92 protein-coding genes (2 of these 92 running past the window's edge) are annotated in these 115,343 nt (G+C 52.2%); 29 read left to right on the forward strand and 63 right to left on the reverse strand.

Going from position 1 to position 115,343, the window contains the following annotated elements:
* From yfcE to NYE29_RS08200, 7 genes are all read right to left on the reverse strand, one after another.
* Positions 1-73: the beginning of a phosphodiesterase gene (gene yfcE / locus NYE29_RS08170; protein WP_340895304.1), read on the reverse strand. It extends 470 nt beyond the left edge of the window; the window shows 73 of its 543 coding nt (coding positions 1-73); it begins with the start codon at positions 71-73; the stop codon falls past the left edge of the window.
* A gap of 127 nt (positions 74-200) precedes the next feature.
* Positions 201-1,685 (reverse strand): glutamate synthase subunit beta, encoded by a 1,485-nt coding sequence (locus NYE29_RS08175; protein WP_340895306.1) that lies wholly within the window; start codon positions 1,683-1,685, stop codon positions 201-203.
* A 494-nt stretch (positions 1,686-2,179) separates the two neighbouring features.
* Positions 2,180-2,950 (reverse strand): permease prefix domain 1-containing protein, encoded by a 771-nt coding sequence (locus tag NYE29_RS08180; RefSeq protein WP_340895309.1) that lies wholly within the window; start codon positions 2,948-2,950, stop codon positions 2,180-2,182.
* Positions 2,951-2,955: 5 nt separating this feature from the next.
* Positions 2,956-3,282, reverse strand: a complete 327-nt coding sequence (locus NYE29_RS08185) for a PadR family transcriptional regulator (RefSeq protein ID WP_038585016.1) — start codon at positions 3,280-3,282, stop codon at positions 2,956-2,958.
* A 331-nt stretch (positions 3,283-3,613) separates the two neighbouring features.
* Positions 3,614-5,572 carry a type I pullulanase gene (pulA, locus tag NYE29_RS08190; RefSeq protein ID WP_340895310.1) on the reverse strand — a complete coding sequence of 653 codons (1,959 nt, stop codon included), beginning with the start codon at positions 5,570-5,572 and terminating at the stop codon, positions 3,614-3,616.
* A 113-nt stretch (positions 5,573-5,685) separates the two neighbouring features.
* Positions 5,686-6,321, reverse strand: coding sequence for a C39 family peptidase (locus NYE29_RS08195; protein ID WP_340895312.1), 636 nt, complete (start codon positions 6,319-6,321; stop codon positions 5,686-5,688).
* A complete protein-coding gene (locus tag NYE29_RS08200) occupies positions 6,318-9,863 on the reverse strand; it encodes a PAS domain S-box protein (protein WP_340895314.1) in 3,546 nt (1,181 codons plus the stop codon). The genes NYE29_RS08195 and NYE29_RS08200 overlap by 4 nt, the downstream gene beginning before the upstream one ends.
* 285 nt (positions 9,864-10,148) lie before the next feature.
* Between NYE29_RS08200 and NYE29_RS08205 the strand changes: the two genes are divergently transcribed.
* The 3 genes from NYE29_RS08205 (at position 10,149) to NYE29_RS08215 (ending at position 12,691) form a co-directional block, all read left to right on the forward strand.
* The gene (locus NYE29_RS08205) at positions 10,149-10,967 is read left to right on the forward strand and encodes a hypothetical protein (RefSeq protein WP_340895317.1); all 819 of its coding nucleotides are present in this window, start codon (positions 10,149-10,151) and stop codon (positions 10,965-10,967) included.
* Positions 10,968-11,055: 88 nt separating this feature from the next.
* Positions 11,056-12,156 (forward strand): glycosyltransferase family 4 protein, encoded by a 1,101-nt coding sequence (locus NYE29_RS08210; RefSeq protein WP_076111566.1) that lies wholly within the window; start codon positions 11,056-11,058, stop codon positions 12,154-12,156.
* Positions 12,157-12,364: 208 nt separating this feature from the next.
* A complete protein-coding gene (locus NYE29_RS08215; protein WP_038585008.1) occupies positions 12,365-12,691 on the forward strand; it encodes a P-II family nitrogen regulator in 327 nt (108 codons plus the stop codon).
* A 117-nt stretch (positions 12,692-12,808) separates the two neighbouring features.
* Here NYE29_RS08215 and NYE29_RS08220 read toward each other — a convergent pair whose 3' ends face one another.
* The gene (locus tag NYE29_RS08220) at positions 12,809-14,050 is read right to left on the reverse strand and encodes a DUF445 domain-containing protein (protein ID WP_076111564.1); all 1,242 of its coding nucleotides are present in this window, start codon (positions 14,048-14,050) and stop codon (positions 12,809-12,811) included.
* Between the two features lie 299 nt (positions 14,051-14,349).
* Here NYE29_RS08220 and NYE29_RS08225 point away from each other — a divergent pair, with 299 nt between their 5' ends.
* Positions 14,350-15,213: a Cof-type HAD-IIB family hydrolase gene (locus NYE29_RS08225; RefSeq protein ID WP_076111562.1), complete on the forward strand. Its 864-nt coding sequence runs from the start codon at positions 14,350-14,352 to the stop codon at positions 15,211-15,213.
* Between the two features lie 11 nt (positions 15,214-15,224).
* Entirely contained in the window at positions 15,225-15,689 is a 465-nt protein-coding gene (locus NYE29_RS08230; RefSeq protein WP_076111560.1) for an Imm30 family immunity protein, read from the forward strand.
* A 268-nt stretch (positions 15,690-15,957) separates the two neighbouring features.
* On the opposite strand, the gene NYE29_RS08235 is transcribed toward NYE29_RS08230, so the two are convergent.
* The gene (locus tag NYE29_RS08235; RefSeq protein WP_076111559.1) at positions 15,958-16,839 is read right to left on the reverse strand and encodes a helix-turn-helix transcriptional regulator; all 882 of its coding nucleotides are present in this window, start codon (positions 16,837-16,839) and stop codon (positions 15,958-15,960) included.
* Between the two features lie 166 nt (positions 16,840-17,005).
* Between NYE29_RS08235 and NYE29_RS08240 the strand changes: the two genes are divergently transcribed.
* On the forward strand, positions 17,006-19,330 hold the full coding sequence (locus NYE29_RS08240) for a UvrD-helicase domain-containing protein (RefSeq protein ID WP_076111557.1): 2,325 nt from the start codon (positions 17,006-17,008) through the stop codon (positions 19,328-19,330).
* A gap of 99 nt (positions 19,331-19,429) precedes the next feature.
* Here the strand turns inward: NYE29_RS08240 and NYE29_RS08245 are convergent, their stop codons facing one another.
* The 3 genes from NYE29_RS08245 to NYE29_RS08255 form a co-directional block, all read right to left on the reverse strand.
* Entirely contained in the window at positions 19,430-20,017 is a 588-nt protein-coding gene (locus NYE29_RS08245) for a 50S ribosomal protein L25 (protein ID WP_340895329.1), read from the reverse strand.
* Positions 20,018-20,101: 84 nt separating this feature from the next.
* On the reverse strand, positions 20,102-21,046 hold the full coding sequence (locus NYE29_RS08250; protein WP_076111554.1) for a DUF1861 family protein: 945 nt from the start codon (positions 21,044-21,046) through the stop codon (positions 20,102-20,104).
* Positions 21,012-21,308 carry a helix-turn-helix domain-containing protein gene (locus tag NYE29_RS08255; RefSeq protein ID WP_052091753.1) on the reverse strand — a complete coding sequence of 99 codons (297 nt, stop codon included), beginning with the start codon at positions 21,306-21,308 and terminating at the stop codon, positions 21,012-21,014. The genes NYE29_RS08250 and NYE29_RS08255 overlap by 35 nt, the downstream gene beginning before the upstream one ends.
* 190 nt (positions 21,309-21,498) lie before the next feature.
* Between NYE29_RS08255 and NYE29_RS08260 the strand changes: the two genes are divergently transcribed.
* From NYE29_RS08260 to NYE29_RS08270, 3 genes are read left to right on the forward strand one after another with little or no spacing between them, the layout of a single operon-like run.
* Complete coding sequence (locus tag NYE29_RS08260; protein ID WP_076111552.1) at positions 21,499-22,683, forward strand: glycosyltransferase family 4 protein; 1,185 nt, start codon at positions 21,499-21,501, stop codon at positions 22,681-22,683.
* Entirely contained in the window at positions 22,683-23,789 is a 1,107-nt protein-coding gene (locus tag NYE29_RS08265) for a glycosyltransferase (protein ID WP_076111550.1), read from the forward strand. Before NYE29_RS08260 ends, NYE29_RS08265 begins: the two co-directional genes overlap by 1 nt.
* Positions 23,782-24,864 carry a mannose-1-phosphate guanylyltransferase gene (locus tag NYE29_RS08270; protein WP_076111548.1) on the forward strand — a complete coding sequence of 361 codons (1,083 nt, stop codon included), beginning with the start codon at positions 23,782-23,784 and terminating at the stop codon, positions 24,862-24,864. Before NYE29_RS08265 ends, NYE29_RS08270 begins: the two co-directional genes overlap by 8 nt.
* A 125-nt stretch (positions 24,865-24,989) precedes the next feature.
* On the opposite strand, the gene NYE29_RS08275 is transcribed toward NYE29_RS08270, so the two are convergent.
* Entirely contained in the window at positions 24,990-25,226 is a 237-nt protein-coding gene (locus NYE29_RS08275) for a DUF6953 family protein (RefSeq protein WP_038584980.1), read from the reverse strand.
* A 173-nt stretch (positions 25,227-25,399) separates the two neighbouring features.
* On the opposite strand from NYE29_RS08275, the gene NYE29_RS08280 reads away from it, so the two are divergent.
* On the forward strand, positions 25,400-25,771 hold the full coding sequence (locus tag NYE29_RS08280) for a hypothetical protein (RefSeq protein WP_076111546.1): 372 nt from the start codon (positions 25,400-25,402) through the stop codon (positions 25,769-25,771).
* Between the two features lie 93 nt (positions 25,772-25,864).
* On the opposite strand, the gene NYE29_RS08285 is transcribed toward NYE29_RS08280, so the two are convergent.
* The 8 genes from NYE29_RS08285 to NYE29_RS08320 form a co-directional block, all read right to left on the reverse strand.
* Entirely contained in the window at positions 25,865-26,641 is a 777-nt protein-coding gene (locus NYE29_RS08285; RefSeq protein ID WP_038598357.1) for an ABC transporter permease, read from the reverse strand.
* An 18-nt stretch (positions 26,642-26,659) separates the two neighbouring features.
* Positions 26,660-27,436, reverse strand: coding sequence for an ABC transporter ATP-binding protein (locus NYE29_RS08290; RefSeq protein ID WP_076111545.1), 777 nt, complete (start codon positions 27,434-27,436; stop codon positions 26,660-26,662).
* Between the two features lie 90 nt (positions 27,437-27,526).
* Positions 27,527-28,555 (reverse strand): ABC transporter substrate-binding protein, encoded by a 1,029-nt coding sequence (locus tag NYE29_RS08295; RefSeq protein ID WP_144024353.1) that lies wholly within the window; start codon positions 28,553-28,555, stop codon positions 27,527-27,529.
* Positions 28,556-28,585: 30 nt separating this feature from the next.
* Positions 28,586-30,040 carry an aryl-sulfate sulfotransferase gene (locus NYE29_RS08300; protein WP_076111542.1) on the reverse strand — a complete coding sequence of 485 codons (1,455 nt, stop codon included), beginning with the start codon at positions 30,038-30,040 and terminating at the stop codon, positions 28,586-28,588.
* A gap of 150 nt (positions 30,041-30,190) precedes the next feature.
* Positions 30,191-30,736, reverse strand: coding sequence for a MarR family winged helix-turn-helix transcriptional regulator (locus NYE29_RS08305; protein ID WP_038584966.1), 546 nt, complete (start codon positions 30,734-30,736; stop codon positions 30,191-30,193).
* Between the two features lie 232 nt (positions 30,737-30,968).
* Positions 30,969-32,090 carry a TolB family protein gene (locus NYE29_RS08310; RefSeq protein WP_076111540.1) on the reverse strand — a complete coding sequence of 374 codons (1,122 nt, stop codon included), beginning with the start codon at positions 32,088-32,090 and terminating at the stop codon, positions 30,969-30,971.
* Between the two features lie 85 nt (positions 32,091-32,175).
* Entirely contained in the window at positions 32,176-33,645 is a 1,470-nt protein-coding gene (locus tag NYE29_RS08315; RefSeq protein WP_076111538.1) for a sensor histidine kinase, read from the reverse strand.
* Positions 33,642-34,337, reverse strand: coding sequence for a response regulator transcription factor (locus tag NYE29_RS08320; protein ID WP_076111536.1), 696 nt, complete (start codon positions 34,335-34,337; stop codon positions 33,642-33,644). Before NYE29_RS08320 ends, NYE29_RS08315 begins: the two co-directional genes overlap by 4 nt.
* 293 nt (positions 34,338-34,630) lie before the next feature.
* Here NYE29_RS08320 and NYE29_RS08325 point away from each other — a divergent pair, with 293 nt between their 5' ends.
* Complete coding sequence (locus tag NYE29_RS08325) at positions 34,631-35,065, forward strand: hypothetical protein (RefSeq protein WP_256718147.1); 435 nt, start codon at positions 34,631-34,633, stop codon at positions 35,063-35,065.
* 196 nt (positions 35,066-35,261) lie between these two features.
* On the opposite strand, the gene NYE29_RS08330 is transcribed toward NYE29_RS08325, so the two are convergent.
* Positions 35,262-36,302, reverse strand: a complete 1,041-nt coding sequence (locus NYE29_RS08330; RefSeq protein WP_076111534.1) for an AI-2E family transporter — start codon at positions 36,300-36,302, stop codon at positions 35,262-35,264.
* Between the two features lie 205 nt (positions 36,303-36,507).
* On the opposite strand from NYE29_RS08330, the gene NYE29_RS08335 reads away from it, so the two are divergent.
* Positions 36,508-37,347 (forward strand): SDR family oxidoreductase, encoded by an 840-nt coding sequence (locus NYE29_RS08335; RefSeq protein ID WP_038584953.1) that lies wholly within the window; start codon positions 36,508-36,510, stop codon positions 37,345-37,347.
* A 43-nt stretch (positions 37,348-37,390) separates the two neighbouring features.
* On the opposite strand, the gene NYE29_RS08340 is transcribed toward NYE29_RS08335, so the two are convergent.
* The 9 genes from NYE29_RS08340 to NYE29_RS08380 all read right to left on the reverse strand — a co-directional run bounded on the left by NYE29_RS08340 (position 37,391) and on the right by NYE29_RS08380 (position 45,133).
* Positions 37,391-38,227, reverse strand: coding sequence for an MBL fold metallo-hydrolase (locus NYE29_RS08340; protein ID WP_340895341.1), 837 nt, complete (start codon positions 38,225-38,227; stop codon positions 37,391-37,393).
* Positions 38,228-38,402: 175 nt separating this feature from the next.
* Entirely contained in the window at positions 38,403-38,840 is a 438-nt protein-coding gene (locus tag NYE29_RS08345) for a hypothetical protein (RefSeq protein ID WP_038584947.1), read from the reverse strand.
* 73 nt (positions 38,841-38,913) lie between these two features.
* On the reverse strand, positions 38,914-39,831 hold the full coding sequence (locus tag NYE29_RS08350) for an ABC transporter ATP-binding protein (RefSeq protein WP_076114554.1): 918 nt from the start codon (positions 39,829-39,831) through the stop codon (positions 38,914-38,916).
* Positions 39,828-40,841 carry an ABC transporter ATP-binding protein gene (locus NYE29_RS08355; protein WP_076114553.1) on the reverse strand — a complete coding sequence of 338 codons (1,014 nt, stop codon included), beginning with the start codon at positions 40,839-40,841 and terminating at the stop codon, positions 39,828-39,830. The genes NYE29_RS08350 and NYE29_RS08355 overlap by 4 nt, the downstream gene beginning before the upstream one ends.
* 15 nt (positions 40,842-40,856) lie before the next feature.
* Positions 40,857-41,702 carry an ABC transporter permease gene (locus NYE29_RS08360; protein ID WP_076114552.1) on the reverse strand — a complete coding sequence of 282 codons (846 nt, stop codon included), beginning with the start codon at positions 41,700-41,702 and terminating at the stop codon, positions 40,857-40,859.
* A gap of 4 nt (positions 41,703-41,706) precedes the next feature.
* Positions 41,707-42,657, reverse strand: a complete 951-nt coding sequence (locus NYE29_RS08365; RefSeq protein WP_076114551.1) for an ABC transporter permease — start codon at positions 42,655-42,657, stop codon at positions 41,707-41,709.
* A gap of 84 nt (positions 42,658-42,741) precedes the next feature.
* Entirely contained in the window at positions 42,742-44,355 is a 1,614-nt protein-coding gene (locus NYE29_RS08370) for an ABC transporter substrate-binding protein (protein WP_076114550.1), read from the reverse strand.
* Between the two features lie 137 nt (positions 44,356-44,492).
* Positions 44,493-44,924 (reverse strand): peptidylprolyl isomerase, encoded by a 432-nt coding sequence (locus NYE29_RS08375; RefSeq protein WP_076114549.1) that lies wholly within the window; start codon positions 44,922-44,924, stop codon positions 44,493-44,495.
* Positions 44,921-45,133 carry a hypothetical protein gene (locus NYE29_RS08380; protein ID WP_038584928.1) on the reverse strand — a complete coding sequence of 71 codons (213 nt, stop codon included), beginning with the start codon at positions 45,131-45,133 and terminating at the stop codon, positions 44,921-44,923. The genes NYE29_RS08375 and NYE29_RS08380 overlap by 4 nt, the downstream gene beginning before the upstream one ends.
* Positions 45,134-45,365: 232 nt before the next feature.
* Here NYE29_RS08380 and NYE29_RS08385 point away from each other — a divergent pair, with 232 nt between their 5' ends.
* On the forward strand, positions 45,366-47,303 hold the full coding sequence (locus NYE29_RS08385; RefSeq protein ID WP_076114548.1) for a glycosyltransferase family 2 protein: 1,938 nt from the start codon (positions 45,366-45,368) through the stop codon (positions 47,301-47,303).
* Positions 47,300-47,560, forward strand: a complete 261-nt coding sequence (locus NYE29_RS08390; RefSeq protein WP_144024514.1) for a hypothetical protein — start codon at positions 47,300-47,302, stop codon at positions 47,558-47,560. The genes NYE29_RS08385 and NYE29_RS08390 overlap by 4 nt, the downstream gene beginning before the upstream one ends.
* A gap of 472 nt (positions 47,561-48,032) precedes the next feature.
* On the opposite strand, the gene NYE29_RS08395 is transcribed toward NYE29_RS08390, so the two are convergent.
* The 5 genes from NYE29_RS08395 to NYE29_RS08415 all read right to left on the reverse strand — a co-directional run bounded on the left by NYE29_RS08395 (position 48,033) and on the right by NYE29_RS08415 (position 53,693).
* Positions 48,033-48,350, reverse strand: coding sequence for a hypothetical protein (locus tag NYE29_RS08395; RefSeq protein ID WP_340895347.1), 318 nt, complete (start codon positions 48,348-48,350; stop codon positions 48,033-48,035).
* 41 nt (positions 48,351-48,391) lie between these two features.
* Positions 48,392-51,034, reverse strand: coding sequence for an ATP-dependent chaperone ClpB (clpB, locus tag NYE29_RS08400; protein WP_340895349.1), 2,643 nt, complete (start codon positions 51,032-51,034; stop codon positions 48,392-48,394).
* A 43-nt stretch (positions 51,035-51,077) separates the two neighbouring features.
* Positions 51,078-52,070: a DnaJ C-terminal domain-containing protein gene (locus tag NYE29_RS08405; RefSeq protein ID WP_340895350.1), complete on the reverse strand. Its 993-nt coding sequence runs from the start codon at positions 52,068-52,070 to the stop codon at positions 51,078-51,080.
* A 402-nt stretch (positions 52,071-52,472) separates the two neighbouring features.
* Positions 52,473-52,940: an Hsp20/alpha crystallin family protein gene (locus NYE29_RS08410; protein WP_038584915.1), complete on the reverse strand. Its 468-nt coding sequence runs from the start codon at positions 52,938-52,940 to the stop codon at positions 52,473-52,475.
* 198 nt (positions 52,941-53,138) lie between these two features.
* The gene (locus NYE29_RS08415; RefSeq protein WP_340895352.1) at positions 53,139-53,693 is read right to left on the reverse strand and encodes a GNAT family N-acetyltransferase; all 555 of its coding nucleotides are present in this window, start codon (positions 53,691-53,693) and stop codon (positions 53,139-53,141) included.
* A gap of 105 nt (positions 53,694-53,798) precedes the next feature.
* Here NYE29_RS08415 and pdxR point away from each other — a divergent pair, with 105 nt between their 5' ends.
* Positions 53,799-55,217, forward strand: coding sequence for a MocR-like pyridoxine biosynthesis transcription factor PdxR (gene pdxR / locus NYE29_RS08420; protein ID WP_340895354.1), 1,419 nt, complete (start codon positions 53,799-53,801; stop codon positions 55,215-55,217).
* Positions 55,218-55,256: 39 nt separating this feature from the next.
* Complete coding sequence (locus NYE29_RS08425) at positions 55,257-55,787, forward strand: hypothetical protein (protein WP_340895357.1); 531 nt, start codon at positions 55,257-55,259, stop codon at positions 55,785-55,787.
* Between the two features lie 63 nt (positions 55,788-55,850).
* Here NYE29_RS08425 and NYE29_RS08430 read toward each other — a convergent pair whose 3' ends face one another.
* Positions 55,851-56,810 (reverse strand): helix-turn-helix transcriptional regulator, encoded by a 960-nt coding sequence (locus tag NYE29_RS08430; RefSeq protein ID WP_340895359.1) that lies wholly within the window; start codon positions 56,808-56,810, stop codon positions 55,851-55,853.
* A gap of 140 nt (positions 56,811-56,950) precedes the next feature.
* Between NYE29_RS08430 and NYE29_RS08435 the strand changes: the two genes are divergently transcribed.
* On the forward strand, positions 56,951-57,376 hold the full coding sequence (locus NYE29_RS08435; protein WP_340895360.1) for a VOC family protein: 426 nt from the start codon (positions 56,951-56,953) through the stop codon (positions 57,374-57,376).
* A gap of 111 nt (positions 57,377-57,487) precedes the next feature.
* On the opposite strand, the gene NYE29_RS08440 is transcribed toward NYE29_RS08435, so the two are convergent.
* Entirely contained in the window at positions 57,488-57,955 is a 468-nt protein-coding gene (locus tag NYE29_RS08440) for a L,D-transpeptidase (RefSeq protein WP_076113906.1), read from the reverse strand.
* 541 nt (positions 57,956-58,496) lie between these two features.
* On the opposite strand from NYE29_RS08440, the gene NYE29_RS08445 reads away from it, so the two are divergent.
* The 4 genes from NYE29_RS08445 (at position 58,497) to NYE29_RS34545 (ending at position 60,357) form a co-directional block, all read left to right on the forward strand.
* Positions 58,497-59,303: a hypothetical protein gene (locus NYE29_RS08445; RefSeq protein ID WP_076113905.1), complete on the forward strand. Its 807-nt coding sequence runs from the start codon at positions 58,497-58,499 to the stop codon at positions 59,301-59,303.
* A 13-nt stretch (positions 59,304-59,316) separates the two neighbouring features.
* Positions 59,317-59,466, forward strand: coding sequence for a hypothetical protein (locus tag NYE29_RS08450; RefSeq protein ID WP_179091859.1), 150 nt, complete (start codon positions 59,317-59,319; stop codon positions 59,464-59,466).
* A gap of 177 nt (positions 59,467-59,643) precedes the next feature.
* The gene (locus NYE29_RS08455) at positions 59,644-60,138 is read left to right on the forward strand and encodes a hypothetical protein (protein WP_340895365.1); all 495 of its coding nucleotides are present in this window, start codon (positions 59,644-59,646) and stop codon (positions 60,136-60,138) included.
* Between the two features lie 129 nt (positions 60,139-60,267).
* Complete coding sequence (locus tag NYE29_RS34545; RefSeq protein WP_379142086.1) at positions 60,268-60,357, forward strand: putative holin-like toxin; 90 nt, start codon at positions 60,268-60,270, stop codon at positions 60,355-60,357.
* Positions 60,358-60,571: 214 nt separating this feature from the next.
* Here the strand turns inward: NYE29_RS34545 and NYE29_RS08460 are convergent, their stop codons facing one another.
* The 7 genes from NYE29_RS08460 to NYE29_RS08490 all read right to left on the reverse strand — a co-directional run bounded on the left by NYE29_RS08460 (position 60,572) and on the right by NYE29_RS08490 (position 69,874).
* Positions 60,572-61,474, reverse strand: coding sequence for a DNA-3-methyladenine glycosylase family protein (locus NYE29_RS08460; RefSeq protein ID WP_052091750.1), 903 nt, complete (start codon positions 61,472-61,474; stop codon positions 60,572-60,574).
* Positions 61,455-62,021 (reverse strand): methylated-DNA--[protein]-cysteine S-methyltransferase, encoded by a 567-nt coding sequence (locus NYE29_RS08465; protein WP_340895368.1) that lies wholly within the window; start codon positions 62,019-62,021, stop codon positions 61,455-61,457. The genes NYE29_RS08460 and NYE29_RS08465 overlap by 20 nt, the downstream gene beginning before the upstream one ends.
* On the reverse strand, positions 61,996-62,589 hold the full coding sequence (locus NYE29_RS08470) for a bifunctional transcriptional activator/DNA repair enzyme AdaA (RefSeq protein ID WP_038584893.1): 594 nt from the start codon (positions 62,587-62,589) through the stop codon (positions 61,996-61,998). Before NYE29_RS08470 ends, NYE29_RS08465 begins: the two co-directional genes overlap by 26 nt.
* A gap of 664 nt (positions 62,590-63,253) precedes the next feature.
* On the reverse strand, positions 63,254-64,546 hold the full coding sequence (ltrA, locus tag NYE29_RS08475) for a group II intron reverse transcriptase/maturase (RefSeq protein ID WP_076108940.1): 1,293 nt from the start codon (positions 64,544-64,546) through the stop codon (positions 63,254-63,256).
* Positions 64,547-65,199: 653 nt separating this feature from the next.
* Entirely contained in the window at positions 65,200-66,204 is a 1,005-nt protein-coding gene (gene kdgT / locus NYE29_RS08480; RefSeq protein WP_076113900.1) for a 2-keto-3-deoxygluconate transporter, read from the reverse strand.
* Between the two features lie 163 nt (positions 66,205-66,367).
* Positions 66,368-67,300 carry a tripartite tricarboxylate transporter substrate binding protein gene (locus tag NYE29_RS08485; RefSeq protein ID WP_231578447.1) on the reverse strand — a complete coding sequence of 311 codons (933 nt, stop codon included), beginning with the start codon at positions 67,298-67,300 and terminating at the stop codon, positions 66,368-66,370.
* A gap of 255 nt (positions 67,301-67,555) precedes the next feature.
* Positions 67,556-69,874, reverse strand: coding sequence for a helix-turn-helix domain-containing protein (locus tag NYE29_RS08490; RefSeq protein WP_340895373.1), 2,319 nt, complete (start codon positions 69,872-69,874; stop codon positions 67,556-67,558).
* 181 nt (positions 69,875-70,055) lie between these two features.
* Between NYE29_RS08490 and NYE29_RS08495 the strand changes: the two genes are divergently transcribed.
* Positions 70,056-71,690, forward strand: coding sequence for an SWIM zinc finger family protein (locus NYE29_RS08495; protein WP_076113898.1), 1,635 nt, complete (start codon positions 70,056-70,058; stop codon positions 71,688-71,690).
* Complete coding sequence (locus NYE29_RS08500) at positions 71,687-74,725, forward strand: DEAD/DEAH box helicase (protein WP_340895374.1); 3,039 nt, start codon at positions 71,687-71,689, stop codon at positions 74,723-74,725. Before NYE29_RS08495 ends, NYE29_RS08500 begins: the two co-directional genes overlap by 4 nt.
* Before the next feature lie 144 nt (positions 74,726-74,869).
* Here the strand turns inward: NYE29_RS08500 and NYE29_RS08505 are convergent, their stop codons facing one another.
* Positions 74,870-75,664, reverse strand: coding sequence for a hypothetical protein (locus NYE29_RS08505; RefSeq protein ID WP_340895376.1), 795 nt, complete (start codon positions 75,662-75,664; stop codon positions 74,870-74,872).
* A gap of 706 nt (positions 75,665-76,370) precedes the next feature.
* Between NYE29_RS08505 and hflX the strand changes: the two genes are divergently transcribed.
* The 3 genes from hflX to NYE29_RS08520 all read left to right on the forward strand — a co-directional run bounded on the left by hflX (position 76,371) and on the right by NYE29_RS08520 (position 79,179).
* A complete protein-coding gene (hflX, locus tag NYE29_RS08510; RefSeq protein ID WP_076113895.1) occupies positions 76,371-77,639 on the forward strand; it encodes a GTPase HflX in 1,269 nt (422 codons plus the stop codon).
* A gap of 374 nt (positions 77,640-78,013) precedes the next feature.
* Positions 78,014-78,310 (forward strand): transposase, encoded by a 297-nt coding sequence (locus NYE29_RS08515; RefSeq protein WP_340893796.1) that lies wholly within the window; start codon positions 78,014-78,016, stop codon positions 78,308-78,310.
* A gap of 11 nt (positions 78,311-78,321) precedes the next feature.
* Positions 78,322-79,179, forward strand: coding sequence for an IS3 family transposase (locus NYE29_RS08520; protein ID WP_340899570.1), 858 nt, complete (start codon positions 78,322-78,324; stop codon positions 79,177-79,179).
* A 168-nt stretch (positions 79,180-79,347) separates the two neighbouring features.
* On the opposite strand, the gene NYE29_RS08525 is transcribed toward NYE29_RS08520, so the two are convergent.
* From NYE29_RS08525 to NYE29_RS08580, 12 genes are all read right to left on the reverse strand, one after another.
* Entirely contained in the window at positions 79,348-79,569 is a 222-nt protein-coding gene (locus NYE29_RS08525) for a hypothetical protein (RefSeq protein ID WP_340895377.1), read from the reverse strand.
* Between the two features lie 14 nt (positions 79,570-79,583).
* On the reverse strand, positions 79,584-80,600 hold the full coding sequence (locus tag NYE29_RS08530) for an HAD family hydrolase (protein ID WP_340895379.1): 1,017 nt from the start codon (positions 80,598-80,600) through the stop codon (positions 79,584-79,586).
* Positions 80,597-83,389, reverse strand: coding sequence for a glycoside hydrolase family 38 N-terminal domain-containing protein (locus tag NYE29_RS08535; RefSeq protein ID WP_340895382.1), 2,793 nt, complete (start codon positions 83,387-83,389; stop codon positions 80,597-80,599). Before NYE29_RS08535 ends, NYE29_RS08530 begins: the two co-directional genes overlap by 4 nt.
* A 40-nt stretch (positions 83,390-83,429) precedes the next feature.
* Positions 83,430-85,145 (reverse strand): hypothetical protein, encoded by a 1,716-nt coding sequence (locus tag NYE29_RS08540; RefSeq protein WP_340895385.1) that lies wholly within the window; start codon positions 85,143-85,145, stop codon positions 83,430-83,432.
* 60 nt (positions 85,146-85,205) lie between these two features.
* Positions 85,206-86,276 (reverse strand): glycoside hydrolase family 88/105 protein, encoded by a 1,071-nt coding sequence (locus NYE29_RS08545; protein ID WP_340895387.1) that lies wholly within the window; start codon positions 86,274-86,276, stop codon positions 85,206-85,208.
* Positions 86,263-87,990: a glycoside hydrolase family 3 protein gene (locus NYE29_RS08550; RefSeq protein ID WP_340895389.1), complete on the reverse strand. Its 1,728-nt coding sequence runs from the start codon at positions 87,988-87,990 to the stop codon at positions 86,263-86,265. Before NYE29_RS08550 ends, NYE29_RS08545 begins: the two co-directional genes overlap by 14 nt.
* A gap of 185 nt (positions 87,991-88,175) precedes the next feature.
* On the reverse strand, positions 88,176-91,703 hold the full coding sequence (locus NYE29_RS08555) for a carbohydrate-binding domain-containing protein (RefSeq protein ID WP_340895390.1): 3,528 nt from the start codon (positions 91,701-91,703) through the stop codon (positions 88,176-88,178).
* A gap of 140 nt (positions 91,704-91,843) precedes the next feature.
* On the reverse strand, positions 91,844-93,394 hold the full coding sequence (locus NYE29_RS08560; protein WP_340895392.1) for an ABC transporter substrate-binding protein: 1,551 nt from the start codon (positions 93,392-93,394) through the stop codon (positions 91,844-91,846).
* Positions 93,395-93,449: 55 nt separating this feature from the next.
* Positions 93,450-94,343 (reverse strand): carbohydrate ABC transporter permease, encoded by an 894-nt coding sequence (locus NYE29_RS08565; RefSeq protein ID WP_038584856.1) that lies wholly within the window; start codon positions 94,341-94,343, stop codon positions 93,450-93,452.
* Positions 94,344-94,366: 23 nt separating this feature from the next.
* Positions 94,367-95,353: an ABC transporter permease gene (locus NYE29_RS08570; RefSeq protein ID WP_038584853.1), complete on the reverse strand. Its 987-nt coding sequence runs from the start codon at positions 95,351-95,353 to the stop codon at positions 94,367-94,369.
* Positions 95,354-95,574: 221 nt separating this feature from the next.
* Positions 95,575-98,136, reverse strand: coding sequence for a beta strand repeat-containing protein (locus NYE29_RS08575; protein ID WP_340895394.1), 2,562 nt, complete (start codon positions 98,134-98,136; stop codon positions 95,575-95,577).
* A gap of 377 nt (positions 98,137-98,513) precedes the next feature.
* Entirely contained in the window at positions 98,514-99,980 is a 1,467-nt protein-coding gene (locus NYE29_RS08580) for an ABC transporter substrate-binding protein (protein WP_340895395.1), read from the reverse strand.
* 147 nt (positions 99,981-100,127) lie between these two features.
* Between NYE29_RS08580 and NYE29_RS08585 the strand changes: the two genes are divergently transcribed.
* Both NYE29_RS08585 and NYE29_RS08590 read left to right on the forward strand, forming a co-directional pair.
* A complete protein-coding gene (locus tag NYE29_RS08585; protein WP_340895396.1) occupies positions 100,128-101,981 on the forward strand; it encodes a cache domain-containing sensor histidine kinase in 1,854 nt (617 codons plus the stop codon).
* Positions 101,956-103,581 (forward strand): response regulator, encoded by a 1,626-nt coding sequence (locus NYE29_RS08590; protein ID WP_340895399.1) that lies wholly within the window; start codon positions 101,956-101,958, stop codon positions 103,579-103,581. Before NYE29_RS08585 ends, NYE29_RS08590 begins: the two co-directional genes overlap by 26 nt.
* 5 nt (positions 103,582-103,586) lie before the next feature.
* Here NYE29_RS08590 and NYE29_RS08595 read toward each other — a convergent pair whose 3' ends face one another.
* The 4 genes from NYE29_RS08595 to NYE29_RS08610 all read right to left on the reverse strand — a co-directional run bounded on the left by NYE29_RS08595 (position 103,587) and on the right by NYE29_RS08610 (position 108,610).
* Positions 103,587-104,309, reverse strand: a complete 723-nt coding sequence (locus NYE29_RS08595) for a protein-glutamine gamma-glutamyltransferase (RefSeq protein ID WP_340895401.1) — start codon at positions 104,307-104,309, stop codon at positions 103,587-103,589.
* Positions 104,310-104,418: 109 nt separating this feature from the next.
* Positions 104,419-105,687, reverse strand: coding sequence for a PucR family transcriptional regulator (locus tag NYE29_RS08600; RefSeq protein ID WP_340895403.1), 1,269 nt, complete (start codon positions 105,685-105,687; stop codon positions 104,419-104,421).
* A 247-nt stretch (positions 105,688-105,934) separates the two neighbouring features.
* Entirely contained in the window at positions 105,935-107,068 is a 1,134-nt protein-coding gene (ald, locus tag NYE29_RS08605; protein ID WP_340895405.1) for an alanine dehydrogenase, read from the reverse strand.
* 315 nt (positions 107,069-107,383) lie between these two features.
* The gene (locus NYE29_RS08610) at positions 107,384-108,610 is read right to left on the reverse strand and encodes a Zn-dependent hydrolase (RefSeq protein WP_340895406.1); all 1,227 of its coding nucleotides are present in this window, start codon (positions 108,608-108,610) and stop codon (positions 107,384-107,386) included.
* Positions 108,611-108,824: 214 nt separating this feature from the next.
* Here NYE29_RS08610 and NYE29_RS08615 point away from each other — a divergent pair, with 214 nt between their 5' ends.
* The gene (locus NYE29_RS08615) at positions 108,825-109,700 is read left to right on the forward strand and encodes an aldose 1-epimerase family protein (protein WP_076114261.1); all 876 of its coding nucleotides are present in this window, start codon (positions 108,825-108,827) and stop codon (positions 109,698-109,700) included.
* A gap of 96 nt (positions 109,701-109,796) precedes the next feature.
* On the opposite strand, the gene NYE29_RS08620 is transcribed toward NYE29_RS08615, so the two are convergent.
* Positions 109,797-115,343 carry the 3' portion of a cadherin-like beta sandwich domain-containing protein gene (locus NYE29_RS08620; protein ID WP_340899650.1) on the reverse strand. It continues 699 nt past the right edge of the window, so only the last 5,547 of its 6,246 coding nucleotides appear in the window; the start codon falls outside the window, past its right edge — the gene reads right to left on this strand; its stop codon occupies positions 109,797-109,799.

Raw genomic sequence — 115,343 nt, forward strand, 5'->3', positions numbered from 1 at the left:
CCTCTACTTTTGCCAAAGCCTGCTCCAGCCAAAATAACGACCCATGAATATCGGAAATAAACATCAGCTTCATCGTATAATCTCCCTTTCTGTTTAACCCGTTTAAATAGCTTATCTTTTATCTTAACTTTCCTTGGCCCCGGAACGCAAAGCGGACGCCCCGCCGGGACGTCCACATGAAGCACCTATCCAAGATATACTTAAGGCAAATTGGAGGCTCCCATCAGGAAGCGGTCGACTTCGCGTGCAGCCTGGCGTCCCTCATTAATTGCCCAGACCACAAGACTCTGGCCGCGGCGGATGTCTCCTGCGGCAAATACACCCTCGACGTTAGTCGCCTGCGCACCGAATTCCGCTTTGGCGTTGGAGCGTTCATCACGTTCTATCCCAAGCTCATTCAGCACCGTTTCTTCCGGACCGGTGAAACCCAGCGCCAGCAGCACCAGCTGTGCCTTAATTACCTCTTCGCTGCCCGGAACTTCTACCGGAACCATCCGGCCCTGCTCATTGCGCGTCCATTCGATGCGCACCGTGTGCAGCTCCTGCACATGTCCGCCGTCATCACCAACAAAACGTTTCGTGGAAACGAGGTAACGGCGCGGATCTTCCTTATACAAAGCAGCGGCTTCCTGCTGGCCGTAGTCCACTTTGAGTACTTTTGGCCATTCCGGCCAAGGATTGTTGGATTGGCGGGTCAATGGAGACTGTGGCATAATTTCCAGTTGGATGACACTGCGGCAGCCGTGCCGGATCGAGGTAGCTACACAGTCGGTGCCGGTGTCTCCGCCCCCAATCACAACTACATCCTTGCCGGCCGCAGACAAATATTCACCGTCAGCCAAATCAGAGTCAAGCAGACTTTTCGTATTCAGCGTCAGAAATTCCATCGCCTGATGGATTCCCCGAAGCTCGCGGCCTTCCAGCGGAAGATCGCGGGCTTGTGTCGAGCCGCTGCAGAGCACGACAGCATCATTATCTTCCTTGAGCTGCGAAGCAGTAATGTCTCTGCCGATTTCGGTCCGGGTTACAAAGGTAATGCCTTCCGCCGCCAGCAAATCCACCCGCCGCTGCACGGTTTTTTTATCCAGCTTCATGTTCGGAATGCCGTAGGTTAGCAGACCTCCGATCCGGTCAGCCCGTTCATATACGGTTACACTATGGCCTGCTTTGTTAAGCTGTGCGGCACAGGCAAGGCCGGCCGGTCCGGAGCCGACTACGGCTACTTTTTTGCCCGTACGGGTCAAAGGCGGCTCGGGAACAATCCAGCCCTCGGTGAATCCTCTATCTACAATCGACTTTTCAATGGATTTAATCGTTACGGGATTACCATGAAGGCCCACGGTACAGGCACCTTCACAAGGAGCCGGACACACGCGTCCTGTAAATTCAGGAAAGTTATTGGTCTTGTGCAGCCGTTTCAGCGCAACTTCCCAATTGCCGCGGTAGACCATGTCATTCCATTCCGGAATGAGATTATGAAGCGGACAGCCGGAGGCCATCCCGGACAGCAGCCGTCCTACATGGCAGAACGGTGTTCCGCAATCCATGCAGCGCGCTCCCTGCTCCCGCAGCTTCTCCTCTTCCAGGGGCACCGAAAATTCATTCCAGTTCTTAATCCGTTCTAAAGGCTCACACTCCACAGGAGTCTGCCGCTGATATTCCAAAAATCCGGTTGCTTTACCCATTCCTGTCATCCTCCGAGTCTCTCTGATTGACCGCCGAAAACTTCAAGGGCGGCATGTTGCCCATTCGGCTCCAAAAAGGCAGTTACTCTCTGTCACCGACTGATCATTTGTCACTGTAAAGCAGCAAAGCAAAAAACTGCGAGGAGGCCAAGTTCCCCCTCCTTCACAGGTCCTGCCAGGTACTGTCGTGGATTGAAATGCCTTAATATTATCATTGTTCCACTATACCCTAAATGAGCAATGTCACTTTTTTAGATAAAATTCCGGAGAATGGGCAGAGCTGGCTGAAAGCGATATTTCACCTTAATCATTTTATACACAGCATTTAATTCTTCCAGCAAAATCGCTGTAACCGGGAAGATCACCCAGTTGATATCCCAGCGCTCAAAAATAAATCCGCTGATCAGAAAACAGCCGGTAACCAGCGGCCAAAAGATGGATGCGATAGAGCTCTTGAAGTGTTTTTCCTCTTTCTCTTCAGGAGCCTCAGTGTACTACTTCTCCTTGAGCAGAAAGCCAAAGCTTTCCTTGATACTCCCATAGTAGATGAACAGGAAGACAGGCAGCGCAATGAGCGCAAGTAGAATAGTGACCCCGTATCCGCTGGCATCCTCATTGATTGCAGACCAGGCAAGGACAGGAACCGGAGAGAGTACACACAGGGATACACCCAGAGTCAGAGACAGGGTATAGGTAGGGGCAAATGCACGGCTGCGCTGCTCGATCTCGGTCCGCAAAAAATAGGGCAGATTAAAACCCTTTTGCAGATATTTGTATCGCTCCAGCTTTGTGTCGCTGAATATGAATAGCCCAACCGCCAGCGCCACCAGCAGCAGCAGCACGATCACGCCAATAATTCCGGCAGTATCTTCCGAAATCACCCCGCGGAGAAAACCAAATTCTGCCAAGGTAACAAGCAGAATCAGCAGTGCCGGGCCGATGATGCATAGCATTACACCAATCCCCACCATAAAACCGCTAGTCTTCTTGGCAGCCAGATACCCCCATGTATCCTCCGGAGCAAGTACAGGAAGCAGCGTATCCTCTCCCCCCACTGTAATCCCAAGCTCGTCAATCAGCTCATCGATGTTGCCGAACTCGGAGATGACAATGCCGACCGCCTCATTCTCTGATTTGCCTTCCTTCTTCAGTTCGTAATATTTCTCCTCCATACTAGCCAGCAGATCCTGCTTCAGCTTATATGTTTGCTCTGTCCTGGGCAGGGAAGTAAACATGTTGTTCAAATAGCCCCTAATGGTATCCATCCTGATCACAGCTCCTTTATGAATTTGTTGACGACCTCTTGCGTAACTTTCCATTCCTCGCATTTTTCCAGATAATAAGCCAGACCTTGCGGAGTTATACGGTAATAGGTGCGTCGTTTCCCAAAGGTCTCATCCATAAAAAAGGAATCGATGTACCCATTCTTCTCAAGCCGGGTGAATGCGGAGTACAGCGTAGTCTCCTTCATGATGTACTTCTCCTCCGACAGCTTCCGGATGTTCTTGGAAATCTCATAGCCATAGGACTCTCCGTCCAGAAGCATATAGAGGATGAGCGTATCGTTATATCCCCGTATGACATCACTGCTGATCACAATTCATCCTCCTAACTTATCCCTCATTACTTCATCTGTCGTAGTAATAGCATTGTAGCATAATTACTACGACAGATAAAGTAGTTTTGGGAAAAAATAGGCCGTCGGACTCCAGTGTCCTTATTGGGTGACTGCGGTCCGTTTATTACGGTTTGCGGACGCTAACGGCGTTATCTCTCCAGATTGCCACCTGCGTTCTTCCCTAACGGGCAGATAACGCCCACGGAGTCGCCGAATTGGGACGATATGGATCGACGCAAAAAAATGGATGCCACTCTCAACCGAGTGGCATCCATTTTTATCAAACTATTATATACAGTGCAGCTGGCACTTATTGCTGGACGGCCAATACAACCATTCCAATACCCTTGGCGGTCAGCTTGCCCCCGGCAAGCTTCGAGACCAGATCCTCGCCGAACAGGATGCTCCACTCGCCAAGCTGCGGCACATCCAATGACACTTCGGCTGTATTTGAATTATAAAGCACGTATAAGTGCAGCGCCGGATCGCCTCCGGCGTGATCCCGGAGTGTATAGGCTATTGCCCCGGCAGGCGCCTTCTCAAACATCAGCTGTGCGCGAATTTCCTCCGCGCTGCGCAGGCGAAATGCCGGGTGGGCTTGCCTTAGCGCAATCAACTGCTTCATATAAGTAATATCCTCCACATGCGCCGCTGCGCGTTCCCAGTCCATGCGGTTGATCTCAACGGGAGACTTAAAGCTGTTCTCCACCCCGTCCTTCGTACGCATAAATTCCTGTCCTGCATGAAGAAACGGAATCCCCTGGCTCGTCATTACCATTGCCGAAGCCAGACGATGCATCCCTCTGCGCCGCTCATCGCTTTCCCCTTTGGTGGAAATTACAATTTTATCCCAGAGGGTATGGTTGTCGTGGCATTCAACGAAGTTCACACACTGCTGCGGCTCATCAGCGAACGCCCCCATGGATTGACCGTACACGACGCCTCCGGTAATCCCCGTCTTCACCGCCTGTTCGAGGCCAGTCTTGCCGCCGATAAATCCAGGCTCTTCATAGCGGAAAATATTCCCCTTTACCGCATCGCGGAACCCGTCGTTGAACTGTCCGATGCCCGGAAGCGCATCCGCATTGTTCTGGCTGGCAAGGCGCTCCGCCGGAAGCTCCGTATCCAGGATCCAGCCTTCCCCGATAGTCATCAGTGAAGGATCAATTTCGTCCAGACGGCGGCGGACCTCCTGCATGGTTTCTATATCGAGCAATCCCATCAGATCAAAGCGGAAACCGTCGATATGATATTCCTGAGCCCAGTACAGCACCGACTCCACAATAAAGCGGGTCATCATGATCCGCTCAGAGGCAACATCATTGCCGCAGCCCGAGCCGTTCGACAGACTGCCGTTCTGCTTATAACGCAGATAGTAGCCGGGAACAAGCTTGGTGAAATTTACAAGATAGCCGTCATACACATGATTGTAGACCACATCCATGATTACGCGCAGTCCGCGGTCATGCAGGGTCTGGATCATTGTCTTCAGCTCGCGGATTCGCAGAGCCGGATCATACGGATCCGTAGCGTAGGAGCCTTCCGGAGCATTGAAATTTTTGGGGTCATAACCCCAGTTGTAATGAGGCTGGTCCAGCTTAGTCTCATCAACACTTTCTGTGGAATAATCATAAATAGGGAGCAGCTGCACATGGGTCACTCCGAGATCGGATATATGATCCAGTCCGGTAAAAATCCCGTCCGGTCCGCGCGTCCCTTCTTCGGCCAGACCCAGATATTGTCCCTTATGGGCAATGCCGCTAGCCGGATGAACAGACAGATCACGCAGATGAAGCTCGTAAATCACCGCGTCCACAGGGTTAGCCAGGGGCGGCTTATCTTCTGTCCATCGCTGGGGATCCGTCTTGCGCAAATCGAGAATCGCCGCTCGATCTCCATTCACACCGACGGCCCGGGCGTAAGGATCGGCCGCTTCATTCCACTGCTCTCCGATACGCACACGATAGGTGTAGAACTTGCCCTCCAAGTTCCCGGCCACGCTCAAACGCCATGTCCCCCTGACATCACGGATCATCGGCAAGATATCTCCGGCGGCTTCGTGCCATGAGCCATAAAGCACAACCGCTGCTTCCTGCGCGGTAGGTGCCCACAGGCAAAAGGCCGAGGAAGCAGGCGTATACGTCACGCCAAGGTCATCCCCGTCATAACTGAAAAGCTCATCAAATTCCTGGGCGAACACGGATATTCCTCCGGTAGCCGCCGGATCACCATAATAAATCGGTTCTTTCAATTCCTTTTGTACGGACAAGGCCATCTGTCTCCTTTACCCTTTAATAATTGGAATTATATCCTAATTACCGATTTTGTGCAAACGTTTGTACTCGACGATTTCATCAAGCTGCCCTTCCTGCCGCCTGAAGGTTACAGCTGATGCCCTATGGAAGCTTCCTTGATATCCAAAGCCACCATGGTTATAACATCTTTATTGACGGTATAAGGGATAAGGCGTGCCTGGCCTGGAGTGAACCCGCCGTGCTTATGCCGCATCCCGTTATCATGAACAATAAGTACAGGGCCTGCTCCGCCCTCAGGCTCCTGATAACCGATTCCCAGCACCCAATGATAATCATAGGCGTATTTTCCCCGCCAGCGAAACGTGAGCCATTTATCGAATTTGAGCGCCACCGGCCGCTCCGCATCAATCTCTGCTTTGTACCGGTCTATATCATTAAACACACTTACGGAGAATAGTCCGCGTTCCTTCGCCTCCAGAGGAGCAGAAGACCGGATATAAGCTTTGACGCCTTTGGTAAATCTGCCCACACTCATTCCCCAAGGTGTTCCGCCATGATGGCTGTATATGTGATTAATATGCGCCGCTTTGGAAGCAAAATGACTTGCTCCGGGAATAAAAGTCCGGCCTTTCCGCGTGCGCCAATATTCCATTAATGCGGCGATGGTCGCCGGACCGCAGGCTGAGCCGGGTGAAGCAACACCCGGGTCCCACTGCGTATAAGATTCAGCGAGCAACTTGTGCTCCCGCAGTGCTTTTCTCATAAGGATATCTTCTCCTGACGCTGCTGCAGTATCCGTTCAATGTCGGAGGTGAGAAACGGCTTGCTGATGAAATCTTCCATACCTACAGCCAGACATCTTTCACGATCCTCCCGTGTGGCATAAGCAGTCACAGCCACCATAAAGGGCCGCTTGGCCTGGGGGAGCTGGTCCCTGATTCTGGCCGCTGCGGTAAGCCCGCTCATCTCCGGCATCTGCACATCCATAAATACCAGATCATAGGGCTGCTGCAGAACGGCTTGCAGCGCCTGCTGGCCGTTCTCCACCAGGTCCGCAGTATATCCGCGTTTCTCCAGCATGATCAATAGAAGCTTTTGATTAACGGGATGATCTTCTGCGACCAGAATCCGCAGCGGACCGTATTTCGGCTCCAACTGAGGAAGACCTCCAGTAGGCAGAAGGCCACTTCCTTCCTCCTCAATCCGGGCATTATCATCGGGCTCGGCATCATCAAGGCTAATCACCGGTACTGATGGAGTCTGCACCCGTACCGGCTCCTCCTCCAAATCACTAGGATCATGTTCAATATCCAAGGGCAAGGTAAAGTAGAAGTTTGAGCCTTCGCCTTCCACACTGTCCACTGCAATCGCTCCGCCCATAAGCTCAACCAGCCGCTTGCAGATGGAAAGTCCCAGTCCGGTTCCGCCATACTTGCGGTTAATGGACGGGTGCAGCTGGGAGAACGATTGGAACAGCAGAGACTGTTTCTCCGGCGGAATTCCGATTCCCGTATCCCTAACATTAAACTTCAGAGTCAGCTTATTCTGGTTAGGACAGAATTCCGTCCCCACCTCAATAGAGATATGACCTTCTTCAGTGAATTTCACTGCGTTGCTGACCAGATTCACCAATATCTGGCGCAGCCGGGCCGCATCGCCCATGATTAACTCCGGAACATTGGAAGCAGCTTGGCAGCTCAATTCCAGGTTCTTCTCTTTCGCTTTCGGCGAGAACAGCTCGGTTACGCTTTCCAAGACCCATTCAAGACTTACCGGCTCATGCACGAGGATCATTTTTCCGGCTTCTATTTTGCTGAGATCCAGAATTTCATTGAGGATATACAGCAGAGAAGTACTGCTCTGGCTAATAATCTCCGCATATCCGCGCTGCTCTTCATCCAGCTCGGTTTCTGACAGGAGATCCGTCATCCCCATAATTCCGTTCATCGGCGTCCGCAGCTCATGGCTCATAATCGCCAGAAACTCCGATTTCGCCTGATCCGCTTTCTCTGCCGATTCCTTGGCGCGGATAATCTCTTTCTCATCCGTAATATCACGGAACACAACAACCGCACCCTTACGGTCTCCTTTATCAAACAGCGGAGTAACCTGATACTCGGCCAGAAAGCTTGAACCGTCTTTGCGCCACAATACCGCATCTTTGCTCTGATGGGATTCCCCGGCACGGACGGCCTGCATCAGCGGAGAATCCTCCGGCCGGTAGTGGAGGCCATCCAGCGCTGTGTGCTGTATGTGATCCAGATAAGGATGGCCCATAATTTCACCGTAGGCGAAGCCCAGCATCTGTGCCCCCGCCGGATTGATGAAGGTTACCCTCCCCTCCGTATCAAGACCAAATATGCCTTCGGAGACTGCATTTAAGATCAGTGTGTAATCATTGCTCAGCTTCTCAATCTGCTCGGTATACCGGATACGGTCCGTAATGTCACGGGAAATTCCATATACGCCTACGACCTTGTCCCCGACAATAATCGGAATGTTGGTCGTACTGATTTCTACCAGATGGCCATCTTTATGAATAAGGGTCAGATCATAGCTTTGAGGCATTCCCTGGCAAGCCAGATTAAAATGATATTGCGTCTTTGCCCTATCCTTCTCATGCACCAGGGGGCCGAAATAGCTGCCCACCAGCTCCTCCATTGAATATCCGCTCAGAATCTCCAGATTGGAGTTGCAGGTTAAGTAATCCCCCTGCAGATTCATGGAGTATACAGCTGACGGATTATATTCAAACAGTGACTTATAGCGCTGTTCGTTCTCTTGAAGCTTGGACTCAAACTGCTTGCGCTCCGTTATGTCACGGCCAACGGCAATAATCTCCACAATCCCGCCCTGCTCATCTAAAATATACCTGCTTTTCGTCTCCAACCAGACATAGCCGCCGTCCTTGCGCCGGTAACGGTAGACCGCCGCCGGGATGAAGCGGGTCTGCTCACTTTGTGCCATCATTTCTTTCATTACTATCAAATCATCGGGATGCAAGTAATCAAAAGCACTGGTACCGACCATCTCCTCCGGTTCATAGCCGAGCAGAGAGCGGCTGGCCGGGGAGCAGTATAAGAATATGCTGTCTTCTATCGCGTGGCGAGAGATCAGATCCAGTGAATTTTCCGACATTAGCCGGTAATTTCGCTCATTTTCTCTAAGCTTCTGCTCCATCTGCTGGCGTTCAGTGATATCCTGCATCATTCCGATAAGCTGAACAGGCTGGCCGGCCGGTCCCAGTACGGTATCCCACTGAATATGTACCGCAAGCAGAGTTCCATCCGCAAGGACCAGCCGGTAGGTACTCTCACCGGAATTCCCGTTTTCCAGCGTCTCCCGCACCCTTGTAAACATGTCGTTGATGTCATCCGGATGAACCAGCTCCAGGAATGTCCGGTAATCGACTTCGGCTGCTCCAACACCAAGCTTCAGCATACGCTGCAGCTCTTCCGAGAGGGACAGCTTGCCTTTCGTCAAATCCCATACCCAGGAACCGATTCTGGCGACTCTTTGCGCCGTGGCCAAAGCCTCCTCATTATGTTTGCGGCCCGTCACGTTGCGGCCAATACCCATGATCCGGATGATTTCATTATTTTCCCCCCGGATCACATGAAAAGAGCTTTCGAACCACAGATAATGCCCATCTTTATGGCGTAAACGGCGGACATAGATGTCATTCTTCAGAAGAGCGTCAGACTTGTCCATGCCCTCGATATCATCAGGATGATAAAATTCCAGCCGGTTTTTACCGATCATTTCCTCAGGGGTAAATCCGATTAACGAAAGAGATGAGGGGGAGATGAAGCTTAGTGTACCGTCAGGCAATGTGAATGAAATCATGCTCTGATCGTCTTTTAGAAATAAATCGTACAAATCACGGCTGTCTACTGTCAGCTGATCAGCGATTTTCCGGTCAGTAATATCCTGCGCGTATACAATAATATGTGAAGAGTCTTGTCCTGCATCAGCCCGCACGAATGTAAGGGAAACCCAAACAGAATGTCCTGCACGATTAAGAAACCTCTGTTCACTCTTTAAGGTATCACCGGGGGTGTATGAAAGCCCCTCCAATACACTCAATAGTGTGAGCCCTTCCCGATCTTCCTGTTCTGGCTGTGACGCACTCTTGCTTCTCAATAAAGCTCCAGCTAGAAATTCCGGTTCACTGCAGCCGAGGATATTGCAAAAAGCGGAATTAACCTTTATCCATTTGTCCTTTTCTGAGGCCAGGACGGCCATTCCTACCGGAGACATCATGAAGGCTTGATTCAAAATATCGCTATTATATGCCAATTCCATCAAACAAGGCCCCCTTCGTCACGAGCCGGCTCGTATGCAGCTCTCTGTTGTCTTATTACCCAGTATACGTTAAGAAAAGTCCGGAATAAACGCGCAGCCTGGTTTCCATCAAAAAAAAGTTTAAATTACAAATATTGACGGGGTTTTGTCCTTCCCTTATAGTTTAGATAATATTTCATTCGTGACCTATTACGACGGAAGCACCCGTAATAAAGGCTTAATAGCCTTTACTGCGGGTGCTTTTTTTGTTGTTGCGGAATAAGGGATGAGATTAAGGAGGAAAAGATGAACAAGCTTAAGAAGATTCCCCTGGCAATGCTGGCGCTTCTGCTTGCAGTATTATCTTCAGCAGGCGCGGTAAACGCATCCGGAACAGCGCTGACCCCTTCGATTCAAGCCTCGTTTGAACTGACTGCCGCCACTGCGGACGATACGACAAGGACTAGGCTTAAAGGGTATTACAGTGATTTCTCCGTCCTGGTCGCCCAGTATGACAGCCGTGAGGCGCAAATCCGCCGGCTGCATGACAGCAATACGCAAGCGCTGATCATTGTCCGAAACCAAATCAAGGAAATAGATCAGTCCACCGTGGCCCGGCTGTCCACGGCCGTAAGCAGCACCAAAGAACGTTACCAGCCTCTCTTTGACCAATACAGCGCGCTCAACCGCCGGATTAACCTACTCAGAGGGTTGAAGGACAAGGTCTTGAAGGATGTGCTCCGCACACAGGCTGATGCTATGAAAATTCTCGTTCAATTCGCCCGTGAGGATATCCGCAATAAAGAAGCCCTGCTGAAAGCGGCCAAAGAAACCCGCGCCAAAAAGATGGCCGCCGCACGTAAAACCTTGGCGGGGATCGAAAGCCCGCAGGCCTCGATCAAGTCCCAGAAAAGCGTGGCAGCCTCCTTGAACAAACGGATATCGGCAGATTTCAGCGACTTCAAATCAGCTATCCGCAAGCAGAATCAGGCTTTGACTGCTCAATCCCTGTCATCCCTTGTCTCAGGTTACCGTCAAATGGCAGCCAGCAAGCTGAAGATCCTTGAGCTTGAGCAAAAGATTGCCGGTGTGATTGCGGACGCGGCCAAGCAAATCGCAGCATGATTGCTTAAGGAATGTGTCTTCCGACTCTTGGTCCGCATATGGTAGGTAGAGACAATATCCATCAGCGGGCCTTGAGGAGGCTTATATTATGCATATCTGTATTATTGCACCGGAGCAGTTCCCGGTACCGGGGAACGGTTCAGTGGAGATCTGCATCTGGGCGATTGCCAGAAGGCTGGCCCGGCGGCATATGGTAACGGTACTAAGCCGCAAGTCACCGGGACTGCCCGACTCCGCAGAGCTCGAGCAGGTCCGGATCATTCGTCTGACTTCAGGCAGTCCTTCCCGTTATCTTGCCTCGGTACTCAAATTTCTTGAGAAGACGTCCTTCGATGTGATTCAGATCGATAACCGGCCGCTGCTGATGGCCGCCGTGAAACACCAGCATCCCCTGACTCCGGTACTGCTGTATCTGCACTCTCTGACGTTCGTACCGGCAGAACGCCGAATTGCCCGCAGCCTGGCCAAGGCTGACGGCATCGCTGCCAACAGCCGCTCCCTACAGCTAAGAATTTCCCGGCGTTTTCCCGGCCTGGACAAGAAACTCAGTGTTATTCCGCTGGGAGCGGACCTGTCCCGGTTCATACCGGCCGAAGAACCGGAACGGCAGCGCCTCCGGCGATTATACAGGCTCCCGCAAGTGTTCACGGTGCTGTTCGTCGGGCGGGTGATCCCCCGTAAGGGAGTACCCGTACTGCTTCAGGCTATGCACATTCTCAATAAACGCCTGCCCTCCCATCTGATCATAGCCGGCCGGGGCAAACCTCCATATATCCAGCGGCTCAAAACCCTGGCGCGGAGACTGGGTGTATCTGTATCTTTCGTTGGAAACATCGCCCATGAGGATATTCACAGCCTGTATCAGATGGCCGATTGCTTCGTCTGCCCTTCCCAAGGGCATGAATCCTTTGGACTGGTCAATGTGGAGGCCATGGCCTCCGGGCTGCCGGTTATTGCTTCGAATAACGGCGGCATCCGTGAGATCATCACGTCAGGCCACAACGGCTACCTGGTGGACCGTTACCGTCAGGCCGCCCCGTTTGCCAAACGTCTGCTGATGATCGGACGCAATCCGGCAAAGGCGGCAAAGATCGGGATGCAAGGGCGGAGTGATGCCCTGCGGGCTTTTGAGTGGAGGCATACCACAGCACAATTGGAGGAGCTGTACCGCTCGCTTTTGCCGCAATAGCAGAGGAGTCTGCCGCAGGGGCGCTCCTCTGTTATGCGACAATGTGTAACAATAAATTAGTGATCTTATTCGCAGGATATAGCCTGCAGTAAATATTATACTCATATTGTAAGCGTTGCCATTAACGAAATGTATTGCTTATACCGCTATCATGAAATTGGCAACCCCCTACAACACACACTATTGGCTGTAGAAAGGGTGCATCGTTATGTTAATGATCAAAGCTATAGTTAGGCCCGAGAAAGCGGATGAAGTCATGGCTGAATTAATGCTTGCCGGCTTCCCCTCCATCAGCAAGATGGATTTGCTCGGCCGCGGGAAACAAAAGGGAATTCAGGTTGGAACCAACTATTACAATCAAATTTCCAAGAAGCTGCTGATGATTGTCATCCAGGATGATGAGAAGGACGATGTAATCAGCATTATTATGAGAACGGCAAGAACCGGTGAACACGGCTCCTTCGGTGATGGTAAAATCTTCGTGCTTCCTGTACTGGAAACCTTCACCATCAGCAACGGTAAAAACCAACTGTAACCTTTGTCCCTTTGGTCAATAGGTCAATAGAAAAGAGGCAGCAAAACATCCCCCGGTTCCGGCTGTTCCGGTTCAAGGGTACGCTTTGCTGCCTCTTGATGTTGTAGTCTTCTGACTTTAGATCATCTGGATGACTGTAAGCACAAGTCCCACGACAAAGCCGCATACCGCGCCGTTGACACGAATCCACTGCAGATCCTTGCCCACCTTGTCCTCCAGCATGTTCACCAGGCTGGCATCATCCATTTGATCAAGATTCTCCTTGACCAATACGCCAAGCCGGTAATGGTTAGCCTCTACGAAGGCGATTAATGAAGCGCGAATCCGCTCCTCCCAGCTCTCCGTCCACTCTTTTTCCGTACTGATGCGCCGGGCCAATAGAGCATACAGCGCAAACAGCTTTCGTCCTCCGGAGCTGCGGTCCTCTTCCAGCATGGCAACCGCCTTGCCGCGCAGAGCTTCCAATTGCTTATGCAGAAACGCTGAAGCCGCTTCGCCTTGCAGCTCCTCCAGTGCCCATTCCTTCAGTGAAAGGATCCGCGCTTCGTCGTTCACAAGCTGAAACAGGGCGACGCGGATTTCCTGGATGATCTGCTCACGGTAAGGATTATCCGCTTCACGGAAATCCCTGATACCGGACTGCAGCATGCCCTGGAGCATTTCTCCCAGCATATCTGCATCCACAAATCCGACAAATGCCTGAAAGGCCATACCTTTCAGCCCTCCCAGCTTCACCTCAGCCAGTTTCTCACTGGCGATCTTGCCCAGCATCGCCCGCGTCTCAGGGCGGCTGCTCCAGCCGGAGATGCCTTCAAGCGCATAATCGAGCGCGGCAATATCCTTGCCGTCGTTCATTAGTTTGGTGACGATGCTGTCGGCGGCGGTACCAAGCTCCGCTTCACGGATGTAATCTGCAACCGCCGTCTGAAGATAAGGAACCGCCTTATCTACCGGAAGCCGCTGAACAAAGGTGCTGAGCTGCTCCAGCATGTCGGCTCTTGCTTTTTTCCTTGCTACAAACTTAGTCAGCAGTCCGCTGCCGAGCGACACGAAGCGGATCTTGCGCAGCTTGTTCTCAATACTCTCTTTGTTCAGTAGCTCATTCTCCATAGCGGAGATAAGAGACTGGATGATCTTATCCCGGTTCTTCAGCAGAAGCGAGGTATGCGGAATCGGCAAGCCCAGCGGATGGCGGAACAGTGCGGTAACCGCAAACCAGTCGGCAATCCCCCCTACCAGCCCGGCTTCGAAGCCGCCTCTCAGCAGAACAACAGCCAGATTATCCGGCAAAAACAGTGTAAGCAGAAAACCGCAGGCCATGACAGCCAGCGATATCGTAGCTAAATTTCTGGATTTCATCTTTATCCCCCTTACCTAAAGCGTCGGACAGCTGTTTCCCTGGACAGGGAAATACCACCAATCACATTGTGACCCTATGAGCTGACGATTACGGCGGCCGTTCACTTGTTAGTCTGCCTTTCATTGTACCACGAGTAAACTCCTTTCTGAAAATGCAGTACACTGCACAATTTTCTACGGTTAGTTTCTTTTCATGAAAATGGATTTTTTATTTTCAGAACATTAATGATAAGATACTAGGAACGATCTCATTGCCCTTGAAGGGGACAACCTGCGGTACAGGAAGGAATGCAAACGATATGCTGATAGCACTCGATATGGATGGAACACTGCTTAACGAAGAAGGAATCATTAGCCCAGAGAACCGGGAAGCGATAGTACACGCCCAAAACCAGGGACATATTGTAATCATCGCCACAGGACGCTCTTACATGGATGCCGAGCGGCAGCTGCGGCTGGCTGAGCTGGAATGTCCGGTAGTCAGTCTGAATGGAGCCGTAGTGACGCTGGCTGACGGGACGCTTGTGGCAAGCAAGCCGCTGAACAAAGAGAATATTATTCCCGCGCTGCGCTGGATGAACGAAATTCCTGAATTGTATTATGAGGTATACACAGAGGATAACGTGTATGTAGAGCTCGATAAACGGGTGCATCTGGAGAAAATATCGGAGCTTAAAGATGACGAGGTGCCGGAAGAACTCCGCTGGCTGCTTAAGGCCATGATCGACCAGCAGTTTCAGCAGGCTGCCGTGACCTATGTGGAGGACATGGAGGAGATCTGGGGCAAAGAGGACAAAGTCATCTACAAGACGCTGGCGTTCTCGCTGAACCTTGAGCTTCTGAAAGAAGCCTCTACACGTTTCGCCGCCATTCCCGGGCTCATTATCACCGCTTCTCATCCCAACAATATTGAGATTAACCATCAGGACGCTAATAAAGGGGCCGGTGTAAGCATGCTGGCTAAGCATTTCGGCATGGCTCTGGAGCAGGTAGCTGTAATGGGCGACAGTTACAACGATCTGCCGATGTTTGAGGTGGCCGGCTACCGGATCGCCATGGAGAATGCTGCTTCAATCCTCAAGGAAACGGCCGATTTCATCACGCTCAGCAATGCAGAACATGGTGTGGCAGCGGGAATCCGCCATCTTTTGGACAAGGCGTAGGGGGAATCTAAATGAACATGTATCCAGGCATTGCCCTGCTGTATGACAATCGGCTGCTGCGCACGGAGCTGGAATGCGAGCAGTTTGAGCAGGCCCTGGAAGGCCTGGCTGGGGATACGGAGGACGCTGTGATCCAGCAGATTTTCAAGGTGTTTGATGATGATACCGAACAGGAGGAGGTTATGTTCGGTCTTGTTCATTTTCTGGAGAGCTACCAAATGGAGATGTACCTGACCCAACTGCTGGAATCGCTGCCGGAGCTGCTGGAGACAGGCCGTAATTGGGCGATTATTCTGATCCAGAGAATACTGGCCGATGATATCTACCGCAAGGAATTTGCCGACATCGCCGCCGGCATGCCCCTGCGGATCAAGAGATGCCTGGCGTTCCTGCTGGAAGAAATCAAGGAAGACAAGCCGCGGCTGTTCGAGCGCAGAGCCAATTATATTCTATATAGATTGAACTTGGAAAATTAAAAAGGGGTGAAGTGACGGAGGGGAAGTTTGGAACTGGAGGAGCGACAGCGTCCGCCTTTGTCTGTGGATTTCAACCGCGAAGAGCGAAATAAAATCAAGAAATCTGCAGACAACAGCGGCCGGAAGTCCAAACATTCACCGCAGTTACGATAATAACCCAAAATAGAAAGATCTTAAGTTCAAACTATATAGGGAAATTATAATAAGCGCAGCAAAACCCCTTTCCCAGGATACTTCACTTCGCATGGGCAGGGGCTGCAGAAACCTATTATTGTTCAAAATCGAGATTGACCGGCGCAAGCGGCAGGGTATCTTCCCCGCCTTCATCTGTCGTGGGCGTCTTGGCATCTACGACTTCGAAGCGGAACTGATCGACCCAGGCCTTGCCGGAGCCGTTCAGCAGGACCCCGAAAGCTATCGCATGGCTGTCCTGCGGAATATCCAGAATGACGTTGTATTGATTCCATTCTCTGGAACCTTTAATTGGCCTATGGGCCATATTATCAAATTTCAGCATTTCCCCGTTCGCGGCATCAACTCTCATCCATAAGCCGGCCCATCCGAAGATATCCCCTGCTTTGACAAAAGCAGACAGCTTCAACCTCTGCCCGCGGTAGGCTTCCGAGCTGAATATTTGCATGAGTGTAACAAATCCGTTTTCGCTTGCATTACCGGATTGCAGCAACGCCGATGCCTTGCCCATATGCACTTCCGACTTGTCCACCTTAACATCATAGCCGCCGCCGTTCATGCCGGTTATGGTCCAGCCCTGCAATGCCTTTTCTGTACTCATCCTGATCTCTCCTTTATTAAGTTCTCTCGAATAGGTCCGGTATTGTCCGGGGGTGAGCCGGTATGCTTTTTTGAAAGCGCGTGAGAAGGCCTCCTGAGACTGAAAATGGTACTCCAAGGCGATATCGAGAATACGCTTATTGCTGTAGATCAGTTCACCTGCCGCTTTCGCAAGTCTTCTCCGCCTTACGTAATCTGCTAAGGTTTGCCCTACTACTGCATAGAAAATCCGGTAGAAATGGTGGGTAGAAAATTTGCTGTGCACCGATACTTCCCTTAGGGTAATCCGCTCTGTGAGGTTCCTCTCTATATAGTCCAGTGAGCTTCTCACCGTTTTGAAGTGCATTTTATCGCTCATTGGTGTTCCCTCCTCTGTTCCAAAAATAACATAGCGGCCAAACGGATATTTGATCTTTTATCTCATAAATCGGCTGTTCTATACAGAAAGGGAAATACAGTGGTATAGTGTAAACTGGCTAAAAATTAAACCAAACCCGCATTGTAAACAAACGAAGGTGAATCTAATGAACAAGCTTTTATTTCATAATATACCGCTGGGCGCTACCGGCGAACGGATTCCCCAGGCGGCAATCGCCTCAGCCCGGACCAGCCGCGAGATGGTGAAGCCGGAGGACGGCGATGCGGCTTATTTCCGTTTGCTGGAGGAAGGCGGAATTCTGCTGAATCAGCCGCAGATCGCCGCAGTGCGGCATTACCAGGGTCCGCTGCTGACACTGGCGGGGGCAGGCTCCGGCAAAACCTCGGTTCTGATCTGCAGAACCGGTTATTTGCTGTCGGTGCGCGGCATATCCCCCAGCCGCCTGCTGCTGTTGACCTTCTCCAGCAAGGCGGCAGCGGAAATGCGCGAACGCATTGCAGTGCTGCCGGGCGTGAGCGAAAACGACGCAGCGCGCCTGCAGGCCCGCACGTTCCACTCCTTTTTCCTCTATTTCCTGAGGCGTCAGGGCCTGCGGCAGGACATCTTCCATGAGACACGCCGCCAGCACATTTTGCTGAAGCAGATCATGCGCGAGCTGGGGCTGCCAAAGGATGCTTATCCGCCGGAAACCCTGCTTGCCCTGCTCTCTTCCTGCAAGATGAATATGGGTGAGCCGGAGAATCTGCCGGAAACTACAACCGCCGAGCAGGAAATGAAGGCCGTCCTGGCCCTGTATGAACAGTGGAAACGGGATAATCACAAAATTGATTTCGACGATGTGCTGCTGATTGCCTACAGGATGCTGAGGGAGCAGCCGGCGCTACTGCAGGAATTGCAGAATAAATTTCAATATGTAATGGTTGATGAGTTTCAGGATACGAATGCGCTGCAATATGAACTCGTCAAAATGATCGCCCATCCGCAGCATAATCTGATGGTCGTCGGGGATGATGACCAGACGATATACTCCTTTAACGGAGCGCGCAGCGAGTTCATTCTTGAATTCGAGAAGCTTTATCCGGGCGCAAAGGTTATTACGCTGGATATCAATTACCGTTCCGGTCCGGCGATTGTCGGGCTGGGCAACGGAATCATCCGGCATAATACGCGGCGGCGCTCCAAAACGCTGCAAGCGGCCAAAAATGGCGGCAGCCCGCCACGGTACCTGCGCCCGCAGACGGCGGACGAGGAAGCCGAGCAAATTGTAGAGCATATTGTAAGCCAGGTTGACGGCCATTCCCGGGAATACCGCGATTTTGCACTGCTGTACCGGGCGTCGAGCAGCAACCGGGCGATTCTGGAGCTGCTGCTGCTGCGCGATATTCCCTACATTGATTACGGCGAAGGCCGGCTGCTCTACGAGCATTGGCTGATTTCCCCCGTGCTGGACCACCTGCGGCTGTCCGTGAACCGCCGGAACTTTGCTGCGATGGAGAATATTCTGCCGACCCTCTACATGAACCGCGAAAAGGGCATGGACCATATCCGCCGGATGGAGGCCATCCAGCCCAAGCAGGGGCCGCTGATCCATCTGCTGTCGATGCCCGGTATGGAGGATTTCAAAGGGACTAAGCTGCGGGAACGGCTGGAGCTGATCCGGGGGCTGGGCAGCGTAACTCCAGTACAGGCTATCCGCCAGATCCGCATCAACTTCTATGATTACTTCATTGAAGCCAATGAGCGTCATCAGGCTACACTGCACCGGGAAACGCTAAAGGAAATGCTGGACGAGCTGGAAACCTCGGCGGAACGGTTCGATAACATCACCGTCTTCCTTGATTTTATCGATAATATTACCGAACGGAATGAGCTGAGCCGCCAGACCGGCCTGAAAGAGCAAGGTAACCGGATTGCACTCATGACCATCCACAAATCCAAAGGGCTGGAATTCCCGGTAGTCTTCCTGATCGGAGCCTCTGAGGGGATTCTTCCCCACAGTTCCGCGCTGGAAGGTGACCGGCTGAAGGACCGGAAGACAGCAAAATCGACAGTAGGCAGTCCCCTGAAGACCGGCCCGGAGTCCGGCATTGCGGCGCTGGAAGAAGAACGCAGACTGGCCTATGTTGCTGTCACGAGAGCCCGGGAAGAGTTGTTCATCAGCTCGCCGGCAAGACATCGGGGCAAAAAAGCCGAGGTCTCCCGCTTCATGCTGTCCGCCTTCCGCTCTGCCGTAGCTTCTCCTGCGCCTGCTGTATCGGGACTAAGAAGCGGGTATACCAGAACAGAGCACAACTCCACCAGAACGTCAGCGGCAAGAACCCATACCGTTGCCGTCTGGAAATGCACCGGTGCAAATTGCCCGGGCTGGACCCGGATGAAAGCCGGCGGAGCCGAGGATCACTTATCCTCCAAGCCTTGCCCGCTCTGCAGCTCCCCTATGGAACAAAGCACACGGGTAGTTCCCGTATAACAGATATTTCGCAAAAAAAGCCCCTTCAGACAGCTTTGGCTGGAATCATGAAATCATGAGTTCCCTGCACTGCTGCCGGAAGGGGCTATTAATGTCTTCTTATACTTGAGCCGGAGTCTCCGCCGGTTCTTCAACTTCTTCATGTACTGTTTTGATCTGAATCATTACTGTGCTCGGATCCGTCAGCACCTCAATGCCCTTCTGGAAGATCAGATCGGAGACAGCCAACTGGTCGCCAATTTCCAGACCGCTGATATCTACTTCCATGGTAGAAGGCAGATCGCCCGGCATGCAGCGAACTTCTACTTCATAGATTTCTACCTGAAGTACACCGCCAGCTTTGACACCAGCAGCTTCACCTGCAAAATGGATCGTTACCTTGCTGTCCATGCTGATCGACATATTCACATGCTGAAAATCGATGTGCTGCACTTTTCCTGAGATGGAATCCTTCTGGATATGTTGAACAACTACCGGAACCACCGTATCGTCGGACAATTTCCCTTGCAGGATTGCCCGCGGATTGGTTCTAATCACGTTCAACAGCTCTTTCTCTCCCACTTCAAGGCTTAGAGTATCTTTACCAATACCATACAGCACAGCCGGGATCCGTCCTTGCTTTCTTGCGACGTTCAAGTTGGACTGTGTTTCTTCCGTACGATTGTTCAATAGAATAAATTTACTCATTTTTGTTTTCCCGCTCTCTTCGACCATAAATTCTTGTCATTAGAAGCATAACACGACCATAGAATCTAGTCAATTCTCACCCGTTTATTGCTCATACTCCAAAAAAGGGTCGGGAAGTTCAATTCTGTATGCTTCGGCATCGCTGACGCCCACTGACAATACCGCCCGGCCCTGCTCACCCCGTACCAGTCCGCCGCTAAAGATGACGTCCTGAAGATCCGGGCGTTTGCCGGGACCGATTGGAAAATCACTCCTGGCAGCAATAATTTTGACTGGTGTAGTTTCAAACGTGCCGGGATTAAGCGAGAAAACCATGGAGTAGTAATGCTTTTTTCCTAAGCGGTCAAAACAGGCCATATGTCCCAGAACGCCTACATGACCGTTCTTCAATAAATGCGCTTCATTCGCCCCGCCCCACTCCTCGCGAACAAACTGATCTTGGAATATTTCAGCTTCCAGAAAGGTCTGCTCATTCAATTCCTCCAGCGAATCGATAATCGTGAAGCCGATCATCCCTCTTCCGCCCTTCTCTCCTTGCGGCCGAGTGAATACACCGATCCGGCCATCCTGAAGCTCTATCAGCCGGATATCCTTCATCATTGCCGGCCCGGACGAGAAGTGGCGCATGGAATCAATACGGTACCCTCGGTAGAACTGCGTAACCCACGAGACGATTTTCTGCGGGTCATCCCCTGCAGTAATCACTTCAACCCCGCCCACAATCAGCTCTCCCTTGATGCGGGTTACACAGGGGTCCTGCAGATTATAGGTATGTGTATGCGCACGGGGTATCCAGACGCTATCGCGGAGTGTAAAAAAGAAGACTTGAGAGAACTCACTGTCCCGTTCCTCAACTCTTCCCAGAATCACTTCCTCCCCGTCATGTACAAACGGGGCTGTTATATTGTATACATCTCGTTTCCCAACACCGGAAAAAACCAGTTTCTCCACGCTCACATGACGGAGCCTTGCATAAAAGGTGTCCAGCAGTTCGTTACAGGTTGCCGTCTTGAACGGTCTCCTTGTCATTGCCTTCCTCCTCATATTCATTTGCTTTATCTATCGCCCAATCGTTCTCATCCGCTTCCATCCGGATCAATTCACCGGGCTGGATATTGAAATAGGTACAGAGCTTCAGCAGCAGATCCCGGGGATACTGCACCATCTCGTCTTTGTACATCCGCCGGACGGAATCGAAATGGTAGTTAATCTCTTTAGCAAGCTTGCGGATGGATAATTTGGGGTCATGTTTCTCCATAACCTCACTTAGTTTACTGCGTATAACCGGCATTCCTTCACCTCCTACATCACTATATCTGCAGAACAGAGGAGAGTCAATAAATTGACAAGAAAAAATGGTCATGTTATAGTGTGGGCAGGAAATAAATTGAAGAAGACAAATTTTATACCAATTCCCATTTTAGAAAATAAAGAACTCTTTATTTTCTTTTTTTTATTCATAAAATTTTAGGAGGCTCTTTATGTTGAATCATGACAGCAACAACCGAAACATTGTTTTCCTATCTACAAGCCTGCCTAGAGAATGCGGAATTGCTACGTTTACCCAGGATTTATTAGATCAATTTACCGGGCTACAGGGCTTCAATACGCCTCGGGTCATCGCCATGAACAACAATGAAACATACCAGTACAGCGACCAGGTTATGAGGGAAATTAACCAAGATAAGTTGTCTGACTATATAGAGGCCGCCGATGAGCTTAACAAATCAGACGCCCATTTGCTCGTTATCCAGCATGAATTCGGCATCTACGGCGGGGAAAGCGGAGAATATCTGCTGTCATTGATCGAAAGGCTCGAATTGCCGTATGTAGCTATTTTTCATACCGTATTAAGAGAACCTACAGCCAAGCAGCACCTTATTATCAGCCGGATTGCAAAGGGAAGTGTCAAGGTAGTAACGATGGCCCAATCCACCCTACACGATCTGACCTCCATCTATAATATCGAGGATTCGAAGATCGCCTGTATCCATCACGGTGTGCCTTATGTAAAAACAGCTCCTAGAGCGGAGCTAAAAGTGCAGTATGGTTTCGGAGAACGTAAAATCCTCTCCACCTTCGGCTTTTTAAGTCCCGGTAAGGGGATTGAATATGCTATTCAGGCCATGCGCGGAGTGGTGAAGCGGCATCCGGATGCGCTATATATCATCTGGGGGAAAACCCATCCGGTGGTCAAGCTGGAAACAGGTGAAGTGTACCGGCAAAAACTGACGGACCTCGTAAGCGAATTCGGTCTGTCCGATAATGTACTCTTTGTCGATAAGCTGTTGACCCAGGAAGAAGTTATTGAGTCGCTGGTGATGTCCGATATCTACTTGACCCCCTATCTCGGCAAGGATCAAGCCGTAAGCGGCACACTTGCCTATGGCGTCGGCTATGGAAGAGTAATTGTTTCCACCCCTTACCGCTATGCCGAAGAGATGCTTGCTGAAGGCAGAGGCCTGCTGGCAAAATTCCGTGATTCAGCTTCGCTGGAAGACTGCATCCTGGAACTGCTGGATGATCCGGCCAAAGTGGAGGCCATGGAAAAACGGACCCGTGAGCTGGGCCAAACGATGATGTGGAATGAAGTTGCTAAATCCTACGCTGCGATTTTCCAGGAAAAAATCTCACAATCGAAACTGGCAGACCGGAGTGTGATTTGATGCAAACCTCCGTTGCTGTAACGTTCAAGGCGGACTACATGCACAGAATAACCGATGATACGGGGATTTTCCAGCATACCAAGTTTGGCGTCCCCGACCGTTCGAAGGGCTACACGACCGATGACAACGCCCGGGCTTTAATTGCAGCGGTTCTGTTGTATAAGAAGGACCAGGATTCCGTCTCGCTCGACCTGATCCACACGTATCTCTCCTTCATACATCACGCACAAAATGAGCAGGGCAACTTCCGGAACTTCATGGATTATAGCCGTTCATTTCTCGAGGACAACGGCTCCGAGGATTGCCAGGGGCGTACGCTTTGGGCACTTGGCTTCGCACTCTCCTACTCGTCGATCCTGCCAGACAACCTGCTGAATACCTGCCGTTATCTGATCAATCAGGCGCTGCCGCATATAGAAAAGCTTGGTTCGCCCCGTGCCGTAGCTTATGCCGTCGTAGGCCTCAGTTATCTGATCAAAACGCCCGGCGCGTTAACCTACTCCTTTCCCTATCCCCATACGCCAAGTACGGCAGAGGAAAAGGCATTTCTGTCCAAAGACTTCATCACCGGCCTGATTGAGCGCATCGCTGTCCGGCTGCATAATCAGTATAACCACACCAAGGGAGACGGCTGGAACTGGTACGAAGACAGCCTAACGTACGGAAATTCCATGCTTCCCTGGGCGCTGCTGAGGGCTTTCAAGCTTTCCGGAAATGCTGCGCTTAAGCATACAGCCAAAGAAAGCCTTGATTTCCTTGCTTCGCGGACTTTTGCCCGGGAGGGCTATTACAAGCCCATCGGCAGCCACGGCTGGCTGCTGCGCGGCGGGGAGCCGGCTCTCTACGACGAGCAGCCAATTGAAGCCTGCGAAATGCTGCTGACCTGCCGGGAAGCTGCCTCCGTGCTTCAGGACCCGTCTTATCTGCAGCAGGCCGACTTATGCTATTCATGGTACACAGGGCATAATTCCTTAAATCTGCCGCTGATTGATCCTCAATCCGGGGCTTGCTATGACGGTATTCATAGCAGCGGGCTGAATCTGAATCAAGGCTCGGAAAGCATCATTTCCTTCTCGATCGCCCACCTGGTGACCCATCATGGATAAATACGCAACCATCCTTGCCGGCGGAGGGGGCACCCGTTTCTGGCCGCTGTCCAGACAGGAAATTCCCAAGCAGCTGCTCAATATCAGCGGCAATGACATCATGCTCAACGATACGATTGAACGCTTCAAGGGCATTATTCCCCAGGAGAACACCGTCATCGTGACAAACCGCACCCAGGCCGTGCTGCTGGAGAGCATTATGCACAGCAGCGTGCAGAAGAGCAATATTCTGATTGAACCCGTGGCCCGCAATACCTCCGCCAGTATCCTGTTCGCTGCGTTCTCTATACAGCATATGGCCCAAGAGGATTCCTTGATGGTCGTCCTGCCCTCCGATCACTATATCACTGATGAACCGCAGTTCCGGCTTACGCTGGATGAAGCCTGTACGGTAGCCATGGAAAGTGAACGGATTGTCACGATCGGTATCAAGCCCACCTTTCCTTCTACTGGCTATGGTTACATCGCCTATGACAAAGAACCTATCTCAGCAAGTCCGGTAGCGGTCTATGATGTGGCTGAATTTGTGGAGAAGCCTAACTTCCAGAAAGCCCAGGGTTATCTCGCGTCAGGCAATTATTTATGGAACAGCGGGATTTTCATCTGGAAGACATCCGTAATCCTTGATAATTTCAAACGTTACCTGCCCCGGCTGTACAACACTATGCTGCCGATCAGCGAGGCGCTTGGCACAGATCAGGAAGCGGAGACGATTAACCGCATTTATCCTCTGCTTCAAAATATTTCGATTGATTACGGAATCCTGGAGCGTTCTGACGAGGTCGTTGTCCTATCCGGCCAATTCGGATGGAATGATATCGGCAGTTGGGATGCGCTCGGCGCCATCTTCCCTCCGGATGAGTCCGGCAACATTATTAAAGCCAACCATATAGGCATTGATACCCGCAATTCGATCATTTACGGAAACGGGCGGCTGATTACCACGATAGGTGTAGACGGATTTATCATTGCCGATACCGGGGATGCAGTCCTCATCTGCCCCAAGGACAAAGCACAATCCGTTAAGGACATCGTCGATCTGCTCAAGGAAAAGGGCATGACTGCATATATCTAAATTCCGCAAAAATGTAAGATTGGCTGTGGTTTCCGGCTTGTTTATTTCAAAAAAAGTGACCGTTGCTATTAGAGCAACGGTCACTTTTTCACGAATTCATTTATATATGTTCGGGGTTCCCGCAATTAGGTCCACGCCCACAGGAAGCCGTCACGGTCCCAGGCAATCCTTCCGGCATGCAGCTTGCGGAAAGCCTTCTTCACATCCTTGGACAGCGAAGCATTTCCGTTCTCGTTCACAAATACAAATTGCTCGCCAAAATTCGCCTTCACATATTCTATCGCAGCAGTCTGGTACAAGGTTCCGGTAAATTGGATCTCCTTGACCATCCACTCCGCAACCTCTTGCGCAGTAACTTCCATCAGGTGTTGCCCCTTTCGATCATCCTCAATTTCAATGTTCCCCCATTATAGCATAAACAGCGCCGAATCCTGGAAATGTCCGGATCGGGTGTAAGTGTTCAGATGAAACTTATATCACTTCACTGCGTCAGTATTTACAGAAAGTAAGATTCCGATCATCCGGAGGAACAAAGATGAACAGAGCATACAAAGAGCTATTTCTGAACACGGTATATTTTTCACTTGGGATTAGTGCGGTTTTTGCAGGTATAGTATCGACAGTTAACGATGAGTCCCCGCTGGGGTTCTCCTGGGGGTTTAATTTTCTCGGTATTTTTCTGTTTATATATTTTTATAATCTGATCGTGAGTGTAATAAACTTCGCATTGTCCCTTTTCTGCAAATCCTTAGTCATGCGGCTTGTTCTGTTTAATATTGTGGGGCTGCTGTTGACTGCATTGCCTGCCTATCATTTTCATGAGTGGTTCCTGCTCAGCCTGTATGCTTCATTTATTGTCCTGTCGGCCCATTCCATATGGAGCCAAAGAACGGCTGACCGCCCGTAACCCCGCCTATTCGTCATTACTATAGAAGATCAAACAACCGCCCGGAGAACCGGGCGGTTGTTTGACGATTCAATATGAAGGAAATAGCTACCGCTACCGCTTCCGCACTGCCACGCTGACCACACCGTAGCGATACAGCACCTTACGCCCGAACCAGTTGAACAACCGGTCGGTGAAAAATCCCATAAACCCAAGGCAGAACAGCCCAACAAAAATCCAGTCCGTGCGGAAAAACAGCCGCGAATTCCAGATCAGATAGCCTACGCCTTCGTTCGAAGCGATCATTTCAGCACCGATAATCGCCATGTAGGAGGTTCCCATCGCCAGACGCACGCCGGTAAAAATATACGGGGTCGTAGCCGGAACGATAACATGTAGCAGGATTTGCCATTCACTTGCGCCCATGCTGCGTGCCGAACGGATTTTATCCTCTTCCACAGACACCACCCCGGTCAGCGTATTCAACACCACAATAAAAAATGTCGCGTACATGATCAGCGCAATCTTCGATTGCTCTCCGATGCCGAACCAGACCAGAAACAGCGTAATGAAGGCGATCGGCGGAATAAAACGGATAAAATTCAGAAACGGCTCCGCAAAAATACGGATTACATGGACTTTGCCGATTACAAGTCCTACAGGGATGGCAATCAGACTGCCCAGCACCCAGCCGACCAGCACCCGGTAGAAGCTGATGCCGATATATTTCATCAAGGTACCGTCACTAATCAGCTCCCGCCCGCCTTTAAGTGTAGCCCACGGTCCGGGGATCACATCAGGTCCATAGAGCACTGCACCCAATTGCCAGATCGCCAGTGCGGCCAACCACAGCAAAGTGACGGAGACCCATTTTTTCTCTATCCATTTCATCATGCTTCACACCCTATCCTATTCTTCGAAATGGCCTTGAATTTGGTTGTACAGCGAGTAGAACTCCGGTGATGCCACATCTCGCGGATAGGAGAGCGTGTTGTCGTAAATATCCGTAATATTGGAGGATGGACCTACGGACATAATGCCGATCCGTTCACCGAGCAGCAGCGCCTCCTGAATATCATGGGTGACGAAAATAATGGTCTTGTGCGTCTCACGCCAAATATTGACCAGTTCCTTCTGCATCGTCCGCCGGGTCATCGCATCCAGCGCACCGAACGGCTCATCCATCAGCAGGATGGCAGGATCGTTCGCAAGCACACGTGCCAGTTGCACCCGCTGCTTCATGCCGCCCGAGAGCTCTTTGGGATACTTCTCCTCATGACCCATCAATCCGACAAGCCCGATATAGCGGTCCGAAATTGTGCGCCGCTCCGGCTTCGGTGTCTTTTTCATCCGCAGCCCAAATTCCACATTCTCACGCACCGTCAGCCACGGGAACAAGGAGGAGTCTGCCTGCTGGAATACAACTGCGCGGTCCCGGCCGGGTCTATCCACTTCAACATTATCCACTCTGAGGTTCCCTCCGGATTTGGAGACAAACCCGGCAATTATATTCAGCAGCGTCGATTTCCCGCAGCCGCTCGGTCCGAGCAGAACAAAAAACTCCCCGCCTTTAATGACCAGATTCACATCTTTGATAATGTAATGGACGTCTCCGGCTGCAGGCTCGCTGTAGCTTTTGCGAAGCTGCTCGATATGAATGGTATTCTGCTTGGCAGTTAAGGCCATATGGACACCTCCTAAAAGTTTTGTATAGCATAGGGCTCCTCGGTCAGCCTTGGTCAGAACTGGCTTCGGAACCCGCTTCATAAGAGCATGTTATTTGCCGTAGGTTACTGTATCTGGCAAAGCCTTCTTCAGCGGCTCCAGATTCAGCTTGCTGTCCAGGTCAAAGTCCTGTGCGATGATACCCGTCTCGACCATGTATTTCTTCTGGCCTGCCAAGCTGTCATAGGCAGCCTGTGTAAAGCCAACCTCCCATGGGTTAACAGGCAGATCCTTCAGCGTATTTTCTCTCGGCTGCTTCACTTCCTCGTACATGAGATCCGCCACTTCATCTGGATGCTCCTGGGCATAGGCTGACGCTTCAGCAACAGCCGCCAGGAATCCTCCGATCACATCCGGCTTTGCCTTCAGAAGCTCATTGCCGGCCACAATTCCTGTACCCAGCCGCACTGGAGTTTTGGACATGTCAGTTAACTGATGCACACCTTCTAAGGCATTCAGCTTATCTTCCAATGCTGAACCGATGACCCAGGTGGCATCAATATCTCCTTGCTTCAGGGCAATAAAGGCTTCGTCAAAAGCCCCCTGCCCGGTAAGCTTCACATCACTTAACGCGATGCCCTGCTCCTTCAGGTATTCATCCCACAGATACGGTAGGAAGGTTCCGCGCAGGAAGCTAAGATTCTTGCCTTTCAGATCGGCGGCACTCTGGATCTCATCCCTCACGTACAGCTTCCACGCCGCCGCAGCCTGATCGGTAGCCAGACCGGCAGAAGCAATGATCGAATATTCGCCTTTGGAAACAGCGTTCAGCAGCGGGAAATCAGCGCCGTAGGATACATCCACCTGCTTGATGAAAAGAGCATTCACACCCTCTGCGGGGGTGCCAAAGTTGACAATTTCCGCGTCGATTCCATGATTCTTGAAGAAACCTTTATTTAGAGCTACACGGAAGGTCGGATTGGAATTCGTGTCGGCAATCTTGATTTTCACGGTCTTCTCCTTTCTGACGGATGATCCCTCAGACGCGGCGGCATCCCCCTTGGAACTGCAGCCTGACATAAAAATTACGAAAGATAAGGATAAGAGCAGAAAAGCAGAACCATACCAGGATTTTTTCAAGTAAACACACCTCTTCATTTTGGAATTAATCTATCTCGCTCTCTGAACAGCGCTCTCATCAGCGGTAGCTACACAAGCAGCTCCTTCTACAAACGGCAGGGTTGTCGCTACACTTACTACAGAATCCAAGCCCTTCGGCGCTGCACCAGGCACTCTGAAGGTGGTCACATCTATTGGTTCAATCGCAATTTCCTTCGGCTTCTCCAATTGCGGCACCCATGCATACGGCACCCGGTAGGAGCGGTAGACCATATTCGTGTTTCGGCGGTCGGTAAATGGCGAGACATACTCCCAGACCAGCTCATACTCCGGAGTAACCTCAAACAATCTGCCGTTCGATCCTTCTGTAATCAACGTGTTCCCATTGGCTAGCCGCTGGGCCGAGCTGATATAAGGACTGTAAAATTTATAGGAGTCCGTCGGAACTGAGAATCCGGCCTCTGCCGAAGTGTATTGCCATACGACCTCTAACGTTACAGGATCAATCTCCAGGATACGGGAGTGGTCGCGCACCGCATTCTTCTGCCCGAAAGGTGATGCCGGATTCGGCAGACCATAACCGCCCCAGCCGCCGTTGTCGAATACGAGAAGATTGCCTTCACCCGGCAGCCCTTTTGGAATAATGTGAGCGTGATGCTGGCCGATAATCCATCCGATATGCTTCACTTCAGGGAGAGAATAGTCCGGTCCGAGCCGCCAGACAATAGCACCTGTTTTCCTGTCCGTAATCGCGATGATGTTCGCTTCCCGGGCATCCCAGATGACGTTATCCGGGTGAAACCGTTCGTCTCCATTATCATAGAACTTGTTCAGCCCCACGTACGATGCAGAGTTGATATGCAGCCAGTCGCCTACGCCGCCGCCGAGATTACCGAAGGAACGCGTGTTAGGGTCGCGGAACAGGACATTACGGGCCGCTTCGTCAAAGCCCAGTTCAGCAAAGTGATCGCTGGCCTTCCACTCCCAGATAATTTTGCCTTCCCAGTCCACTTCAAGAATGGTGTCATCCAGGAGCTCTTTGTTGGAGATGATGTCGTTGTGCAGGTTCTTATGGGCGAGAATTAATGTCTTGCCGCTGCTTACCTTAGGCTCAAGCCCCGGAGCGTAATAGCCGACCGGATTACCTTCCCGCTGGTAATCGTGGTGCTGGCGGGCATACCACAGCGGCTCATAGCCGGGATCTTCAATATGCTCATAGCTGTTGTACTTCCAGACGATATTGCCATCCCAATCGACCTGCACCAGATCCACATTATCCTGAATGCCAAACTTCGGATCTCTCCGGCCCGTGCTGCCTAGTACATAACCGCCGGGGAGGATTTTGGCCGGAAAGCCGAGCAGCCCCTGCCACAGATGAACCTCTTTGCCGTTCATGTCGATCAGCACTACACCTTCTTCACCCGCCTGAAATACCGTATAGCCGCTCCACGCCTTGGCCGGATTGTACACTGTTGCTCCTGTTGGATAAACTGTTGAATGTCCCATAATCATCTCTCCTTAAAGTTTTGTGTGTATTGGCTTCCTGAATCGGCTTCGAACAAAACTCGCTTCGGAAGCATTTGTTTAAGTTTTGTGTGTATACACTTCCTGAGTCACTTCGAACAAACTCGCTTCGGAAGCATAGACATTATTTTCTCAGTAACTAAGATATTTGCTCTCTGTCGCGGTTCTCGGCGGCTTCTGTTCAGGGCTGGCAGGAACGGGGGGCTCGGCATTCTGCTGCGCCAGCTCCAGCAGCGTATCCGAGAATCCCTCCAGATTGCTGATGATCCGTTCATAAAAGCGGCTCTGCAGCTCAAGCTCCTCCTCCGTGAAGCCCTCGAACAGAAGCGTGATACATCGGGCCCCAATGTTGCTGTTGCGCTCGGCCACTTCCCTGCCCTTGGCTGTAATATCGAGTAATACGGTTCTGCGGTCATCTTCCTTGCGCCTGCGCACTGTATACCCGCCGGCCTCCAGCTTATCGCTTAGTGCAGTAATCGCACCGGAGGTGAAATCGAGCTGCCCGGCCAGATCGCCAAGCCGCTGCTCACCCTCGCGGATGATTTTGTGCAGAATCAGCATACCCGGCAAGGTAATCCCCGCAACACTTACACGGTCACGCTCCTTCACAAACCTGCGCACCATTTTGCGGAACAGATAATCCGCCTCTTCCAGCTGCTCCCATTGTTCTTCCGTCATGCTCTCCCTACTTCCCTTCCATCAGCCAACAAAAAAAGACTCCCGGCACACTCCCCCCATAGGGAGATCATGCGGGAGCCTTTGGCGGTCCAATCGGCTCATGTAATTATTTCACTGTTCATTTAATGACTGGTGAATTATTGCAGTAATCATAAACCCCTTTAAACCAACCTGTCAAGTGTGGATTTAGAGAAAATAAAAAGCATCCCGCAGGATGCCCCGTACCTTCATTTTAAGTTAACCGAATCACGTAAGTTATGAACTGGTAAGCATTATCCTTCAGAATGCCGGAAGAAGCGAGCAGCTTCTTGCCGGAAGGGCTCCAGCGCAGCTGGTCGGCCACTTCAATGTCAGCCAGAACCGGTGTTTGTTCGCCCGTTTCCACTTCGGTAATAAATAAACCGTCCTGACCCGAAGCAGCGTTTCCGGCAGTCAGTGCATAAGCCAGCTTGCTGCCATCCGGGGACCAGCTGGTTCCGAATATTTGCTGCGCCGAAGCCAGTGTTGACTGCTCATTGCCCTCCGTGTCGCAGAGAACCAGGACCATCTCTCCCGGCTTGGTCCGTTTTACAATAGCCAGCCTGCTCCCGTCTGGTGAAGGAATGACCCACATGACACTTTTCTTCAGCGTCTTGGATTGCTTCGTTTCGGTATTGTAAGCGTTCAACTCCGCCTCTTCACCTGTGACATAATAGATCAGGTTTCCAGACTGCACCACCTCATGAACATACGCTGCACCGGGTTTAACCACAATTTCTTGATCACCATTCAGATCGACTCTAAGGATATTGCCCTCCATATCGGGAAAAAGAATCTGCCCGTTATCAATCCATTTCCCTTCTTCGCTCCTGAACTGCGTATCGTCCACCTGTACGGATACTCCGGTCTCCAGATTCATAATGTAGCCAAAGCCGGTGAAATCCTCCAACTCTTTGTAGAGAAGATGCTTCTTGTCGGGAGACAGCAGGGCCGAACCGTAATTCTTCTCCCCTTCGAGGAGCGGAGTCTCATCCTCTGTCGAAAGGTTATGCAGATAGAGATTATGCGGATAACGTTTCTGGCCCTCAACCGTCTGCGCAGGAAGCTGGCGATTCTCCTTATCCACAACAAGGCTGTCTTCACTGACAAAATCCATTCCACGGACATTCTCCACCTTGTCAATGCCCTCCAGCTCCAGCTTCGTGTAGACCGATTCGCTGGTATTGTCCAGAACGGTGATCTTCTGGCCGGATTTCTCTATGACCTGCCGGGACTCCGTTTCTCCCGTATTGCAAGCCGCCGTGCACAACAGTACTGCCGTGCACAACAGAAACAGCGCCGCCTTACCCGGCTTTCCGCCTATCTTTGCAGCCATGATCGTTCCCCCTACACGCTTAAGTTGCTCCAAGCATACCGGAAGAGTATTTCCAAAGCGCCTCCGGATGTTTCCAAATTGTAAATTAAGAGACCCTCGGAAAAGACAGTTCAAATGCCGTCCCTTCCCCTTCAGTCTCCAGCAGGGTAATGGTTCCGTTCTGCTTCTCCACCAGATTGCGCACCAAGGATAGGCCCAGGCCAGTCCCGCCTGAGGCTCTGGAACGGTCACGGTTGACCGTGAAGAAGGGTTCAAAAATCTTGTCGCGGGCCTCGGGAGGAATACCGATACCGGAATCCTTGATGGTGATCCATACCCGCTGGTCCCGGACCTCACTGTGAAGATGAACGCTCCCTTGCGGAACATTATATTTGATGGCATTGTCGAGCAGATTGATAAAGATATGCATAAAGCTCTCCTTATCAATCCAGATATGGGCGGGCTCGGCATCCAGCGTAATCGTAAGCCCGTAGCGCTCCGCCTTGCCGTTCATCCGCCCGCAAATATCCTCCAGGCCCTCAGCCACCTCCAGCAGTTCGGCCTGTGACTCGAAATCGTATTTCTCCAGCGCCGTCAGCTGCAGCACCTTCTCAACCATCTCATACAGCCGCTCAGTCTCTTTGGCAATGTTGAGCTTGGCATCAAACAACAGCTTGGGATCATCGTCATACATATTCAGCAGGTCTACATAAGCTTTTATAGAGGTCAGCGGCGTCTTGAATTCATGGCTGATATTGCCGATATACTGCTTCTGCTGCTGCTCCAGCGCCTGCAGCTTGGTGACGGCCAGCTGCAGCTTGCGCTGTTCCTCATCCTTTGCGGCGATGCTGCTCTCAATCTCGCGGCTCATGAAGTAAATGCCTTCAGCCAGCTCGCCCAGCTCATCCTTCCGCTTTACCGGTGGAGCAGAAATATATTCGGCGCGGCGGATCGACTCCGCTGCCTTCTTAAGCCGCCCGATCGCCGCAGCGGCGCGGTTGAAATATAGATAGCCGACGATGAAGCTGAGCACCAGCACGGCCGCACCGGTCGTCAGGAACAGGTTCTGTAAGGTTTGCTGGAAGCTTTGGGCGCTCTTCAGCGAATACTGCAGCTGCACAACACCCATCTGCTTCTCCGGTCCTTGCACAGGAGCCAGATAAAGCAGCTTATCATCCGCTGCGTTCTGGTAGGCGATTTTATTCTGCAACGCATAGGCCAGCGCACCGGAGACATCCTGCCCTGCCGGGTCAGTCTCACCTTGGACCGAGCTGCCAACGATCTGCCCCACCGCATCGTAAAGTGTGACTTCCAGGCCGGTGAACCCGGCCAGCTCAACAGCCAGCGATCTGCCCCGCTGCTGCATGAATGCCTGCGGTTTGAGACGGGCACCCGTATAATATGTCTGCTTCACCCGCAGATTCACTGTTTTGACATGCTGGTCCAGGTAGTCTTCAGCCTGCAGCTGCTGGTTCCTGGCTACACCTTGCAGCACAAAATAGCTCAGCACACTTACAGCCAGAATGAGCAGTACGGCCAGGAACAGGCTGAATTTCAGCTTGATGCTGATCCTCATGGGTAACTCCCGGCAGGAATGGCTTTATAGCCGATCCCATAGACGGTTTGCAGCACATTCTGGTACGGCTCGCCCAGCTTTTTGCGCAGCCGCTGGATGTGGATGTCCACCGTACGTGTACCTCCGGCATAATCCATTTCCCATACCTGTTCCAGCAGCTCTTCGCGCATATAGACACGCTGCGGGTGGGACAGCAGGAGAAGCAGCAGATCAAATTCCTTTGGCGTCAGCTCAAGCTGCTGCCCGTCAAGCTCGGCGCTTCGCCGTCCGGGATACACGCGCAGCGCCCCATATTCGATAATCTCGCCCGGAGTCTCTCCGCCTTGTTTGTCCAGCCTGCGCAAGAGCGCCTTGACACGGGCCAGCAGCTCACGGATTTCGAACGGCTTGGTCATATAATCATCCGCGCCCAGCTCCAGGCCGACGATTTTATCAACGATATCATTTTTGACGGTTAACAGAATAATCCCGATGTCCTTCCGGTTCTCCAGCCTGCGGCATACATCGTATCCGCTCAGCTTCGGCATCATCACATCCAGCACCATGGCATTCGGCCGGAAGGTCAACACCTTATCAAGCGCCTCTTGGCCGTCAGCGGCGGTGTCCACCTCATAACCTTCACGGCGGAGCGCATAGGCAATCGCACTTACAATGCCCGGCTCGTCATCGACAACAAGCACTTTTTTAGCCATCTTCGGTTCACCTTCCCGCTTCCGGTTTAATTATTTCTTGGCCAATTGTTCTAATTGTAGTATACCTTTGTTCGCCTGTTTGACCAAAACCCTTGCCTGCTTCCAAAAAAACGAACCCGCTTGCCAATTTAAACGTAGTATTCGTCAGGAGCCCAATTTTTAGGTTATCTTAAACCAGACTTAAGCTTAGCCTCAGCTTCACCGTTTACAATAAGCTTAAGCTAAAGTTCTAATTGCCGTAACCTACGCCCCTTGATTGATATAACATTACACTTAAAGTGAGGATGACACTGATGAATATAAAACATATGAACATGAACATTAAACGCATGAACATTAAACGGGTGATGATTGTCGGAACGATGATTGTGGCCATGTCCTTTGGAGGAACCACCTGGGGCAAGCCTGCAGCAGCCGCAGCGGCCGCTCCAGTAGCCAAATGGTCCACTTCTACCAATGTGGCAGACAAGGATGAATTACTGGAGGCACTGAATCAATCCTCTGACGAGGATTTGTACGAGGCACTCTATGACGGGAAGTCCTTACATGATATCGCTGTAGAGAACGGCGGGAATATTGACAGCGTTATTCACCTGCAGGTAGCCCAGTTAACCCAGCAGCTTGATGCCAGACTGGCAAGCGGAAGCATTACTTTGGAGCAATATACCGCTCAGAAAGCCGAACTCAGCGAGCTTGTGACTCAAAGCGTTCTTACCTCATTCGATTAACGGGAACTACATAACAATCGCAAGTGGAAACGGATACCGTCCTCAAAAGGACGGTATCCGTTTCAGCGAGAAATAGAAGGATAATTTATAGCGTACAGCATATAAATGCTTATATTTGAACAAAGAAAAAGTGGCATTCCAACTTTCGTTAAGTAGGAATGCCACTTTTTATTATGCAACTAAGGAATCTGACGGGTTATTGAATCTTTTTCGATTCAATATCCACAGGCACCTGCTTCTCCCGGGTAATATCCAGAATATCCAGGAAGAAGACGAAGATCGGAATGCCGAGAATAAGTCCCCATACGCCGATATAATGCTCGGAGAACAGCAGCACGATAAAGGTGTAGAACATCGGCAGGTTCATTTTGGAAGACATCAGCTTCGGATTGAGGAAATAGCCTTCGACAAAATGCAGCACTGCAATCATCGCCAGCACATAGATCGTCATTTCCAGCCCGCCGATGCTATAGCCGATAATGCAGAGCGGAATCAGGGAGATGACAAAGCCGACAACAGGAATCAAGCTGAGCATGAAGATCATGATCGACAGCGCGAAGAGGTACGGGAAGCCAAGAATCCACAGCCCGATGACCGTGAAGAAAGTATTGAACAATGCTATCAGAATTTGGGCTTCAATGACTTTGCCGAAGGAGGAGATGAATTTTTTGCCGAAATACTCCAGCTCCACATAGAACCAGGAAATCTTGCTCTCTCTCAGGCGGGAGGTAAAACTGACAATCCGGTTCTTCTCCAGGATGAAAACAAAGCTCAGAATGGTTGACAATACGAAGGTTGTGCCCCAATTGCTGATCTTGAGCACATAATCAATGCCACTCTTCATATAGGACTCATAGTTCAAATCCTTCAGCATGTTGAATAAATACTGCATAATCTCATTCTGCGGAATATCTTCAGAGGTTAAGGTGCTGAGAAAATTGGTTAATTGCTTAATTTGCTCAAAAACCTTGGGCAGATATTTGACGAGGGCCATCACGATCATGCTGATTAAAGCAAGATATAAGATGATAATAATAACCTTACTGTTCACCTTAACAAATCTACTGGTCCGCTTGGTCAGCAATACCTGAAAGCTGTTCATTACATAAGCAATCAAAAACGTCAGCAGCACCAAATTCAGCATGTCTCGAATACTGTACAGCAACAGTGCGATCAGCGCCAGAATCAAAAACCGCCGGGCTGTTAAATTCGCGTAGTAACGCTTGAATACTTCCATTGTTCCTCTCCATTCGCTTGCAATTAGGACTTTTATTTATAGTCTACAGTAATGAAATCACTTATAGCAACTTGGAGGGCCCCTAAAATACGCGGAAATACAAACTTTATGTCAACTTATCAGAGCCGAGCCTATATTATGCTATAATGTGGAAAATAATCGCTAAATATGCAGAATTATTTCTGCCACTGGAGGTCTTTATCTTATGGGAAAAATCATCTGTATTACCGGAGCCTCATCCGGAATTGGCCTGGCCTCGGCCTTGAAGTTCGCGCGTGAAGGCTGGATCGTCTACGCTGGTACACGAAACCCCGCACGTGATCAGGAACAGTACCGTGGAGAGAGCAATCTTCATTTTGTAGAGCTGGAGGTTACGAAGCCGGAATCGGTTCAGGCTGTGATCGAGCGGATTGATCAGGAGCAGGGCCAACTTGATGTGTTGTTTGCCAATGCGGGCTTTGGCTATCTCCGGGCGCTTGGACAAGCACCGCTGGAGGACATTCAAAAGGTGTTCGACACTAACGTATATGGCGTCATGCATACGATTCGGGCCGCGCTGCCGCTGTTGCGCCGCACCGGATATGGACACATTGTAGCCACTTCAAGCGTCGGCGGACTGGTTGGCCAGCCGATGAACGAGATCTACTGCGCCAGCAAGTTCGCGGTGGAGGGCTTGCTGGAAAGTCTGGCTACCTACTACAAGCCGCAGTTCAATATTGATGTCACGCTGCTTGAGCCGGGAGCCATCGCCACTGAATTCAACAAGACCGTGCTTGGTCATGTAGCCGACACCGGAGGAATTCTGGAGGACGAATATAAGCCGGTTCTTGATGCCTATACCGCGACATTCCTGCAGCGGAACGTGGTGCCGCAGACCGCTGCTTCTGTAGCGGACGTCATGTGGGACCTGGTGCATATGGAAACTAAGCCGCTGCGGATCCGCACCTCGGAACAGGCGGAAGCCTTCGTCTCCCGCAAGATAAGCACAGACCCTACCGGACTCGAAGGTGTGCTCAACACCCGCAAGATCCAGCTCAATCTATAAACGGCTTGAAAGAGGAGCTGGCTCTAAACTGCGTTTCCGGTCTTCAAGTCTCACCGGCAGTTTCGGCCAGCTCCTTCTCTATCAGCTCCCTGTTGCTCCGGTGGAATTTGGCCATATTACGCGGGAACGCGCAGCCGTCGATCAGGCGTTCGATGTCTTCCTGCTTGCCTTCGGCTATAGCTGTCCGCAGATTATGAATATAATCGAGACCTGCGGCTTGGCGCCGCGAGATTTCGGGCAGGCTGTCGGCCGCTTCCCCATGTCCGGGAACCAGCAGCATGATGGCATGATTGGCAAGGATCAGTTCCAGTTTGCCCAGCGTCTGCTCGTAGGAACGGCTGTTGTCATAAATATAAGGGAACTCCACGTCCGACAAATAGTCTCCGGCAATGAACAGTCCGAGCGGTTCAACCAAGGTAAACAGTCCATCATCCGTATGCCCCGGCGCAACATAGCCGGTCAGCACCATATCTCCGAATACTAGCCTTTGCCCATCCTGTTCTATGATATGATCCACTGCCGGATAATTTGTCTCGTAAGGCCTTCTCAGATAGTAATTGTCATCAAAGGTCCGGAGATCCTCGATAATCGCCTTCCGCTCTTCTTCGCTTTTGCCGGCAAATGCTCTGCTGGCGATAACTTCGGCCTCCTTGAAAGCCCCATACCCGATAATATGATCATAATCAGAGTGCGTGAATAACAGCAGCAGCCGTCTGCCGGCAAGGGTATTCTCTACATACTGCCGGATTTCCTCCACTTCACGCGGCAGCCAGCATGGATCCACCACCAGCACACATTCTACAGTCTCCACTACAAGCGAATTGGTCTCATAGAGATCACTCTGAAATAGTGTAACCCCTGCGCTTTTCGATTTTAACACCGATTCCCCTCCTAGCCCGGATCAACGTTTCTATTTCACACCAGCAAAATTCTTATGTCTACCTTATAAGTTCACATATAAATACTTATATTTCAATAAAAAAAGATTGCCCCGGCAGCGCCAGGCACAATCTTCTCTGATGTCGATAGAACTTTATGAATGCCTTGTACCCCGTTTACCGCTGGATCGGCTCAATCCGGTATACTCCCGCCTCAGCCTGTCCTGAAATAATATGCCATCCGAAGGAGAGCACCGCTTCCAGACGGCTTTTCTCAGCGTCCGTCAGAGCCAATTCCACCGCTTCCTTGCCTTCCTCCAGCTCAAGCTGCGCCTCTTTGCCGAGGGCTACGGCAATCCAGCTGCGGATTCCACGAATGGTATTGTACTTGATCTGGTAGCCATCCGTTACCGCGCGGCGGTACTCCTCCGGCTGCTCCGCAGCGAATGCTGCCAATTGCTGATAGTCAAAATGGAATTCACTTTCGTCCACCGGCAGTTCTCCCCCGGAGGTTATTCCGAGCAGCTGCCCGCTCTCCCACCCCAAGGACCGCAGCGATTCCAGCAGCAGCGCATCCCATTGCGATAATTTAACTTTGCCCGATGTTTCTGTCATTGTATGACCTCCCTCCAGTAATAACACCATTAACTCAGCCTATCCTTATTTCAAATCATAGCACAGCTGGCCTTTATTCCGCGAAGTCGTAGGCCACAAAGTGGCCTGGGCTCACTTCCTGCAGCTTGACGGCTTCGCCCTCGCCGCGCGAGACAGAGAAGCCGTCGAGATGAATTCTCTGATTCACCTTCATTGGGTCTGTCTCCAGAATGGAAGACAGCAACGCTTTAGTATACGGATGAATTGGGTTGTCGTACAGCTCATCGCTCTCCGCAACCTCGACAAGGCGTCCGCCGTACATGACGCCGATCCGGTCGGAAATATGCCGGACCATCGACAGATCATGGGCGATGAAGAGATACGTCAGTCCGAATTCGGACTGTAAATCCTCCAGCATATTGACGACTTGAGCTTGGACGGAGACGTCGAGCGCCGAAATCGGCTCGTCACAGACGACAAATTCAGGCCGCACGGAAAGCGCTCTGGCGATGGATATCCGCTGGCGCTGGCCGCCGCTGAACTCATGAGGGAAGCGGTACAGATGCTCCCTCTTGAGTCCTACCTTCTCCAGCAGCAAGGCCACCGCTTCTTTGCGTTCTTCACCCTGGTGCACGCCATGGATTTTCATCGGCTCGCTGATCAGCTCCAGCACATTCAGACTGGGATTCAGCGAGGAATACGGATCCTGAAAGATCGACTGAATCCGTCTGCGGAAAGGCTTCAGCTGCTTCTCGCTAAGAGAGCCGAGCGACTGGCCGTCAAATGACACCTCGCCGCCTGTATAATCGTATAGCCGGAGCAGGCAGCGTCCTACGGTCGACTTGCCGCTGCCCGATTCTCCGACCAGTCCGAAGGTTTCGCCCCGGCGGATTTGGAAGCTGACGCCGTCGACTGCTTTCAGCACGGCGGTGTCCCGTCCGCGCATATCTTTGCCTTTGGAGAAATGCTTCTTGAGATTGTTCACATCCACCAGCACATCGCTTTTACTCACAGGGTTTCCCCTCCTTCCGCACGAACTGCAGCAGCTTCCGGCGCGCCTTCCGCCAGCCAGCACATTGAGCGGTGGCCCGGAGACAGCTCGGTTACCGGAGGCCGCTCGCTGCAGCGGGCAAAGGCATGCGGGCAGCGTTCCATAAACGGGCAGCCCGGCGGCGGATCCAGCAGATCCGGCGGCGTGCCCTCAATCGGAATAAGCCGCTCGCGCGAGCCGCCGCCACGTTTCGGAATCGAGCGCAGCAGGCCTTGGGTATAGGGATGCTGGGGGCGGTAGAAGATATCCTGGACCGTCCCCTCCTCCATAATAAGCCCGCCGTACATCACGATTACCCGGGTGCAGACCTGCGCCACCACACCGAGATCATGGGTGATTAGCGCGACAGCGGTCTCCGATCTTCCCTTCAGCTCTTTAAACAGGTCAAGAATCTGCGCCTGGATCGTTGCATCCAGCGCGGTTGTCGGCTCGTCGGCAATCAGCAGCTCCGGCTGGCAGGAGAGCGCCATGGCGATCATCACCCGCTGCCGCATTCCTCCGCTGAATTCATGCGGATACTGCTTCAGCCGCTGCTCCGGATCACGAATGCCCACTTGGCGCAGCATGTCCGCCGCTTCGGCATAAGCCGCTTCTTTATTCAATCCGCGGTGTCTGCGGATCACTTCCGTTAATTGCTGCCCGATTCGCTTGACCGGATTCAGCGAGGTCATCGGGTCCTGAAAGACCATGGCGATCCGGTTGCCGCGCAGCTTGCGCCACTGCTTCTCCGAGAGCCCGTTCAGACTCTCGCCGCGGAACTCAATATTTCCGGCGGTGATGCGGCCTGGAGACGTAATCAAGGACATAATCGCCTTGGCCGTGACACTTTTACCACTGCCGGATTCCCCGACGATTCCCACGGTTTCACCGGCATCTATATGAAAGCTGACTCCCCGGACCGCCTGGTTCTCCCCATCGCGGGTAGAGAACGATACTTGCAATTCCTCAACAGACAGCAGCCTCTGCGTCATGATGTCTTCACTCTCCTATCTCCGGATCAGCTTTGGTTCAAAGCCAACCCGCAAAATATCACCCAGCACATTAAAGCTCAGTACGGTTAACAAAATCATCAGCCCGGGAAACAGCGCCAAGTAAGGCGCCTGGGCAATATAGCCCTGCGCGCTGTTCAGCATGCTGCCCCAAGTGGCATGCGGCGGCTGAACGCCGAAGCCGAGAAAGCTCAGCGAGGATTCCATCATAATGGCCGAAGCAATGTTGTTCGTTGCCCCTACAATAATGACCGGCACCAGACCGGGAAGAATATGCCGCCAGATAATGCCTGTGGCGCTTTGTCCCGACGCCTTGGCGTACAGCACATATTCGCGTTCCTTGATCGTCATCGCCTCCGCACGGATAACCCGGGCTACATTCATCCACATCAGGAGCGCAATAATGATGATAATGTTGCTGACGCTTGGTTTCAGAAACACGCTGAGCAGCAGCAGAATCAGGAAGGAAGGAATCGACATGATAACATCCAGCATACGCATCAGGAGATTATCCAGCCAGCCGCCGAAATAGCCGCTGATTACGCCCACTGTTACCCCAATGACGGTTGCCACAACCATCGAGGCGAAGCCAACCAGCAGGGACACGCGGCCGCCGTACAACGCTCTGGCCAGATAATCCCGTCCATAGTCATCCGTTCCAAACCAATGGGCGGCCCCCGGCGGAGTTAGTCTCGCCATCGCATCCATTGCATTGGGATCATAGCCGGACAGGAAGGCAAAAATGGCTCCAAGGGTAAATACAATCAATATTACGAGAGCGGCGACACCCAGACCGTTCGTAAACAGCTCTGATTTTAGATTTTTCCATTTACTGCGATTCATGAGGTCACCCCTTTAATTTAATTCTCGGATCAACGAAGCTATAGAGAATATCCGCCACCAGATTGCCGATAATCAGCATCAGCGAAGAGAATAGCGTGATCCCCATAATGACCGGGTAATCCATTCCCTTGACTGCCGTCATTCCCAGCGACCCGATGCCCGGCCAGGAAAATACCGTCTCCGTCACGATGGCCCCCGCCACCAGATCGCCCATAGACATGCCGAGCAGCGTAATTACAGGCAGCAGCACATGCTTCATGACATGACGAAACAGTATCGTCGACTTCTTCGAGCCAAAAGCATACTGAATCTGCACATATTCCTCTTTTAGCTGTCCGATGGTGCTGGAGCGGATGTAGCGCACGTATGTGGCGAGAAAACCAAAAGCCAGAACAGAGCAAGGCAAAATCCCGTGCTTCAGCACATCAACCGCCGATTCCACGCCAATCGTACGCATCCCCATACTCGGCAGCAGATGCAGTTTAATGGCAAATAAGTACATTAGCAAAATAGCCAGCCAGAATAATGGCACCGAAATCCCGATGTAGGAGATGAAATTAATCAGCTTGTCGGCCCAGCGGTTGCGGTTCGCACCGGCAATCAGGCCAAGGGGAATCGCCAGCAGCACCGCAAGCAGGATCGCACTGCCCATGAGTCCGGCTGTCGCCGGCAAACGGTCCAGAATTTGATCCAATACCGGCTGATGGTTGACCAGGGAATACCCGAAGTCGCCCTGGGCGATTTCTTTGATCCAGATAAAATATTGAATATACGCCGGCTTATCCAGCCCCAGGTTATGGCGGATGCGCTCGATATCATCGGCATGCATATTCGGTGTTACAAAGGACAGCACCGGATCTCCCGGAGCCAGCTTGATCATCGTAAAACAGACAACCGACACGAAGAACAACATCGGGATCGTTTGCAGCAGTCTACGAAAAATGAGTTGTCTCATACGCATATTCTCCCAGCTCTTGATCAGCAAAAAATAAGCTGGATGTCCAGCTTATTTTTTGCCGTACTTATTTTTCGCTGCGCTTTATTTCAAATAGATTTTGGACAAATCTTCGAAAATAACGACAGGCTTCAGAACAGCCTCTTCAATTCCGCCATAGGCGTTGGACACGGCTACGACAGTTTTAGTATAAGCGATTGGGTAGATCGGTGCATCTTCAGCAACAATTTGCTGTGCTTTCTTGTAGATCTCGCCGCGTTTGGCTGTGTCAGCCTCGCCGGCTCCATCCTTCAGCAACTGGTCAACCTCTGGATTCGCATAATGCGAGTAGTTGGAGGAAGCGCCCGAAGTGAACAGGATGCGGTAAGCATCGGGATCATATCCCATGATGTATCCGGTCAAAGCCAGCTCGTAGTCCTTAGCCTTCAGGTCAATAAACTTCTGCACCCAGGCTGAGGAATCCATATTCTGCAGTTCAACCTCTACGCCGACCGCTTTAAGCTTCTGCTGCACATACAGGGAGATGGCTTCCTGTGTTTTGTTGCCGCTTTGCACAATATATCTCAGCTTGAGGTTGCTGACCCCAGCCGCTTCCAGCAGTTCCTTTGCTTTGGCGACATCATTGTCATACGTAGTCACGTCATTGGAGAAATATAGCGCGTCCGGAGTCAGGAATGACTTCGCCGGATCGGCATATTCACTGGAAGTGTATGCCGTTTGGATCAGTTCATCACGGCTAAGCGCCAGGGACAAAGCTTGACGTACTTCTTTTTTAGCCAGAACACCTGTGTCGCTGTTGGCATTGAACATCAGATAAGCCAGGCGGCCTTCACTGTAAGGCAAGATCTGAAAATTATTTGTAGCCTGGATAGTCGCTACATCCTTTGGATCCAGGTACTGCACGTTGATCTCGCCATTCTGCAGGGCAAGGTTGGCAGCGTTCGTATCCTTGGCAATCCGGTAAGTTACGGAATCCAGGTGCGGCTTACCGCCGAAATAGTTATCGAATCTTTCCAGTGTAAGATACTCACCGGCTTTATATTCTTTAAACTTGAATGGGCCCGAACCTACAGGAGAGGCGTTTTTGGTGCTTTTCTCCAGATCGGTTTCGTTCTCAAAAATATGCTTTGGAATCGGGAACACCTGTACCAGCGCAGCTTCGAAAGCCGGGCTGACTTGCGGCAGCTGGAATTCTACAGTCACATCATCCACTTTCACCGCTTTGACCGGCTTGTCGCCGATGACAAAGCTGGCTCTGAGGAAGCTGTTCTGTGCCTCATCCAAAATGCTGTCAATCGTAAACACTACGTCGTCCGCTGTCAGCTTCTCTCCGTCATGCCAGGTGAGTCCGCTTTTCAGCTTCAGTGTATAAGTAAGATTATCGGCCGAAGGCGTAAGGCTATCCGCCAGATAAAATGTTTTCTCTCCGTTTTTAACCTGGAACAACGGGGCATACAGCGCCTGGTCAATCGTCAGGCTGACCCGGTCACCTGCATAGTTCGGATTAAGCACTACCGGATCGGAAGCCACCCCGATAATCAAGTTCCCGCCGTCTTTGGGTTCACCTGCCGCAGGCTGCTGCGAGGCGTCCGGTGACTGGCTTGCATTTGTTGATGCTGCGTTATTCCCCCCGGAGCACGCACTGATCATAACCGTTAACAATATTAGAACAATAACCCCTGATAATCCTCTACGCATTTGTTTCTCCTCCATGTCTATGAGCAACTTCACTACTTCTGTTATGAATTATATATCGGAATACTCGGGATTACAATGGATGCAAATTCACAATAATGGGAGTTCGAGGGAATCGCCTGTAAAGACGGGTAGGGCGTCTAATGATTCCCCACCTTGACCTCTGACATGATATCCCCGCGCTTCAAGGCGTCCACATGCTCCATTCCTGCCGTGACTCTTCCGAACACCGTATGCCAGGGATCCAAATAATCAAACGTATCATAGCAGATAAAAAACTGGCAGCTGCCGGTATTAGGCCCGAAATGAGCCATCGACAAGGCGCCGCGCACATGCTTATGGGGATTATTCTGCGTTTCACAGGGGATTTTATCGGTACCTCCACGCCCCGTGCCTTCGGGACACCCGCCTTGAGCTACGAACCCGCGGACTACACGCTGAAAAGTCAGGCCGTTATAAAAGCCGCTGTTCGCCAGCTTTTCAAAATTGGCTACGGTACCCGGGGCTTCCTGCTCATGAAGCTCAAGCTCAATAACCTGTCCTTGCTCCAGTCTGATGGATGCCTGCTTCATGATCTCCCCTCCGGCTCTTCATTTCTATAAGGGCCGCCAATATGGGCAACCGTCTTGGCAGCTTCCTCCGGCGCATAGATCTCCTGTACATCCTCGTCCCGCAGCGGACGGTAGTTCCCCTCCGCATCATGCCAGAACACCTCGGCACGCGGATTCATTGCCAGCAGCAGATTGATCAGCTGTTGTACTTTCAGCGGTGATTTATCCATAGCGATAGCGCCACTCCTCCCGTCAGCCTGCTGACTGCCCGTTGCAGTCTTTAAGCGGTATTGTACAACAGGCCGTCTCCAGACACCAATCCATAAATTCCCACCCCCTTTAAAAAATAAGGGTTAGTCTAGTACCTCTCTAAATATATTGAATACATATAACCTATATCATCTATTTGTAAATCCAAGGGGATGTTCTATTAATGATGACCCTGTACTGGAATGGAAAGCTATGAGCGGACCCCAGACACGCGTACTGCTCGGCAGCCCGATCCACCAAAAACCGCTGATCCTGCACCAATTTCTAAAATCACTGCTGCGCCTGCGGCTTGACGGTGTTGAGCTGGATTTTTATTTCATTGATGACAATGAGGATGAAGCGTCCAGTTCACTGCTGCAGGAATTCTCCAAAAGCGCCAATAATGTATTCCTGCAGTCCTCCGGCTTCCGCGATACCTATGTCCGGGATGACCATACCCATTTCTGGAATTCTGGCCTGGTTTGGAAGGTGGCTGGCTTCAAGAACCTGATGATCCGGCGGGCTGAAGCCTTCGGCTATGATTATCTGTTCCTGATCGATTCGGATTTGATCTTACATCCGGACACGTTACTCCACCTGATCCAGACACAAAAAGATATTATCTCGGAGGTCTTCTGGACACAGTGGCAGCCAAATACGATGCTGCAGCCGCAGGTCTGGATGCATGACGAGTACAACCAGTGGGAGGCACTTCCGGGGGAGAAGCTTACCCACGAGGAGATCAACCACAGATTTCACGCCTTTCTGTCTAAGCTGCAGCAGCCGGGAATCTATGAGGTTGGCGGACTTGGCGCCTGCACGCTGATCAGCCGCCGGGCTATCGAGTCCGGGGTAAGCTATGATGTGATCCGGAATATCTCCTACTGGGGCGAAGACCGCCATTTCTGCATCCGTGCCGCCGCTCTGGGCATTCTGTTATATGTCGACACCCACTATCCTGCGCTGCATCTCTACAGGGACAGCGACCTTAGTAAGGTGGATGATTATATCCGGCTGACGTCACCCGCTCCGGAAGCAGCTGTAGACGGGACGGATGACGGGGCAGATGCAGCAGACACGGCGGGAACGATGGGAGACGCACATGAAACAAAAGCTGCCGCTGCACCGGGAGGCGTACAACGAACGGAGGCGGTTCCGGGAGTTGTAGAAGAAACGGAGGGTTCTGCGGCACCGGGAGCTGTAGAAAAGTCGGAGTCGGAGGCTGGCCCATCGGCAAAAGCCGCAGAGCCCGCAGAACCGGAAGCGGGATCCGGGGAAACGTCGGTTCAACAGGATTCGCAGCCGCATTCTGCTCCGTGGACAGCGGCTGAGGCGAAGGTACGCCTGAGCAAAGACCTGCCAGCAATGCCGGGAGATGAACCCGCTGAGGCAGCGGATCGTGCCGCCAATGCCCTCACGTCGGCATCCTCCGCCAATGCTTCCCCGGCTGCCAGACGACCGAAGCTGACCTTGACGATGGTCGTCAAGAATGAGAGCCAGCGCTTTCTGCGGCAGATTCTGCAGGAGCATCGCAAGTATATCGACGAAGCCGTCATTATTGACGATGGCAGCACGGATAACACGGCTGACATTTGCCGGGAAGCCCTTCAGGGCATTCCACTCCGTCTTATACACAACACCGTCTCCAAGTTCAGCAATGAGGCAGAGCTGCGCAAGCAGCAGTGGGATGAGGTTGTTAAGAGTGGGCCGGAATGGATCCTGAGCCTGGATGCGGATGAGATTTTTGAGGAAAGGTTTGCCGGGAACATCGACGCCCTGCTGCGGGAGGATGCTTGCGACCTGTTCTGCTTCCGGCTCTATGATTTCTGGGATGATCATCATTACCGTGAAGACAGGTATTGGCGTTCCCACCACAGCTATCGTCCGTTTCTGCTCCGCTACCGCGAGGGTTTCCCCTACATCTGGAATGAATCGCCGCAGCATTGCGGACGGCTGCCGGAGAATATTTTTGAGCTGCCCCATCAATTAAGCAATTTGCGGCTTAAGCATCTCGGCTGGTCCCGGCCAGAATTCCGGCTGGATAAATATTTGCGCTATATGCTGCTTGATCCGGATGGAATATACGGTTGGAAAGAGCAATATGCCTCCATTCTTGAGCAGCACCCGAATTTGGTTCCTTGGATAGAGTGAGAGGTAGCATACTGGACCCTATGCGGTTTTTCATGCAAATTTCACTGTACGCATCAACTAAACGAAACTATATTCTGCAGCTGCTGGCCGTGTTCGTCAGTTTTCTGATCTTCGGCTCGATGGCCGTTTCGGGCACGATGATGAATCTGTCCCATTTCTACGGCCTCAGCTCGACAGTAGCACCGCTGATTACTCTACCGCCATTTGAAGAATCGCGGTCATCTGCTCTAGGGCGCTGTTGCCCTCAGTTTTCTTGAGTAAAGTGCATTTTTAGTTGAAAGCTGCACCATTAGCCTATACAGTTCCAATAGCACAAAAAGAGCGTCCACCGGCCATACATAGCTGGTGGACGCTCTTTTTGTGCCGGACTTGGACAATTTGGTGCAGCAGGTAGCAGTAGATACCCTTAATCTGCACCAGTTACTTCGCTTCACCAAGTGCAATAAATGGATGTCTGCCGTAAGCAGATTGATTGCGGAATTGCGGAATTGTGGAATTGCGGAATTGTGGAGTACAGAATTTCAATTCCAGATCTATAGCTGTATTTCGTGCAACTATTCCCAGCCAAAAAGGCCAGAAGCGGCTTATAGTTGCAGTTCCTGCAATTAAAAAACCGTCACAAGGCTGAATGGGCGGGAAATCAAAAAAATAGCTGCACGAAATACAATTAAACCTCCACCGCATGGATAACGGGTCCATTTAGTTGTACGAAGTGCAGCTATCTGCTGATCAGATCGGAAGAACTGCCTTGGCAGCCAATTCCAGCCAAGGCAGGGCATCGCATAGTCTGAACTGAGCGGTGCGCGATGTGGAACGCAAAGTACCAGCGCCCTGCTTCGCAGTGCGGAGTGCGGCACCAGTAGTGTTTCGCAGCGCAGAGTACGCACCAGTAGTGTTTCGCAGCACAGAGTACGCACCAGTAGTGTCACGCAGCGCAAAGTGCGCACCAGTAGTGTTATGCAGCGCAGAACGCGCACCAGTAGTGTTTCGCAGCACAGAACGCCTCGTATCGCGAGTTTCTTCGTGGCGCGGAACATAGCGCACCAAGGCCGCTGCTCCCTGCCAGACACAACTTATCTGCCAGCTTCTCACACTGTGCTTATTTTCTCCGCCGGCTCCGGCTTGGCAATGGAAACTTTCAGCTCACCGCCCACATGGTGAACCTCCAGGACGGATCCCTCCGGCGCTTCCCCGGCAATGAGGGCGCGCGCAACAGGTGTCTCCAGACTGCGCTGGATGAACCGTTTGAGCGGTCTTGCTCCGTACACCGGATCAAAACCCTCCTTGGCGATGAACCGCACCGCCGCCTCGCTTAGCTTAAGGCCAACCCCCCGGTCGCTCAGACGCAGACGCAAGCCGTCGACCAGCTTGACAACGATCTGCTCAATTTCAGCCAATGTCAGCGGCTTGAACATTACGATATCGTCAACCCGGTTCAGGAACTCGGGACGGAAATGCCCGCTCAGTTCCTTCATGACTCTGTCCTTAACCGCCTGGGTAAGCTCCCCATTATCATCGGTGCCCTGGATCAGATGCGGCGAGCCGATATTTGAGGTCATAATGATAATCGAATTTTTGAAGTCGACGATCCGGCCTTGCGAATCGGTCAGCCGCCCGTCATCCAGCAGCTGCAGCAGGATGTTGAACACATCGGGATGGGCCTTCTCCACCTCGTCCAGGAGGACAACGGTGTAGGGCTGACGGCGCACCGCTTCGGTAAGCTGGCCGCCTTCCTCATAGCCGACATATCCCGGAGGCGCGCCGACAAGGCGCGAGACGCTGTGCTTCTCCATGTACTCCGACATATCAATACGGATCATGCCGTCTTCACGGTCGAACAGCGATACGGCCAGCGCCTTTGCCAGCTCGGTTTTGCCAACACCGGTCGGCCCGAGGAAAAGGAAGGAGCCGATGGGCCGGTTCGGGTCTTTGATGCCTGCCCGGGCCCGGAGCACGGCATCTGCTACCAGCCGGACCGCCTCCTCCTGCCCGACAACCCGCTCATGCAGCGTATCCTCCAGCCGCAGCAGCTTATCCCGCTCGCCTTCGACCAGTCTGCTCACGGGAACTCCTGTCCAGCGGGAGACGATATCCGCGATTTCTTCCTCTGTCACGGCCTCGCGCAGCAGCCGGGTCTCCTGATCTTGCTGCGCCGCTTCCTCCGCAGCCTTCACCTGCCGCTCCAGATCCGGGATGATGCCGTAGCTCAGCTCCGCCGATTTGTTGAGGTCGTAGATTTCCTGCGCATCCACCAGGTCCTTGCGCGCCTGCTCCAATTTTTTCTTCAGCTCACGGATGCCTTGAATAGCTGACTTTTCCTTTTCCCAGCGCGCAGTCATCCCGAGATGCTTCTCCTTAAGGTCGGCCAATTCACGCTGCAAGGATTCCAGCCTACGTTTGCTGGCGTCGTCAGTTTCCTTCTTCAGCGCAGCTTCTTCAATCTCCATCTGCATCAGGCGGCGGGTCACCTCATCCATTTCACCCGGCATGGAGTCGATCTCCGTGCGGATCATTGCGCAGGCCTCATCCACCAGATCAATCGCCTTATCCGGGAGGAACCGGTCCGTGATATAGCGGTTCGACAGCACGCCCGCTGCTACAAGTGCGCTGTCATGGATTTTGACCCCGTGATGCACCTCAAAACGTTCCTTCAGCCCGCGCAGAATGGAAATCGTGTCCTCCACATCCGGCTCACTGACCAGCACCTGCTGGAAACGGCGCTCCAGCGCCGGGTCCTTCTCGATATACTTGCGGTACTCATCCAGCGTTGTCGCCCCGATACAGTGCAGCTCGCCGCGGGCCAGCATCGGCTTCAGCATGTTGCCGGCGTCCATCGCTCCTTCCGTTTTGCCTGCTCCGACAATCGTATGCAGCTCATCAATGAAGAGAATGATCCGGCCGTTACTCTCGCGTATCTCCTTTAGGACCGCCTGCAGCCGCTCCTCGAATTCCCCGCGGTATTTGGCTCCGGCGACCAGCGCACTCATATCGAGCGAAAAAATCGTCTTGTCCTTCAGTCCCTCTGGCACATCCTTGCGGACGATCCGGTGAGCCAGCCCTTCGACGATGGCCGTCTTCCCTACGCCCGGCTCCCCGATCAGCACCGGGTTGTTTTTGGTTTTGCGGGAGAGGATGCGGATGACCCGGCGAATCTCCCCGTCACGTCCAATAACGGGATCAATCTTGCCGGCCCGCACTTCGGCCACCAGATCGCGGCCGTATTTCTCCAACACCTCGTAGATGGCTTCCGGCTCCCGGCTCGTCACCCGCTGGTGCCCGCGGATATCTGCAAGCACAGCCAGCAGCTTGTCGCGTGTAATCCCCCGGCTGGCAAACAGTTCGCGCAGCTCGCGGTTTTCGCTGCCGGAAACAGACACCATGGCCAGTACGGCATGCTCTACGGCAACGAACTCATCCTGCATCCCTGCCGCTTCCTTCTCGGCCTGCTCCAGTACGGCAATCAGCGATGGTGAAGCGTACCGCCGCATCGTGCCGGCACCCGATCCGCTGACGCCGGGCTTCCGCTGAAGCAGCTCATCCGTGCCCTGCAGCAGCTCGGCAGCGGGAATATTCATCTTCTGCAGCAGCCGCGGCAGCAATCCATCCTGCTGCTGGAGCAGCGCCTTAAGCAGGTGGAGGTTATCGATCTCCTGATGTCCGCCCGCTCCCGCCAGCGATTGTGCGGCTGCAACGGCTTCCTGCAGTTTTTGTGTTAGTTTGTTGAAGTCCATCTCCTTCATCACCTTTCCCTTTCTTCATCGCTCCTATATCTAATTACCCTCTGGCGGCTGTGCGCCGCTGCGCTCCGGAGCCTTGGCGTTTGGCTCCGGCCTGAAAGCTTGCACCCTCGGCCAGACGGTGGTAAATGTTCTTCTCCGCTTCCGTAGTTCCGGGCGGGATGACAATCTCAATCGCGAACAGGATGTCACCGTTTGTGCCGTTCGGGCGTTTCAGCCCCTTACCCGGAATCCGCAGCGTTTTCCCGCCCGTGATCCCGGCGGGAATCTTCAATTTAACACTGCTGCCATCGGGCAGCGGCACTTTGGCTTCTCCGCCCAGCACGGCCTGCCATGGGGCAATTTCCACCGTCCCATACAGATCGCCGCCTTCGGGCTCGTAAATCGCATGCGGCAGGATATGCAGCGTAATCAGCACGTCCCCACCCTGCGCAGCAGCATTCCCTCCGCCGGGAATCCGCAGGACCGTACCTTCGGGTGACCGCGCCGGGATGCTGACGTTCGCGTCTTTGCCAGCGACCTGTACCCTTACTTTCCCGCCCTTGTAAGCCTGCTCCAGCGTAATCTCCAGCTGAGCCTGCATGGTGCCCTGCGCTTGACCCCACGGTCCTCCCCCGCCTTGCCGCGCACCGCCGCTGCCGGAGAAAAAATCGAATCCGGCCCGGTCCGCCGCACCACGGCTGCCGAAGAACATGCCGAACAAATCCTCTTCGGAAATACCGCCGCCCCCGGAACCAAAGGGCGACTCCCAGGACGAGGAGGAGTACGCCCCGGAACCGGAGTGCTGTGTCCCGCCCGTATTTGCGCCGCCAAATCCGTAGCGGAGCTCTTCATCGTACACTTTGCGCTTTTCCTCATTGCCTAGCACTTCGTATGCTTCTGCCGCTTCCTTGAATTTCACATCCGCATCAGGAGATTTATTAACATCGGGATGCCACTTTTTGGCCAGCTTTTGATAGGCTTTTTTAATCTCCTGCCTGGAAGCCTGCTTGCCTACCCCTAAAGCCTCGTAATAGTTTTTTGCCGCCAATCGAACCTCTTCCTTTCTGCTGGCTGCACCCATCCTCCGGCGCTTTCCACTTGTATTCTTAAATATATTCTTCCCGTCCCATCAACTGGTAATTCGTCAGCCGGAGCAGCCCTGTGCTGCTGCTTTACCTTGTCTCTGTTGCTGCCCACAGGGGATATACTCTCAGAAAAGACGCACCATAGCCGGAAATCCCACTACAATGCGTCTTCTATGGTTACTGCTATATGAAAAGCCCGGTGAAGCCGCTGCAACTGCAGGGATCAGAGGGGCATGCGGCATAGGCCGCCCTGCCCGGGACCCCTTTTTAGACAGCTCATTCTTCCAGGCTTGAAAGTCTCACTTCACCTTCCATCCGCGTGCGGGACTCCCTGCTTCCCCCGGATGTTGTAGCCTTGGAATATGTTACTGAAGCTGTTCACCGGATGAACCATTATCCTGGATCTCAATGCGTTTGCCCTGAGATTTCTGCTGCTTCGGTACTTCCAGCGACAGCATGCCGTCTTTCAGGGAAGCCCGGATTTCATCTTCGGCAATATCCTGCACATAGAAGCGGCGCACATACTCCCCGTAGCGGCGTTCTCTGCGCACTACCTGATGCTCTTCGTTCTCTTGAGCATCCTCTTCCTTGCGTACCGCTTTGATCGTCAAATAAGGACGGGTATAATCAATGTCGATTTCCTCTTTTTTGAAGCCGGGAAGCTCGGCCTCGATCAGATAGGCCTGACCGCTCTCGCGGATATCCGTCCGGAAGGACTGGGCAGCGCCGGTCATCGGAGCAAAAAACTCATCATTAAACACTTCGTTTAAAGACTTAGCCAGCACACCAAACACATCATCTCTGCGTTTTCCAAAAGGCACCAAATCAAACATGATCCATTCTCCTCTCAATGTCTTGAATTTTGAACTCAATTTTGACTTTGACTTTATTTGACCTTATGGCTTTATTATAGTCCGGCTGCCGCTGGATGACAAAACCGGAATAAGCCGAAAATCCGGCAAATCCCGGCGTTTCGGCTTATTTTATATTACAAATTTTAGCTTTTTTAATTATTTGACCTTATTTGACCTTTATCGTAAATAACGCTCCCGGTGCTCCTGCTCCAGCATGCCCATCTTGATCACATCATGATATTCATGGTTATAAAAAAGCGCCTCCCGCTGCACGCCCTCCCGGACAAAGCCGATGCTCTCATATACATGTATAGCACGGCTGTTGTAGCTAAAGACCTCCAGTTCGATCCGGTGCAAATTCAGAATCCCGAAGCCATAGTCCAGCATGAGCAGCAGAGACTCCCGGCCGTAACCCTGTCCCTGATGTTTCCCTTCACCGATGGCGATCCGAAGATTCGCATTCCGGTTGTTCCGGTCGATATCCTGAATCGCAATGTCGCCGATCACCTCGTCATTCTCCTGAAGGGCAATCAGCAGAAGCACTGCGCTGTCATCCCCGGCTTTTCGCTCAATATACCCCGTGATCTGTTCCTTGTTGATATGCTTCTGGGTGCCTGTGAGGTAGCGGGTCTCCTTATCATAGAACATGTGGTAGTACAGTTCGGCATCTTCCCCGTTAAGCGGACGCAGATACACTTTGTCTCCATTTAATAGCCCGGACTGCTTGTTCATTGCTGCCAACTCCTGTCTCTTAGTGTAGCTCTATGATATTGCAAGACTGTATACTATAAAATAGACAAAATCATTCAATTTCAAAGGACAGATGGAGAGGATAATATGCTGCTTGTCCCCGCTCTCAGCGAGAACCATGAAGTTCCCTACTATATTCAGTTATATCATTATTTCAAAAAAGAAATCATCAGCGGCTCCTTGCCGGCCGGTACCCGTCTGCCATCAATCCGTGTGTTTGCCGCCCAGCTAAGCCTCAGCGCTACACCGGTCGAGCTTGCTTACCAGCAGCTGCTGTCCGAGGGCTTCATCGCAAGTAAGCCGCGCAGCGGCTATTATGTTCAGCCTATGCATATGTTCAGCGGGCTGACAGCCGCCGCAGACGCTCCGCCGCTGCCCAGCCGCCCGATAACAGCCCGCGACTCCCGGCCGTATGCTTATGATTTCCATATGTCGAAAAACGACTTTTCCCTGTTTCCCCACAAAATATGGCGCAGCCTCTATCAGGAACAGCTCGCCAACCCTGATCTGCTGCAATATGGCGATCCGCAGGGTGAGCCTGCCCTCCGCGAGAGCATCGCCGCCCATTTACGGCAATTCCGCGGGCTGCGCTGCACGGCAGAGCAGGTTGTAATCGGAGGGGATCAGTATACGCTATGTTCTCTGCTCTGCCTTATACTGCAGGGCAGCAGCAAACGGCTCGGCATTGAAGATCCGGGCTATCATCTGCTGCCGGCAGCATTCCGCAGGCACGGATTTGAGATAATTCCCATACCTTTACAGGAAGATGGAATAGATGTGGAGAAGCTCTATACCAGCAGGGCCAGCAGCGTGTATATCTCACCTTCCCACCAGTTCCCCAGAGGCATGACCTTGCCGATCGCCAAACGCCACGCCTTGCTGGACTGGGCCCGGTCAACGGACAGCATCATCATTGAAGACGACTACGACGGTGAGTTCCGCTATCACGGAAGGCCGATTCCCGCACTGCAGGGACTTCTGGAAGACAGCCCCGTAATCTACATGTGCAGCTTCGCGCAGTCAGTAGCCCCTGCCCTTAGCATTCACTACATGGTTCTGCCTAAGCCACTGCTGCCGCTGTATCACCATTTGGCGAGGGAGCTGTATCTGGAGCATTCAGCCTCCCGGCTGAATCAGATCGCGATGCATTATTTTATGGAAAGAGGGCATTTCGAGAAGCATCTGCGGAGAATGCGGCTGCTCTACCAGAAAAAACACGACCTTCTCCTCCGCTCCATTCAGCGCTATTTCGGAGACCGGGCAGCTGTAAGCGGAAGGGACGCCGGATTTCACATTCTGCTCACACTGAAATCCCACGGCAGTGCACGGCAGCTGGCAGCTCTGGCAGAAAAGGCCGGCATCCGGGTTACCCCAATGTCTTATACCTGGTGGGAGCAGCCCGAAAACGATGACCCTGAGTTTATCCTTGGATTTGGAGGCATCCCTGAAAACCTGATCGAAGAAGGGATTCGGCGCCTGGCTGAGGTATGGCTCCCCTTGATTTAAAGAAGTTATTCAGCAAACCATTCAGGAAGGTGAATCCCAATGACCCTTAACCATTACCTTGGCTCGGACAGACCGCTGCCGGCCGGAAGCTTCGGATATGTATATACGTATCAGAAATATTCTGACATTCCGAAGTCAGATGATAAACATGCGCTACACAACATTATGGATTTATCCCATCTGAACGATACCTATGTCCAAGTGTTTGAAACGGAGCTGGATGCGTCAGGACTGGACATCGGGGATGTAAGCTCAATGCCCTGGAGGAAGGAGCTGCCCATATCCAAGCCGTACGTTTATGGATTTAATGGTTCTTTCACTCTCAGCAAGGAGATGAAGGCACAGAATCCGCAGGGTTATGCCTGCAGTCTGAAATGCATCCGGCTGCTGCTCTCCCATATGAATGAACATATGGCCGCAGGCGAATCTATGGAGATCTATTCCTGTTGGGACAGTGATTTCCCCAAGACCATAAACCCGGATCTGGACTGGACCCTTCATCTGCCGGACTTCGAGCCGGAAGGCTCCTTTAACCTGGCGGATAAGCAATTCATCCGCATGACCAAATAGCGAAGTTAATCCCCCGGCCCGCTGGGGTACGCTAATCCCCGGAAACAGCCGCAGCATTTCCTGTCAGCTGTATTTCTTCAGCATTTCGGCAAGCATACCCTTTAGTTCCTCCACCAGCTCCGGCGGTTCGTGGACCGTTGCCCCATTTCCGAGCCCCATAACAAATCTGGCAAAAAAGCGCAGATCGCTTCCAGGTACCTTGCCTTCCAGCCATCCGGTCCCGTCTTCACGCCTATGCAGCAGGGATGCCGACCACAGCTCGGCCTCACAGCTCTGGACCCCCGCTTTCCCAAGCTCTACGTGAAGTTTGACCCGTTCCTCTTCAGGCACCTGCTCCATGGCGCTGTAAATCTCCTTATTTCCCAGGTGGATATGCCGCAAATCCAGCGGCGCTAACCCCGAATGGTCATAGTCCGCCGAATGGATCCGGTCGCAGCGGAACACACGGATATCCCCGCGCACAAAACAATAAGCCGGGCAGTACCATAAGCCGCTGCTGGCATAAATGCCGACAGGCTGTATTGCTCTGCACGACTGCTGCCCTTTGGATTCATAGTCGATCCGCAGTACTTTCTGATCGGTAGCCGCCTCCAGCAGGATCGACAAATAAGGAAACTCTGCCTGCCTTGACGGAGTCACGAAATCAATCCTGTTCTTCATCTCATCAATCCGGTCGCGGACATCACCGGACATATAATTATAAAATTTGTGCAATGCTGATAGGGACTCTTCTTTAAAGGGCAGATACTGATAGTGGCGCAAGGCATGGCTGGCAAAAAAAATCGCCACCGCCTCCGCTTCCGTAAAAGCAATCGGCGGAAGAATCCGCTCGTTCAGCACCTGATAACCCCCGTGGGGGCCTACTTCGGAATACAGCGGCACCCCAAGCTCGCCAAGCTCCTGTAAATCCCTCAGAATCGTCCGTGTAGAGACCCCGAATTCGTCTGCCAGCTCCCTGACGGTAAACTTCCGCCTGCGGTTGACGGTCATCATCAGGTCCAGCAGTCTTTTCGATTTGGACATGCGCCAGCCTCCATTCAGATGATTTGAAATTGGCTTCATTCACTTTTCTATTCATGACAATACTTGTCACTATTATAGACTACAATGAAATCAAAGCCCAGCCGCAAAGGGCAAATACAGCTTGAAGGAGCGAATTAGAAATGAGTATCCAATTAAATCCTTTTATCCTGCTTGACGGTACGGCAGAGGAAGCCATTGCTTTTTATCAGGAGAGTCTGGGAGCAAAACTACAGTTTAAGCAAACCGTGGGACAAGGCCCGCAGAATCCGGATTCACCATTGTCGGACGAAGAAAAAGCGCGTATCGCCCATTCTGTCCTGAGTGTGGGAGACACGGATATTTTTGTAGCCGATCTTGACATCGGACAGGTGCTGCAAACAGGCAACGGCATCAACATCTGCCTTTCGACGGAGGACGCCGGGGAAGCGGAACGATTATACAACACCCTTAAGGAAGGCGGGCAGGTTGACTTAGAACTGGGTCCGGTCTATTTCAGCCCGGCCTACGGCATGATCACCGACAAGTTCGGTGTAACCTTTCAAATCTTCACCAAGCGGCCACGGTAAAAAAACAGGCCATGGCTCCTGCCCTTCCAAAGGCAGGCAGCCATGGCCTGTATCTGTATTTAAGTGCCCCGTTTGAAACGGCTTGAACAAATGTTGATTTTGTTCCTTAGATTAAACTTCCGCGATAGTAACCTTTCCAGTACCGCCGCCTAATGTGGATAGAACATAAATCAAGCTGTTTTGGTCCTCATTCGAAAGTCTTACGCAACCATGTGTCGGACGTAGTGGATAAGAAGGGGCACCTGTATCTGCTGGATCTCCACCATGAATCCATAGACCTGAGCGGCCATTTTGTTCTGCAATTAACGCATTGCCACTAACAGGGTCCATTATGATATATTTCGACGGGCCATAAGAACGTTTATTTTTAACCGTTTGGGGCATTGCCTCTTTCGAGATTGTTGCTGAATATACCCCGGTTGGTGTATGTCCGTCAGTCTGAGACCAAGGATAACCGTATTCTGAGCGGCCAAGTGCTTGTACAGGACCAAATACTAAAGCCCCGCTATCATTATACATTTTCAGTGAACCCAATTTTGTCCGGTTTGCGTTCAAGTTAACCCGAATGTGGTATCCCATTTATAAAACCTCCAATTTTTTTTGAAGGATTAGCTGATGGAGTGGCAGAGGCTAATAGATAACTCCATATCATTGTGCTCTGCATCAACCGCCTTCTATTAATAGGGAGTTAGAGGAGGAGGATTTACAACCACGGATTACTAATTATCAACTTTATTTGGAAAATATTATTTATTCTCAAGTCTAATCCTGAATATACAACTTTGATTATATCTGTGACATAAACTCCGTTTTATTCAAGAGATGTCTCTTTTAGAGGTGTCTCTTTTCCTTTATAGATATAACTTATTCAGACGTAGCTTTGTTTCGATATTGCAGCGTCTGAGCTTATCTCAAGCGTTTTTGTATGACGCATATCGGACGTCCTGCATATTTTCCATATAATGAATTTTTTTGTATAAAAATACCTTTATGTGTGACATGGGTCACTTACTAGTAAGGGTGAAATAAAGAACAATGATTAGACAAAGAAATTCTTATTTTGTATTTTGTGGAATAAATGGAGAAACTTTTTTCGCTTTTTACGGAAGGATGGATCATATTGGAGTTGGATCTTAACGGGATCAATGCTGATTCATTGGTTCAGATGCTACGGGCATCATTTACCCTTGAAAATTGGGACGGTATCCTCCAAATCGCCGATAGGCTATACAGCGAGATTAATCAATTCTACAGCATATATCAGCGGGAGCATGCCGACGGCCAGAAGGTGTGCAACTTCGGATTAAAACGAAGCATCGTCTATTACTTCGGCTATTCTATGTGTTTGAAAGGAATCGCGCTTGAGAAGCTGGGCCGATATGACGAGGCGAGAGAGTGCATCTCGAAGTATGAGGATTTGGGATGGATTAACGGTATGAACGCCGAGGGCTGTGCCGAGGTTGAATATTATCGTGAAATTGCCCTAGCTAATCTGCACGTGATCGAACTGAACGAGGGGAACACCACCGCGCTTCCGGATTACCTGGTTTTCCTACGGCATAACGAAGAAGAAATCCTGCCAGGCATGATATACATCCTGGAGTCAGCAATCAAGCATAAGTACAATGTCGATGAGGTGCTGATCGAGTTCAAAGAGCAGATCGACTCGATGGGGGAATACTACATAACAAAAAGGAACATCCGGTATTACATAGATTACATTTATTTGAAGGCGAAATATTATTACATAAATGGAAATATATATGATTCTATAAATTCGCTTCTATATTCTTTGGCATCATCAGTTAAGCTTAAAGATGATACAGGGTTCCGTAAGTCAGCGGTTCTCTTTGAGAAACTCCGAAATCAAACAACTTCCAGGCAACTGGACGAGTACCTCTGCTTGATGGAACAAATACTAGACTAGGGAGGATTTCAAAATGAAGAAAAAAATGTTTACGCTCATCTTTATTGTGGTCGCTTTGGTAAGTGTTAATGCTGCTCTTGTCAGCGCGGACGCAGGATCCACCGGCACGGATAAGATTGCAAGCGGCGGCATCGTACCGCTGCGCCACGGGGTAGACCATTAAATAAATCAATAGCCGGACGAGCCTCTGCAAACTCTGCAGAGGCTTTTTCATGAGCGTGTAAAAAAGTATGGGGCTATCAAAGCTGGTCTTATTTCCATTGATCACGGTTAACTGCCGGATTACCTTTACCGATAAATAAACCATTGTATAGTAAATAGCTAATATGGAGGATTAAAAGTGAAAAAGTACTTTGTTGGTTTTATTGCTGGGATCGTCCTCACATTGTCATCAACAGTGTTTGCGGATGATATAAGTGAATTAATTGGAAAAAAGGTTGAAGGAACCGCTAAGGTTAATCTAAATGGTAGCGTTATAGGATCGGCAGTAATTATTAATGGATCAACTTATGCTCCAATTAGAGTAATTGGTCAAGCTACCGGTCTAGATGTCGGATATGAAAAGGGAGTGGTTAGGTTAAATTCGCCAGACATTTCTGAAACGCCCAAGAAAACAGCGGATGTATTAAATGCGGAAATAGTTCTATACCAATCAACTCTACAAAATACAAAAGAAGCAGTTAAAAAAATAAAAGAAAACATAGCATCTGGAAAATATACAGGTGACGAATTAATTTACCTGCAGATTGATTTAGAACGTGCGCAAAAAATGATTCCCAAAGACGAAGCAAAGATAGCTGAACTCCAGGCCCAACTCGTAGAGTTGCAGAAGTAACCACCTCAAATCTGAGGTCAATAAAACGGATCGTGCAAAACAAAAACCATACTCTAAACGAGTATGGCTTGGTATAATAATCCAGTACAATGGCATAAGGCGGTCGGCTAGTCTCCCGGAAGGGAGGTGATGCCTGTGGAGGTATACCAAGCACTGACGCTGATGATTTCATTTGCGACGCTGGTTGTGTTGATTTTATCCTTCAACAAAAAGAAGTAGACCGCCCATCTTGGTAGGGTGAGCGCGATCTACTTCTCCGTTGCCTTATACCAAGGCCGTCCGCTCTTATCGCGGATTGTACACTGGAGTCGTGTTGACGCACGGCTCCTTCTTTAATTGTATCTTAGCATATCGGTTTTTATACAACAAGGTGATACAAAAACAACCCAAAACTATTGACCGATTAGAATACTCGTTCACAGGCAGCGGATAGTCAATACAGCGCACGCCACAAATAAAATGTGGCATAGGCTTCCCAGCCGTGCCAGGGTACCGACAGTGCCAGCAGTTCCGCCGGGGTCGGCTTTCTATCCATGCCGGTGAGGAACTTCACCGCATTCTGCAGGCCGACATCTCCTACGGGGAAGGCAGTGGTGTCGCGCAGGCAGCGCATCCGCACATACTGCGAGGTCCACGGACCGATTCCCCGGATCTTCAGCAGCCGCTGCTCGGCGGCTTCAGGGGACGGCAGGGCCAGCAGCTCCTCCCGGCTCAATTCACCACCGGAGATCAGTGCAGCCACATCCAATAGGGTCCGCGCTTTGCTGCGGGTCAGCTGCAGACTACAGAGTTCTTCCATCGAGACCTGTAGAAACGTCTCAGGCCCCGGAAAATGATAATAAGTATGCCCTTCATATTCCAGCGACTTCCCGTATTCAGCGGTGAGTTGCTGCTTCAGCCTGTAGGCAAAAGCCAGATTGACCTGCTGGCCGAGAATAGCCCAGCATAAAGCCTCGAACAGATCGGGAATGCCGATGATCCGCAAGCCCCGTTCACTCGCCGCGAGCTTCTGCAAGAGCGGGTCTGCGTCAGCCAGCCGGTAGAACGGTGCAAGATCGCGGTCCAGATCGAACCATTCCACGATATACTGCGCCAGTTCCGCCAGAGGTTTCGGGCCGGGAAAAGCACCGGTCAGCAGCGTGGCTTGTAGACGCGGCGTACCGGCTGCAACCGTCAGCCTGACCAGCGACGGCGTTCCTTCCAGCATGAACAGCCGGGTAACCCCTTCCCCATCGGAACGGAACAGGCATTCCAGCGGCGAACGGTTCATGTATTCCAGACATGCGGACAAGTCAAAAAACTCCGGCAGCGGCAGCTCAAAAAGCAAATCGTTCATGTCCCGCCGCCCCCACATTCGTAATGCCTTCCAATTTCAGCAGCTCCTGCTTCAGCTTGAGGCCGCCCCGGTATCCGGTTAGTGTGCCGTTCGTGCCGATGACCCGGTGGCAGGGCAGCACGACCGGCAGCGGATTTTGTCCGTTAGCCGCACCCACCGCGCGGACTGCCTGCGGTCTTCCGATGCTTACGGCAAGCTCCTTGTAGGTCACTATTGCACCATGCGGAATACCGGCCAGCCCCATCCAGACCTCCTGCTGAAACGGGGTGCCCCAGAGATCCAAAGGGATACTGCTGAAGCTTACAGGCTCTCCGTTAAAATAACTCTCCAGAAGCTGCGTGGCCCCGAATTGATCGAAGATGTCAGCGTCCTCGCTAAACTGATGTGACGGTGCATAGGTTTTCAGCCACGATGCCGGAAGCACGCCTTGATCCTCCTGATAAGATATGCGGATTAGGCCCTTCTTGCTGGCCCACAAAGTCCAGTCTCTATTCCGGACGTTGAGGGTATGATGGAAAATCTCAATGGTCTTGAGTGTCTGGGTCATGCTGGATTCCTCCTTTGAGCTCTGTACGGTATTCTGTTGGCGCAAGGCCGGTCTTCCGCGCAAACCATGCGGCAAAATGGGACGGTCCCTGAAAGCTGACTGCCTTGCCAACCTCAGCAATGGCGAGCCCGGTGTCCGCGAGCAGTCCGCATGCTTTCTCCAGCCGCAGCTGGTCCAGCCTCGCGGCAGGAGACTGGCCGGTTACCCGCTTATAGGTTCTTTGCAGGTGAAACGGGCTGACTTTCAGCTGTTCAGCCAGTGACTGCAGCGTCAGCTTCTCTCCATAACGTTCTGCCATAACGGCATCTGCCTGTGCGGCAAGCACCGCGTCGGGTCTTAGCCTGCCGCCTTCCTCGGGGCGGCATCTTTTGCAGGGGCGGAAACCTGCCCTTGTCGCCTCCTGCAAAGAACCGTAAAAAACCACATTTCCCGCCTTCGGCGTTCTTGCCCGGCAGGAAGGGCGGCAGACAATATGTGTAGTCAACACCGCTGTATAATAAACCCCGTCATAGGTTGATTCCCGCTTGACTACCGAATCATAGACCTGTTCGAATAATGCCTGATCCATATGAAATCACCTCATACCGCCAGTATAAACGATTGCTTTGGCCTTATGCAGCCTATCGCAATAGGAGAGCAAGATTACGACAGTGAAGACCTATGCAACCGGGCTCTGACCAGTCCACCATACCGCGCGATATGCGCACAGGAGAGCAAGATTACGACAGTGAAGACCTATGTAACCGGGCTCTGACCAGTCCACCATACCGCGCGATATGCGCACAGCGGTCCACTTCGGCCAGAAGGAAGCTTTCAACGCTGCCGGACTGGAGAGACGCTATTTATAGCAGAAAAGCCCCCTTTCATGCCCGGCGGACTGCAGTGTCGTTATTTCCTGTTTCCTGCGACAATTAGACAGTTTTTGTGAAAATAGCGGCGCTGAGGTCCGTTTCGCCCCCAATAAGACTGATTTTGCCGAAATAGGAGCGCTGGAGTCCGGTTGCTTCCACATGCCGGCTCATCTAAACCGGCAATCCAAGTGGAAACGGCTTTGCCGTCCTTTTTAAGGACGGTACCGTTTCAGCGAGAAATAAAAGGATAAGTTATCGTGTGAAACATATAAATTCTCTAGAGTAAAGGGCTGGGTTCAAAACCAGCCCCTCCTCATCAAACCGTACGTGAGGTTTTCCCTCATACGGCTTTCCGATGTTCGTCATTCATGGGCATGCAGGTTACAACAGCGTTTTTAGTCCATATTGCATGGCTAAGTATTTGACCTCCGACCGTGATCCCCTCCATCTTCTGCGTTGTCTTTTCTTGGCGTACCACCGGTTTAATCGCTGCAAAGTATACCAATCCAACTTGGCTAACCTCTTTTGACTGTAGTTCGTGTAGTAATAGTTTCTCCATCCTTGAATCTTTGGATTGAGCCATTCTACATGTTCCGCGAACGATCTCGAACGCATGCTGGGTGGTGACAGTCTTTCCTTGACTACCCCTCGAATACGCTCCTCCGCCTTTTTCGTTAGCCACTGCTGCGTGGTGGTGTACACCTTGCCTTGGGAGGTTTCTGCTTTGGTTTTCCGGTGATGCATCCCTAAGAAGTCGAATCCTTCGTCTCCTGTCCACAGTCCTACAATGCGGGTTTTGGTCGGGTGTAGGGTCAACTCCAGACGCTCCATAATTTTACGTATAAGTTCATACGCATGGTCGGCGTCCTTCTTGGTTTTGCAGACCACCACAAGATCATCTGCATACCTCGTGAGTTCACCTATTCCGCTCCCGTGTTTCTCCCACAGTCGGTCGAAATAGTTCAGATAGATATTCGCCAAAAGCGGTGAAATGACTCCACCCTGCGGTGTTCCTAAATCGGAACGCCTTACGGTTCCTTCTTCCATGACTCCCGCCTGAAGCCACTTCCGTATTAACTTCAGGGTCCGCCTGTCATTGATACGCATCTGTACTAATTTCATAAGCTTCTCTTGATTAATATTGTCGAAATAGCCTTGGATATCCACATCGACTACCCAATTTCCTTTGCGGTTGCAGGCTTTCCGGATTCGTTCCAGCGCTCCTTTTGCACTTCGCTTCGGGCGAAATCCGAAGGATACTTCCTCAAAATCCGCTTCAAAGATGGGTTCAATCACGAGTTTCGTTGCCATCTGTAGGACTCGGTCGCGCACGGTGGGTATGCCCAGCGGCCTTGGCTTCCCATCCTTCTTCGGGATATAGTGTCGCCGTACGGGCTGCGGGTGGTAGGTGCCTTCTTTCAATTCTCGCTCACAGTCCTTGAGGAATCTCGTTTCTCCTTGTTCCTCGATATCTGCTAGCGTCACGGCATCTACTCCTGCGGCTCCCTTGTTGGCTTTTACTCGTTTCCACGCTTCACACAGGATGTCCCACCGGTAGACTTTGTCATATAGTGCATGGAATTTACGCTTGTTGTTCTCCTTGGCCGCATGACCTAGCTTTTCTTGGAGTTCTTGAACTTTTTCCTTGGGTGTCGTTAGCCGTTTGGCATTCACTCACTCGTACCTCCTCCAAAAGCATAAACAAAGCAGGGCTCCTTCCCTCCCTAAGGTTATGTTGTCCTTAGGTTCTTCGGTACTATGAGCCCCTCGGACTCCCTTCCTGCAGACGATTCACTTCGTCTTTTGGACTTATAGAATGCCTCTTTACGGTTTCCTAAAAAAAAATCCCGTGCAGGGGAGGGTCTCCCCAGTTCACTGCACGATCTTTCAGCCCATGCCGTTCCCTATACGCCGGAGGGTTCTTCGCTGCTGCTCCAAGTTCTGTACAGCTTCCTTGGCCTTCGTCCAAAGACACGAGACTCGGCTCCCTCTCTTCCCCTTTGCAGGGCCTTTTTGACGACGCGGCAGGATTCACTTGATGTTGCGGCCTGGGGTGTTGCTCGCCCTGCCTCTGACCGGACTTTTGTCGATGCGCTTTTACACACAGATTTCGCCATATGCAAGCATCCTAGCTACCAAGGTGGCTTGGTCCCTCCTTGGGTTGGACTTTCACCAACTAGATCATGCGTGCTTCTGGGCACGCTATCTTTTAAAAAAGGACCCTCCGGCACCGCCTATTAGGCGTCCGGAAGATCCCAGCATGTTGAAGCTAACCTTAGCTTTAATAATCATCGACTATATAATATTCACGTTGTTATATGACGTAATTAGATTGCAGCTTTCTGAGTTTTCAGATCCACGGGGCCATCGGCAGCCGGGGGATTCTTTTTCCGCATATAGTCGGAATAGTATGCGGTAATGATCGGAACGAGAATAGAGGTGACAATGACGGAAGCCGCAACAAGTGCCGTGGCTGATTCTGCAGCCGGCAGGAGTTCAGGCTTCATATTGGCCACAAGCATCGGATTGGCTACGGCTGCTCCGGCGGTGCTGGAGGCGGCAAGTCCGGCAGTGCCGTTGCCGCCGCCGATAAACTTATCGGCCAGAATCAGCGGAATCCCTGTAATAATGATGACTACGATACCCAGCAGAATGCCGAGCAGTCCGGTATCTACGATGACGCCGAGGTCAATGGAGCTGCCCAGCGCGAAACCGAAGAACGGAATAAGTGTTTGTGTCGCTTTGCCGAAGTAGGTCCGGAGATCATGATCCAGGTTGCCCAGTACAAAACCGATCAGGAAAGGAAGCACAGCACCCACAAAGACATGCGGTTCAAATACAGCTACCCCGGTGCTGCCCAAGATAAGCATCGTTACCAGAGGGCCGGATTCCAGTGACATCAGCACGAATGCGCCGGATTCCTCTTTGGTGCCATATTGCTGCATAATGGAAGCGTACAATCCGCCGTTAGTCATATCCATCGCGGAGATAATAGCCAGCACCGACAATCCGGCGAAGAAGCCGTTTTGAATGCCGCCCTCCGGCAGGAACTGGATCGCGATCAGGGCTATTACCCAGGCCACGGCAATTTTGGTCAGTACCAATGTACCTGATTTCCGCAGCACACTTCCTGTAGCGCGTACATCTATAGCCGCCCCCATACAGAAGAACCAAACCGCCAGAATCGGTACAGTCCCCGTCATCAGCCCTTTGGTGAAGCCGCCAAAATATTCGCCCGCATTCGGGAAAGCGGTGTGAATGATCGCCCCGAGGAACAACGGCACCAGCATCATGCCGCCGGGAATTTTGTCCAGCGCTTTTTTAATTTTCATCTCTTATCAGACCTTTCATGTCGGATTCTTAATTTTTGCATAAATTGATGATTTTACCTGAAGAAGGCGCAGCAAATCAGCCCCAAGACCTTACCTGTCCACTAAAGGTAAATCATCAGTGAGCAGCAGATTCTGAGAAAATTTGCCTGACGGCGCTTTCATGTTACTTACGGCTTAGCCCCAGCTGCGGGATCATCCCGGAGAATAAATCGTCGCTTTCCTTCAATTGCTTGGAGAACGCTTTGCCGTCCGTGACCAGCAGCCCTAATCCGTTGATTTTCATATACTCGCGGAAGTCCCTGTCCTCTGTCCCTTTGATAAAGGCCCCGGCCAGCAGCTCGGCAATAGCGTCCGGCGTATCCTTCGGTACAGCAAGGCCCCTCCATGTACCTGTGAAATTGACATGTATCCCCGTCTCTTCCTCCAGCGTGGGTACGCCAGGCATTGCCTCCGATCGCTTGTCGGCGTTGACCGCCAGTGTCCGCAGCTTCCCTTCATCCACATACTTTTTCACTTCGGCAGGGCTTACAGGCACTGCATCGACAAAACCGTCCATCAAGGCGGAGACGGCAGGGCCTCCCCCTTCAAAAGGAATATGTGCAAACTTCACACCGGTTTCCCGCTCCAATGTTACGGCAGCCAAATGCCAAATACTCCCCGTTCCTGCGTTCCCCATTTTCAATTCACCTGGATGCGCTTTCGCAAAGTCGAGAAACTCATTTACGGTTTGCCACGGCGCTTCGGCTCTTACGGTTATGGCGGAAGGATCAAAATTCGTTTGGGCGATCGGTTTGAACTTCTCATAGGTAATCGGAAGCAGTCCCAGATGCGGCAGGATAGTGAGCTCGGCAGGAAGAAATGTGACCGTATACCCATCGCCCTTGGCATTGGCACCCTCCATGAGTCCGACGGAACCTCCGCCGCCTGTCCGGTTGAGCACGATAATCGGCTGGCCCAGTACCTTCTCTGTTGCTTTAGCTAAAGCTCTTGCTGTGGTATCCGTCCCTCCGCCCGCTGCATAAGGCACGATTAAGGTAATCGGTTTCACCGGAAAATCACCGCTTACATTCTCCCGGCTGTTATCGCTGGTTATCATGCGGTTTCCGGCCCATACCATCGTCAAAACCGCCAGGACGGATGCCGTCCAAATGCCTATTTTTGTTGTCCGTTTCAAGACCATCCCTCTTCCTTAATAATGACAACTGAGCCGCAGGCCACAATGGATCTACTGCCATGCGTGCGCCGCTTCACCCCCCAAATTTCTTCAATCACAGTCTCATTCACGAATCTGTGAAAGTTTTCTCAAATAGAACTTTAACGTAAACGGGGGGTTGCCATCAATCGTATAATCTTATTCTGAATCGTCAGAAACGCCGGAATGGCGCGGTTTTGGCCGATCTGCATACTCATTGGGATATTTGCTGCTCTCACGGAACTTGCCCGGTGTAACCGATTTGATCTTCCGGAAAGCACGGATGAAGCTGTTCTCATTCTGGTATCCGACCCGAAGCGCAATTTCGGCAATCTTCAGGCTGCTGCCTTGCAGCAGTTCACAGGCTTTATCTATTCTCAGGTTGGTCAAATAATCATATAGTGTCGTACCCGTCTCTTCCTTGAAGATGGTGCTTACGGAGGAGACGCCCATTTTGACATGGGCAGCGATATCCTGCAGTCCGATGTTATCCTGCAAATGAGACTCCATGTACCGGATCAGTTCCTGTACCATCAGATATTCTTTGGACTGTCTGTGCACTTCAAGCACACCTGACATATGGATAACAATACTGCAGAGCATTTCCTCAATATCGGACAAATCCATCGTCATCACTTGATGCCACGTATAATCCGCCAGCTCGGCTGGCAGCGGATGCCCCCCGGAAGTCGCCACATTTAGAATTTCTCCTATTAAATCGTCTACAACACGAACAACTTTTTGCGGCTGCACGGCTTTCTTGCGGGTATCAGCCGACCACTTGCGGACCCATTGCAGGGCAGTCGCAGCATCAAAAGACTTCAGCGCATGCAGCACTTCCAGCCTCCAGGCATCATCCGCCGCTGCGCCGCCTTCCTCATATTTGCTCTCCTTCGCCGAAAACTCACGGACATGACCGTAGCCTTCATATAGACGATAAGATAAAGCCAGCTCGGACTCCGAGTAGGACCGGGCTGCCTGTGAAATCGCAGAGACCGGTTCGCCGATGCCTATGGATACCGATATTTTTAAGACGTCGGACAGAATGGCAATCAGCTTACCGGCATCCTCGCGCAGATGGCCGCTGTTATCATCTTTGGGCTGCAGCAGTACCACGAGGTTGTCCTTCCGGGGAGTGGCCGTAACCGTCCGCCAGGCAGGCCCGAAGAACTCAAATACAATGTTGTTCATCGCATATTTAAGCAGCAGCTGATCCTCTTCCACATATGCGGAGGTCCACTTAGAATGGCGGTCTACAGAGACCGTCAGAATTACGAAGGGCCCTTCCTTCCAGCCTCCAAAGTAGTGCTCCCATTTCGTCAACGTCTCCTGCGTCCCGATGCTCCGGGTAATCAGATCGCTAACAAATTTGGACCTTAGCTCCGGCAGGCTCCATTCGGCCACCAGCGACTTGCTCTGAAAATCACCGACCAATTTGCCGATGACCGGCTCCAAATCATAAAGATTTCCATGACCGGCCAGCTTCTGGTCGGGCATCAGGAGTTTATTGATCCGCTTCAGCGGCCGGAATGCGGCAAAGCTGTAATAATAAATCGCGGAGCAGCCAACAGCGATCGAAATCAGCGAGAGCATCAGCATCATATTGCGCGCCGTCTTCACATTTTTCAGCAGCTGCTCCATCGGAACAAGGGAAATCAGCCGCCAGCCGGTGACATTCGAGAACGTCTGGTTCGCCATATAGGCTTTTCCTTGAAGCTTCACATGGGCAAACGGACTTACATCAATGTCCGACAGCACATTATTCATGTCCGCCAGAGGGAAAGGCAGATTGAGCTTAGGGTAAATCAGCTCTCCCTCCAGGTTATATACAAATTGATAGCTGGATAAATGGGTGTACATTTTGGAGAACAGCATGTCATAGTCCAGATCGATCAATACCGCGCCTGTGACGTCCCCGTTCCGGACAATCGGCCGGGCCAGCGAGAGCAGCTCCGTGCCGGTCAGCCGGGCATCCGTGCCGATATATACTCTTCTTTTAATCAGCAGCGGCTTCTGTTTCATTTCATCAATCCATGAGCTCCAAGCATGCTCCGGTGCTTCTTCCCAGAGAGCTCTATACCCGTAATTGCTGGAGACGACGGAATGATCCCCGAACTTGATTACACTGATGGCATGGACATCCGGCTCCGTAGCGAGCGTCTTCAGGAAATTCTGCGGCTCTGCAGCCGCCAGCGCATTATCCGCCGGATCGGCATCCATATATTTAAGGACGGCCGGGTGAAAGGCCAGATCGACCGCTTTATTATCAGATTCCCGGAATGCCCGGTTAGTCACATCCATGTTAATTTGCAGCAGCTCTACATTTGGCGTGTTCAGCTCAGTATCCAGCGCATTCCTGTACTCTCTATAGGAGAACAGGCCAATTAGAGTAATTAATAGAGATACACTGAATGTCAGCATTAGAATCAGCCGGGTCTGCTTATTGTTCAGCAAGTATTTTAATTTAAATCGCAGCATGGGTGCAGCTTCATCCTTCCGCAGTTCGCTTAGTTCAGACCTTAGAGTAGCATGTTCGCCTATACGGCAATATGGAGCATGTCATATTCTTTAAGATTTTAGGGAGTTAAGGATAAGATCGTCACAAATGTTATAATGAGAAAATGAGTCAAGACCAATTTGCTACAGGAGACCAATTGCGATGCAGCGAAATTTCTATATGGCCGATCAGGAATGGGACAAGCTTATTTCGGACGTAGCCTATCAATTCAGTGACATCACCCTCAAACGGGGATTTCAGTATTATAAGCAGGACCGTGTCCATGCGTTCAAAATGATCTCAGTCGGGAGCATTCTGGCGCTTGTGGAGGGCGGGGAAGACTACAGCGTAACTATTGAGCTGGATACCCTGTCCGCCAGCCGTTGCAGCTGCCCGGTACAGCATTCCTGCAAACATATGGCCGCTGTATTAATGAAGTATGCCGAGCAGCAGGGCCGGCTGGTGCATATGCTGGCCAATGCCAAGACGACCAGTCAATGGATCCGCAATCCGGTGGTCAAGGAGACTCCCGTTGCCGCTGGCTCCGCCCGCCGCAAGGAGCAGCTGGAGGAGCTGGCTGCCCTGGTTCCATCCGGAAATGTGGAGCAGTGGCGTGAATACTTAGCGCTGCTCACCGCACCGCTGGCGCCTACCGTGCGGAATTCCCAATACACCGACAGGGCGCTGGCGGCCATCTCCGAGGCCACTCCAGCGCTCCCTCCGGCCTCCGGGCTGTTATATAAGCTTCATGCCCATCTCTTTGTGCTGGAAAGCTTACTGAAACCGGCAGGCCCTCACGTCCCGGGAGCAGGTGCTTCTCTGGGTTATTATACCTCTGTTGCTGTCTCCGAGCTGCAAAAAGCGGTAACGGATCTCATGAAAAACAGCCTGCCGCTCGCCGCAGAGCCGGAAGCCTGGCCGCGGGTCAGCGAAACGCTGGCCTATCTGCGGCGGGAGATGCTGAATGAGCCGCGCGACCGTTCACGGGAACAGCCCTATTACTCCCTCTGCTACGATCTGATCTGGAGAGGCTGGATTGCACCGAATGCAAGCGGCCCGGCTATGTACCTGGAAGAGCTGGAATCGCTCCGCCAGACCGGCGAGGAAGCCGGCATATCACTCTCGCGCCACTCGCAGCAACTGGCGGAGAGCCGGATGTATTTCTATCTGAACGATGACAAAGGCGCCTGGGAGCTGCTTGGCAAAGCTTCCGAACGCCCGGGTCTCTACCCGGACGAGCTGATGAGCTTTCTGGCTCCCCTGGCGGAGGCCGGACATTGGTCACGCCTTGCTCTGTGGCTGGCCGAAATCGGCCCTCTGCTGACCAGCCGCCTATATAACCTGAAGAACTATGCCGGATACTGGGAGGAAGCCGTCCGCCGCCTGCCGGAGACCGAACCCCGGATGTGGGATACGCTGATCGACATGCTGCCGCTGTCCCGGGAGATTTATGAAGAAATGCTGCTGGATCACGGGCGCTGGCAGGAATGGATGGATTACCAGCTCTCCTCCGGCAAGGAACCCGCCGATTTCCGTGTCAGCGACCTCCAGCCGATCGAGAAAAACGCGCCGGAGCTGCTGCTCCCGTTCTATCATCAGGCGGCAGAACGGTTCGTACTGGAGAAGAACCGGCACGGCTACAAAGCGGCTGTAAAACTGTTAAAGCGCTTGTCCAAGCTCTATAAAAAGCTGAAACGCGAGGAGCGGTGGGAACAATTTCTGGATTCCTTCACCTTCCGGTACAGCCGGCTTCGCGCACTGCAGGAAGAGCTGCGGAAAGGAAAGCTGATCCCATGAGCAAATATATGCGAAATATTACTGTCCAGCTTGCCTTAACCCAATATGGCGATGCGCTGATCTACGGGGTGGATGACAGGGATGATTATGTGCCCGGTGTTCAGCTTAAGCAGAAGCTGTTCTCCTGGCATGAGGAGTCTTTTTATGGAACGGAGTTAACGCTCCAGAACGCCGATGGGGTTGACCTTGTGGTTCTGCCTGCTGAGCAGGTCATCCCCTTCTTTGCGGAGCGCAGGCTGCTGCGGCATGTCGGCTGGAGCTGGCAGGGCGACGCCGAACTGTTGACCGGGCTGGCGCCCGCCATCACCGGGCTGCTGGCGGAGAAGAAGTATGCGCCGAGCCTGTCCGCCTATCGCGAAGGCAAGCTGCAGTGGGACTGGGATGACAAGGCGCTGGAGCTGGCTGCGGAAGGCAGCGGGAGCGCACAGTCTGCCTTGCGCGGACTTACCGGGCGCCGGAACCTTGCGGACGGACTGCGTGCTGCCTTCTCGGCGGCGGTGTTCCAGCAGTACTACGGCACCGAGGCCGAAGCCGCAGACCTGCGCAGCGAATACCCGCTGCTGTTCAGCAGCAGCGCGGGCGCGGCAACTGCCGGCATGGACGACGACAGCTGGCTGATGTCTATCGGCTGGAAGGCGGACACGGCGCCGTTCCGGCCGGCCCTGCAATTGCTGGAGCCGGACGACGAGAAGTGGTACTGGCGGCTCCAGCTGCTCCTGCAGGACAAGCGCGATGAATCCGCGCTTGTGCCGCTGCGGCTCACCGGGGACGGCGAGCCGCATGGCCTGTGGCCGGCAGCGTGGACGCCTCACGTCCACGAGCGCGCGTCCGGGTGGCTGTCGCGCCTGCGCGAAAGCCTGGCCGGGGAGCACATCGGCCACGGGGACGATGTGCTTGGTGAACCGCTCAGCGACGGGGACGCCTGGCGGTTCCTGACCGTGGACAGCCGGCTGCTGCTGGAAGCCGGCTGGCAGGTGCTCCTTCCGGCGTGGTGGGAAGCCGCCAGCCGGAAGAAACCCCGCCTGCGCGCCAAGATCAGCTCCGGCGAGGGCAGCGGAAGCAGCGGCGGCCAGTCGCTGTTCGGGCTGGATTCGCTGGTCGATTTCGACTGGCGCATCTCCATCGGCGACGCCGAACTCTCCGAGGCGGAGTTCGCCGATCTGGTCGCACGCGGCGAGCGGCTCGTGCAGTTCAGGGGCAAGTGGATTCCGCTTGACCCCGCTCTGCTGGCCCAGATCCAGCGGGCCATGGCCGGGATGGACAAGTCCCAGGGCTTGTCCTTTCAGGATGTGCTCCAGCTGCACCTGCTGGGCGGCGGCGAAGAGCAGGACAACGAGGCGGCCGAGGCGGAGCAGGCGGAAGAGAATGCCGCCCGCTTCCGGCTGGAGGTCGAGCTGAACGAGCATCTGGTCCGGCTGATCGGCCAGCTCGGCCACCGCTCGGATTGGCCGAAGCCCGAGGTGCCGGCTGGCCTGCATGCCGAGCTGAGAAGCTACCAGCATGAAGGGTATGCCTGGCTTGTATTTCTGCGCCGCTTCGGACTCGGCGCCTGCCTGGCCGATGACATGGGCCTCGGCAAAACCGTGCAGCTGATCTCCTACCTGCTCCACTTGAAGGAACAGCAGGGAGAAGCCGGCCCATCAGCAATGGGGCCCGGGCGGCAGACCGACCCGCCGGACTGGCCGTCGCTGATTATCTGTCCGACTTCGGTGCTCGGCAACTGGCAGAAAGAGCTCCAGCGGTTCGCTCCGTCCCTGAACATCATGCTCCACTACGGAAGCAGGCGTCTCGATGCCGGTTATTTCTACGGCGCCGCTTCCCAGGCCGACGTGGTCCTCACCTCCTACGCCACGGCCGCGCTCGACCAGGAACTGCTCAAGCAGTTCACTTGGGCTACGGTTTGCCTGGATGAGGCGCAGAATATTAAGAATGCCGGAACCAAGCAATCTGCGGCGGTGCGCAGCTTCCCTGCCCTGCACCGGATCGCCCTGACCGGAACACCAATCGAGAACAAGCTGTCCGAGCTGTGGTCGATTTACGATTTCATCACGCCCGGCTATCTCGGCAGTCCAAAAGCGTTCCAGGACCGGTTCGCGAATGCGATTGAGAAGGAACGCGATGCGGAGCGCACGGCGGATCTGCAGAAGCTTGTAAAACCGTTCATGCTGCGCCGCAAGAAGAAAGATCCGGCCATCCAGCTGGATCTGCCCGACAAAAACGAGATGAAAACCTATGTTCATCTCACGGCAGAGCAGGCCGCTCTCTATGACCAGAACGTAACCGGGCTGCTGGAACGGATGAAGCAGCTGGAGGGCATTGAGCGCAAAGGGGCGATTCTTGCTGCGCTGACCAGCCTCAAGCAGCTCTGCGACCATCCGATGCTGCTTACGAAGGAGGCGTTGCCTGATCCGGATGGCGAGGGCCAACTGGATACCACGTCCCTGATTGAGCGTTCCTCGAAGCTCGAACGGCTGCTGGCGATGGTGCGGGAGCTGCGTGAAGAGAACGAACGCTGCCTGATCTTCACCCAATATGTCGGCATGGGCAAAATGCTGCAGGCCGTGCTTCGGCAGGAGCTGCAGGAGCCGGTCCTTTACTTGAACGGCAGCACGTCCAAAACGGCACGCGACCGGATGATCGAACAATTCCAGACACCGCCGCAGGAAGGCGGGGACCTGCTGACGGCAGGCGAACGCCAGTCCGATCAGCCAAACGTCTTTATTCTTTCCCTCAAGGCGGGGGGCGTCGGCCTCAATCTGACAGCGGCCAATCATGTGTTCCACTTTGACCGCTGGTGGAATCCGGCTGTGGAGAACCAGGCCACCGACCGCGCCTACCGCATGGGCCAGACCAAGGATGTGCAGGTGCATAAATTCATTTCACTCGGCACGCTGGAGGAGCGTATTGATGAGATGCTGGAGAGCAAGCAGCAGCTCAGCGACGATGTAATCTCCGGCTCCGAGGGCTGGATTACCGAGCTGTCTACAGATGCGCTGAAAGATCTGTTCACGCTGCGGCAGGAGTGGGTTGGCTGACCCGGCCCTCTTCTTCAAGCTCTTGAAGCAGCAGGCATCACCTATAACGTGCAAAAAAAGAACATCTGCTGCATGCTGCATGCGCCGGTGTTCTTTTTGTATGCCCGGATTATGGAGTAAGACTGCTGTCCGGCGCAGCCAATCCTACCATTGCTCCGCCATTCTAAAGGTGGCTGCCAGATTATCCTCCCCGGCGAGCGAGCTGACCACAAGCGTTATCGCTTCCTCCTGAAGATCATAAAAAAGCTGCTGATTCAGAAGATTGACCACCACATCCTGATAAGCACCGGAAATCCCGGAGCCCAGGCCCTGCGTGATGACTCTGCCGCCCGTAACCGTCGAGCAGGTATAATTCACTTGCAGCGCGGTGTCATTTACGGAAATAGCGGTAGTCGGTGTCGGAAAATTAACAAAAGTGCCGTTAACGGTACCGCCGGCCACGATTTTGTAGCGGATGGGCGTTGACGCCAGAATTTCCACACCGTCAGGCCGGATCTCGGCGGCTACCCCTTCCGGAATCGTGAGCGCCCCATTTCTGCGGAAGCTGATTGCGGCGAAATCAGTACTGGTTACGGCGATGTTATCGCGAAACTCCGAGGTAATCCGGCTGACCGCAAGCTGCATCAGGCTGACCGGAAACCACTTTCCTCCACTGTCCACAAGAAAAATCTGAACACCCAGCTTTTCCTGAGAATAAGATACATTAAATTGAAAAAAGTTTTCGGTGATATTGTAGGTTTTGCTCACCACTTCCCTGTAGTTCACCTCGAACAATTCCTGGGCAAAGAGGGTTGCCGGACTTACATCATTGTTGAGGCCCGTTATATAGACCACTGCTTTGGCTGTTCCGCTATTTACAATTTTTATAACAGCCTGGCTGATCGGTCCTAAAACGCCGGTAGGATTCCTGGTGATTGTATTTGTAGTTAGAACTGCCATGGCTCATCCCTCCTTCCTATTAAGACAATTAGTATATTATATGCAGACAAGGTAGGAAGTTTCTGGTTGAATGGCAAGTGGCCAAAAAGCCGCAAATTCCAGAAGGTGCTTGCAAAGGATCAGGATTGCCATAAAATGACTGATGTGCTAAAATGAACACAACTTTTAGGAACGGAGGGTTGCAAATGAATGTGATAGATTATATCCGGATTCGTACTTTACGCGGCTAATCAGCTTTTAATAGCGCTAAAGCTCTGCCTTGTGCAGAGGACTCAGGATAGGTCTATCCATTTTTAAAGGCAACCCACAGCTTAAGCCGGCGGACCGGGAACGCTCCGCCGCATTCGCCTTTAGAAATTTGCACAGCCATAGACAAGGAATTACCGCATGCACCAGCGGTGGAATAGGCAGCTATTCCCCTTTGCCGATGCTGGTTCTTTCCCTTTACCTTCTATGGTTATGCCCAGCTGGAAGAATCATTGAATCCTTTTATGATGCTCTTCCAGTCCTATTCTGTTTCCTCTACGATATTAAGCACAGGCCGCTGATTGCCTGTGCTTTTTTATGCTTTCGAAGCCAGTTTTGCACGAAGCTTATTCAGTGGGGTTATGCTCACAAAACTAGGTGTATGCTTTCGAAGCCAGTTTTGCACGTTGCTTATTCAATGAGGTTATGCTCACAAAACTTTTAGGAGGTTGATAAATATATGGAATCCACACCACAACACGCAGTAATCGTCGGGGTTCAACTGCAGAATGAAACTAATTTCGCCTACGCCATGGAGGAGCTGCGCAATTTGGCCGCCGCCTGCAACATCAAAGTGATCGGGGAACTCAGCCAGAAAGCCAGCCGGATCAACCCCTCCCACTATATTGGCACAGGGAAGATTCAGGAATTGTCCCTTATGCTGGAGGATGAAGATACCCTTGTTATCTTCAATGATGAATTGACCCCTTCGCAGATCCGTAATCTGGAATCGTCGCTGGACCGCCAGGTGATTGACCGTACGATTCTAATCCTAAATATCTTCGCCGAACGGGCCAAAACCAAGGAGGCTCAGCTGCAGGTTGAAGTTGCCCAGCTGCAGTATATGCTTCCCCGTCTGACCGGAATGCGCGAGTCCCTCGGCCGACAGGGCGGCGGGGCGGGGCTGAAGAACCGGGGGGCCGGTGAAACCAAGCTGGAGCTGGACCGCAGAAGAATTGAGGAACGCATCTCGGCACTGCAGACAGAGCTGCAGACCCAGGTATCCAGGCGCCAGATTCAGCGGAAGCAGCGGCACAAGAATGAAGTCCCGGTGATCTGTCTTGTCGGTTATACCAACACCGGCAAATCCAGCCTGATGAATGTCATAGTAGAGACGTATCATCCGGGTTCAGGCAAGCAGGTATTTGCCAAGGATATGCTGTTTGCCACGCTGGAGACTTCGGTCCGCAGCATTAAGCTGCCCGACCAGAAAACGTTCCTGCTTACGGACACCGTAGGTTTTGTCAGCCAGCTTCCCCATCATCTGGTCAAGGCGTTCCGCTCCACACTGGAGGAAGTGACTGAGGCCGACCTGCTGATTCATGTCGTCGATATTTCCGATCCGCAGCATGAGCAGCATATGGCGGTAACTGCCGAGACCCTGAAGGCGCTGGGCGCAGACGGTATTCCAACGATCTATGCCTACAATAAGGCGGATTTGACGGACCAGCCCTATCCTGTTGTCCAAGAGAATTCTGTTATTCTTTCGGCTAAGCAGAACAGCGGAATCGCCGAGCTTACCGGGCTGATCCGGGGGCATGTCTTCAATGACTATATCCAGTGTGAAATTCTGGTTCCGTTCGATCGCGGCAGCGTCGTCTCGTACTTCAACGAGCATGCCCATATTCAGAAGATCAGCTATGAAGAGCAAGGCACAAAACTTCAGCTGGAGTGCAGAGCGGCCGACTATGAAAGATTCCGCGGGGATTTCATCGAGCTCCCGCAATAAAAAGGTGTACACAGAATAGGAGCTTGCCTCAGGTCCGGTGACCAGGGGCAAGCTCCTTTGTTGTTTAACAAAATGCAGCTATGGAGGAGACCATTCTATGTTATATTTTCGGAGTCCCTGATCAAATTTCACCTTGTGATGCGTAAGACGTTGCCACCTCGCTATCTTGCTATCTTGCTACCTTCTACCTTACTACCCTTGCTACCCTTGCTACCTTGCTACCTTGCAGCTCACGGATTCATTAGCGGGATTTACTGCCGCTATATAGAGATTACTCCGACAATCAAACACCTAACGGAAATTGTGCTGTTAGAGTTAAAAGTGGACACTCGTTAAGAGAACAGGAATAATGAGATTAACGAGGAGGTGTCCACATGAGTGGAACACGAAAAAGCTACAATGATGAATTTAAAAAACAGACGGTAAAGTACATCCAGGAGCAGACTAAGACGGTGGCGGAACTGGCCCAGGAGCTGGATATCCCCGCTAAAACCCTGCATCAATGGCTGGGCAAGTTCCGGCAGTTCCCAGACGAGCCCGTGGCCAGCGCCGAAAGGGTACGAGAACTGGAGCGACAGTTGCGGGAAAAAGAACAGCAACTAGCCGATATGGCGGAGGAAATGGCCATCGTAAAAAAAGCAGTGCACATCTTCAGCAATCCAAAGAACTGAGATTTCAGTTCATCGAAGATCATCGCTCCCGGTTTCGTGTGGAGAAGATGTGCAGTGTCCTTGAGGTATCGCGGAGCGGCTATTACAAATGGAGAACGGCAAAACCAAGCCCACAAGCGACCCGAAAGGCGTTGCTTCTCCAGCGAATTACCTATCATTTTAACGATACAGGAGGCTGCTACGGCAGTCCTAAAATCACGATTCTTCTCCAGCGCGAAGGCCACAAGATCAGTGAGCGTACCGTAGGGAAATACATGAGAGAGCTGGGCTTGCGCTCCTGTGTAGCAAAGAAATTCCGCGTAAACACGACCGACTCCAACCACACCTTACCGGTTGCACCTAATCTGCTAAACCAACAATTCTCCACCGAAAAACCAAATCAAACTTGGGTCGCGGATATCACTTACATTCCCTGCCGGGAAGGACGGATGTACCTCGCCAGCGTGCTTGACCTATGCACCCGGGAAATCGTAGGCTGGCGGCTGGACGACCGGATGACCACAGATCTGGTAATGAGCGCTCTAGAAGACGCCTACAAGGCCAAACGCCCAAAGAAAGGTCTCATTCACCATTCGGATCGAGGCTCACAGTATGCCTCAGCCGACTACCGTAAACGTTTGGTGAAATACCGCATGAAGGCCAGCATGAGCCGCAAAGGCAACTGCTACGACAATGCTTGCATTGAATCTTTTCACAGCCTATTGAAAAAAGAGTTTGTGTACTGTACCCGATTCAAAACGAAGAAACAAGCCTATGATGGCATCTACCAGTACATTGAATTTTTTTATAACCGCAAGCGAATCCATGGTGCTCTGGGCTACGTATCGCCGGTTCAGTTTGCAGCTAGATTCAAACAAAAAGCAGCCTAATTTCATTTTTTAATGTCCACTTTCTTGACGGAGGTCCATTGTGCCCGCTAATATTTTACAAAAAGGCTTTATTGAAGAATACGTCCATATTAGCGGCATGTATTCCCTGTATATCCCTCAAAAGGGCTGTCTGCACAAATATAGCGGGCATTTTTCCCGGTGCAATCATCATTTGCCGCTTTCCTCATAGATGCCAGTATCTTCGTTGAGGCTGCCTTCCCTGGAGATCAGATGTACTCCCCCTCCCCTCCCCCTCTCCTTCTTCTTCTTCTGCTGCTTCCACTCCTTCTGCTGCTGCTGCTGCTTCTCCTTCTCCTTCTCCTTCTCCTTCTCCTTCTGCTGCTGCTTCTTCCTATTCCTATTCCTATTCCTATTCTTCGCCCGCAGCATACACTCCCTAAGCCTCAAAAGGCCGCTGCCGGACCGGCCTCGCCAAGCAGCAGCGGAAGCATCTCCGTCAGGCTGCCAAATTCCTGCTGCAGCAAGGGCAGCACACCGCTGCTGCGGATATTGCCGCCGGTCACGCCGAGCGCCGCAAATCCGGCCAGACGGATCGAGATGACACCCGCCGCCGAGTCCTCAATGCCGACCACCCGGCGGCGCTTCTCCGTACCCAGGCCCAGGCCGATCCTTGCCGTCTCGGCATACAGCCAGGGATGCGGCTTCGGCGACAATTCACCCAGCGTGCCCGCCTGGCCGGGATGAAATGTCTGCCCGGCCGTAATAACCGCATCGTACATGCCGAACGGATCACCTAAATCCAGCGTCCGGAAGGCTGACAGAATTTCCGGCCAAGCCTTCTCGTACAGTCCCGAGGTTACAAGTCCAATCTTTACGCCCTTAGATTTCAGGGTCTGGAGGAACTCTCCCAGTCCGGGCGCAGGAACAAACGCTCCCGGCTTCCCCCGGCCCTGCATAATCTCATTCATTTCATAATGGGTAATGTCAAAGTAAAGCTGCCGGGCCTTCTCTACACTGCGCTGCGGACAATATTTGGTTATGCAGTACTGCAGATGCTCCGACACGGAATGCCCGGAGACATGCGGCTCATCTTCGGGGCGCAGCGCGAAGCGGGAATTTCCCAGCAGCTGGGCTACCGTCTGCTCAATAATCCACATCCAGAAGCCTTCGCTGTGGACACTGGTTCCGTCCAGATCCATCAGCACCGCTTCTGCCGGACCCTCGAAAGCTGCATCGTGAAAAGGATACAGCGCTGGGGAACCCATCGAAGACTTCACATAACAAAGCGTTTTGTCTTCGTATACGATAAACTCAGTCTTACGGTCCTTCGGTGTCAAAATAGCGGCAACACCGCCAACTCCCCTGCGGAATAACCCATCTCCTCCGCTCTCCTGCTCGAAGAAGCCGGCGGCCAGCTGCGACATTCCAAGACCAAATCCGGGCAGTTTCTTCTCCGTCATTTCGCCCAGGCCCCCATAGAGATCTTATAGCTGGCGATCTTCTTGGCCGGTATCGTCACCGTCAAGTGATTGGCAGCCAGCTGCAGCTCCGGCTCATCCAGAAGCGTTTCGTCCATCCGGCAGCACTGCACCTGCTCCGGGGCGATGCCGAAGGTGATGTCCGCCTTCTGTTCCGTATCCGAACCGTTGAAGAGCCGGAGAATAGTTCCGCTGCCATCCTCCGCCTGCTTCACACAGCTGACATGAAGGGCAGGGTTATTCAGCGTAAAGAAGCTGGCCTCTGCCGGAAGCGCGCCATGCCCACGGCCGGAGGCTGCGATCCGCACAGGAGTGTACAGCTGCGCTGCCTGTGCAAGCAGATCCGCCGCCTGCCAATCTCCTTCATGAATGTGGATAGCATATTCAAAGCTTTGCAGGCCAGGGCACTGAATGCCCTGATCGGGGAGCTCCGTCAGCTTCTCTTCGCTCACTGCCAGCTTGATCCGGCAGGCCCGGATTAAGGTCAGCGCCAGGGTGCTGCGCTCATCCTCAAAGGCTTCATATTCATAGATCCCTTTGGGCAGAACCGCCAGTCCATCTGTTCCATCCGTCATGTCGACAAAGGTGCGCAGCGGATGTGTACCTTCGGCCCGTTCCGCCCAATCTGTGGAATCCGGCAGCGGAATGGGCCGTGATAACACATCATAATGGCTGTCGGCCCAAGTAACCCCGGTGCGCAACCCTGTAGGGAAATTGGCGCGCAGCCAGTGATCCTTGGCCCTATTATCTACCGTCAGCTTCACAAGTACATGCTTGGCGCCCTTTTCCAGCGTATAGGCTACCTTCACCGGAAGCTTTGCCATTACCCGGCTGCGCGACTCTCCGTCCCCGTAATCTGCCGGAGCCGCAAATTCATACTCCGCTTCGATCGTACTGCTCAGGGGACCGCTCACCGTTACCGCTACCTGGCTCAGCACACCAAGGCTGCTGTATTTGCGGTCATGCAGAGGAGACACATGCTTCCAGGCATTTCCGTTCTCTCCCTGATCGCTCAAATAGTTGAGGCTGTTGTAGCTTCTGCCGGTTGTTTTATTGTGCAGATCCAGCGTTCCGTCAGGATTCACCTGTACTTTCAGAAATTCATTCTCCATTGTGTCGGGTCCTGTAATCAACGTGCCGCTGCTGCGCAGCTCGTGCGCCTCCGGCACAATCCGGTACGTCCGGTAGCCGAGTCCGGGCAGGCGGGTCAAGCGGGCCAACAACCGGATGCGGCGGCTCTCCAGGATCGTGGGCACATCCCAAATGCTGTCCACGAACACGCTGGAATTGCCGCTTGCAATGGCCTGGCGTTCTACCAGCGGGTCCAGCGCCGAGCTTAGGCTGACAGAAAGGGCCTCATTGACTCTCGGCACCTCCAAATCGAGCAGCACGACTGCATTCTGTTCCATCGGCAATGGATTATAAACTATCAGCTGCATCTCACCCTGCTCTATGCCTTCAGGTGACAGCTGCGAGGCGATGTACGCCATCGCATCCTCCGTTACGATATCCCCGATGTCGCCGGCTTTCCGGTATCTGTACTCCATATCGGCGCAGACGTTGTCCGGCGCACAGCCTCCGTTAGCATCATGGGTATGGTTGGACAATAAATACCGCCATCCCCGCTCCATGTATCCTGCCGGATAGGCAGCCCCCAGCGCCGAGGCCAAAGAGGCGAGCGGCTCTGCATAATACACCAGCGCATTGCTGGCCGAGAAGTCCATTTGCTTCAGGTAGGTTCTCGCACTGATCGTTCCCGGGAACAGGAATGTCCACATCCCTTCCTTAAGGTAAGACCGGCGCTCCCCTGTGAGGACAGGAAGATGCTCCCGGTCCAGATGTTTTTGCGCCTCCTTCCAGAAGCCCTCCAGATCTGTCTGCTCGATGTTATATTTATCCCCCAGTAGTTCCCGGGCATCGGCAATAATCTGCGATTCCAGAGGATGGGCTACCGAAATATCGTGTCCATGCATCGCCAGGAACACTTCGGTCGTGAAGTGGCGGCCTTCACGCTCAATCATGTCCTCAACCGCCTGCTTCAACTTCTCCTTGTCGTATTGGACAACCGGAGATTTAATCTCGTAAGCCTGATCTTCTCCGGACAAGGCATCCGACAGCCGGAAAGGCAGGTCATTCTCCTTGCCCCACTGATAGGTCTTGTCAAAAACCGTACCGCGGGTCACTGCGCGGTGAACCTGATAATACCAGTTATAACGTGCATACAGGCCAAAACGGCTGGCAAGCACCTGCGTTCCGTCAGGCGCGCTCCAGATCCATTCCGCATCGGCCTCGTGATGGGAGATGCCGCGGTAGAACATCATTTTATCAAGTCCGAAGTCCTGGAGAATCTGCGGCAGCTGCCCGGTCTGCCCCCAGGACGAAGGGGTGTAGGCAACCGTTCCTGTCTTGCCGCCGAATTTCTCCACCACACTCCGGCCCAGGATCAGATTGCGGACCAGCGCCTCATGCGAGATGCTGAACTCCTCGGCCAGCGTATAATACGGGCCGGCGATCAGCCGCCCTTCCTGCATCAGCTGTTCAATCTGTCCCCTGCGCTCCGGCCGCATTTCTACATAATCCTCCAGCAGAATGGAATGGCCGTCCAGCGTAAAGGACGCATATCCCGGATCAGCAGTGAGAATATCCAGTGTCGTATCCAGCATGGTCAGCAGATTCCGGCGGGTCCGCTCAAACGACCGCCGGAACTCCCGGTCCCAGTGTGTATTAGAGACAACCTTGATTTGTTTGATATGGGAGGTGTCTGGTTTCATGAGCTTCCTATCTCCTTTGTCATTCCAGTCTCGGGAAACTTCATTCTGCGGGACCCGGGCGCAGGGTCAGGGAGAAAGCTTCAGGCTCCTCTGTGCTTCCGCTGATCCGCAGCCTGCCGCTGCTGGTCATCTCCACCAGCGGCCTTGGAATGTCCCCTCCCTCCTGAATATCCAGAGAGAATACAAACGCCGCTTGCCGCAGATGGGTGAAATTAATGCTTTTACGCAGGCCGGAATACAGCACCATATCCACCAGGATGGCATCCTCGCCCATGTGAATCTCCCAGCCCCAGCTCCGCTTGGCTCCTGAATGTCCCGCGAATGCCGCGAACCATGTGGTGAGGCGCAAGATGGTCTCTCCTATCTTGATCACAGCCCCGTCTTCTACAGTTTCGGCGGAGATGCCGTCCAGGCTGCCCCCGATCTCCAGTCTCAGCCGGAAATCTCCGGCTTCAATCTCACCGTCGATGCGGTCCAGATTGGGGTGGGTATCTCCGCCATTGGTCAGAAAATCCACACCAAACAGGAGATGCCCCTGATCCTGTCTGGCTTTGAAACGGGCGGAACAATAGTCATATCCGTCATGCAGACAGCGGAGCTGAATATAGGAGGGTGAACCGTTATTCTCCACATAAGCCACCAGCGGTCTTCTCTGATTCCATAGGTCACTGTCTGTAAAGGAACCGATGCTAACCTGCGGGGTCATAAAGGTGACCGCCCATTTACCGTTGCCGTCGCCCGCATTTCCTTCGTAGAGCTGCCGCACTTCTTTGGTCCCCCTAACCGTAAATGCATCCAGATAAGCGGCCGGGCAATAGAATCCGCTCTTGTACCACTCCTCTTCATAAGGCAGCTCCTCCCAAGGAAAAAACATGACCTCCCCTTGAGTTGCGACCTGCAGAAAAGCCTTACTCTGATCATTCAGAAGCGTCTGATAGGAGCGCGAATGCGGCCCGGACCACTGGGCGGTTGCAGGATGATAATACCCGGCGACCGTCTGCCAGGTCAGCTCGATCAACTCATCGCTGAGCCTTTTTACCGTGCTGTCTGTAGTCTCGGAACGCAGCTTGGACAGCTCCAGAATAGCGATATAGGTATAGACCGGGCTGTTGTACTCCTGAAAGGCCCCGCGCTGCTGTGTATACGCATACAATTTCTCTAAGCGCTTCAGACCGTACTCGGCATAATCCTCGCGGCCCAATTGCTCCCCGGCAATTCTCGTAACGAAAGCTCCAATAATGGCAATATTGGTGTAATCCGGACCGACATTCCGCTTCATAATCGCCTCGCAGGCATAATCAATGGAGCGTATGACGTCTTCACGCAGAGCCTCCGGAAAGCGCCAGCCATGGCGAGACAACGCCTGAATCAGCCGGCTGCCGCAGAAATCGGCCCAGTTCCAGTCCGGAGGCGACATTTGCGCAAGCGGCTCTTCGTAGAACCATGACCAGATTCCGAAGGTAGCATGGCTTCGGTCCGTATCCTGCAGGGAAATCACCTGCCTGATAATATCAAAGGCCCGCTGCTCCATCTCAGCCAGTTCGGTATCCAGCAGCCCAAGTGCATACGAAAGCGAATCTCTGGTGGAATGGATAAACTCCTCCTGCTTCAGAGTTGTATGATAACCCGGGCTGCTGAACGGCGAGCGCAGCATGCAAATTTCCGGATCATAACGGGACTCCAGCATCCGTATTTTACGGATCAGCATTTGCTGCTGGTCTATCCCTTGATTGGTATTGCCGTTCATCTTGTTCATCGATCTCCCTGCCTTTCTCTGTTAAGACGGTTTGGCTGATCCTACAGGGTCAAGGCCGGATCACCGACCCAGATCCAAATTCAGATCCAGATTCAGTACCTGCACCAGCAATTGCATGACCAGCCCCTGCCCGTACAGCGACGGGTACAGCGCAATTTCGTTATACGCCTCCTCCGACGGCATGACGGGGGTGCCTCCCGATACACCCTGCACTTCACCGTTATCCTGGATAAGCGGGAGGATGCCTTCAAGGGTGACCCGGGCGCTGCCGAGATAAGAAGGTTCGAGCATACCGTGCCTGACTCCCTGAATGAAGCCGCAGGCGATGCCTGCGCTTCCCGATGTTTCCTGGTAGTAGTCCGGCCTGTCGAGCACCGTATACCAGAGTCCGCCCGTGCCCTGGCAGGACCTCAGCGCTGAAGCAAGCTCCGAATAGCGGCTGTACAGCTCTTCGGGGACCGGTACAAGCCCCTTGATACCGGCTACAATTTGTGGAACGGCAAGGGTAATCCAGGCGTTAGCCCGCGCCCAGCGGACGGCCGACATATGGCTGCCCTCCCGGCAGTTCCAGCCGTGGAACAGCAGGCCCGTCTCCGGGTCCTGCAGCAGCCGCAGATGAAGCAGAGTCTGCTGCAGCGCAGCCTCGGCCATGCCGCGGTCTCCGGTGAGACTGGCGAGCCGCGCCAGAAACAGCACAGCCATATATACCGTATCTGCCCATACCTGCTCAGGGAACAGGGCCGCTTCAGTGACGGTATGCTCCAGCGCGCCCTCCCGGGTCCTCGGTGCATCTTCCAGCATCCAGGCGGCGGTTTCCCGGGCTTTGTGCAGAAACCATTCATCCCCAGTCCGCCGGAACAATTCGGGGAACACGGCATAAGGAGCCATGGAATTAATGACTTTCACGCCTTCTGCCTTCTGCTTATTCCGCTCCACCCATTGCAGCAGGTAATTCATGGCCTTGTCCTGTCCGCCAGCCGTTCCATAATCCAGTATGGAAATCAGTCCGACCCCGGGGACCCAGTCCCAGTGATCCATGTCCATTCCCCAATTTCCTTGGTGCCGGAGGGAAATCATGCATTCGAACAGCAGATCCAGCTTTTCCTCTAATAACTGCTTAGTATCGGGCATGCTGAAGCCCCCTTGGAATGATGTTCATTCCCTCAGGATCTGCCTGCACCGGTGATCCCCCTTGAAACGGAATCTCCCCGAACAACGCCTTAACTGTCAACGCCACCGTATCTTCATGCAGTGAATACGCATTTACCAGCGTGTCGAGAAACGGTATATCCCGGAGCAGGTACGGCGTGGCAAAAGAGATCCCGATCGGGTGGATCGTCTCCGCATGCTGCATCGCCCAGATCGCCTTGGCCGCTTCCCCCACTGGACGAGCCGTGTTCATCATGCCGTGGAGCGGCAGAAAATAAGGCGTAAACGCAGCATCCCAGCGAATCCCGGATTGTTCCCACTTCTGCAGCGTATTCAGCGGTTCGAATTCATCCAGAATATCCACCTGCATCCCTCTGGCCTTCAAGTGCCCGACAAACAGCTCCATGCGGTCATATTTGCGTCCCTCTGTCACTTTGTTCAGCATAATGACGAGAACTCTGCGGGTCGTCTGCGGATTCAGGGGCAGGAGATTTCTCCGGTTACGGACCAGCGTAATACACCGCCCGGCGAGTGTCGTGCTTAGTTCTCTAGCCTCCCGGTCCAGCTCAGGATGCAATTTGTCATTCAGCAGCGGCGCAGCGGAGTGATCCCGGCCCTCGGCATCCAGATGCTGCATACCCAGCTCTGCCTTCATCTCCAGAACCCGCCGGACACTTGCGTCCAGCCGTTCCATCGTTACCTTGCCGCTGGCGACTGCCCGTTCCATGACTTCAAAATAGTTCACACCCGGCCACAGCAGCACATCGGTCCCGCAGTTGAAACAATCCACGATCCGCGTCTCATAATCACCCCAGGCCAGAAATCCGCCCATATCCAGCGCATCCGACAGGACAACTCCCTCAAACCCCATGCGGTTCCGCAGAAGCTCTGTTGTAATGCGTGCCGAGACCGTAGCCGGAACAGGCTTATTCCCCTGCGCATTCGCCTCCAGCCAGGGAAGGGCGATATGTCCTGTCATATACGACATCACGCCCTGATCAATCATCTGCTGGGACACCCGGCCATAAGTGGCGAACCATTCCTCTTCGGACAAACCGTTGATGGTGGTAATGATATGCTGATCCCTGTAATCCACCCCGTCTCCCGGAAAATGCTTGGCACAAGCGGCAATACCGTAATCCTGCATTCCCCGCATCACGGCGCTGGACAGGCGCAGTGCCCGCTCCGCATCATCGCCCAGACAGCGGGTCGTAATCACCGGATTCATCCAGTTCAGCAAAAGATCCGTACCTGGCGCCAGCGCCCAGGTAAACCCGGCCGCACGTCCTTCGATTGCTGTATACTTGCCGTACTCGTAGGCCAGCGCTTCATCATCTGCTGCGGCAAGCGCAAGCAGCGGAGGAAAAGCGGTTAAGCTTTTGACTGCAGAACCTGCCCCGAACTCCAGGTCGCCCGAGAACAGCAGCGGATATTTGCTGACCTTCTGAAGCAGCTCCACCCACTCGCGGTATTCCTCCGCTTTTCCGGCAGCCTTCTGAATTACCTCTCCGCCGATAAAGAAGCTGCCCACCGGATATTTCTCCAAATATGCCCTTATAGTCCCTTCGTCCATCCCTTGGAATGGCAGCCTGCCCGCATGATCCTGCATCGTCTGCCCGATCTTTTCACGCAGGCTCATGGATCGTAAGGTGCGCTCTACCCAGTCCCGCTCTTCCTTAGCTAATGCCTTTCGCATGGTCACGATTCCTCCCGGTAGTTTCTAACCCCAGTGTAACGAAACCCGGCGCCACTCTAAATAAAGGCAACTACAAAATAAGTTCAAAATTCTATAAACATCTAGAATCTTCTACAATTAGCAAACTGAAAAAACCCGCAGCTTCGTGATCCAAAGCTGCGGGGGGAGGCTGGCCGATCCTTCGATCAATTCAGGCTGATTTGAAGGGTCTTGTTTAACTTGTTATTCTCCTTGTTCATCTCCTCATATCGCCAGATATCGTTGACAAAAAAGCTGATAGTGAAGTCTCCGATGGTCGGCACTGTCCACCTTGGCGTTCCCTGGGCACTGCTGTTGGCCGTAAGGGTAATTTCCTCGCCCGGCTGGATGACCGTGTTATTGGTGTCCGACCAGGATACGACCCCGCCGTTGACGGAGAAGGCACCGCCTGTAATCTGTCCCAGCCCGGTGGAATTGTTCAGCGGGCTGGGACGCACGCCGATATTTTTAACCTTGGCCCAGAAGATTAAGGAATCGCCCAGCTCGGGGGTCACATTGCTGGAAGGTGTGCCGTCACTGTTTACGATATTCCAGCCGACCTCCGTGACGGTCAGATCCGCCATCGGAGCCGGGAGTGTAGACTCATAGCCCTCGAACTCGAAGCCGTGGACCATTATCGTTCCGGTGTTATGGACGACCTCGATCCGGTGCAGCCCATAGTCCAGACCCGTCAGCTCGTAGACGATCTTGTTCTCGCCTTCCAGTCCGGCCTGGGGAATGACAACGGTCTCCTTATATTGCCCATCGACGTACACATCTGCGCTGCCCATATTGCTCTTAATATCCGATCTCCAGCGGACACCGATTCCGTTAAAGTTAAACACCGCCGACGAATCCGGCGAGTAGGTTACATGGGATACCCCGTTCGGCGCCGTTTCAAACCCGGTATAGTCAATATAGGCATGATCATGCTCTACCGTGTACCAGGCGGACACCGGAACATAAAGGCCTTCCTCCAGCTTGAAATAATCGAGATTGGCACCGTTGCCTGCGGAAGTGAAGCTGATCGTGTTATAGCCCGGCTGAAGCGTAACGCCGAACTGTCTGGCAGTAATGTTGCTGTTCCAGCTGCCCGTTGAAGGCAAGGTAACCGTGGACAGCCTTTGTCCATTCACGACGATATTTTTCTTCGAGTCCTGATTGGAAGCGTATGCAATAGTCAGGGTATAGCTTCCGCCCAATTCCGAATACAATCCCTGAATCGAAATGCCGCCGCCATGGGTCTGCTCCACAACCTTTCCTCCCGATGCACTGCTGTTGTTGCCGATTCGCAGAGGCAGGGCAAAGGAGGCAGCTTCCGCTTCAAACTTGGTGGGATCTCCCGGGACATGCGGCGTGATCGGCATGGCCGATGTAGTTGCCGATACGGCTGAGCTTAATGCTGAAATATTACCGAAGTCATCCACGGCTTGAACCCTGTAGCTGTACTGCGTTTCCGGGGCCACACTATAGTCACTGAAAAAGGTTATCCGGCCCGGAACCGTCATCACCGGAGTAACCCCGCCGTCACGGTACACGTTGTAGCTGACTACCGCATCATTATCGGTTGAGGCATTCCAGGTCACCTTGATCTGCTCATGGCTGAGCGCCACCGCTGCAGGACTTCCGGGTACAGATGGCGCTTCTGTCTCCAGCTTATCCAGAATATACTGGACCGTTTCGCCGGCTCCCAGGGTAACCGTGAGGGTGATATGCGGCGTTGCCGTAAGCTGCACGTTGGAGTGTGCGGCAGCATAGGAATTACCCGCTCCGAACACTTCTCCGGCATATTGTCCGCTGCCAGGCATCGTTACCCGAACCTTCATCGTCATCGGCTTTTTCTCGAAATTGACGAAGTTCAGCAGGATTTTATCCGATTCCGCCCCGATAGCCGTGGTACCCAGTACCGATGTATCCACCGCGCGGAAGTATACCTTTTTCATGTTCAAGTTCGAGGTGCATCCGCATGTATTCAGCACTTCGTAGCTCAGCGGACGGCCATGGGTAGCGTACGCGGCAGCCAGCCTGCGGAAAGTCTTCAGCCGCGTCTCTCCTGCCTCGCTGCTGTTGGCCGGTACCGCAACAGTATCTTCATAACGGTGAGTATTCCAATTGATGCCGGAAGCAAACAACCCGAATTCAGTGCCGTCGTTAAAGAACGCCGCATGCTGCATAATATGGTCTACATATCCAATGTTTCCGCGCATCTCCCGGTCAAAAGCAGCGGCGAACCTGTAGGCATAGGTTCCATACTTCGTATTGTCGGAATGGTTGTCATTGGTGCCTGTTTCGCTCATCGCCATCTTTTTGCCGAAGCCGTCATCCGCGTCGCCATAGACCCGCAGATTCTCATACAGGCTGCCGCCCGGCAGCGGCTGCACTCCTGTTCCGCCATAGCTGTGCCCATTCGTCACATCGGACAGCTCCTCGATCTCCCTGCGCTGCTCCGCGTCCCGCTCCCAGCCGTCAGGGATGCCGTTATAAGGCCAATACGCCCAACCCGGCGCAACAATCTTGAGATAGGGCTGACTGTTCGTTGCCCGTTCTTCATCCATCAGCTCATGCGTGGCTACTACGGCTTTCTGGGCCCAGCCGAACAACCCCGGTTCATTGCCGGTTTCGGCATACTGGTACAAATCACCGAACTTGCTGACAAAGTTAGCGTAGTAACTCCGGAGTGCTGCCGGGACTGTGCCGCCGCTTAGCTCGCTGTTATTCCTCCAGTTGCCTCCGATGATGTTGACCATCGGCTCAAGGTTCAGATCACGCAGCGTTGCCAGGTAGTTTCGCCCCTGCGGGTCCCAGCCAGCGCTGGTATCAGACCAGAAAGAGGCCCGCATCCAGTTGCCGCTGTAGGCAATGCCCATCCACTTGGCCATAGGCCCCAAATGGCGGATCGCATGCTCGTCGTATTTGAAGGTTGCCGCGGCAATTGTACTTCCCAGATGGACATACCGTCCATGGATCGGCTCGACAGCCGGTGCATTCAGCGACTCCAGCTTGAAGTAATCCCACTCGAACCATAAATATTTGTCTCCGTCATAACCGGGAGCCTGCGGATCCGCGTACAATCCGCGATCCACGGTTAGCCGGACTGCATTTCGCCCGGTCTTCAGCTGTTCCTTGGGAATGTATAGCCTGTAGGTTTGTTTCCAGGTATTCTCCAGCGTCTTCTCACCGTCATTCAGGCCGGTGATCTGAATAAGCCCGCTCATGAGACCGTTTGTAAATACAGCAAGCTGGGGAATAGCTGTGCTTGCATCGATAACTTTGAGGCTAAACTGGACTCCATATTCAGGGACCTGGCTCAAATGGAAGGAAAGATTCATGAATCCGTTGGCATCGGCCTTCATGCCCTTGGGGACGTTGTCCCAGTGGCCCGGGGGTACGGGAACTTGGAGAGTTTTGCTGTAGACATTGCTAAAGACGGTAAATTCTGCAGAGCTATTATCCGAATCGCCGACCTGCCATAACAAGGTCATCGGAGGTTCATAGGTTGATGCAGTCACCGTACTATTGTGTACGGAATCCGCGGCCGCTTCTTGTGAATCGGCCTGTTGTCCAATCACCTGACTTGTAGCAATTTCATCTTTAGCAGCGGCGGATGCCAAACCCATTGAACCATCCGGTATCCAAAAGGTCATCAGCATCAACGCCAGAATGAGCAGTAAAGCAATGTTTTTTTGAATTCGCACAATAAACACCCTCTTCTAATAAGGTAGATTCGGGGCACCCCAAGTGCTGGCTAGGCGAATATGAATACCCGAAATCCGGGCAAGCGGCCATTACGGCCAGGCTATTTGCCGGATATCGGGTCTGCTACTGCTGCGGCTCCTTATTTGGCGGCCAAAAATGCATCCATTTGCGCTTGAATCTCGTTAATCACAGCTTCCAGTCCTGCAGCCTTCAGCTTGCTGTTCATTTCTTTGAGGATAGGTTCCGGATCTTGCTCCCCGGAGTACAAGGTATTCTTATACTGCTTTGTAATATTGATCAGTGCCCCAATCTGCGATTGCACCTTCGTCGAATCAAATACGAATCCGATGACCGGCGAAACTTTGGAGTTCTTGTTCCAGTCCGTATAGAGCTGCACGCGTTTCGGGTCTTCATTCTTGTTCAGGTAGTTGAGCAGCACGTTCCCGATCATCCAGGAGGATACGGAGTTGTAGCCGCTGTCCGCAATGAAATCGACAGTATTCTCGCCAACCTTGTTGTAGTGTTTGCCTTCAATACCGAAGGTAAGCAAGTTGTAGAGGACAGGATCTGTATGAATCAGGTTCATAAACATCATAGCGCGTTCCGGATTCTTCGATGTTCTGGAGATGGCGAGCATCGAGCCCTGCAAGCTTTTGGTGCTTACTTGAACCGGAAGCAGCGTTTTGATGATCATCGGTTTCTCAGCGAGCCGCGTCCAGTCGTTGGTGGATGTAGGATTCATATTGCCGTACACGAACCAGGCTTTGCCGCTTTTCACCGCATCCTTAAGCTCAGTCTTGTCAGTGGCCCCGTTCTTGTTAATGTATCCGGCTTGATACCACTTGCGGATCAGCTTAAGTCTTTCCACAATTTCAGGAGTGTCATATTCGTTGAACACCTTCATGGTTTTGTAATCAAGCAGCGTTGGAATTTCATTGCTTCCGTCCAGATCTTCACTTTCCGGATACACCGTGAACCAGTTCAGGCTGTCTGTATGGTTCATGAACAGCGGCGACATGGTCGGCTCCTTCTCTTTAATGGTCTTCAGCATCGGCTCAATATCCTCCAGCTTGGTGATGCTGTTGACATCGAAGCCGTACTTGTCGACAATCGCTTTGTCAAAGGCGAACCCTACGGATTGGCCCAGCTCTTTTTCCGTTGGAACCGCATACAAATGTCCGTTTACAGTAGCCGCTTGCAGATAAGCAGGATTGATCTGTGCCTTGGTTTCTTTGGCATAGGTATCCAGCAGCTCTTCCAGCGGCAGATACGCACCTTTGGCGGCATTGGTCATGAAGTTCCAGGTAAAGACCATGTCAAACACTTCACCGGATTGGATCATCAGATTCACTTTATCGGCCGGTTTATCCCAGCTCAGCTGGTTAATCTTGATCGTGGCATTAATTTTATCCTTCAAATAAGCATTGATGGCCTGCTCAACAGATGCTACATCCTTATCCGGACCGCCCGGGAGATACAGGGACAGCTCCACCTGCTCCAGCTCATTCGTTGTTTCGGTTGCTTCTGTTGCTTTGGCAGTTTCAGTGGCGGCTGGGGCTGCTGTGCTTTCCGCGGTTTTCTCGGGGGCGGCGGTTTTATTGTTATTATTATTCCCCGAGCACCCGCTGAGTGTCATTCCAATCATAAGTACAAGCGAAAGCAGTAGACCCGTGCCTCTTTTACCTGTCATTACTCTTTTCCTCCCTTTGACTTGAAAATATATGCTAAATCGGTGGATTCCGAGGTTAGCCTTTAATGGACCCGAGCGTTAAACCCTTGATGAAATAGCGCTGGAAAAACGGATACGCCAGCACAATCGGACCGATTCCGATCAGCGCCATCGCCATGCGGATGGTTTCTCCCGGCAATTTGGCCAGTTCTGTGGCCGAGCCTTGAATCAAGGCGCTGTTGCGGCTCAGATAATCCGCCTGCGAGATCATTTTATACATCAGGTATTGCAGGGAATAGAGCTTGGTGTCGGTAATAAAAATCATGCTGTTAAACCAGTCATTCCAGTAATGCAGGGTGTTGAACAATCCAATGGTGGCAAAGACCGGCAGAGAGAGCGGAAACACAATCCGAAAGAAGGTTCTCAGTTCCCCGGCACCGTCAATTTTGGAGGCCTCAATCAGCGCAGGCGGCACGGACATCTGGAAATAGGTTTTCATAATCAGCACGTTAAAAGGAGACAGCAGCATCGGGATGATCAAGGACCATATGGAGTTTTTCAGATCCAGCACCTGGGTGTACACCATGTACCACGGCACCAGCCCCCCGCCAAACAGCATCGTGAAGAAGATCAGAAAGGCGAAGAAGCCGCGATATTTGAAATCCGTCCGTGAGATCGGGTACGCATAGAGCGAAGAGATAAAAACGCTGAGCAGTGTACCGACTACCGTCACAAAGATGGATACGCCGTAGGCTTTTGCAATGATGGTGTAATCCTTAAAGATATAGGCATACGCCTCCAGACTAAGCTTCTCCGGGAAAAATTGATAACCGTTGAGCACAATATAATCATAGTCGGTAATCGAGATCATAAAGACCAGCACAATCGGCAAGAGACAGGCTATCGTCAGGATAATAAAAATAATATGGAGTATCATATTCGTTACTTTGGATATTTCGTTATTGGTCACAGCTTCTCCCTCCTCTCACAAATTTAGAAAACGGCCTGGTCTTTGTCGACCTTGCGCACGATCCAGTTCGAGCCCAGGACCAGGAAGAAGCCGACCACCGATTGGTATAAGCCTGCCGCTGCGGACATGCCCAGATTGCCCATATTGATAAGCGCGTTGTATACATAGGTATCAATGACCAGCGTTGTCGGATACAGCGCCCCGGAGTTTAGCGTGGTTTGGTAGAACAGCCCGAAGTCGGAGCGGAAGATGCCGCCGATCGCCAGGATGGTCGTGATGATAATGACCGGCCGGATGAGCGGAATTGTGATATGAAGAATCTGCTTCCACTTGCTGGCGCCGTCGATCAGAGCTGCCTCATAGTATTCGGAATCAATGCCGATGATGGCCGCAAGATAAATGACACAGCCGTAGCCCACACCCTTCCAGAGGTTAATTAACGGCAGAATAAACGGCCAGTATTTCGGCTCCGAATACCAGTTGATTTCATTCAGTCCAAACAGGGACAAGACACCTTTATTAATGAAACCGTATTCAACATTCAGAAAGGCGAACACCAGATAACTTACAACGACCATAGATAAAAAATAAGGAAAAAACATAATACTCTGATAAAATTTCGCGGCCAGCTTATTTCTCAGCTCGTTCAGGGCAATCGCAATCGAAACCGCAATGACCAGATTGAGAATAATAAACACGAAATTGTACAGCACCGTATTTCGGGTAATAATCCACGCGTCCGAGGTCGCGAACAGAAATTTGAAATTATCCATCCCCACCCACGGGCTTCTCAGGATCCCATCAACATAGTTGATATTCTTGAATGCAATGATGATTCCGAACATCGGCAAATAATTGTTGATGAGCAGAAAGATCAAACCGGGCAGCAGCATCAGCAGCAGTACCTTATGTTTCAGCAAATGCTTAAATACGGACCCTTTTTTGGCTCCCGGCCGGACCGGTGAGCTTTGTCCAGTGTTGATCGCGCTCCTCTTCTCATGAGTAATCATCACTTCCGCCTCCTGATTCCTTAAGCAGTCTCTCTCTTCCATGACTTAAGTTTAGCCGGAGAGCGGCGGCTTCTAAATAAGGTGATCTATAATAAAAGTTCGAAATCCTACAGTCTTTTGTGTAGAAAAAGAGAGGGCTTGAAAACCCACGCATGCAAAAAAGAGCAGCCCACAATCCTGCTGTGGGCCACTCGTTTGTGAATACTGCAAAATAGATGTTCTTAAGTGAGTCTGTGAACAGACCACACAATACCTGAAGAGGTGCTGCCCAGATCCAAAGGAACTGTCAACCCATCGGATTCATAGAACAGGCCGATCACATCGCCTGCCGTCAACTCGAATTCGCCTGCCAAGGTTACTGTACCGTTACCTAATATCGTGCGGAGCGACAACACAAGTGCAATGTTTACATTCAGCAGCGGAAATAACCCGCTTACCAAATCTGTTGCTACAGGTGTGGTTCTCCGTACCACAAAGGCCGGATCGACTCCTGCGCCCAAAGCTACCGAAATTGCGGCAGTTGTAGAATAATTGACAGTCGCTTCAATGGAATATCTGCCTGTTGCCGGTATGGTATAGTTTCCTGTAGTTTCATTGAATGTTGGGCTATCATAATATGGCGACGCCACAGTCCAACCTGTGAGCTGGGTACTTGTCGTAACCGAAAGTGCCGGCAGCAACGCCGAGAAGCCTTCAGTTGCAACACCCGCTCCCGTTGCTCCTGTTACACCGGTAGCCCCGGTCTCCCCTGTGACTCCTGTTGCTCCCGTTACGCCGGTTGCTCCAGTCTCACCTGTGACTCCTGTTGCTCCAGTTACGCCGGTTGCTCCGGTGACTCCAGTGGCTCCCGTTACGCCGGTCGCTCCAGTCTCACCTGTGACTCCAGTGGCTCCCGTTACGCCGGTTGCTCCGGTGACTCCAGTGGCTCCCGTTACTCCGGTCGCTCCAGTCTCACCAGTTACTCCGGTGGCTCCCGTTACTCCGGTCGCTCCAGTCTCTCCTGTGACTCCTGTTGCTCCAGTTACGCCGGTTGCTCCGGTAACTCCGGTGGCTCCTGTTACACCAGTCGCTCCAGTTTCACCTGTAACTCCTGTCGCTCCAGTTACACCAGTCGCTCCTGTCACTCCGGTAACTCCAGTGGCTCCCGTTACCCCCGTCGCTCCAGTCTCTCCGGTTACTCCGGTTGCTCCAGTTACGCCGGTTGCTCCTGTCGCTCCGGTAACTCCGGTGGCTCCCGTTACGCCGGTTGCTCCTGTCGCTCCGGTAACTCCGGTGGCTCCTGTTACACCAGTCGCTCCAGTTTCACCTGTAACTCCTGTCGCTCCAGTTACACCAGTCGCTCCTGTCACTCCGGTAACTCCAGTGGCTCCCGTTACCCCCGTCGCTCCAGTCTCTCCGGTTACTCCGGTTGCTCCAGTTACGCCGGTTGCTCCAGTCTCACCTGTAACTCCTGTTGCTCCCGTTACGCCGGTTGCTCCTGTCGCTCCGGTAACTCCAGTGGCTCCCGTTACCCCCGTCGCTCCAGTCTCTCCGGTTACTCCGGTTGCTCCTGTTACACCAGTCGCTCCAGTCTCACCTGTGACTCCTGTTGCTCCTGTTACGCCAGTTACGCCAGTTGCTCCTGTCGCTCCGGTAACTCCAGTGGCTCCCGTTACTCCGGTCGCTCCAGTCTCACCGGTGACTCCGGTTACTCCAGTCGCTCCAGTCTCACCTGTGACTCCGGTGGCTCCCGTTACTCCGGTCGCTCCAGTCTCACCTGTGACTCCGGTGGCTCCCGTTACTCCGGTCGCTCCAGTCTCACCTGTGACTCCGGTAGCTCCCGTTACCCCAGCAGCTCCAGCTTCACCTGTTGCTCCCGTTGCCCCAGTCACTCCAGCTTCACCCGTTGCTCCTGTGACTCCGGTCGCCCCCGTTACCCCAGCAGCTCCAGCTTCACCTGTTGCCCCTGTTACGCCAGCAGCTCCAGCCTCACCCGTTGCACCCGTTGCTCCTGTGACTCCGGTCGCTCCCGTTACCCCAGCAGCTCCAGCTTCACCTGTTGCTCCTGTTACGCCAGTAGCTCCTGTCGCTCCGGTTACTCCAGCAGCTCCCGTTGCCCCAGTCACTCCAGCTTCACCCGTTGCTCCCGTTACCCCAGCAGCTCCAGCTTCACCGGTCGTACCTGTTGCTCCAGTCACCCCTGTTGCTCCCGTTACGCCAGCAGCTCCAGCTTCACCGGTCGCACCTGTTGCTCCAGTCACCCCAGTCGCACCAGTCTCACCCGCACCTGTTGCTCCTGTCGCACCGGTAGCTCCGGTTGCTCCTGGTAGTCCTGTTGCACCCGTTGCCCCGGTCTCGCCAGCGCCCGTTGCTCCTGTTGCACCAGGGGCACCAGTAGCTCCTGTCGCACCGGCAGGTCCGGTCGCTCCGGTTATACCTGCAAATCCTCCTGACAGCTCAGCGAATACCAGCCGGTGCGCGGTTACTAATTGGCCGGCACTGTCTTTCCCCCACAACGAAACCTGGATCGGATCATCCGCCGGGCTTTCACTTGGGGTAATGAAAATGAATTCAAAAGCATCCAAATCAGCATAGTAGCTAGTAGTTATCACTTGGTTTGCAGCAACGTTGATAGATTCGCTAACATACAGATTCCGCACTCCGCCAAGCATGTAATAACCTTGAACAGACACTGTGGAAGCCTGGACATCGCTGCGGTTATCAATTCTGACGGTAACCCGCTGAGTCGGTCTCACACCGCCAACCAAGTTATTTTCTATCGGTCCTGTGGACAATAAAACCATTACTCTACCACTCCTTTTAAAATAAGTTTCCCACCCTGACTACCTGCTGCTGTTTCCCCCTTCTCCCAGACATACGCCGGTCTCGCAGCCCAATAATTTTATGGCTTGGACTATTCAATCCAGCGCATACTGAGTGATTTATATACTAATATTCCGGCCCTCTCCTGACGGTGTGGACGTAAGCTGCACTCTTCATAAACAGGGCTTGGCATTCCGCCCAAAGCCGCCTACAAGGACTTCCGGCGCTGCCTGTTGGAAACACAAAGAGACTGTTCCGCAGCCCCAGTCGGCTTCAGCACAGTCTCTTATCGCAATACAGCACATTTTCAGTTCACATACATTCCTGCCTGCTGCTTCAGCAGCTTACTCTCTCCATCCTAATCCTCACTTAACAGATTCTCCAGACTGTTACCCTTCAGCGGGTCTTTAGGGTTGAACTCGGGATAAATATACTCCTCATGCTTAAAAGAATACCCGGTAGCCGCGATATCCAGCATCCGGTTAAGCCGCTGCGTCTCGCTGCGCAGCGCCTCTTTCAGCTCCTTCTCCCCGGAGAGGATTTGCAGGTACAGTTGCATCCGCGGACGGTCGCCCGAGTCCCGCGGTTCGATCGAAACCGTATTGGGATCATATTGGTCCATGATTTGCGGGGAAAGCGGATATATTGAATCTTCTGCGGCAGGATAAAATTCCGAGAAATGCCCCAGCCCCGGAGCCATGTTGGGGAGCTCCAGAATGCCGTCAACCACCGGCAGCGCCAGTGCCTGCTTGAATAAAATCGTCAAAAACTCCTTCGATTGCAGAAATTCCCAGACCTTCACCGCCGCCTCACGGTTAGAAGCAGCACTGTTCACAACGAGCGGAGAATGTGGAATCATCATCAAAGCTCCGGCCCCCTTTTGGGCTGCTGATGTTACCGGCGGCAAAGCCACTGCCCAGTCATCCTTTGGCATATATTCCTGCAATTTCACATAATCTTTGCTCGTTACATACATCATCCCGATATTGCCATCGGCGAACTGCCGCAAGGCACTGTTGCGCTTCAGCAGGGTTTCTCCCGGATACAGGCTGCCCTGTGCCTTCATATCCAGCAGCATCTGCAGCCATGGGGCATAACCGCTCAGATCATAGCGGCCGGTGCGGTAATTATAAAGATAAGTCCCGCTGTAGGTACTCGACATCTCAAGTCCCGTCTGCAGACTATACTGGCTGTCTCCCGCCGGGAGGCCAAATCCGTATTTATTAACGCCGACCCCGGCCTGGCTGATCTTCCCGGCGAACCGCTCCATATCCGCAAACGTAACGGGCGGCTGCTCCGGATCAAGACCGGCATTGCGGAACAGCTGCTTGTTGTAAATCAACCGTACCGTCTCAATACTGGAGGGCATAAAATAAATACCGCCCTTATACAGCGAACTGTCCGCAAAGTCTCTCGCCCAAACCGGGAACCTGTCTAAATCGCCGGGATTCAGAAAAGAAGATAATTCGGCCAGATACCCCTTCTCCACATACGTCGCCAGCCAGCCATTATCGACGCTGAACACATCCGGCCCTTGACCTGATGTCATCAGCATGTTCAGTGTATCCCCATAGACATCCGTTGAAAGATTCATGATTATAATCTCAATATGGTCTGGATTGCTCTTATTGTATTGATGGATCGCATTCTTCACTTCCAGGTTCTCCGTCCAGTCATATAGTGCAATTCTGATCTGGGTAACCGGGACTGCCTCAGGCGCAGGCTCCGAAGCGAAATCAACCAGCAGCGGACGGTCATAAGCGACAGCATAGGCCACAAGCCCGCAAAGGACCAAGGCAATTCCTAGGAAGAGGATTCGTTTCACCGTGCACCTCCTGCGTTGACATCAAGACTTATCGCGTTTTACAATGGATACCAGCTATTGGGTTAAACTCGTTCAGTATTTAATATATTCCAATAATATCCGTTAAATGGCAAGGAAGAATATTCACAGGGCCAGAGGAGGATTCAAATGAAAAAACTATTTGATACTCTTTCCAAAACCCTCTTCCTGTACAATTTCAGCATCCGCAGCCGGCTCATCCTCTACTTTCTCTTCCTTGTCCTTCTCCCGACCACGATCATCTCCATTACCGTTTACAATAAATCGGCGGATATCATCACCCGTAATGTCAATACATCGATTGAGAACAATCTTAATCTTGTACAGGATAATCTGGCACAGCGCTTCGAGAGCGCCAACAATTCCATGGTCTCCCTTTACCTCAATACCGAATTCGCAGATTTGATCTCTTCCAACCGGCCTACCGACAGCACCGGCATTATCAATGAGTTGGCTGCCCTGAACAAAATGCTGGAGAACTTCCCTGCAAACGGGACCCCGGGAAGCAGCTTTGTCCCTATGCTGTATATGCTGAACCGCCCGGAATATACCCAATACAACTTCTCCAGACGGGTCTTTAATATCGACCAGATCTCACTGAAGCCATGGTATCTCGGCATACCGGCCAGATCCGATTTCACCGTGGTCGGCCTAAGTTCGCTGGACTCCCGGTTTACGCTTAAATTCGCCAAGCGTCTGTTTGGCATACGGCATGCCCAGCTGCCTTATGTCGGGCTGCTCACCATCGATATTCCCGTGACGGAATTCGGCACACTGCTGGAGCACTATAAGCCAACGACGGGAAGCAGGATTTATATTGCAGACCAGACCGGAACTATTGCCATCAGCCCCGAGGAGACCCTGATCGGCCAGAACATCAGCACACAGGATTATTATGGCAAAATGGCTGCCGAACCCGCAGACCCCGGCATCTTTCATTCCTTCCATCATGTGATTCAGGGCGAAAATATGCTCGTGAGCTACAAAAAAATAAAAGCCACCGGCTGGACCATTCTTTCCATCTCGCCCATAAGCGAACTGAATGGAGAATTAGCCTCGTTCCGGCGGGTGATGTATGTCGTCATCGGCATATGCATGCTGGTATCCCTGATGATGGCCCTGCTGCTGTCGGAGAATATCTCTGCTCCTATACGCAAATTCATCCAGTCGATGTCACATGCCGAAAGCGGGAATTTCAACATCATTATCCGCTACCGGCGCAAGGACGAATTTTCCTATCTGTTCAACCGTTATAACAAGCTGCTGCAGCAAATCAAGGCACTAATCGACAAGCTCTATGTCACTGAGCTGCGCAAAAAAGAAGCCGAACTAAAAACATTGCAGGCCCAGATCAATCCCCATTTTCTTTATAACACCCTGGATTCGATCAACTGGCTGGCCATCAATCATGATGTCCCCGAGATCAGTCATATGGTGACCTCCTTATCCGACTTCTTCAGGTACAGCCTCAGCAAGGGGAGGAACATCATCCCGCTGCGGGATGAACTGAAGCAGGTGGAGAGCTATCTGGAAATCCAGCAATTCCGCTTTCAGGATAAGCTCGCCTATGAGCTGGAGAAAGCCGACCCCCGGCTGCTGGAGGAATGCCTCGTAGTGAAGCTGAGTATCCAGCCACTCGTGGAAAATGCGATTATTCACGGAATCCAGCAGCGGCGGGGAAAAGGTACAATCCGCATAAGGGTGGACTCTTCCCATGATGTCCTTTGCATATCGGTTTTTGACGACGGCGTAGGGGCGGACCCGGAGAGGCTGAACCTGCTGCTTACCGATCAGCAAGGCAACCAGTCTTATGGCATCCGCAATGTGCATATGAGAATCCAGCAGTTTTTTGGCGAGTCCTACGGCATCCGTTATTATGCCAACACCGAAGATCAGGCAGGCCTACTGGCTATGATCCGGTTTCCGGTCGTTACTACTTGGGATGAGGTGATTGAAGATGTTGACGATGATCATAGCGGATGACGAGCCGTTTATCCGCCGCAGTCTGATCCATGGGTTCAAGTGGCAGGAGGAGTTCGGCCTTGAGGTCATCGGTGAGGCGGCAGACGGCGAGGAGGCCTATGAATTATGTATGAAGCATACTCCGGATATTCTGTTCACCGATATTATGATGCCCTTTCTGAACGGCCTTCAGGTCGCCGAGAAGCTGAAGGCCGCCGGTTGTCCAACCAAAATCATCATCATCAGCGGCGCACAGGATTTCTCCTATGCCCAAAGTGCGATGAAGGTTAATGCCGAAGGCTATATTCTAAAGCCGGTTAAACTGGGTGAAGTCAAAGACATCTTTCATAAAGTCATTGCCCGGATTCACCACGAAAGAGATAACCAGCTGAATTTGAATCAGTTGAAGAAGCAGCTGCACGACAATATGCCACTGATCCGCGAGAAATTCCTGCAGAACCTGATCGCCGGACTATACCGCAATGAAGGGGAGATCTGGGAGAAGATCGACTATTTCGCCCTTCCTTTTAAACGAAAAAACCCACTGACGGTAGGCGTATTGCAGCTTGACGATTACGGGGCGGCAGTAGACAAATTCACGGAGGAGTATAAGCAGCTGCTCTATTTCTCCATCCAGAATATTATGAGCGAGTGCCTGAACAGCCACCCCTGCGGAATCGGCTTTGTAGCCAGCGAGAATGAGTTTATTATGATCTTTTGTCCGGGGGAGGAGCCTGCATCAGACTCCATCTCAAGCCTTTGCGAGCAGATTATCGCCAGTATCAAAGAATATCTGCGTCTTGACGCCTCGATTGGCATCGGCAGAACCTGTATGCTCGCCGGACAAATCGAGAACTCCTATAAAGATGCGCTGGCCGCGCTGGCTTACAAATTTTATACCGGCCATGCTTCCATTCTCCATATCAAGGATATTCAGCCCGATACGGAAACGCTGCAGAGCACTTTTTTTTATAAATTCCATGCCCAGCTGATGAATGAGCTCAAGGCAGGCCATACGGACAAAGTAATGGAGCTGCTGGAAACCCTGTTCACCATGCTTGAAGGACCCAAGCTGCAAATTGGTTATGTACAGAGCATCTGTGCGGAGATCATCTTCACTTCTGCAAGAGCCCTGTATGAAATTGATGAGGAAATCGAACGGGTGCTGAATGACCGGATTACCATCATGGATACACTCTACATCCAGAAAAATATTGCCGGACTCAAAAGCTACATACTCTCTCTTTTTCATGATCTAAGCACATATGTGGCAGGCAAAAACACCTCAAAGAACAGCAGAGCCATCAACAAAATCCGGAGTATCGTGCAGGAAGGGTATGCCCAGGAGCTGTCCATCTCCAGGATTGCAGAGGAGGTCTTTCTGACCCCCAACTATATCAGCCTGATCTTCAAAAAAGAAACCGGTGAAACGATCACGGACTACATCACCAAGATCCGCATGGGCAAAGCCAAAGAGCTGCTGCAGACTACAGATCTGAAAGTGATGGAAATTTCCGAAAGGGTGGGCTATGAGAACCCCCATTATTTCAGCACCGTGTTCAAGAAAACCGTGGGCGTCCACCCGCTCAAATACCGGTCCGACCAGGAAGAGACGCCGTAATCCGGCTATTTATAAATATAGGATTTCACACCTATCCTGGAGAAAATGGTGTTTCTGGCACCCTTGTTCTCCGGCGTAGGGACAGCCGCCCTCATCGCTAATCCACTAATATAGGCAAAGTTGGGATGCAGCGCCTCGTCGGTAAAATAAGCAGAAATCCGGCTTCCCGGCACTCTGTGCCGGTTGAGTGCGGCAATCATTTGCGCCGAGCTTTTGATGCCCAGCCCATGCCCATAGTAGCGGTCATCCCCAAGCATGATCGCATTCTCCCCCTGCCATTCCGGCTTATCCGGGTTATGGTCGGGATTCTTGAAATAGACCACATCACCTGGCAGCATATCAGACTTCTCGAAGGTAGTAATCATCTGCAGATTGCTGTCATAATTCCAGTCCCACAGGAAGATGTCGCCGAAATGCCGGTCAAAGGCAGCTTCCCCGATCGCCCCGATCGTCGCTTTATAAAGAATCATCACCATAGCCATCGCGCATTCGAATGCATAGAGAGATCCGTTCTCAAAAATATCATTGATTGCCGCCGAGGGTGCGACACCTTCCTTCAACTGAAATCCGCCGTTGTCCGTACGGGTCCAATACCTCGGATTGCAGCGGGAGTTCTTAAAGTTGGAAAAGTCAGTTCCGCCGGCATTCATGGATTCCGCCGCCGCGATAATCCCCGCCCGCATGCTCCGTTCAAACGACGGATCTCCGGGTCCATATCCAATCCCCATTCTGCACTGCCCCTTTCATCTTAAGTTCACAAAATATAGGTTATTGTACGTGTCGGGACTTCAGTTGGTGCGGGGCAGCTGAAATTTATCGAGATAAACTTCAGGCACTTTATTCGGAGCTGCCGGCTTCCTCCAGAAACCAGCGGTTCACCTGTGCGGTCTCTTCGGTCAGGATATCCAGATAGATAGAGGTCCGGTAATTGGTCTCCTTGAGGCTTTTGCCCGTAATCTCGGCGATCCGGTTCAGCCGGTACATTAATGTGTTGGTATGGATATGCAGAAATGCGGCGGACGCCTTCAGATTGCCGTTCAACGACAAGTAGACGGCGATCGTTTTCAGAAAATCGCTTTTGTGTTCACGGTCATGCTCCTTCAGCGGATACAGCAGTGCGCTTCGGCGGGTCATGCTGCGTTTCTGCTCCATAATGGCCGGAATATACGCCCAAAAGCCGATTTCCTCATACAGCAGCAGCTCGCGGGCATGATAGGGCAGCAGCTTTTTAAGCTCCAGAATGGACAGTGCCTCCTGGTAGGCGACAGCTGCCGAGGTATATTCCCGGTATCCCGGACTGCAGCCTGCCGCTAGCGTACAGCTTTCGCTTTTGCCCATATCGCGGATCAGCTTGTGCACGAATGAAGCCAGCCTCTCTGTCCCTTCTACCGGAAAAAGAAACGAAAACAAAATAATCAGCCGGTTCTGCTCCGCCGTCAAAAACAGCAGGCGCTGCCCGGCATAGGTGTCCATCATCTGGCGAAACCTCAGCAGAAAATGCTCGTCGATCACCCGGTTGCTCTCCAGCACGCCGATAAAGTAGCTTTCCGGCAACAGGATCGACCCGTTCTCCGCTTCCTGACGGATGCGCGGCTCATTTTCATAGTGCGAGGTCAGCAGCTTCCAGAAGAAATCTTCATGCGTCTTGTCCTGCTTCATCTTCCACCCGCGCTGCTTCAGCAGATAACGCCCGGCGATGCCGGCGGCCTTCTCCACAATGCTCTCCGCATGACCTGAGGCCAGATTACCCCGGTCCACAACCCAGATATAACCGAGGATTTCCTGCTGGTATTTGATGCACATGGCAAGCCGGGGTCCAAGCCCAACCTCCATAACCGCCGGAATACGGATCGGATGTGCGGCGTTCTCCAGCTGATGCATCACGCCTCTTTTCCGGAGACCAATAATGACTGTATTCGGAACACGTTTGCCGATGATGGTAGAGATGCGGGCCGGGTCGCTTTCAAACTCATGGGAGCTGTACCCGATGACATGGTGGTTGCTGTCTTCAATCGTTACCTGAGACTGGAGCGATTCGCTGAGAGTATCCGCCAAGGATTCCATACTGTCAAAAAAACGGTCAAATATTGGCTCTGAATTTGTCATATTCCCACCCCAACCTGAAGAATAGCCGAATCTTGCGCTATAGAGTGATTACATTATAGTACTCCGGGCAGCGGCTGACTATAGGGTGATGAAAGAAAACCTAACATGTCCTAAAGTAAATGATGAGCGTATCGCTAACTCCCCTCAAATTTTCGATTTTCCGCCCCAAACCCGGCAACAAAAACAGCCCGGCAATTTCACCGGACTGCTTAAGATTAACCTTCTGCTCTTTTTTCGGTTCTATATATTAGATCAGAGTGAACTCTTGTTCTAATGCTTTCTCTACCGTGAAGTACTCTTCTCCGAGAGCTTCCGCTACAGCCTGGCAGGTAATCTTTCCATTGGCCACGTTGACACCGCTCTTCAGGCCGGCATCGTCCTCAATCGCCTGGAATACCCCTTTATTGGCAATTTGCAGCGCATAAGGAACTGTAACATTGGTTAATGCAATCGTTGAGGTTTTGGCTACAGCGCCCGGCATATTTGCTACCGAATAGTGCAGTACACCATATTTCTCAAATACCGGATTATCATGTGTGGTGACCCGGTCGATGGTTTCAACGATACCGCCTTGGTCAATCGCCACGTCAACAATGACGGAGCCCGGCTTCATCGACTTAACCATTTCTTCAGTGACCAGCTTCGGAGCTTTCGCACCCGGGATCAGCACTGCGCCGACCAGCAGATCCGCTTCAGCAACCGCTTTGGCAATGTTATAAGGATTGGAGATTAGCGTATTAATCTGTGCGCCGAAGATATCGTCCAGCTGGCGGAGTCTGTCCGCGCTGAGGTCAACAATCGTCACTTCCGCCCCCAGGCCAATCGCCATTTTGGCTGCGTTTGTGCCGACTACCCCACCGCCGATAATGCTGACCTTGCCTCTGCTGACGCCGGGAACACCAGAGAGCAGAATGCCTTGTCCTCCGTAGTTCTTTTGCAGAAATTGTGCCCCGAGCTGCACGGACATCCGTCCGGCCACTTCGCTCATTGGCGTAAGCAGCGGCAGGGTACGCTCATGGACTACTGTCTCATAGCCGATGGCGAAGACGCCTTTGTCCTTGAGGGCGGATGCCAGGGCTGGCTCCGGAGCCAGGTGCAGATAAGTGAAAAGGATGAGGCCCGGGCGGAAGTAGCCATATTCGCTTTCCAGCGGTTCTTTCACCTTCATCACCATTTCGGCGGCTGCCCATACGGCAGAAGCTTCAGTGATTAGCTCCGCTCCGGCGGCGGCATATTCTTCATTCAGAAATCCGCTGCCTGCTCCTGCTCCGGCTTCCACCAGCACTTTATGTCCTTCGGCTACCAGGCTGACTACTCCGGCAGGGGTAATGGCTACGCGGTTCTCATTGTTTTTAATCTCTTTGGGTACACCAATAATCATCGTTAATCGCTCCCGTCTTATGCGCTTCTCTTATGTAAAGAATTATAACATGTGATTTCTCAAGACAATTTGGTAAAAAATAAAAACTTTATCTGCCATGATTGTGTTTTTACACAATGGAGCTGATGGACATCCGTTAATCATTTTACCAAAGCGTTGGTGTATATAGCAAACCGGTGAACCCCGCGCTCAAAAAAAGACACCAGCTCAGGTGTCTTTCGCACTGAATTATTTTGTTAAGAAGATGGGGAACTTTCCGCTTATAGGAAGGATTTAAGAGAAATTCAAATTATGTGTCATGTTTTATTACATCGGTTACTTAGATAATATAGCCAGTACTGTTTCCAGTACAACATTTACCCCTTTTTCGCATTCTTCATAGGAGGTAAGTTCTTCTTCGCAGTGGCTTTTCCCGTTCACGCTGGGCACAAAAATCATTGCCGATGGCAGAAAACCAGCCACAAATTGGGCGTCATGCCCTGCTCCGCTGGCCATCTTTTTACTGCTGTAGCCCAGTCTCGTTGCTGCCTGCTGAGTCAAAGCGCAGATCTCCGGATCGAACCACACGGTATCGCGGCCCCATAGCTTGGTCTTGGACACCGAACACTCCAGCAGCTCTTCGGGCAGGCCGCCTATAATATGCTCAACTTCACGAACAATATCCATAGCCTTATGTCTAGCCTCGACGGTAAAAATCACCTTATTAGGAATGACCGTATGAATATTAGGCAACACGTTCATTCTGCCCATCGTATAGACCAGTTCCGAATCCAGCACACCCAGCTTGCTCCGCAGCTCCGCAATCAGGTCGGTGGCGGCAAACAAGGCATCCTTGCGCATATCCATCGGCGTAGTTCCGGCGTGATCCGATTCACCCGTCACTTCAATCTCATAGCAGGCCATGCCTACGACACAGCCGACCAGGCCAATGGCGAGATTCTCTCTCTCCAGCACAGGTCCCTGCTCGATATGCAGCTCCAGATATGCAGCCGCTTCCTTGATCCGGTTCGCAGCCTCTCCCGCATAGCCGCTCGCTTCCAATGCCTCTCCAAAGGTCGTCCCTTCCGGGTCCTTTTTCTTCAGCATTTCCGCCTTGTCGAACTTCCCGGACAATACGCCGGAGGCCATCATCGAAGGCTCGAAGCGTGCACCTTCCTCATTGGTGAAATTCATCACCGTCACCGGCAGCCGGGGCTTGATGCCATGGTCAACCAGAGTGCGTACTACTTCCAGGCCGGCTATGACGCCAAGCACACCATCGAAGCGGCCGCCCTTCTTGACCGTGTCCAGATGCGAGCCAATCACCACAGGCGGCCCTGCTTCCGTTCCTGCGAGCGTGGCGTACATGTTGCCCATATCATCCACTTTGACCGACATACCCAGCTCCTCACAACACGTAGCGAAATAATTCCGCACCTTCACATCCTGCTCCGACAACGACAACCGGGTAACTCCGTTATTGTCCGTACGCCCAAAATCGGCAAAGGCCTCAATCGTATCCTTCAATCTCTCACCGTTCACGAATATTTGCTTAAGCTGCATGGGCCTATCCCTCCATTTTGAACGCATACTTATACAGATTCATTGCTTTCTATATATGTTATACCATTGCGTCAGATTGTCATTTTACACACTGTAATAATTATTTTTCCGAATTGTTCACGATGTGTTACAACGCCGCTAAGGAAGTCTGTTAGAATATGAGCTGTCAGCAAGGAAGACGGGCTGGCCAACCATGTGAAAGGGGAGTAATCTTATGAACACCATTTTGCGCAGCGGCTCAGCACAGGCTGAGATCAGTACCCTTGGAGCGGAGCTTGTCAGCTTCACCAGAAAAGACACAGGCACTGAATATATATGGAGCGGCGATGCCGCCTATTGGACAGGCCGTTCTCCGGTGCTGTTCCCGATTATCGGGGCTGTCCGGAACGGAGAGATCAAGGTTGGTGGACAAGCGTATAAACTTGCCAACCACGGCTTTGCCAGACGCAGCGAATTTACAGTCGTTGAAGCGGACGAGTCCCGTGCGGTCTTCCTTCTCACCAGCAGCGAGCATACCCTGTCCAGCTATCCGTTTCAATTCAACCTGTATATTACATACACGCTGAACGATAGCACTCTTAAGCTGGATTACCGGGTGGAGAACATTGATGGAGGCAGCATTTCCTTCCAGCTCGGCACACATCCTGCATTCAACTGCCCGCTGGATCAGAACGGAAGCTTCAGCGACTATGTGCTCGAGTTCTCCGAAACCGAAAACCTCGACCGGGAGTTCCTGAATGATGCAGGACTTCGGATCAGCGGTAAATCGGAGACTGTGCTGAGGGAAGAGCGCAGCCTTCCATTATCCCATGAAATGTTCAAGGACGGCGCGCTTATTTTCCAGAATGTGAACTCCCGGCAGATCACGCTGAAAAGCAGACTTACCGGAAAAAGCGTTGCTGTATCCTTCGAAGGCTTCCCGGATCTCGGCATCTGGCAGCCGCTGAATGCACCCTTTGTCTGCATCGAGCCTTGGCAGGGATTCGCAGACATTGATGTCTTCGAAGGCGAGCTTTCGGAAAAAGAAGGCATTGTCACCCTGTCGCCAGGAGAACGTTTCGCCAGCTCCCTGACGATAGAAATTAATTAATACCTGCACGCTTCATAACACCTTTCCGTATTTTCAGCAAAAAAGAAGGCCGTTAGCCCACTGATGGGCTACGGCCTTCTTCGTACTTATATGTTTTTATTGACTAAGCGTTTCTCCACCTTCAATCCGCACAGTGAACGTGTGGTTATTGGAAGCTTCCTCAATTTCAGTATAAGCCCAGTGTGTCGTTGGTACGTCGGGCCAGCTTGGTGTGGTGACACCGTATAACGGTCCGCGTCCGAACAAACGATTGACAACCTTTACGGCTTCAGCGCGTGTCAGGCTACCGGTTGGACGGTACGTACCGTCCTCATAGCCATTGAGAATGCCAGCCTTGCTTGCGGCCTCAATTTCTCTGGCCGCCCAGTGGCTAGCCGTATCCTTGAACCTGCCGGATGCAATAGCCGTAGTGTCCAGCTTCTTGTATCTCGATGCAACGGCAGCTATTTCTCCGCGGCTGATAGGGGCATCCGGAAGGAATAGGCCTTTATCGTTACCCTGCATCAACCCTGCCTCCTTGACGAATTGAATCGCACCCTTCGCCCAGTGACTATCCTTCACATCCGGGTAAGTGGCAGCAGCTGGCGCAGCGGATGCGTCATAGCCAAGGTTTCTCGCCAGAATCGCGGCCATTTCCGCACGGGTAATAGAATGGTTCGGCTTGAAGGTTCCATCTGTAAAGCCGTTGATGAAGGCTTTGTGTTGGTTCAGCTGCTGCTGTTGTTGCTGCTGCGCTGCCTCTGTTGCCGCCAAATACTCCTCCCAGCCTTCCATGTTCAGAATGGTGAAGGTACTGAATTTGTTCACCTCGAACTGCAAGCCAAGTTCGCCGGATTTGTAATCAACAACCTTCGCCTTCTTCAGTTCCTTGTCGCCATCACTATGTTCGATAAAGATGACTAGATTGGACAGGAAGTCTTCTCTTTCCGAGAGATTGGCTGGCAGCTGCACGTCACGCAGAGGGAGCGTTAATGTAACCGGTCTGCTCTGCATATTGGTCTCGATAGTCATGGGACGGGCGACAACATCAATTTGTTTATCAGCTGCTATTTCTCTGACAATCCGCTCGATTCTTGCCCGGTCTTCGACCTCTTTGCGCAACGTCTGGTCTTTAATCGGCACTACATGGAAATATAGATCTTCAGTGAAATTATCCAGTGATAATTGTGATATGAGAATTCTTACGTTCTCCGTGAAGATCTCCATGTTCACGTTGGAGTCGCCGAGTGTCTTAATCGCATCTTTAGGAACATTTACATTAATATCCGCAACCTGATCCTTCTCATCAGGGATCATGATCCGGGCCGTATTATCCGAGGATCCGGCAATTTTCCGGACAACCTCCTCCACCCGATCCGTGGTTAAGTTGACTACATCATGCAGGATTCCACTTGAATCCCGCGTGCGTTGGATAACCGTTTCAGCCAGCACAGAACCTTGGCCCAGTTGTCCTGATTCTACCTTCACGGTTATCCGCTCTGTCGACGCTGTCGCAATTGGTGCGACAGGTACCGCCGGTTCAGCTGTTGGCGTGGCCGGTGTTGGTGTAGCCGTCGGTTCTGCCGTTGGCGTAGCTGTCGGTTCTGCCGTTGGCGTTGCCGTCGGCTCTGCCGTTGGCGTAGCTGTCGGTTCTGCCGTTGGCGTTGCCGTCGGCTCTGCCGTTGGCGTAGCTGTCGGTTCTGCCGTTGGCGTTGCCGTCGGTTCTGCCGTTGGCGTAGCTGTCGGCTCTGCCGTTGGTGTAGCCGTCGGCTCTGCCGTTGGCGTAGCCGTCGGCTCTGCCGTTGGCGTAGCTGTCGGCTCTGCCGTTGGCGTAGCTGTCGGCTCTGCCGTTGGCGTAGCTGTCGGTTCTGCCGTCGGCGTTGGTGTTGGTGTCACCGTTGGTGTTGGTGTAGCTACAGGCTGGGCCTTGATAACTTTAATTGTGTATATCTTTACAGTCCCATCCTCAGCAGTGACCTGAATATCAAATACGTTGTCCCCTTCAATCAGATTATCTAGAGAGGCCCCGTCTCTTCCAGTGATTTGGCTTTTCGCTTTTCCATCAGCCACTATCGGACTTAGGACGATGGAGTTCACATCATTTCCTACCTCTACCGTATAACCGGAAACGGCAGGATCAAAGGTGGGGTCCAAAGCTCCGACATCTACACTGATACTCCCTAAAGTAGCATCAGACGAACGTGATTGTCGGGTGATTTCCACCTTGTATACACTTTCTGTCTTTCCATCCTGAGCTGTAACCTTCAGGTTTACGATGTTCAGCCCTTCCACCAGCGAAATAGGCATCGGACTATCTACCGTGACACCATTTACGGTTATCTGTGCATTCATGTCCCCTTTGGCAGCATCCAGTTCAACCCGATCCACTTCATAGGGTACCGACAAGAAGTACTTGAAGACTTCAGCGGAGAACTGGGGATTCAGAGCTTCTGTTCCTCTTGCAGAGCTGACGGTCAAATCAGTAAGAGAGGAATCCTTCGGCAGAATGGCACGATTCACAGTAACGGAATAGGTTTTTTTAGTGCTGGCATCACCAGCCGTAACCTCTACTGTAATTTGATTCGTGCCCTCATCCAGTGCTACGCGGTCGCCTGTTACGCCGGCAGAGGTTCCATTCTTCTTCAAGATGTAGGTTGCCAGCTCATTATTAGTCCTAATTAAAAAATCGGCGTTGCTTACATTGTTGTCCACATTGACTGAATAATCACCGATGCCTGCCTGGAAAACCGGTGTTAATTCGCCAGGGAAAATCGTCATATTCAGCAGAGTTGCATCTTTACTTGGATTTCGCACCAGATTAATGGTGTATACCTGCATGCTTCCGTCTTGAGCCGTGACCTTGACTTCAATAACATTCAAGCCAGTGGTCAGAGGCACAGCGTTCAGGTCTTCGATCCAAACCCCATTCACAAATACGGAGGTACTTGCATTTGCATCATCAACAACTGCACTTAGCTTAGCTACAGAAACTTCATCCTCGACCGTGCCGCTATAATTGAAAGTACCCGGAACGGATGTAAGGGTGATCGCATTATCCGATAAGTCAGTCATCGTCAACTCGAGCAAATTCGCATTTGACGAAGCTGCACGGACGATAGTTACCGTGTATTCCTTGGTTGTCACTTTATCAGCGGCCGTAACAACTACTGTAACTACATTTTCTCCTACATTCAAAGGAATAGGCACTCCCCCTGCCGACTCCAGCCCATTGATGGTATAGGTTGCCTGTTCATCACTTGTAATTGCTGCAACTGCCATGCTGGTAACATTGTTCGGCACATACTCATAATAGGTTGAAGTTCCGCGGTCGAAACCTCCCGATAATGTTTTGCCGGACAAAGTGATATTGGTCAAGTCCGCATCGGAGGAAGCTTCACGGACAATCGTCAATACATAATTCTTTGACGTTATCCCATCCTGAGCCCTGACCAAAATATTGAATTCGTTGACACCAACCTGTAGATTTACCAGTCTTGGCTGAGCATTCGCCGCTACATTTCCATTCAGGCTGACCTCTGCGTTTGCATCCTCAGGAGTAGGAGTAATCGTAAGCTGAGAGATACTGTTAGCCACGGTCACACCATATCCGGTTTGATTTTTGTCAAAAGAAGGATCGACTATTCCTTCTGAAAGGACCAAACTGGACAGATCGGCATTGGAAGAAGCCTTTCTGATAATATTTACGAGGGTTGTTTTTACACGGACACCGCTCTGTGAAGTAACCACGATCTCAACCGTGTTCAAACCAACATTTAAGTTCTTAGTATAGGCAGTATCATCAATATGAATATTGCCGTCCACTACGAGGCTTGCCGCAGCATCCAGAAGCTTTGGAGTAAGCTCCAGCGAGGACACCTCATTAGCAACCTCAACCGAATACCCCGTCTCATTGTTATTAAAGGCAGGCGACAACGTTCCCGAAGAGACGGTCAATCCCGAAAGATCTGCCACATCCGAAGGGGCACGCAAAATAACCAGACTATATGACTTCTTCGTCACTCCATCCTGTGCCGTTACCTCGATCAAGTACTTGTTATTCCCTGCTGCAAGACCCGTAATGAGAAAAGGCGTACCACTCGGGTGATCCACGCCATTCACCTTAACGCTTGCACCTAATGCGGCTGTCGGAGTAAATTCCGCAGTCGTTACTGCGTTTGCGACTTCCATTGTGTAGTCCGCCTGATTGGTATTGAAGATTGGCGACGGTCCACCCGGGGAAGCGGTCAGATTAGTCAGAGAAGCATCCCCCAACAGCTTTCTAACAATCACAACCTCATAGGTTTTCTTTGTTTTTCCGTCCTCTGACGTTACTACAACGGAAATCAGATTCTTCCCGTAGGCCAAGCTGACATTCCCAGTGGCATCAATAGATTCCGTAGAACCAATAGCTCCACCGTTTAATGTCGCTGTAGAGAACAGATTCGACTTCTTCACGTCCACTTTAACCGAACTTACATCATTTTCGACGGTAGCGGTATAGTTGGACGTATTACTGCTGTAGCTTGGGGACAGCGCAATGGCTTGTCCGCCGTTGGACAAGGCCAGTCCATTCGCCACAGCCAGATTGGCATCATTTCCCGGATAACGGATGATATCAAGCTGATATTCCTTAAAATTGGATGAGAATTTATCGGCTACTTTAATCTTTATGGGCTTATATACACCCACAGTCAGGCCGCTGACAGTAAACGTAGGGTAGGAGCCCGTTACCGTGACGCCAGATCCATTGTCTGCGTACGCTGTTACATTTACATCAGCGGGATTCACCGCTCCTACATTTATATCGATACTGTTGTTCGGACTGCTTCCACTTTTGTTGGGAACATGCACTTTATTGTAGATAATCCCCCGGTTAAAAGCAGGTGCCATCACACCCACAGAGGGCGAAATGAATTTAAGATCAAATTTCCCGGCCACAACACTCAATAAAAAGCTGCTGTTGCTTGAAGTAATTCCATCGTTTACTGTGACTTTGATGGTGGAGGTGCCTGTCATGTTTGCTGCCGGAGTAAGATGGATACTTCTTTCCGGGCCTTCACCTGAAAAGGTAATATTGCCATTCGTCAAAAGGGCCGTATTCGACGAGACCGCAGAAAGCGTCAGCATGTCGCCGTCATCCACATCGGTCAGTTTAAACGGCTTCGATACAGGAGTATTCACCGGTGTTACCACGTTGGTGTTGAACCCTGTGTCGGACTGCCATCTGCCACTTACGATGCTGCCATTTCTTGCTCCCGTGGAGGAATCCTTGGCGACCGCTCCATCACTTGGATTATTGAATTTGTAGTTGGCCATCAGACCCGCTTCAGATCCGCTCAGACTAGTGTTCATCTGACTTTCAATCTCCGCCTGGGTCTTTGCCTTATTCCATATCCGGTAGTCTCTCATGCCCCCCGTATAATTGGCATCCTGGGACCATGTACTCTCCCCTATATAGTTATAAGCTCTCGGCAGATTGGAATTCTGCGCCTTGGCTTTAGCCATGTCCGTCAGATCCATAAATCCGCTGCCTTTCAGAATCCCGTTCCAGTAAATATAGGCCTTTTTCTCCACATGATTATATACGGCGGCCACATGAACCCATTGATTCAAGGGCAATCGCTCCGTTGTCCGCACCAGGTAAGCTTTAACTCTGGTACCCTT

Origin of the sequence: Paenibacillus sp. FSL M7-1046, from assembly GCF_038007405.1 — a bacterium.
Lineage (GTDB): Bacteria > Bacillota > Bacilli > Paenibacillales > Paenibacillaceae > Paenibacillus_AQ.

Bases quoted from the DNA above. Each gene is read 5' to 3' on its own strand.
- NYE29_RS08615 (WP_076114261.1), top strand. From the start codon at position 108,825: ATGAACACCATTTTGCGCAGCGGCTCAGCACAGGCTGAGATCAGTACC.
- NYE29_RS08585 (WP_340895396.1), top strand. From the start codon at position 100,128: ATGAAAAAACTATTTGATACTCTTTCCAAAACCCTCTTCCTGTACAAT.
- NYE29_RS08285 (WP_038598357.1), bottom strand. From the start codon at position 26,641: ATGAAATGGATAGAGAAAAAATGGGTCTCCGTCACTTTGCTGTGGTTG.
- NYE29_RS08230 (WP_076111560.1), top strand. From the start codon at position 15,225: ATGAACATGTATCCAGGCATTGCCCTGCTGTATGACAATCGGCTGCTG.
- NYE29_RS08365 (WP_076114551.1), bottom strand. From the start codon at position 42,657: ATGAGACAACTCATTTTTCGTAGACTGCTGCAAACGATCCCGATGTTG.
- NYE29_RS08530 (WP_340895379.1), bottom strand. From the start codon at position 80,600: ATGACGGAGAAGAAACTGCCCGGATTTGGTCTTGGAATGTCGCAGCTG.
- NYE29_RS08325 (WP_256718147.1), top strand. From the start codon at position 34,631: ATGAATATAAAACATATGAACATGAACATTAAACGCATGAACATTAAA.
- clpB (WP_340895349.1), bottom strand. From the start codon at position 51,034: ATGGACTTCAACAAACTAACACAAAAACTGCAGGAAGCCGTTGCAGCC.
- NYE29_RS08450 (WP_179091859.1), top strand. From the start codon at position 59,317: ATGAAGAAAAAAATGTTTACGCTCATCTTTATTGTGGTCGCTTTGGTA.
- NYE29_RS08590 (WP_340895399.1), top strand. From the start codon at position 101,956: ATGTTGACGATGATCATAGCGGATGACGAGCCGTTTATCCGCCGCAGT.
- NYE29_RS08355 (WP_076114553.1), bottom strand. From the start codon at position 40,841: ATGACGCAGAGGCTGCTGTCTGTTGAGGAATTGCAAGTATCGTTCTCT.
- NYE29_RS08245 (WP_340895329.1), bottom strand. From the start codon at position 20,017: ATGAGTAAATTTATTCTATTGAACAATCGTACGGAAGAAACACAGTCC.
- NYE29_RS08330 (WP_076111534.1), bottom strand. From the start codon at position 36,302: ATGGAAGTATTCAAGCGTTACTACGCGAATTTAACAGCCCGGCGGTTT.
- NYE29_RS08440 (WP_076113906.1), bottom strand. From the start codon at position 57,955: ATGGGATACCACATTCGGGTTAACTTGAACGCAAACCGGACAAAATTG.
- hflX (WP_076113895.1), top strand. From the start codon at position 76,371: ATGGAATCCACACCACAACACGCAGTAATCGTCGGGGTTCAACTGCAG.
- NYE29_RS08300 (WP_076111542.1), bottom strand. From the start codon at position 30,040: ATGGGACATTCAACAGTTTATCCAACAGGAGCAACAGTGTACAATCCG.
- NYE29_RS08370 (WP_076114550.1), bottom strand. From the start codon at position 44,355: ATGCGTAGAGGATTATCAGGGGTTATTGTTCTAATATTGTTAACGGTT.
- NYE29_RS08250 (WP_076111554.1), bottom strand. From the start codon at position 21,046: ATGACAAGGAGACCGTTCAAGACGGCAACCTGTAACGAACTGCTGGAC.
- NYE29_RS08260 (WP_076111552.1), top strand. From the start codon at position 21,499: ATGTTGAATCATGACAGCAACAACCGAAACATTGTTTTCCTATCTACA.
- NYE29_RS08375 (WP_076114549.1), bottom strand. From the start codon at position 44,924: ATGAAGCAGGCATCCATCAGACTGGAGCAAGGACAGGTTATTGAGCTT.
- NYE29_RS08500 (WP_340895374.1), top strand. From the start codon at position 71,687: ATGAGCAAATATATGCGAAATATTACTGTCCAGCTTGCCTTAACCCAA.
- NYE29_RS08490 (WP_340895373.1), bottom strand. From the start codon at position 69,874: ATGCTGCGATTTAAATTAAAATACTTGCTGAACAATAAGCAGACCCGG.
- NYE29_RS08610 (WP_340895406.1), bottom strand. From the start codon at position 108,610: ATGCAGCTTAAGCAAATATTCGTGAACGGTGAGAGATTGAAGGATACG.
- NYE29_RS08535 (WP_340895382.1), bottom strand. From the start codon at position 83,389: ATGAAACCAGACACCTCCCATATCAAACAAATCAAGGTTGTCTCTAAT.
- NYE29_RS08380 (WP_038584928.1), bottom strand. From the start codon at position 45,133: ATGGATAAATCACCGCTGAAAGTACAACAGCTGATCAATCTGCTGCTG.
- NYE29_RS08410 (WP_038584915.1), bottom strand. From the start codon at position 52,940: ATGTTTGATTTGGTGCCTTTTGGAAAACGCAGAGATGATGTGTTTGGT.
- NYE29_RS08180 (WP_340895309.1), bottom strand. From the start codon at position 2,950: ATGGATACCATTAGGGGCTATTTGAACAACATGTTTACTTCCCTGCCC.
- NYE29_RS08525 (WP_340895377.1), bottom strand. From the start codon at position 79,569: ATGCTGCGGGCGAAGAATAGGAATAGGAATAGGAATAGGAAGAAGCAG.
- NYE29_RS08200 (WP_340895314.1), bottom strand. From the start codon at position 9,863: ATGGAATTGGCATATAATAGCGATATTTTGAATCAAGCCTTCATGATG.
- NYE29_RS08270 (WP_076111548.1), top strand. From the start codon at position 23,782: ATGGATAAATACGCAACCATCCTTGCCGGCGGAGGGGGCACCCGTTTC.
- NYE29_RS08435 (WP_340895360.1), top strand. From the start codon at position 56,951: ATGAGTATCCAATTAAATCCTTTTATCCTGCTTGACGGTACGGCAGAG.
- NYE29_RS08575 (WP_340895394.1), bottom strand. From the start codon at position 98,136: ATGGTTTTATTGTCCACAGGACCGATAGAAAATAACTTGGTTGGCGGT.
- NYE29_RS08595 (WP_340895401.1), bottom strand. From the start codon at position 104,309: ATGGGGATTGGATATGGACCCGGAGATCCGTCGTTTGAACGGAGCATG.
- NYE29_RS34545 (WP_379142086.1), top strand. From the start codon at position 60,268: ATGCCTGTGGAGGTATACCAAGCACTGACGCTGATGATTTCATTTGCG.
- NYE29_RS08240 (WP_076111557.1), top strand. From the start codon at position 17,006: ATGAACAAGCTTTTATTTCATAATATACCGCTGGGCGCTACCGGCGAA.
- NYE29_RS08215 (WP_038585008.1), top strand. From the start codon at position 12,365: ATGTTAATGATCAAAGCTATAGTTAGGCCCGAGAAAGCGGATGAAGTC.
- NYE29_RS08600 (WP_340895403.1), bottom strand. From the start codon at position 105,687: ATGACAAATTCAGAGCCAATATTTGACCGTTTTTTTGACAGTATGGAA.
- NYE29_RS08470 (WP_038584893.1), bottom strand. From the start codon at position 62,589: ATGGATCAGGCATTATTCGAACAGGTCTATGATTCGGTAGTCAAGCGG.
- NYE29_RS08430 (WP_340895359.1), bottom strand. From the start codon at position 56,810: ATGTCCAAATCGAAAAGACTGCTGGACCTGATGATGACCGTCAACCGC.
- NYE29_RS08195 (WP_340895312.1), bottom strand. From the start codon at position 6,321: ATGAGAAAAGCACTGCGGGAGCACAAGTTGCTCGCTGAATCTTATACG.
- NYE29_RS08305 (WP_038584966.1), bottom strand. From the start codon at position 30,736: ATGACGGAAGAACAATGGGAGCAGCTGGAAGAGGCGGATTATCTGTTC.
- NYE29_RS08310 (WP_076111540.1), bottom strand. From the start codon at position 32,090: ATGGCTGCAAAGATAGGCGGAAAGCCGGGTAAGGCGGCGCTGTTTCTG.
- NYE29_RS08460 (WP_052091750.1), bottom strand. From the start codon at position 61,474: ATGAACGATTTGCTTTTTGAGCTGCCGCTGCCGGAGTTTTTTGACTTG.
- ald (WP_340895405.1), bottom strand. From the start codon at position 107,068: ATGATTATTGGTGTACCCAAAGAGATTAAAAACAATGAGAACCGCGTA.
- NYE29_RS08425 (WP_340895357.1), top strand. From the start codon at position 55,257: ATGACCCTTAACCATTACCTTGGCTCGGACAGACCGCTGCCGGCCGGA.
- NYE29_RS08275 (WP_038584980.1), bottom strand. From the start codon at position 25,226: ATGGAAGTTACTGCGCAAGAGGTTGCGGAGTGGATGGTCAAGGAGATC.
- NYE29_RS08505 (WP_340895376.1), bottom strand. From the start codon at position 75,664: ATGGCAGTTCTAACTACAAATACAATCACCAGGAATCCTACCGGCGTT.
- NYE29_RS08315 (WP_076111538.1), bottom strand. From the start codon at position 33,645: ATGAGGATCAGCATCAAGCTGAAATTCAGCCTGTTCCTGGCCGTACTG.
- NYE29_RS08415 (WP_340895352.1), bottom strand. From the start codon at position 53,693: ATGAACAAGCAGTCCGGGCTATTAAATGGAGACAAAGTGTATCTGCGT.
- NYE29_RS08225 (WP_076111562.1), top strand. From the start codon at position 14,350: ATGCTGATAGCACTCGATATGGATGGAACACTGCTTAACGAAGAAGGA.
- NYE29_RS08175 (WP_340895306.1), bottom strand. From the start codon at position 1,685: ATGGGTAAAGCAACCGGATTTTTGGAATATCAGCGGCAGACTCCTGTG.
- NYE29_RS08235 (WP_076111559.1), bottom strand. From the start codon at position 16,839: ATGAGCGATAAAATGCACTTCAAAACGGTGAGAAGCTCACTGGACTAT.
- NYE29_RS08345 (WP_038584947.1), bottom strand. From the start codon at position 38,840: ATGACAGAAACATCGGGCAAAGTTAAATTATCGCAATGGGATGCGCTG.
- NYE29_RS08385 (WP_076114548.1), top strand. From the start codon at position 45,366: ATGAGCGGACCCCAGACACGCGTACTGCTCGGCAGCCCGATCCACCAA.
- NYE29_RS08335 (WP_038584953.1), top strand. From the start codon at position 36,508: ATGGGAAAAATCATCTGTATTACCGGAGCCTCATCCGGAATTGGCCTG.
- NYE29_RS08360 (WP_076114552.1), bottom strand. From the start codon at position 41,702: ATGAATCGCAGTAAATGGAAAAATCTAAAATCAGAGCTGTTTACGAAC.
- pdxR (WP_340895354.1), top strand. From the start codon at position 53,799: ATGCTGCTTGTCCCCGCTCTCAGCGAGAACCATGAAGTTCCCTACTAT.
- NYE29_RS08515 (WP_340893796.1), top strand. From the start codon at position 78,014: ATGAGTGGAACACGAAAAAGCTACAATGATGAATTTAAAAAACAGACG.
- NYE29_RS08465 (WP_340895368.1), bottom strand. From the start codon at position 62,021: ATGACCCAGACACTCAAGACCATTGAGATTTTCCATCATACCCTCAAC.
- NYE29_RS08280 (WP_076111546.1), top strand. From the start codon at position 25,400: ATGAACAGAGCATACAAAGAGCTATTTCTGAACACGGTATATTTTTCA.
- NYE29_RS08540 (WP_340895385.1), bottom strand. From the start codon at position 85,145: ATGAACAAGATGAACGGCAATACCAATCAAGGGATAGACCAGCAGCAA.
- NYE29_RS08220 (WP_076111564.1), bottom strand. From the start codon at position 14,050: ATGAAATCCAGAAATTTAGCTACGATATCGCTGGCTGTCATGGCCTGC.
- NYE29_RS08545 (WP_340895387.1), bottom strand. From the start codon at position 86,276: ATGCCCGATACTAAGCAGTTATTAGAGGAAAAGCTGGATCTGCTGTTC.
- NYE29_RS08485 (WP_231578447.1), bottom strand. From the start codon at position 67,300: ATGATAACCAGCGATAACAGCCGGGAGAATGTAAGCGGTGATTTTCCG.
- NYE29_RS08550 (WP_340895389.1), bottom strand. From the start codon at position 87,990: ATGCGAAAGGCATTAGCTAAGGAAGAGCGGGACTGGGTAGAGCGCACC.
- NYE29_RS08210 (WP_076111566.1), top strand. From the start codon at position 11,056: ATGCATATCTGTATTATTGCACCGGAGCAGTTCCCGGTACCGGGGAAC.
- NYE29_RS08560 (WP_340895392.1), bottom strand. From the start codon at position 93,394: ATGACAGGTAAAAGAGGCACGGGTCTACTGCTTTCGCTTGTACTTATG.
- NYE29_RS08265 (WP_076111550.1), top strand. From the start codon at position 22,683: ATGCAAACCTCCGTTGCTGTAACGTTCAAGGCGGACTACATGCACAGA.
- NYE29_RS08290 (WP_076111545.1), bottom strand. From the start codon at position 27,436: ATGGCCTTAACTGCCAAGCAGAATACCATTCATATCGAGCAGCTTCGC.
- NYE29_RS08255 (WP_052091753.1), bottom strand. From the start codon at position 21,308: ATGCCGGTTATACGCAGTAAACTAAGTGAGGTTATGGAGAAACATGAC.
- NYE29_RS08495 (WP_076113898.1), top strand. From the start codon at position 70,056: ATGCAGCGAAATTTCTATATGGCCGATCAGGAATGGGACAAGCTTATT.
- kdgT (WP_076113900.1), bottom strand. From the start codon at position 66,204: ATGAAAATTAAAAAAGCGCTGGACAAAATTCCCGGCGGCATGATGCTG.
- NYE29_RS08205 (WP_340895317.1), top strand. From the start codon at position 10,149: ATGAACAAGCTTAAGAAGATTCCCCTGGCAATGCTGGCGCTTCTGCTT.
- NYE29_RS08570 (WP_038584853.1), bottom strand. From the start codon at position 95,353: ATGATTACTCATGAGAAGAGGAGCGCGATCAACACTGGACAAAGCTCA.
- NYE29_RS08320 (WP_076111536.1), bottom strand. From the start codon at position 34,337: ATGGCTAAAAAAGTGCTTGTTGTCGATGACGAGCCGGGCATTGTAAGT.